This window comes from Comamonas sp. 7D-2 (assembly GCF_022749555.1).
Classification (GTDB): Bacteria; Pseudomonadota; Gammaproteobacteria; order Burkholderiales; family Burkholderiaceae_C; genus Comamonas; species Comamonas thiooxydans.
In genome coordinates, this window is record NZ_CP094238.1 from 4,111,214 (window position 1) to 4,225,930 (window position 114,717).

The window sequence follows — 114,717 nt, forward strand, 5'->3', positions numbered from 1 at the left end:
CCGCTCTTGGCCGCAGGCGCCAGCGAAGGATGAACCCGCGTCAGCTTGCTGCGCAGACCGGCGGGCATGAAACGCCAGGCCAGCGACACGGCGGCCACCAGCACGATGGCGCCCACTATCAGTTCCTGCCACATAGACAATCCTTTCTCAACCCCAGCCCAGGGCCACGGCGACGCGATAGGTCACAAAGCTGGCCAGATAGGCCAGAGCAAACAGATAACCGGCCATCAGCAGCGGATAGCGCCAGCCATTGGTCTCGCGCTTGACCATGGCCAGCGTGGAGATGCACTGGGGCGCAAACACAAACCAGACCAGCAGCGACAGCGCGGTCGCCATTGACCAGCTGCTGGCGATCAGCGGGCTCAGCTGCTGGGCCATGGCGTCATCGCCCACGGCCGACAGCGCATACACCGTACCGAGCGCACCCACGGCCACCTCGCGTGCGGCCATGCCGGGCACCAGCGCAATGGCGATCTGCCAGTTGAAGCCGATGGGCGCCAGCACCACCTCCAGCGCACGACCGATCTGGCCCGCGAAGCTGTAGCGAATCGCGCCTTCGGTCACGCCCTCGGGAGCACCGGGGTAGCTGGAGAGGAACCACAGTACGATGCTGACGGTCAGGATGATGCCGCCGACGCGGCGCAGGAAGATCATGGCCCGCTCATACAGGCCCAGCACCAGGCTGCGCAGGCTGGGGATGCGGTAGGAAGGCAGCTCCATCAGCAGCGGCGTGCGGGTCTTGACCTTGGTGGCCAGCTTGCCCACCCAGGCCACGGCCATGGCACTGACGATGCCGCCCACATAGAGGGCAAACAGCACCAGGCCCTGCAGATTGAAGAAGCCGGCCACGGTCTGCTCGGGAATGAAGGCTCCGATCAGCAACGTGTAGACGGGCAGGCGTGCCGAGCAGGTCATCAGCGGCGCGATCATGATGGTCAGCAGACGGTCGCGCCAGCTGGAGATCGAACGCGTGGCCATGATGCCGGGCACGGCACAGGCAAAGCTGGACAGCAGCGGGATGAAGGAGCGTCCGGACAGGCCCACGCTGCCCATGATGCGGTCCAGCAAAAAGGCGGCGCGCGGCAGATAGCCCGAGTCTTCCAGCACCAGGATGAAGAAGAACAGAATCAGGATCTGCGGCAGAAAGACCACCACCGAGCCGGTGCCGGCAATCACGCCGTCCACCAGCAGGCTGCGCAGCACGCCATCGGGCATCACGCCATGCACCCACTGGCCGAAGTCGCTGACCAGGCCTTCGATGCCGTCCATCAGGGGCTCGGCCCAGCTGAACACTGCCTGGAACATCAGGAACAGCGTCACCACCAGCAGCAGCGTGCCCCACAGCGGGTGCAGCACCACGGAGTCGATGCGATCGTCACGCTGCGTGGGAGCCGCGGGCTCCTGCACGGTCTGGCGCATGATCTCGGCCACCTGCTGGTGCAGGGCCAGCAGCTGGGCACGCGAATTGCTGCCCGTCACGGGCTTGAACTGACCTTCGAGAGTCGGTGCCTTGAGCTGCCTGGCCTGATCGCTGTCCAGCCAGGCCAGCAAATCCTTGGCGCCGGACAGATGCACGCCCACGCTCTCCACCACGGGCACGCCCAGCAGCTCGCTGAGCTTGGCCTTGTCGATGACCAGTCCCTGACGGCGTGCCATATCGCTCATATTGAGCACCACCACCATGGGCAGGCCCAGGGCGCGTGCCTCCAGCACCAGACGCAGGTTCAGACGCAGATGGGTGGCATCGGTCACGCAGACCAGCAACTCGGGCGGCGCTTCGCGCGGATGCTGGCCCTTGACGATGTCGCGCGTGATGCGCTCGTCCTCGCTGTGCGCATCGAGGCTGTAGGTGCCGGGCAGGTCCAGCACGCGTACGCGGCGCTTGCCGGGCGTGCTCAGCCAGCCCTCCTTGCGCTCCACGGTCACGCCTGCGTAGTTGGCCACCTTCTGGCGGGCACCGGTCAACAGATTGAACAGCGCCGTCTTGCCGCAATTCGGGTTGCCCAGCAGCGCGGCGCGCAAGGGAGCCTGCTCCACGGCTTGAGGACTCATCATGGTGATCTGGGATTCACGCGCGTTCATGCTGCGGCCTCCAGCTGCACCAGCACCTGGGACGCCTCGTGGCGGCGCAGCGCAAACGTCGCCTGGCCTATGCGCACGGCCAGCGGGTCGGGGCCGGGAAAGCCGGTGGCGACGACGCGCACGGACTCGCCAGGCAGAAAGCCGATTTCCATGAGTCTGAGCAGCAGGTTTTCATCCTCGCCTTCGGAGGAAGCCAGATCCACCACCCGGGCTGGCTGATTCACCACCAGCTGATCCAGGCCCATGATGGGCCCGGTGGCTGTGGCTGTGGCTGCAGCGCTGGAAGATGGCACGCCGGATTCAGACGCTTGAACAGGAAAAGCATTCATGGACGAAGTAACTGACACTGCCTCAGACCTCGCCGAGGGGGACTGCAAAGAACTCATAGCGCATTATTAATTGATTTTGATTCTCATTTTCCATTTACTGTAGGCGATTGGTGCACAACGGTGGCGAATTGGCACCAGCAGCATGGACTTTTGGGCGGGTATTGAGCGGCGCGGTTGACAAATCTGCGGCCCGGCACAACCAAAGGGTTTGCACAGCTGCGAAAATCGCCGCCCCACCGGAAAAATTCCGCCTCTCCAATGACCCATCCCTGCCTTAGCTGCGGCGCCTGTTGCGCGTCCTTTCGTGTCGATTTTTCCGTGCACGAGTCCCAGGAGCATGGGGGCAGTGTCCCCGCAGGACTGGTTGAGGAGGTTACCGACTACACCTGCCGCATGCGCGGCACGGACTGGGCCAGGCCACGCTGTGCAGCTCTGGTGGGCAAGGTGGGAGAAAAGGCGTACTGCGGCATTTATGAATGGCGCCCCTCCCCTTGCCGGGAGTTCGCCGCGGGCTCGGACGCCTGCAACCGCGTGCGCCAGCGCCATCAGTTGCCTCCGCTGGAAAGCGGTCTGATCTAAGAGTCCCGGTCAGATCCTGGGATCAGGCGTCCTGCTCGATCAGCACCACGCCGATATTGTCCTTGCCGCCTGCGGCATTGGCCGCCTCGATCAAGGCCTCCTGCAACCGCGCCAGCGGCAGGTTTTCATCGAACAGGGAGGCAAGGCTGGCGTCACTCAGCATATCGGTCAGGCCGTCCGAGCACAGCAGGATGCGGTCACCCTGCTGCAGCGGCCAGTGGTTCAGCTCCGGCTCCACCTGGGGCATCACGCCCAGCGCTCTGGTCACCAGATGACCGTAGCGCGAGGTCCTGGCATCGGCCTCGCTGATCAGGCCGGCATCGATATCCTGCTGCACCAGCGAATGATCGCGCGTCAGGCGCTGCAGCCGGCCGGCGCGCCAGGCATAGGCCCTGGAGTCGCCCAGATGGGCAATCAGCACCTCGCTCGCCAGCACCAGGGCGACCACCACCGTGGTGCCCATGCCGCTGCAGCCGGGCGTGGACTGCGCGGCTGCATAGATGGCCGTATTGGCCATGTGCAGGGCGTCCGTCAGCTCGCACTGTGCTGCCAGCATGGATTCATCGGCTGCCGGACCGTGCTGCACGCTGGTCGTGATCAGCTCCACGGCCATGACGCTGGCCACCTCGCCCGCGTTATAGCCGCCCATGCCGTCGGCCAGCACGGCAACCGGCCAGGGCCTGGCCTGCGGCTCCAGCCCCACCGAGTCTTCGTTATTGCTGCGCTGGCGCCCCATGTCGGCACGCCCCACCATGCGTACGGCCGGCCAGACTCGGGATGGGCTAGAAGCTGCTGCGGATGGCATGGAAGATGGGACGGGGTCAGGTTCGCGAAAGCATTCAAGCGTAACGCAAGTCACCTTCTTGTATCGGTCGAAAAGAGCCGTTTTGCACTTGTTAACCAAGCAAAGGCGCAATTTTGTTCAATACCTGGAAAAGCCAAGGACTCAGACTGGCGACCTCTTGTTTCAGGTTTGTCCATGCTTTCTTCTGTTCTGGCCATGGCCGGATTTGCACTGGCCGGCGCCATCACGCCAGGGCCGGTGAACGTGCTGGCCCTGCGCCATGGCAACGGCCGCGCTGGCGCCGCCTTCTGCTATGTACTGGGAGCCAGCGTCAGCTACGCCGTCATCGTCTGGCTGATGGGCCAGAGCGGGCAATGGCTGCTCAAGCAGCCAGAGCTGCTGCGCTGGGCGCCGCGCGTCTGTGCTCTCTATCTGCTCTGGCTGGCCTGGCAGCTGGCCAATGCCCCTGGGACCCATGGCCGGGCGGCCAGGGAGAGCGCCCCCGCATCACTGCCAGCCGGCCCAGGCGGAGCATTCGTGCAGGGCATTGCGATTCAAAGCCTCAACCCCAAGGCCTGGCTGGTGGCGCTTTCGGGCATCGGCATGTTCGTGGCTCCGCTGGCTGCGCAGCAGGTCTCGCTGCCTGCTGCATTGCTGCTGTTTTGCGCCGTCTCCTTGCTGGCCTGCCTGCTCGGCGTTGGCTGCTGGGCCGCGCTGGGCCATGCACTGACCCAGTGGCTGAGCACGCCCCTGCGCCAGCGGCGGCTGAACCAGGCCCTGGCCATGGTGCTGGTGGCAAGCGTGGTCAGCATGCTGGCATGATGAGGCCGTCATGCCAGCCCCCAGTCACCATTTCCACCGCCACCCGGCCCTGCCCTGGGCCGAGCTGCGCATCAGCCGCCAGTCCTGCTACAGCTACCGGCTGCATGCGCACGCGCAGTACTCCATAGGCATCGTGGATGAGGGCGAGACCCTGTTTCTGCATGACGATGGCCCCGAAGCATTGAGCGCTGGCAGCGTGGTGCTGATCGAGCCCGGCCACTGGCATGCCTGCAACCCCGAGACATTGCAGCCATGGTCTTACCGCATGCTGTTCGTGCAGGCCGACTGGGTTCATGAGCGGCTCGGCGTCGGCGGCCTGCGCTTTGCACGGCGCGCGCTGCACAAGCCGGAAATCTCGCGCTGGGCAGACCGTCTCTGCCAGCCGCTTGCCGGCAGCGCCACGGATGCGCAGCTGCGGCAGCACGAGCAATCGCTGACGGATTTCCTGCAGCTGCTGGGCCGTGCCGCCGACTCCCCTGCCCCAGAGCCCCAGCCGCCCGATGCCGTCCTGCCTGCGCTGCAGCACATGCACCGCAGCCCCGAAGACGAAACCAGCGTCCAGGCCCTGGCCCTGCGCTGCGGCATGAGCCCCAGCCGTTTCATCCGCCGCTTCAGGGCCGTCACCGGCGTCACGCCCGGGGCCTACCGCCTCAACCTGCGCCTCAATGGCGTGCGCCACCTGCTGGCCCAGGGCGAGCCCCTGGCCTCGGTCGCTCAACAGATGGGCTTTGCCGACCAAGCCCATATGCAGCGTGCCTTCAAGGCACATCATGCACTGACGCCAGGCAACTACGCTGGGATGCCTCGCTGAGCCGGCTGGGCCTGCGCCAAGGACATTCGCCGCCACGCCGCCGCAGCCGGTCATTCGCGGGATACTTGCCGCTTCGATTTTTCGCACGCGTAAGTCAGCAATGGCCAACTTTGACAGTATTCAGCAACGCGAGACAGGCTTGCAGCAGCACCTGAACTCGGCCCAGATGACCATGATCGCCATCGGTGGCGCCATCGGTACCGGTCTCTTCATGGGCAGCGCCTTTGCCATCGGCTTTGCCGGCCCCAGCGTGCTCATCAGCTACGCCATCGGCGCCTTCATCGGTCTGCTGCTCATGGGATGCCTGGCCGAGATGACCGTGGCCCACCCCACCTCGGGCTCCTTCGGCGCCTACGCCGAGCACTACATCAGCCCGCTGGCCGGCTTTGTAGTGCGCTATGCCTACTGGGGAGCCGTGGTGCTGGCCGTGGGCATGGAGGTCACGGCCGTGGGCAAGTACATGGCCTACTGGTTCCCCAACGTGGAGCAATGGGTATGGGTGGCGCTGTTCTCGGCCCTGCTGGCCGCCGTCAATGCCACCAGCGTCAAGGCCTTCGGCCAGGTCGAGTACTGGTTCTCCATGGTCAAGGTGATTGCCATCGTGGCCTTCATCCTGATTGCTGCCTATGTGGTCTTCGGCACCCGACCCGAGGGCGTGGGCTTCGACAACTACTTTGTCGATGGCGGCTTCTTCCCCAACGGCTGGTGGGGCACCTGGGTCGGCGTGATCGTGGCCATCTTCAGCTATCTGAGCCTGGAATCCATTGCCATTGCTGCCGGCGAAGCCCAGAACCCCAAGCAGGCCGTGACCCGCGCCTTCCGCACCACGGTGCTGCGCCTGGTGCTGTTCTATCTGCTATCGCTGGCACTGATGCTGGCCGTCGTGCCCTGGAGCCATGCGGGCACGGACAAGAGCCCGTTCGTCAAGGTGATGGAGATTTTGCAGATTCCCGGCGCGGCCGCAGCCCTCAACTTCGTGGTGCTGCTGGCCTCGCTGTCGGCCATGAACAGCCAGCTCTACGTCACCTCGCGCATGATGTTCAGCCTATCGCGCGGCGGCTATGCCCCCAAGGGTCTGAGCAAGCTCAGCAAAAGCGGCGTGCCGCTGGGCGCGATTGCCGTCTCCTGCCTGGGCATGGCCGTGGCCATGGTGCTCAACGTGCTCAAGCCCGAGCAGTCGCTGGAGCTGATGATGTCGATCGCCATGTTCGGCGCCATGTTTGCCTGGTTCATGGTGTTCGTGACCCATCTGTTCTTCCGCCCACGCTGGCAGCGCGAGCATCCGGGCCAGAAGCTGGAGTTCCGCATGTGGGGCTTTCCCGTGCTGACCCTGGTAGGCGCCTTGCTGATGGCGGGCGTGATCGTCACCACGCTGTTTACCAAGGAGTTCCACACCACCGTGCTGGTGGGTGTGCCGTTTCTGATCGTGCTGGTGCTGGTCTATGCTCTTTGGTATAGGAAAAAGAAGGTCACCCCCTGAGCGGCTTTGCCTAGGCGGCCCCGCCGCTTCCCCCTCTCTCTACGCGCTGCGCGCTACGGGAGGAGGACGACACCATCGCTGCGGGGCGGCCCTTGCTTGGTGTCCCTGCCCACACATGCCAGCCTGTAGTAACTATGCTTGCCTCCACCATGACACGCCAGATCTGGGATATTTCTCCTGCCATTCATCCTGCCGCACCGGTGTTTCCGGGCGACACGCCCTATAGCCAGGAATGGGTGGCCAGCATTGGCCCGGGCTGCCCGGTCAATGTCAGCGCCATTCATCTCTCGCCCCATGTGGGCGCGCATGCCGATGCGCCGCTGCACTACGATGCGCAGGGCGCGGCCATTGGCGCCGTCGATCTGGATGCCTTTCTGGGCCCCTGCCGCGTGATCCACGCCATGGGCTGCGGGCCGCTGATCGAATGGAGTCACATAGCGCACGCCATCGATGCCGGCCTGCCCGCGCGCGTGCTGGTGCGCACCTACGAGAAAGCGCCCACCGGCTGGGATGCCGACCTCGCCGCCTATGCCCCCGAGACCGTGCAAAAGCTGGCCGACCTGGGTGTCAAGCTGATCGGCATAGACACTGCCAGCATAGACCCTGCCAGCAGCAAGAGCCTGGACAGCCATATGGTGATCCGCCAGCGCGGCCTGCGCGTGCTCGAGAACCTGGTGCTCGATGAAGTGAGCGAAGGCGACTATGAGCTGATCGCCTTGCCGCTCAAGCTCACCGAAGCCGATGCCTCGCCGGTGCGCGCCGTGCTGCGCAGCCTGCTCTGAAGCGCTTGGCGCAAAGAAACCGATGTCCTCGCTGCAAGGCGGCCGGGCCGCCCCGGTCTCGGACACAATGGGCGAATTCGAGTCCAGCCATATTTGAATCAGAACCGGCTCTGGTGTAGACACAATCATCGTCAGTAGCTATCAAAATGAGAGAAGGAAGACAATGACCACTTTGCAAGACTGCCAGGCTCTGGATGCCCAGGAGCCGCTGCGCGCGCTGCGCGAGCGCTTTGCCCTGCCCCAGGGCGTGATCTACCTGGACGGCAATTCCCTGGGCGCCCAGCCCAAGGCCGCCGCCGCACGCGCGGCCGAAGTGGTGACGCAGGAATGGGGCCAGGACCTCATCACCTCCTGGAACAAGGCCGGCTGGATCACGCTGCCCGAGCGCCTGGGCAACCAGTTCGCCCCCTGGCTGGGCGTGGGCCAGGGCGAGCTGGTGTTCACCGACACCACCTCCATCAATCTCTACAAGGTGCTGAGCGCTGCCGCGCGCATCGCCCGCGAAGATGCGCCCGGCCGCAAAAAGCTGATCAGCGAGCGCAGCAACTTCCCGACCGATCTCTATATCGCCCAGTCCGTCTGCCAGGAATACGGCCTGGAACTGGTGCTGCTCGAGCCCGAGGAAATCGCCGGCGCGCTGCAGACCGATGTGGCGATCTCCATGCTCACCCATGTCAACTACCGCACGGGGGCCATGCACGATATGGCAGCCGTCACGGCCGCCGCCCATGCCAAAGGCATTCTCTGCGTCTGGGATCTGTGCCACAGCGCAGGTGCCGTGCCCGTGGACCTCAAGGGCGCCGGTGCCGACTTTGCCGTGGGCTGCAGCTACAAATACCTCAACGGCGGCCCCGGCGCGCCGGCCTTTGTCTGGGCGCATCCGCGCCTGATCAACCGTTTCTGGCAACCGCTGTCGGGCTGGTTCGGCCACGCCGAGCCCTTCAAGTTCGTGCCCGACTACCACCCGGCCCAGGGCATACAGCGCTATCTCTGCGGCACCCAGCCCATGATCAGCATGAGCGTGCTGCAGTGCGGTATCGACATCTACACCGAAGCCGAGGCTTTCGGCGGCATGGCCGCGCTGCGCAAGAAATCGCTGGCGCTGACCGATCTGTTCATCCAGCTCGTGGAAGAGCGCTGCCAGAGCCACGGCCTGGGTCTGGCGACACCGCGCGAGCATGCGGCACGCGGCTCCCAGGTCTGCCTGACCCGGGAAGAAGGCCTGGGCGTGAACGGCCAGGGCAGCGGCGCCTACGCCATTGTCCAGGCGCTGATTGCACGCGGCGTGATCGGTGATTTCCGCAAGGGCGACGGCGGCACGGGCAGGCACAAGGACATTCTGCGCTTCGGCTTCACGCCGCTGTATGTGGGCTTTGCCGATGTCTGGAATGCCGTCGAGCATCTGCGCCAGGTGCTGGAATCGGGCGAATGGCAACGACCCGAGTTCAATACCGTACACGCCGTGACCTGAAGCAGGCACCGGGGGCGGGCCGGGCGAGCTCCGATCAGGCCCGCGCCCAGCTCCAATTGAGCACGCCCATCAGCGCCACGGCGGCCAGGTCCAGCATCAGCACGCTTCGCTGCACCCAGCGCCGCTGGTCAGCGCCCTGCGCCAGCAACTGCACGGCCATCTCCACCTTGCCGGGCGAAGCCATGAGCAGCAGCGAGGCACTGACGTTGTGCACCGCCATGAATGGCAGCAGCGGCGCGCCCAGCGCATGGGCGATCTCGGCCTGCGTGGCCGCAAACATGGCATTGGCCCCGGTGTTGGAGCCGGTCACGAAGCCGCCCAGCGCGCCCACAAATGGTGCGGCCAGCAGATACAGCGGCCCGCTGCGGGCCAGTGCCTGCGCCAGTTGCGCGGCCATGCCCGAAACCGCCATCAGCACGCCCAGCACAATGAACAGCGCCGTGACCGGCGCCACCTGCAGCCAGGAGCGCCAGACCTTTGCCAACGATGGGCGCGCCGGCCGGCCTCGCGTGAAAAAAACCGCCGCTACCAGCAGCCACAGTCCCGGCGAAGCCAGCCCATGCAAGGCAGCGGGCAGATCCAGGGTGCGCAGCAGCGCTGCCGCCGCCAGCACGCCGCCCAGCAGCAACGCATAGGCCGCCAGCGCTCGCCGTCCCGGTGCACTCAGGGGCGGCTTGTCCGCGTCCGCTTGCGACACGCGCAGGCGCAGGCGCAGCAGATGCCAGCCCACCACCAGCAACGCCCCCAGCGCCCCCGCGGGTGCCGTGCCGGCCAGGGTATTCATCAGAGCCACGGCCGCCGTCAGCAACAGACCCGACAGCAGGCCCTGCAGCAGAGCCGGCCAGCGACGGCCCGGCGCACTCGCCAGAGCCGCCGCCGCCATGCCGATGATGACAAACGGAATCACGCTGACCAGGGCCGAAGCCTGACCCAGCTCCTTGAACGGCAGACCCGCCATGGTGGCCGCCACCAGCGTCCCCGGCCCCATGGAGCCCCAGGGCACGGCGCAAAGGCCCAGCAGGCCGATGAGCCCCACCTTGCGCGGCGGCAAGCCGAAGTGCGCGAGCAGCGGAATGCCTATGGTCACGCCCACGCCAAAGCCGGTGACCGACTCGGCAAACGGCGTGATGCCATGCACCACCAGCAGCACGGCGCCCGTGCCGCTGCCGGCCCTGGCCAGCAGCCAGTCGGCCAGAGCCTTCTGCGCTCCCGACGCGCGCAGCACCTCGGACAGCAGCAGCCCGCCTGCCACGATCAGCAACACTTCCAGCAGCACCGGCGCCCAGTGCATGCCGGCGGCCAGCCATGCTGAAGCGGGCTGCGCAAAGGCTGCGGCAATCACCAGCAGCGCCACCGCCACGCCCAGCGCTGCGGCATGCAGCGAGCGCCAGCCCGCCAGCAGGACGGCGATGACGGTGGCCACGGGCAAGGCACTGATAAACATGTACATTGCATTCATCCTCGAAAAATAATTTCCTATACGCAAAATTATTTTCTCATAGGAAAATTTTCAACACAAGCACAGACGCCATGACAAGGAGCCAGACTTGAACTCCACCACCGCATCGCAGGCATCGGAGCAGGATGCGCTTTTCGGCGCCGCCGTCCGCGCGCGCCGCGCCCAGCTGGGCATCACACTGGATCAGCTGGCCCAGGCCAGCGGTGTTTCGCCGGGTGCGCTGTCGCGCGTGGAGCGCGGCCTGCTGGCCACCAGCCTGCGCAATGCCATGGCGATTGCACAGGGCCTGGGCTGCGAGCTGGGCGAGTTGGTGCAAAGCGCGCCCAGCGCGCAGGTCACGCGCGCCGGCGAGAATCTGCGCTTTGTCGACGAGGCCAGCGGCGTGGAGCGCCTGGCCCTGGCCAGCCCCAGCGCGGGTGTGAACCTCGTGCACTACCGCTTTCCGCCGCATGCGGTCTCCAGCCATTTCGCGGCCCATCGCGCAGGCACGCGCGAGGTCTTTCACGTGCTCGAAGGCAGCATCGAAGTCTTCACCGCCCAGGAGCAGGTGCTGCTGCATGCGGGCGACACGGCCACTCTGGTGGTGGACAGCGAGCACCGGCTGGCCAACGCCTCGGGCCAGCCCGCACGCCTGCTGCTGCTGGTGCTGTCGCCGCCGCTCTGAAGCACTCCCCCCTGTCGCCTCTCAATAGGCGCTGTCGGCCAGCGAGGCCCAGAGGTGCGCGGCCACCAGCGCGCGCCAGGGCTTGAACTGTTCCAGCCAGTCGCTGGCGGCACGCGCATCGGGTTTGTCGCCACCCGTGAGCAGGCCTATGGCCCGGCGCACCGCCACATCTCCGTGCAGACTGCCGTCAGGCCAGCCATAGCCGCGCAGCAAGGTGTAGTTCACCGTCCATGGCCCGATGCCCTTGACCGCCAGCAATTGCGCCGAGGCAGCGGCCACATCCTCCTCGCTCCAGCGCCCGGCGGCGCTGCGGGCGGCCCAGTCGTCCAGCGGCAGCCGGCCTTCGGCAACAGCCTGGGCCACGGCCAGCAGGGTCTGGGCCTTGGCCTGGGAAAAGCCCGCGCCGCGCAGCGCGTCCAGCCCCAAGGCCGCCACGCGCTGTGCATCGGGATAAGCGTGCAGGGCCGGCATGTCACCGCCTTGCGCCAGCAGCTCGCCCGCCAGCGCGATCAGCTTGCGCCGCAGCGAAACGGCCACGGCCACCGTGATCTGCTGGCCGGTGATGGCCCAGGTCAGCGCCTCGAAGGGCGTGGGCGAGCCAGGCACATGCAGGCCGGCCTGGCGCGACAGCAGCGCGCCCAGCTCGCGGTGGTCGCCATGCGCCAACTCCAGCTGGTCGGGCGCGTAAATCAGCCCCAGCATGCGTTTCACCATGGCCTGCAGCGCGGCCCTGTCTGCCTCGGCCGGCTCTGCGTGCGCTGCATGCAGGCTGGCCTGCACCTGTCCGGTCTGCCATTGCAGCTGCAGCAAGGCGGGACTGCGCTTCCACATGATGGCCTTGTGCAGGCTGCGCGCACCGGCATCGACCCGCTCAGCCAGTTGCTGCTCGTCGCGATCATGGAAATGCACGAATTCATCGAAGCGGTAACGCGCGGGCAGGACAATGGAGACTTCAAGCAGCATGCGGTTTTCTATCACACGGGCAGCGCCGTAGCGTGCCTGTGCTTCATTCATTAAATTCATAGCTGCTATCGCTCATCAAACAATGATTTCAGGTAGAAATCAACTCAAATTCATTGAGAAGCATGCGATGACAGCTCTCTTTAAGAGAGCTTTAGTCGGTCCTGCTGGGCCTCGCGCAGCAGCAGCGCACGCTTGCGCTCCACGCCCCAGCGATAGCCCGAGATGCTGCCGTCATTGCGCAGTACACGGTGACAGGGCACGGCCACTGCAATCGGGTTGGCCGCCACCGCGCTGGCCACGGCCCGCGTGGCGCTGGGCTGGCCCAGTTGCCGGGCCAGTTCGCTGTAGCTGACGGTCTGCCCGGCCGGAATGCTCTGCAGCGCCTGCCACACGCGCTGCTGAAACGCCGTGCCCTGAATATCCAGCGGCAGGGCCAGCCCCAGGCGGGGCTGCTCCATCAGGGCCACCACCTGGGCCACGGTCTGTTCATACTGGGCGTCGGCCCCGATCAGTTGCGCCGCCGCAAAACGCTGCTGCAGATCGTCCACCAGCGCATGGGGATCATCGCCCAGCAGCACGCAGCACACACCCTTGTCGGTGCTGGCCACCAGCAGGCTGCCCAGCGAGCATTCGGCCAGGGCAAAGCGGATACGCTGGTCCTGGCCGCGCCTGCGATAGGACTGCGGCGCCATGCCCAGCATGGCCGGTGCGTCCTTGTAGAAGCTGCTGCTGGCTTCATAGCCGCTCAGATAGGCCGCGTCGGTGACCGACTCGCTGGCCTCCTGCGCCAGCGCGGCACGCACATGCCTGCCGCGATGGGCCTTGGCATAGGCCTTGGGCGTGAGCCCCGTGGCGCGCTTGAAGTTTCGGTGCAACTGCCAGGGACTGAGCCCGAGGCGCTGAGCCAGCTCCTCCAGCCCAGGCATGGGCTCTTCGCTCTCCAGCCAGCGGCAGCACTGGATCATGCGCTCATCTGTTTGCGAATTTGCAGTGGCGGCGAAAGGCAGAGGACTGGGCATGGCGTGAATCTCGGCTGAGTGCGTTTTCTGTCATCGGTCTGTGACTGTCCCGACTTTACGCAAAGCTATGGCAGCTTGCATCCACGTTCTTGCAGGCTTTGTGTGCCCGGATTCGGTTACGCTGCGCGCACTGACCTATCAAAGATGATTTGACCATGACGAATGAATCCTCCGGTTGCCCCCTGCATGGCGGCGCAGCCATCGTCCGCGACGAGAAAGCCCAGCTCGACTTCAGCCGTGACATGAGCTATGGCGACTATCTGCATCTGGACCAGATTCTCACGGCCCAGCATCCGCTGTCGCCCGCCCATGACGAGATGCTGTTCATCGTGCAGCACCAGACCAGCGAGCTGTGGATGAAGCTGATGCTGCACGAGGTGCGCGCGGCTACGGCAGCCATTGCCAATGCATCGGGCGAGACCAAGCCCGATGCCTTCAAGATGCTGGCGCGCGTCTCGCGCATCATGGAGCAGCTGGTCAGCGCCTGGACCGTGCTGTCCACCATGACACCGCCTGAGTACTCGGCCATGCGCCCCTATCTGGCCAACTCCAGCGGCTTCCAGAGCTACCAGTACCGCTGCATCGAGTTCGCACTGGGCAACAAGAACGCGGCCATGCTCCAGCCCCACGCCCACCGCAGCGATCTGCTGGCCCAGGTGCAGGCCGCCTACGAATCGCCATCGTTGTACGACGTGGCCCTGCAGCTGCTGGCCCGCGAAGGCATCGCCGTGCCTGCCGACCGCCTGCAGCGCGACTGGACCCAGCCCTATGAGGCCAGCGAGGGCGTGAAACAGGCCTGGATCACCGTCTACCGCGATCCGCACAAGTATTGGGATCTGTACCAGCTGGGAGAAAAGCTGGCCGATATCGAGGATGCCTTCCGCCTCTGGCGCTTCCGCCACCTGACCACGGTGGAGCGCGTCATCGGCTTCAAGCGCGGCACGGGCGGCACCGGCGGCGTGAGCTACCTCAAGAAGATGCTGGACGTGGTGCTGTTCCCCGAGATCTGGAGCCTGCGCACCGAGCTGTAGGCCGGTCATCAAGGCCATCGCCATTCAGGCTGCCCCTGCTGCTCTTTCGTGACAGCGCGGGCAGCCTGAATTCTTTAGGCTCCGTGCAAAACCTAACATCGCAACAAACTGCCCATGCCCTCCGATCACAGCGCCGCCGAGGCTGCGCCGAACACCAGCCCCAAGCCCGACTCTTCCGCCTGGGCCATGCTGGTCTGCCTGCTCACGGGCTTTGCTCTGAGCCAGGCCTTCAGAACCGTCACCTCCATCATCGCCGACGGTCTGCGCACGGACTTCGGCCTGTCCGCGCAGTCGCTGGGCTCGTTTGCCGGGCTGTTTGCGCTGTCCTTCGGCGTGGCCCAGCTGCTCATGGGCATAGGCATGGATATCTATGGCCTGCGCCGCACCGTGCTGCTGGCCTTTCCGCTGTCGATTGCGGGCGCCGCGCTGTCTGCACTCGCACCCAGCTATTCCTGGCTGATGCTGGGTCAGCTGCTGATCGGCGTGGGCTGCTCACCCGCCTTTCTGGCCAGCACCATGTTCATCGCGCGCCACTTTCCGGCCGATAAATTTGCCTACCTCTCGGGCATAGGCCTTGGCCTGGGCGGGCTGGGCCTTCTGTTTACCGGCACGCCCATGGCCTGGCTGGTGCAGCACATGGGTTGGCGCGCCGGCTTTGCGTTGCTGGCGGTGCTGAGTGCGCTGTCCTGGCTGCTGATTTTCTTCAAGGTGCACGAGCCCGAGCTTCCTGGGGACTCCCAGCCCAAGCCCGGCTTCATGCAGGCGCTGCAGGGTTTTGGCAGCCTGCTGCTGCTGCCCCATACCTGGGGCATTGTGCTGCTGGGCATGGTCAGCTATGCCTCGTTTCTCACCGTGCGCGGCCTCTGGCTCAGTCCCATGCTGATGGATCGCTACCAGTTTTCATTGGTCACGACCGGCAATGTGGCCCTGGCCTGCTCCGTCATTTCGCTGTTTGTGCCTTCCATGTTCGGCCGGCTGGACCCCGGTCCGGCCAGGCGTCGCCAGCGCATTGCACGCTTTGCGCTGCTCATGGCAGCCGTTTTTGTAGCACTGGCCCTGCTCCACCAATCCGTAGGCAGCGTGCTGCTGCTGCTGGTCATGAGCGTGCTGTCGGGCTACGGCACGCTGATCTATGCCGATGTGCGCTCCTCCTACCCACCGGCCACGACTGGACGCGCACTGTCCATCTTCACCATGGCCATGTTTCTCGGAGCCGCGCTCATGCAGTGGCTGTCCGGGCTGGTCGCAGGCATTGCGGAACGCCAGAATGCCGACATCTATCAGGCCGTGATGCTGATGATTGCCGCCATGCTGGGCAGCGGCGTGCTGGCTTACCAGCTCATCAAACCTTCGCCGCTGCTGCACAAGGCCAGCAACTGAAGCTGCCTATCTGCCAGGCAGGCAGCGGCGCGAAAACCATTCCGGTTATGGCAACCGGTTGCTAGAGCGCGCCCTCATAGAGCCAGGGCACATCCATGATGCGCCCGCCCAGGGCGCGCAGCGACAGATCGCGCCCCCAGCGAACAGGCCCTGTCGCATGGAAGATCCGGCCATTGCGCAGCGAGCGTTCCTGCACCCTGGCATTGCGCTGCCAGCGATTCAGCGCATAGCGGCGCAGCCGCAGACTGACATCCAGATCATGCATGGACAGAGCACTCTGCAACTCGGCTGCATCCTCGATGGCCATGCCCGCACCCTGCGCCAGATAGGGACGCATGGGATGGGCCGCATCGCCCAGCAGGGCTACAAGGCCCTGCGCCATCTGGGCCTCTGACGACACCGGCTGCCGGTCGGCCACCGGCCACAAACGCCATTCACCGCCCACATCGGGAACATGTTGAACCAGATCCTGCAGGTAAGCGCATGCGCCCTGAAGATGCTGGAGCAGATCGGGCAGATTGGCCGAGTGATTCCAGCTGTCCAGATCCTCGGGGGCAGGCCCCTGCACAATGACCACCAGATTCTGCAGCTCGCCCCGGCGCACGGGATACTGAATGGCGTGCAATTGCGGCCCCAGCCAGGCCGTGACCTCGCTGGTGCGCAAGCGCTTGGGCAGATTGGCCTGATGCACCAGGGCACGGTAAGCCAGGTGCCCGGTCACACGCGGCGGGCCATCACCCAGCATCTGTGCACGCACTGCACTGCGCACGCCATCAGCGCCGATCAGGGCATCGCCCTCGATGAGCTTGCCGGTACTGGTGCGAATGGTGACCACGCCGTCCTGCTGGCTATAGCTGCTGACGAACTGGTCGAGGTTGAGGTGAGCCTCTGGCAGAGCCTGCAAGGCCTCCAGCAGAATCTGGTGCAGGTCGGCGCGATGAATGGTGAGGTAGCTGGCTCCATAGCGCTGCACCATATCTGCGCCCAGGGGCAATCGCCCCAGCTCTTGTCCCGTCACGGCACTGCAGGCTCGCAAGGACAAAGGACAGGCCACGACCTGCTGCAACGATCGCTGCAGCCCCCATGCCTGAAGACAGCGCACCACATTGGGTCCCAGCTGAATACCGGCTCCGACTTCGGAAAACTGCGCTGCACGCTCGAACAGGCGCACATCCCAGTCAGCCCGCACCGCCGCAATGGCTGCTGCCAGACCGCCAATACCGCCCCCCGCAATCAACACCTGCTTGTTCATGGACTCTTATTGTGCCGCTTAGTCACCAGCATCGAAGAGAACTCTTGTTTGCGCTGCCGCAAACCTTGCAGCCATGAAAAAAGCCCGCCAAGGCGGGCTCTTTCAACGTGCGCAAAAGCAGATCAAATGGCGAACTTTTCGCGATCCTGGTCTGCAATCCACTTTGGTGGCTTGCCGCGGCCGGTCCAGGTCTGACCCGTTGCAGGATCACGATACTTGGGAGCCACCTTGGCGCCAGCATTGGCGGAAGAGCGCGCGCGAGCGGGAGGGAAAACATCTTCAGCAGTCAAGCCGTACTCGGCAATCAGGCCGCGAACCTTGCTCACGGCTTCGGCCAGTTCACGCGAACGGGCTTCGTTGATTTGCTGTTCCAGCTCTTCTCTCTGCTTCAGGAGTTCCTTGTAAGTGCTCATGATTTGCGCTTCTTGGTTGATTAAAGTGGATTCATTATAAATGCCGGAATTTCAAATTCATAATTTTCTGAGTAAGCAAAAACCACAATTCAGAATATTTATAAAATGCAACTACGTGTTAATAAATAGCTATTCAGCCTCCGGAGCTGCCAATATCTTGTCGATACGCTTTCATCCAAATCACTCCAGACCGGGCCAATGGCTGCTGTGGCAGGGAATAACCCGGCCGGCGTTTTATGGTGCCCCCAGCCTTCGCCTGGCAATACTCAAATAGTCAGCCTGGCCTTCAATTCTGAATAGGCACCAGCACCTTGAGCAGTCAGAATCCGTCTTCTCTGCGAGTTGCCCAGACCTCAGCCTCCTCCAAGGAGCAAAGCTCTCTGGCACTGACTTAGAGCCAACCATGCGGTGTCGTGATGCCCTGCTCCGCCCCATATTCCTCGACGACAAAAACCCCGCTCCCTGCATTGGCACGCAGTTGATCCAGCAGCCTCATCTCACATCAAGTCTCAGGCAAAAATTTCAAAGCCAGCGCCTGCTCTCCTTGCAAGTCTTGTGATTTCTCAGCAACTACCGACCTATTGGGCACGCCGATGATGCCTTGCATCTCATCCAGCGGGCTGCGGCATGCAGTAACCAGGAATGTCTTCCCAGCTCTCCATCCGGGCAACAGCCAGGCACAGGCCTGCAGAACCTGACGCATCGCCATTTCGCCACCCAGACAATACATATCGGCGTAAATAACATTGAATACGTCAAATAAATATCGTCTAAATGAAATACGCTTACGCCGCCTGATGTTCATACACCTCCATCAAACCTGGCTGAAGCCCTGCTCCAAACCAGTTGCGATTTCTTCCTCGGTCATTGCTGCACAGGCGAACTCACTAATCCGCAGCAAAGTCAATATGACATGCGTTGAAAATGACAACAAACGCACAAAGGACTTTGCGATAGATGCAACCCAGGCCATGGAGTGCCTTGCCATGCCGAAACCAGCTCTGAATAGGGCTGCCCGATACGCTTTTGAGCCAGCTCTCCAAAGATAATCGTTATAAATGTAATAGCAGTTACGGCGATAGTCGTTGCCGAAATGGTTGCTCTCTTTTCCGATATTCCCGGAGATATCAGCCAAACGGCCAATCCATCGCTGATCGCAACCCCACCCCAATACCGTTGAGCGTCCGATGGAGGTAATTCCAAGTTGCACGAAAGACAGAAACTGCGTGGACTCTCAAGCAACTCCAGCACAGCTTGGGCGTCCTTGCTCACGAACTTTGCCAAAGCTGGCAATCCTGCCCTGCAATCGGAAGGCCAATGCCAGTTTCGAGATTACAAACACCCCGTTAAGCAGTGTCAGCAATGCAAACAGCAGAAAATCCCTGACTCGTCCACCAGAAAGAAGACCATGGCACTTTACTGTATCGGGGACATCCAGGGCTGCGATGACGCTTTCGAGCGCTTATTGCAAACCGTGGATTTTTCCGCAAGTCGGGACACACTTTACGTGCTCGGCGACCTTGTCAATCGCGGCCCCAAATCCGCCGAGGTATTGCGCCGCTGCATGCAGGGCGGCGATGCCATTCGCCCTCTGCTCGGCAATCACGACCTGCACCTGCTGGCCGCAGCCCGGGGCCTTCGCCGTCAAAGCAAGCGCGACACTCTGGCCCAGGTTCTGAGCGCACCCGATTGCGATGCCCTGCTGCACTGGCTGCGCCAGCAGCCTCTGGCTCGCCTGCACACCAATGCGCTGGGTGAGAACCTTCTCATGGTGCATGCCGGCGTGCTTCCTCAATGGAATGTGCAGGATGCCGTGGCCTTGAGCACCGAAGTTCAAGCCGTGCTTCAGCATGCCGACCATGCGCGTTTTTTGCAGAATATGTACGGCAACCAGCCCGATCGCTGGTCCGCCGACCTGCAAGGCGATGACCGGCTGCGCTGCATCGTCAACGCCTTTACCCGTCTGCGTTTTTGCAGTGCCGACGGCGTCATGGATTTTGAGAGCGCGGAATCCGCCGATCACGCACCCGAAGGACTGATGCCCTGGTTCGATGTGCCGGGCCGGCTCACTGCCGATACACCCATGGCTGTTGGGCACTGGTCCACGCTGGGCCATGTCAACCGGCCCGATCTGATGGCCATGGACACCGGTTGCGTCTGGGGAGGCTGCCTCAGCATGATGAGAATCGGGGAGCGCATGAACGAACGAGAGCTGATACAGCTGCAGTGTCCGCAGGCTCAGGTGCCTGGCAGCAAGGGCTGAAGCTTCAAAAAAAGAAACGCCTGCATCCGCAGGCGTTTCTTGTGGCGCGATGACCCCGTGTTCAGGAAGCCACGACGGGAGCCTTGAACAAAGCGGCAATCTTGCGCTTGGGCTTGATGCTTGTGCTCTTGACCGGGGCTGCATGCTTGCTGTCCCAGGATGCGGTCTCGCTGACGCTGCTGGCCTCATAGGGCTTGTCAAAGAACGGATCCAGATTGACAGGACGCTGGGCCATGCGCGATGGACGATGCGCATGACCACCACGCGATGCTGCATCGAATTCGCGCTCGCGACGCGGACGATACTCCTCGTCGCTGCGGCTGCGGCGTGCCGGACGGAAATCCAGCATGGGCGCGGGCTCGACTTCGATCTTCTTCTTGGTGAGCTTTTCGATGTCGGCCACATTGCGGCTGTCATGATCGGTCACCAGAGTCACTGCCAGGCCCGATGCGCCGGCTCGGCCGGTACGGCCGATGCGGTGCACATAGTCTTCCGCATTGAAAGGCACGTCGTAGTTGAAGACTGCAGGCACGTCCTTGATGTCCAGACCTCGCGCGGCCACATCGGTACAGACCAGCAGATCCACCTCGCCGGCTTTGAAGGCCTCCAGCGCCTTCAGGCGCTCGTCCTGGCTCTTGTCTCCATGCAGTGCGGCGGCACGCAGACCGTCACGCTCCAGGGCACGCGTCAGACGCGCACAACCCAGCTTGCTGTTGGAGAAGATAAAGGCCTGGCGAATGTCGCGCTCCTTGAGCACGGAACGAATCGCGTAACGCTTGTCGTCATCCGTGACCTTGTAGAAGCGCTGCTCCACAGTGGATGCAGTCTCGTTGGGACGAGCCACCTCGATGGTCACCGGATCCTGCAGATAACTGCCGGCCAGACGCTTGATCTCGGGCGAGAACGTGGCCGAGAACAGCAGCGTGGTGCGACTCTTGGGCAGATAGGAGAGGATGCGCTGCAAATCGGGCAGAAAGCCGATATCCAGCATGCGGTCGGCCTCGTCCAGCACCACATACTCCACCTGATTGAGCACCACATTCTTGGCCTCGATGTGGTCCAGCAGACGACCGGGCGTGGCCACCAGCACCTCGACGCCTTTTTTCAGCTCGATGGTCTGGGGCTTCATATCCATGCCACCAAACACCACGGTGCTGCGCAGCTTGGTGTGCTTGGCGTACAGGGCAATCTGTTGTGCCACCTGGTCGGCCAGCTCACGCGTGGGCAGCAGCACCAGGGCACGCACCGGATGGCGGGCAGGCGATGCCGAGGCGTTTTCATGGCGCATCAGGCGCTGCAGCAGGGGCAGGGAGAAAGCCGCCGTCTTGCCTGTGCCGGTCTGGGCTGCGCCCATGACGTCCTTGCCGGTCAATACCACCGGAATGGCCTGCGCCTGAATCGGAGTCATGGACTCATAGCCCATGTCGGCCACTGCGCGTGCCAGGGGCTCAGCCAAGTGAAGATTGGAGAAAGAGCTTGTCATTGAGGGCGTTATTGTCGCACCGAGTGGGTTTTTCGCGTTGGCTTTGTGATTTTCTGCAGATGAAAAGCCTTCGCCCCCTCTGTTTTCACGCGTAAAAAGCCTTGCCAATATCCCGTGCAATCTATCGGGATAACCCGGATTTTCACATTCTGCCGCCCCAAAAACAAAGGCGTGTGACAGTGCACACGCCTGGTTCAGGCCAGCTTGTGGCTCAAAGCGACTGAGCTGCGAAGGTATCGCAGGCCTTGACGCTGCCGCTCTTGTAGCCCTGGGTGAACCAGCGCACACGCTGGGCGCTGGAGCCATGGGTAAAGCTGTCGGGACGCACCGTGCCCGTGGCTTCGCGCTGCAGCTTGTCGTCGCCGATCTGCTGTGCGGCATTCATCGCCGACTCGATATCGCCCTGCTCCAGCCAGCTCTTGGCCTGCTGCGACTTGTTGGCCCAGATGCCGGCCAGGCAGTCGGCCTGCAGCTCCAGGCGCACGGACATGGCATTTTGCTCGCGTTCGCTGACACGGCCACGCATGCTGTCCACCTTGCCCGAGATGCCGAGCAGGTTCTGCACATGGTGGCCCACTTCATGGGCAACCACATAAGCGCGCGCAAATTCGCCGGGAGCACCAAGCTGGCGGCTCATGGTGTTGAAGAAGTCCATGTCCAGATAGACCTTGTAGTCACCCGGGCAGTAAAACGGCCCCATGGCCGACTGTCCCGTGCCGCAGGCCGTGCGCGTCACGCCGGTGAACAGCACCAGCTTGGGGTTCTGATACTGAGCACCGCCTTCACGGAAGATCTGGGTCCAGACATCCTCGGTTGAAGCCAGCACCGTGGAGACAAACTTGGCCCCCTGGTCATCGCCAGCCGGGCGATGCGCTGGCGCCTGCTGCACCTGGGGCGAGCCACCACCGGAGAGAACGCCAATCGTGGTCAGTGGGTTGATGCCGAACACGCCCCAGCCAATCAGCGCCAGCACCACGGTGCCGATGCCGATGCTGCGACCACCAATGGGAAAACCGCCGCCACCACCACCACCGTCTCCACGGCGATCCTCGACGTTGTCCGACTCGCGGTTACCTTCCCATCTCATGGTGCTTACTCCTTAGCTGTGTTGCACGCGGCCTGCGCCGGGTGGCGATATTAAGGGCTGCGGCTCCGAATGCAGGTATCAAGCTGTGCTTTTGCCACCTCAGTCAAGCTGCAGCGCAGCATTGTTGACGTTTGGCCTGGTGTTCAGCGGCCGGCAGGCGTAGGGATCAAGGGCACGCCCGGCGCGCCAGGCGTGGACTGAGGCTGGTTGCGGGCTACCTGTTCCTCCACCACATCGACCATGCTCAGAAACAGAAAGGCCACTGCCAGCAGGCCCACCACCGCCAGGGCGGCCGATACCCAGAGCTTGGCCGAAGAGGATTTGCGCGGTGCTGCCGCCTGCTGCTGGGTCGGCTCATAGCTTGCAGCCGAGCCGCCATCCCGCCAGACAGGCTCGACATGACCACGGCTGGAAGGCGCTTGTGTCCAGGTAGGGTCCTTGCGTTGCCCGGAGCGGGGAGAAAAGCCAAACATGTGTACGACAGAATCGATGGATAAGACAGTGGCTATTGTGCGCGCTGGCAGCCTTCGCCAGAAGCGTTCGTGCTGCGACATTCTGTCGGTCAACACCGGGCCGGGCTTGCAATTCTGTAAGCTCAGAAGCTTGTCCGCTGCCCCCATACGACTGCCCATGAATGCCCAGACCCAGCCCTCGACAGCGTCTCTGGACGCCCGCGCCACTGCCGCACTGCTGCCATGGTCCGCCCTGGCCGACGAGATCGAAGCACTTTTGCGCCAGCTGCAAAACAGTTGCAGTGTCTCGGTTCCGCCACGCATCGTCATGCCGACGGCTGCGGGCAATTGCCTGTTCTGCATGCCGGCCACCGATGGCCAGGTGGTCATGACCAAGCTCATCAGTTTCACGCCAGGCAATGCCCGGATGGGCAGACCTACCATTCAGGGCGATATCGTGGTTTTTGATGCAGCGACCGGAGTGCGTCAACTGATTCTGGACGGCCCCACCGTCACGGCCAGACGCACCGCAGCCGTATCGCTGCTGGCAGCGCGCCGCCTGGCCCCCAGGCCTCAAGGCGCCCTGCTCATCGTCGGCGCCGGCGTGCAGGGCAGCGCCCATATGCAGGCTTTTGCTCAGGGCCTTGGCACGCAGGAGGTCTGGATTCACTCGCGCAGTGCCAGCAGCGCGCAGCGGCTTGCAGACCAGGCCCGCGACCTGGGTCTGCATGCGCGCATCACCGACGACCTGGAGGAAGCCGCCCGGCACTGCCCGCTGATTGTGACCTGCACGCCCGCGCAGGCCGTGGTGCTGCATGAGGCGGCAAGACCCGATGCCTTTGTCTGCGCTGTCGGCGCCTTCACGCCGCAAATGGTGGAGCTGGATCCCGAGTTGTGCCGGCGCTTTCTGCACCAGGGCCAGATCGTCGTCGACACCGCCGATGCTGCGCACGAGGCCGGCGACCTGCTGCAGGCCGGCATCGAGGTCGACACCCTGCCCACGCTGGCCGCCGTGGTGCATCAGGACTGGTCGCGCTCCACGAAGCCTGTACTCTTCAAATCCTGCGGCTGGGGCGGCTGGGATTTGGCCGCCACCCGCCTGGCCCTGCGCCAGCACCTGCTCAGGCAACCCACCTGAGCATCTTCCATTTGCTCATTTTTCAGAAGCATCAAGTCATTGCTGAATAAGCGATCCATCCATGCTCTGGATTGTCTTCCCAAGCACTGACTGCGCTGAAAAGCAACGCCATCCAGCCTAATTTGTCTCCCCGGTGACAAATTCAAAAAAAGCGGTTTTAATAATACTCAGATTGAGTATAAATATTTAACAGCGCAACTCAGGATGGAGACGATGACGATCAGAACCGTGGAATTCGACCAGCCCGCACCGGGCAGCAGCAGCCAGTGCAGCACAGGCCAGGCCTGGGCCAGGGTGCTGCCCCAGCAAGACCGCCAGCAGCAGCGCGAGACGGCGCAGCGCATCAAGGCTCTTCTCAAGGAACGCAATGCCGTCATGGTCGCCCACTACTATGTGGACGGTGCATTGCAGGACCTCGCACGCGATACCGGCGGCTGCGTGGGCGACTCCCTGGAGATGGCGCGCTTTGGTGCCAACCATCCCGCCAAGACCCTGATCGTGGCCGGCGTGCGCTTCATGGGCGAGACCGCAAAAATCCTCAGCCCCGAGAAGACCGTGCTCATGCCCGACGGCGATGCCACCTGCTCTCTGGACCTGGGCTGCCCGGCCGACGAGTTCAGCCGCTTCTGCGACGCCCACCCCGACCGCACCGTGGTCGTCTATGCCAACACCAGCGCTGCCGTCAAAGCCCGGGCCGACTGGGTGGTCACCTCGTCGGTAGGACAGGACATCGTAGCCGCCCTGCACGCGCGCGGCGAGAAAATCCTCTGGGCACCCGACCGCCACCTGGGCAGCCACATCCAGCAACAGACCGGTGCCGACATGCTGTTGTGGCAGGGCAGTTGCGTGGTCCATGACGAATTCAAGGCCGACGAGCTGCAGGCCCTGGCCAATGCCCACCCCGAGGCCGCGATTCTGGTTCACCCCGAATCGCCGGCCGCCGTCACTGCGCTGGCCGATGTGGTGGGCTCCACCACCCAGCTGATCGCCGCCGTGGGCAGACTGCCCACCGACACCTTTATCGTCGCCACCGACCAGGGCATTCTTCACGACATGCGCCAGCGCTATCCGGGCAAGCGCTTTCTGCCTGCCCCGACGGCGGGCACGGGCGGCAGCTGCAAAAGCTGCGCCTTCTGCCCCTGGATGGCCATGAACAGCCTGCAGGGCGTGGAGCGGACCCTGCTGCAAGGCAGCGGTGCCATAGAGCTTGACGCGATGCTGGGTCTGGCCGCCCGCAAGCCCATACAGAGCATGCTGGATTTTGCCGCTGCCCAGCGCCAGCCGGTACGCGCCAGTGGCGAGCTGGAACGCGACGCGGCCCTGTTCCAGAACTTCGGTCCGGCCTGAGAGAGGACAAGCATCATGCCCCAATCTCAGACTTGCAGCGATGTGCTCATCATCGGCTCTGGACTTGCCGGCCTGACGCTGGCACTCAGTCTGCCCAACACACTGCGCATCACCGTGCTCAGCAAAAGCAGTGCCGACGAATGCGCCAGCGCCTGGGCCCAAGGCGGCGTTGCCGCTGTGCTGGACCCTGCCGACAGCCTGGAAGCCCATGTTCAAGACACGCTGGTCGCCGGCGCCGGCCTCTGCGACGAAGGCGCCGTGCGCCGCATCCTGGAGCAAGGCCCCCAGGCTATCGCCTGGCTGCAGGCCCTGGGTGTGCCCTTCAGCACCGATGCAGACGGCCGCCTGCACCTGACGCGCGAAGGCGGCCACAGCGCCCGGCGCATTGTGCATGCGGCCGACCGCACCGGGCAGGCCGTGCACCAGACCCTGCTACAAGCCTGCCGGCATCTGAAGCACATCACCTTGCTGCAGCATTGCACCGCCATGGAACTGCTGCTGGACGTGCAGCAGCGCTGCGTGGGTGCCAACGTGCGCAATGCCGATGGCCAGCAGCAGCCTATGCTGGCCAGCCATACCGTGCTGGCCACGGGCGGCATGGGCCAGATCTACCCCAGCACCACCAACCCGGCCACGGCGACCGGCGACGGCATTGCCATGGCCTGGCGCGCGGGCTGTGTCGTGCGCGACCTGGAATTCATGCAGTTCCACCCCACGGCCTTGCAGGTGGGCGGCCGGTCCGTGGGCCTGGTCTCGGAAGCGCTGCGCGGCGAAGGAGCCTTGCTTTGCCTGCCGGACCGACAAGGCCAGCCCGGCGAACGCTTCATGCTGCGCCACGACCCACGCGCTGAACTGGCGCCACGCGACATCGTGGCCCGCGCCATCGACCGCGAGATGCGTGCCCACCAGCTGCCCCATGTGCTGCTGGACATCACACACCGCAGCCGCGACTGGCTGGAGCAGCATTTCCCCGGCGTCATGGCACTGTGCGCTGCGTACGGCATAGACATTGCCACCCAGCCCATCCCTGTTGCGCCCTGTGCCCACTATGCCTGCGGCGGTGTACAGGCCCATGTGGACGGCCGCACTGCCGTGGCCGGGCTATGGGCGATTGGCGAGGTGGCCCGCACCGGCCTGCATGGCGCCAACCGTCTGGCCAGCAACTCCTTGCTGGAGTGCGTGGTCATGGGCAGGTCTGCCGCGCTGCGCATGGCCGAGCAGCCCTTGCACAAGCCCGCGGCTATTCCTGGCAGGCAGCGCAAGCCCGGCAAGAGCCTGAGCGCTGAAAGCCAGCAGGAGATGCGCCAATTGCTGCAGCAGCTCATGCTGCACAACGTGGGCATTGTGCGCAGCAACCATAGCCTGATTGCAGCGGCCAAGCAACTGGTGCTGTGGCGCGCTCAATGGCGCGGTGTCGACCCTGCACTGCGCAACCAGTTGGCCCTGTGCAGCCTGATGGTGGACGCGGCGCTGCAGCGCCATGCCAGCGTGGGCGCGCACTGCAATCTGGATTGGCCGGCCCTCGAAGCAGCAGCCGCCTGATCCCGCCCAGCAGCCATCCTGGAAAGCAAAAAAGCCCGCTGTATCCGCAGCGGGCTTTTTTGGCGGAGCAACAGGCCTCAGGCCTTGGGCAGGGTCACGCCATGCTGGCCCTGGTACTTGCCGTTGCGGTCCTTGTAGCTGACTTCGCATTGCTCGTCGCCCTGGAAGAACAGCACCTGGGCGCAGCCTTCGCCCGCATAGATCTTGGCCGGCAGCGGCGTGGTGTTGGAGAACTCCAGCGTCACATAGCCCTCCCACTCGGGCTCGAAGGGCGTCACGTTGACGATGATGCCGCAGCGCGCATAAGTGCTCTTGCCCAGGCAGACGGTCAGCACGTCGCGCGGGATGCGGAAGTACTCCACCGTGCGGGCCAGTGCAAAGCTGTTGGGCGGGATGATGCAATAGTCACCCTCGAAGTCGACAAAGCTCTTCTCGTCAAAATTCTTGGGGTCCACCACCGTGCTGTGGATATTCGTGAAGACCTTGAATTCGCGGGCGCAGCGGATGTCGTAACCATAGCTCGAGGTGCCGTAGCTGATGATCTTCTTGCCGTCGACCTGGCGCACCTGGCCAGGCTCGAAAGGCTCGATCATGCCGTGCTGCTCCGCCATCTGACGGATCCATTTGTCGCTCTTGATGCTCATTAGAAATCCTGTATCGCTTGATTTTTCATAGCGTTGTGCGCTCACAAATCAAGCGCAAGACCGCTATTTTGCTTGAGAAACAATGGTTTGCTCAATCAGGCGGTCATCTCCGAGGATGATCATGGCAAACAGCAGCTCGTCCAGATTGCGCGCCTGGGCCGTCTTGCGCGCCAGCAGCGGCGTGCAGCCGGGGTTGATGACGACCAGGTCGGCCTCGCAGCCGGGCTGCAGATTGCCGATCACGCCCTGCAGGCCCAGCGCACGCGCAGCGCCTGCCGTGTGCTGCCACCACAGGTTTTGCGGCGACAGGCTCTGGCCCTGCTTGGCATGGCTCTCGCGCCCCACCACATAGGCGGCCTGCATGGTGCGAAACGGCGAGAAGCTCATGCCGCCGCCCACATCGCTGGCCAGGCCATAGAGCATGCCGGCCTGGTCGGCCTTGAGGTAGTCGAAATAGCCGCTGGCCAGAAACTGGTTGCTGGTCGGGCTGATGGCCGCCGCCGAACGCGTGTCATGCATGAGCTGGCGGTCGGTTTCATCGAGCCAGATGCTGTGCGCATAGACGGCGCGCTCGCGCATCAGGCCGAAGTCGTCGTAGACGGCCAGATAGCTGCGCGCGGCGGGGAACAGCTCCTTGACCCAGGCAATTTCGTCAAGGTTCTCGGCTACATGGGACTGGATCCAGACATCGCCGTACCTGGCTGCCAGCTCGCCCGCACCGCGCAGCTGCTCGGGCGTGCTGGTGGGCGCGAAGCGCGGCGTGATCGCATAGCCCAGGCGGTCCACGCCATGCCAGCGCTGGATCAGGGTTTCGGTGTCGATCAGGCCTTGCTCGGTGTCGTCGCGCACACCGTCGGGGCTGTTGCGGTCCTGCAGTACCTTGCCGGCAATCATGCGCATGCTGCGCTTTTGCGCAGCCGTCATGATGGCGTCCACCGATGCCGGATGCGAAGTCGCAAAGGCCAGCGCCGTGGTCACGCCGTTGCGCAGCAACTCGTTCATGAAGAAATCGGCCACGCCATCGGCATATTCGCGATCATGGAAACGCGACTCGTGCGGGAAGGTGTAGTTCTCCAGCCAGGGCAGCAGGCCCGGGGCCGGCGCGCCGATCACATCGGTCTGCGGGTAGTGGATATGCAGGTCGACAAAGCCCGGTGCCAGCAGCTTGCCGGGCAGGTGAATGACTTGCACGCCTTCGCGCTCAAGGTACTGGTCGGCCAGCGCCTGCCAGCTGCCCGCAGCCACCACGCGCTGCACACCCGCGGCATCGGGAGCAATCGCCAGCAAGGCGTCGGAGTCATAAACCGCTTGGCCGTCATCGGCGAAGCGCAGCAGGGCACTACGATAGATTTTCATGGACCAGAGCTTACGCGCCCGATCTTGCCTGCGGAACACGGCAGCGCTTATAGAGGCTATACGGCTGCGCGCAGGCCAGGGTTTGCGCTATCAATAACAAAGCTTGTTGCGCTTTTCATGCATTGAATTCAATGCAATTCATATCAAAAAACCAATATCAGCAAGCGATAGCAGCTATCACTTTAGGTAGTTAAACACCCGAAACCCGGCGCTGCAACACCGCCCTGCCCGCCGCCGCGTAACTAGGCGGCGCAGCTTCTGGCCACGGCCAAAAAGGCTCGCACCGCGGGCGAGTTCTCTCGCTCGCGGTAGGCCAGTGCCATGTGCACGTTTTCCTTGAAGTCGCGCAGCGGCCTGAAGGCCACGCCCGGCTGATTGAGCAGGCGGTTCGACTCGGGCAGCACCACAATGCCATACCCGGCAGCAGCCAGGCTAGTCGCCGTGACGAAGTCGTTGACGCGATAGGCCTCGCGAGCCGAAAACCCGGCCGTCTCGGCCAGCCGCGCCAACACCTCGGCAAAGCCTTCGCTTTCGTTGATGAACTGCGGCGCAATAAAGGTCTGGCCGCGCAGATCGGCCTCGCTGATGGACTCATGGCGTGCCAGCGGGTGGTTCTCGGCCAGTGCCACCATGAAGGGCTCGCTGTGCACGATGACCGCCTTGACCCCCTCGGGGTAGCGACGGCGCGGCCGCAGCAGACCGGCATCGATCTCGCCCTGCTGCAGCGCCTGCAACTGGCGCGGCGTCTCCATGGCCAGCACCTGCATGTGCACCTGCTCATGGCCGGGTCGGAACTGCGTGAGCATGCGCGCCAACACACCCGATGTGACGGACGAGGAGATATAGCCCAGCTTGACATGGCCGCTCATGCCCTGGGCCGCCAGCTGCCCAATCTGCTGGGCCCGCTCCATATGGCGCAGCACGGCCACGGCTTCGTCATAAAGCAGCTCGCCCGCATCGGTCAGCGTGATGGGCTTGCGCTTGTTGCGCTGCAACAGGCGCACGCCCAGCTGCTGCTCCAGTTGCTGCACCTGCACGCTGACTGCGGACTGGGCCACGCCCAGCTTGTCGGCGGCACGCGAGAAATGCAGCTCCTGGGCCACGGTGACGAAGTGCTCTAGTTGGCGGTAGCTGAGCATGGATTTAATCTGAAATTCTTATCAAAAAATGCATTTGACCCCGTAGATCGTATCAAACAAGAGGTGTTCAATCACACCATTCCTGATTGAAGTACCCGCCCACCATGAACGCTACTACCCCCCAGCAACTGATTCAGCCTGCCGCCTACGAGATCGCCGCTCACCCCGAGCATCCCCGCCTGCTGAAGCTGACCCTGAACACCGAAGCCCTGAATGCCTTCCTGGCCGATGTGCGCGATATCGACGTGCAGAACCTCGAGTACGTGCCTTTCATGCGCTTTCATCTGGCACGCCGCCTGAAGGCCCACATGGGTGCCGACTTTGGCGAGACCCTGGTGAACATCATCAAGGACCGCAAGCATGGCGGCTTTGTTCTCGGTCTGGAAGGCGTTAGCCAGGATAGCGACGACTACGTGAAGTTCGGCACCGCCATCGGCCATATCCTGGGCCCGGCCAACCACGACTCCATGTCCAACAAGTACTACGCACGTTTCCTGGTCAAGCACACCGACGCCAGCGACTCCTATCTGCGCCAGGCCTATCGTCTGTTCACCATGCACACCGACGGCACCTTCGTGACCGAAGCCACCGACTGGCTGCTGATGATGAAGTTCGACGAGCAGAACGCCGTGGGCGGCGAGTCGCGCTTTCTGCACCTGGACGACTGGAGCGAGCTGGACTGCTTCGTACAGGACCCGCTGGGCGCCAAGCCCCTGCTGTACAAGGCCCCGGGCTCCAAGAACGTGAACGAGCGCGTGGAACGCCCCGTGTTCTTCCACGGCGAGTTCGGCCTGTCGATCTCCTTTATCGACCAGTTCGTGCAGCCCGCCAACGACGCCGAAGCCGAATATCTGCAGAACCTGTCCGAATCGATGGAAAATTCGCCCGGCACCCGCACCGTCAGCCTGCCCGCTGGCGACCTGGTGGTTCTGAACAACTACTTCTATGTGCATGGTCGCGCACCGTTCGAGCGTAACGAGCAACTGCACCGCGAGCTGATGCGTCAGCGCGGTACATTCGCTCAGTAAACCTTGAACACCTGATGTTTCTGTCACGCCCCCGTGCACCGCAAGTGTGCGGGGGCGCAGCCAGTTAAACCCCTGAATTTCGCTCCCGAGGCGCCCTACCATGGCATCGTCACAAGCCCCTGCTGCAAACGCAGCCTCCGCCCCCAAAGCGCAAGCCGCCTACGGCCAACGCGCAGGGCTTCCCCGTCATCTGCAGAACATTCTGTCGCTGCATGACTTCGAGGCCGCCGCACGCAAGCACCTGCCCCGTCCCTTGTTTGGCTATGTCTCCGGCGCGGCTGAAGACTGCGTCTCGCTGCAGGCCAACCGTGACAGCTTCCAGCAATACGGCTTCAGCTCCAGGGTCATGGTGGATGTGTCGCAGCGCAACCAGAAGGTCGAGCTGTTCGGCCAGACCTGGGACTCGCCATTCGGCGTGGCCCCCGTGGGCATCAGCGCCATCAATGCCTACCGTGGCGATCTGGTGCTGGCACAGACGGCGGCTGCCAACCGCATTCCCGCCATCATGAGCGGCACCTCGCTGATCCCCATGGAAGATGTAGCCAAGGCCGCACCGTCTACCTGGTTCCAGGCCTATCTGCCCGGCGACACCACGCGCATCGACGGCCTGATCGACCGCATCGAAGCCGCAGGCTTCGGCACCCTGGTCATCACCGTGGACATCCCCGTCTGGGCCAACCGCGAAAACAATGTGCGCACCGGTTTCTCCATGCCGCTGCGCCCTTCGCTTCGCCTGGCCTATGACGGCATCACCCGCCCGCGCTGGATGGTGGGCACCATGCTGCGCACGCTGATCAACCACGGCATGCCGCACTTCGAGAATTCGTTTGCCACGCGCGGCGCGCCTTTGCTGTCGGGTACCGCCATCCGCGACACCTCGGGCCGTGATCACCTGAACTGGAAGAACATCGAACGCATTCGCCAGCGCTGGAAAGGCAACCTCGTCATCAAGGGCATCCTCAACGAAGACGATGCCGTGATGGCCACCGATATCGGTGCGCAAGGCATCGTGGTCTCCAACCATGGCGGCCGTCAGCTCGACGGCGTGGTCGCGCCGCTGCAGATGCTGCCCTATGTGGTGGACCGCGTGGGCCACCGCACGGCCGTGATGATGGACAGCGGCATTCGCCGCGGCAGCGATGTGCTCAAGGCCGTGGCCCTGGGCGCGCGCATGGTGTTTCTGGGCCGCCCCTTCATGTACGCAGCCGCAGTTGGCGGTGCACAGGGCGTGGACCACGCCATCACCTTGCTGCGCGACGAAGTGGACCGCAATATGGCCATGCTGGGCGCGACCTCCATGGCCGAGATCACCAGCGACTGCCTGCGCGCGACGCGGGGCTGAAACCGCTCAGCCTCTAAGATAGAACGCTTGAACCATAAAAAAGGAGAGCGTCATGCCCATGTTTGTAGACCACTCGCCCCCTGGCGAGTGCATTTTCTGCAAGCTCGTCAAAGGGGAGATTCCATCGGCCAAGGTCTATGAGGACGATCTGACCATCGCCTTCATGGACATCGGCCAGGCCACGCGCGGCCATGTGCTGGTAGCCAGCAAGCGCCATGCCGTCAATCTGCTGGAGCTGACGCCCGAGGAAGCCGGCGCGGTGATGCAGACGGCCCAGCGCGTGGCGGCTGCGGTGAACAAGGCTTTCGATCCAGACGGCATCAATATCTTCCAGGCCAATGGCGCGCCTGCGGGGCAGACGGTGTTCCACTTTCATCTGCATGTGCTGCCGCGTTTCGAGGGCGATGGCCTGTCCGTGGTCTGGAAGCGCGAGGAGCCTGGCTTTGCGGCACTGGGAGAGTTGGCTGAGCGCATCAAGGCCCAGCTTTCCTGAAGCAAGCCACTGATAAAAAAAGAGCTGTCAGCGCTTGATATTCATAGATTTCAGATAGAAAACCATCTGAAATCCACATATAGCAAGCGCTAGAAGCTCCTATTTTTAAGCCGAAAATTGCGCGAATATTGCATCCAGCTTTGCAATCCACTCGGCCTTCTGCGCCTCGCTGGCAAAGCTCGCTTCCAGGCTGTTGCGCGCCAGCTGGTAGGCCTCGGGCGCGCCCATGCCCGTGGCAGCAAATAGCTGGGTGTAGTTTTCGTTGACATAGCCGCCGAAATAGGCAGGGTCGTCCGAGTTGATCATGACCTTGAGCCCGGCCGCCAGCAGGCGCGGCAAATTGTGATCGGCCAGGTCCTTGATCACGCAGAGCTTGAGATTGGACAAAGGGCAGACCGTCAGCGGTATCTGCTCCTTGACCAGCCTCTGCATCAGCAGCGCATCCTGCTCTGACTGCACGCCATGGTCGATGCGCTCCACATTCAGCACATCAAGAGCACCCCAGATATAGGCAGGCGGCCCCTCCTCCCCGGCATGGGCCACCAGGTGCAGGCCCAGTTGCTTGCAGCGCGCAAAAACGCGGGCGAACTTTTCGGGCGGATTGCCCAGCTCGCTGCTGTCCAGCCCCACGCCGATGAAGCGGTCACGCAGCGGCAGCGCGGCCTCCAGCGTCTGCAGGGCGCTTTCTTCGCTCAGATGGCGCAGAAAGCTCAGGATCAGCGAGGAGGAAATGCCCTGCTCGATCTGCGCATCGCGGCAGGCGCGGTAAAGACCGTTGATGACGGTCTCCATGGCCACGCCACGCTCGGTGTGGGTCTGCGGGTCAAAGAAGATTTCCGTGTGCACCACATTGTCGGCCACGGCGCGGTCCAGATAGGCGCGCGCCATGTCGTAGAAGTCCTGCTCGTGCAGCAGCACGCTGGCACCCGCGTAATAGATGTCCAGAAAGCTCTGCAGATCGGTAAAGGCATAGGCCGCGCGCAGAGCTTCCACGCTGTCATAGGCCAGAGCCACCTTGTTGCGCTGCGCCAGCGCAAAAATCAGTTCGGGCTCCAGCGAACCCTCGATATGCATATGCAGTTCGGCCTTGGGCATGGCTCGCAGCAGCTCCGGCAGACGGGAAACATCTACGGCAGGCACGGTGTTCATCTTTATTCTCCTTGGCGCTACGCGCCATTCAATGTCTAGCCTATCAAACCGGCGCAGCTCAAGCCATATGGCCAGCCCCGACGAGTCTGTGACTTCGGCTTGGCGGCCACAAGCCCTTGGCGCGGCCTCCCGGCGAGCCGCATGGACGCCAAGCCGGGGCAGGCGGCAAAGCCTCTCAGGCCTGTCTCAGCAGGTTCCGAAGGCGATCTCCTGGGCCTTCAGGAAACGGCGATAAGCCGACGACATGCGGTCGGCCGCCGAGTGCATTTCTGCGCGCGGATCCAGCGGCAGGGCCTTGGGCAGCTGCGACTCCAGCACAGGCTGGTCCTGCACAAAGATGGTGTGCTGGAAGGTCTGCAACTGCTCATCGGTCGATTCGAAGTCCGCGACCGCCAGACGGAACCAGACGCGGCTGGTTTCGGGAGTGACAGGGCAGATGAACAGGCCGATCTGCTCACGCCAGCCCTGCTTGGAGCTGCCCTCTTCGGGAATCTTAGTCAGCACGGCGGTGTAGGCGGCGGTCACCTCATAGGTGTACTCCACCTCGGCCGCCTGGGTGGAGTGCAGATTGGACTGGGGCTGCACGGCCTTGCAGCCTGTCGCCAGCACGCCGGTGGAGGTGCTCTCCACCTTGTAAGTGGCAATGGCCGTGGCGTCACGGCTGCCCAGCCAGCCTTCGTGCACAAAGCCGAAGTGGGACATGTCGAGGAAGTTCTCGATGATGCGCGGCGCACTGGCTGCCACATCGTAAGGCCCGCAGTTCACCTTGCGCAGATGTTCATCCGCCTCGGCCGCGAACACGGGCAGCTGGCTGTCGGAAGACTCCAGGCGCACCCAGATCAGTCCGTAGGCTTCCTGCACCTCGAAGGCCTGCACGCGCTGCGATGCGGGGGGAGTGAAATCGGGCACGGCGGGCACTTTCACGCATTGGCCACCGGAGGAGAATTGCCAGCCGTGATAGGGGCACTCCAGATGTCCGTTCTCCACGCGCCCCATGGACAGGCGTGCACCGCGATGCGGGCAGCGATCCACAAAGGACTGCACCAGTCCCTCGGTATTGCGCCACAGCACCAGCGGCTGTTCCAGCAGCAGCACGGAAAACGGCGCGCTCACCACCTCGGAGGATTGGGCAACAGGATGCCAGAGGGTACGTTCAGTCATGGGGATACTCGTCATTATCGAAATACAAAGGGCCGCTCTGCGGCGGCCCTGTCGCTGCAAGTCGTGTCTGGACGACTGCTAACAGCCAACACTACCCGGCAAACCCGGGGTCTGCCTTGAAGACATGCGCCACAGGCCGCAATCGGTGCGACGAGGCGGCGCGATGCCTGATCCGCAGTGCTTACTTGGCGTCGCCGCCGGGCACTTTGCCTTCCACGCCCTTGACGTAGAAATTGATGCCTTTGAGGAAACCGTCATCGGCAACCTTGTCGGCAGCGATCAGTTCCTTGCCGTCCTGGCCGGTGATAGGGCCCTTCCAGATGGTGAATGTACCTTCCTTCAGTCCCTTTTTCACGTCCTCAACCTTTGCCTTGAGCTCGGCAGGAATGTCGTCAGCCAGTGAAACGATGTCGATCACGCCTTCCTTGACGCCCCACCAGGTCTGGCGGCTGCTCCACTTTCCTTCCAGCGCGCTGCGGGTGGAGTCGATGTAGTAAGGCGCCCAGTTGATGATGGACGAGCCCAGGTGAGCCTTGGGACCATAGGCCGTCATGTCCGAATCCCAGCCGAAGGCACGCTTGCCCTTTTCCTCGGCCGTCTTCAGCACCGCCGGCGAATCGGTGTTCTGGAACAGGATGTCGGCGCCGCCGTTGATCAGGCTGGTCGCAGCTTCGGTCTCCTTGGGAGGGCTGAACCATTCGTTGACCCAGACCACCTTGGTCTTGATCTTGGGATTCACGGACTGGGCGCCCAGGGTGAAGCTGTTGATATTGCGGATCACTTCGGGAATAGGCACCGAGCCCACCACGCCCAGGGTGTTGGACTTGGTCATGCCACCGGCAATGATGCCGGCCAGATAGGCACCTTCGTAAGTGCGGCTGTCATAGGTGCTGACATTGGCGGCGGTCTTGTAGCCGGTGGCGTGTTCCCACTTCACATCGGCAAATTCGGGGGCCAGCTTCTGGATCACGTCCATATAGCCGAAGGTGGTACCGAACACCAGCTTGTTACCCTGTGAAGCCATGTCGCGCAGCACGCGCTCGGCATCGGCACCTTCGGGCACGCTCTCCACATAGCTGGTCTTGATCTTGTCACCGAACTCTTTTTCCAGGGCTTTGCGGGCCTGGTCATGGGCAAAGGACCAACCACCGTCGCCCACCGGGCCGACATAAGCAAAAGCAATCTTCAGAGGTTCCGGAGCAGCGGCCGCAGGAGCGGCAGCGGGGGCTGCTGCCGGCGCAGCTGCTTCTTCCTTCTTGCCGCAGCCCACGAGAGCGGCCGAGGCAATAGCCGTCAGTGCGGCGACCTTGATCAATGAACGCTTGTGCAAATCAGTCATTAAAGTTTCCTTGGAACAAAGAGTGAGGTTTGAAACCGACAGGAGCGCAGGCCCATGGATACCGGTTACACCTTGGGCAATATATGCATAAACTGCGCCAAATTGCAGATAGGTATCCTGAAAACGACAGCGCAAAAAGAAAGGCCCCCAGGGGGCCTTTGATCGGACGCTGCTCAGGCGCCCCGCAAACAGTGCTTATTTGGCACCGGGCACCTTGCCCTCGATACCGTTCACATAGAAGTTGATGCTGCGCAGCCAGGCATCATCGGCAACCTTGCCGGCTTCCAGCAATTCCTTGCCGGTGTTGTCCTTGATGGGACCTGTCCAGACGGCGAAGGAGCCGTCCTTCAGGCCGGCGCGAGCCTTCTCAACCTTGTCCTTGATTTCCTGGGGCACGTCGTCAGCGATCTTCTTCAGGTCGATGGCGCCTTCCTTCACACCCCACCAGAAGTTGCCGGTCTGCCACTTGCCTGCCAGCGTGTCTTCCACCACCTTGCTGTAGTAAGGAGTCCAGTCGATCACGGCCGAGCCCAGATGAGCCTTGGGCGCGAAGCCGCTCATGTCGCCGTCCTTGCCGAAGGCACGGGCACCGCGCTCCTCGGCCGTCTTCAGCACGGCGGGAGAATTGGTGTTCTGGTACATCACGTCCACGCCGCCGTTGATCAGGCTGTTGGCGGCTTCGGATTCCTTGGGAGGAGCAAACCACTCGTTCACCCAGACCACCTTGGCCTTGATGGAGGGGTCGATGCTCTGGGCGCCCAGCACAAAGCTGTTGATGTTGCGCACCACTTCGGGGATTGGCACCGAAGCCACCACGCCCACGGTCTTGGTCTTGGTCATGGCACCCGCCACGATACCGGCCAGATAAGCACCTTCAAAGGTCTTGGTGTCGTACACGGCTGCGTTGTCGGCCGTCTTGTAGCCGGTGGCGTGCTCGAACTTCACATCCTTGACGTCGGCGGCGACTTTCTGCACAAAGTCCTGATAGCCGAAGCTGGTGGCGAAGACCAGCTTGTTGCCCTGACCGATCATGTCGCGCATCACGCGCTCGGCGTCGGCAGACTCTGGCACGCTCTCGACCATAGAGGTCTCGATCTTGTCGCCGAACTTCTCCTGGATGGCCTTGCGGCCCAGCTCGTGCTGGTAGGTCCAGCCGCCGTCGCCGATGGGGCTCACATACATGAAGCCGATCTTGAGCTTGTCGGCAGCAGGAGCAGCCGCAGGTGCGGCGGCAGGAGCCGCTGGTGCTTCTTCCTTCTTGCCGCAAGCGGTCAGCACAGCCATGGAAACAGCCGACAGGCCGATCATCTTGATCAGAGCGCGTTTGCCCAGAGTTGTCATCGAAGTTGTCCTCTCGTTATTTTTGAAAAGCGGATTGCACCACATTTGGGCATCACGCTCCAGGGTAGAAGGGTTTTCCCAGGGAGGCCGGCATATTGGCTCGAATCCAGGTCGGATTACGCGAGATCAGTACCAGCACCACGATGGTGGCCAGATATGGCAGCATGGACAGAATCTGGCTGGGCACCTGGACCCCCGTGGCCTGCAGATGGAACTGCAACATGGTCACGCCGCCAAACAGATAGGCGCCCAGCAGGACGCGGGCCGGTCGCCAGGTCGCGAAAGTCGTCAGCGCCAGAGCAATCCAGCCTCGACCCGACACCATGTTCTCCACCCACAGCGGCGTGTAGACCACGGAGATGAAGGCCCCCGCCAGACCGCACATGGCACCGCCAAACATCACGGCCATCAGACGGATGCGGCGCACGGGGTAGCCCAGGGCATGGGCCGACGAGGGCGACTCACCGACCGAACGCAACACAAGACCCGCACGCGTGCGGTACAGAAACCAGACCATCAGGGCGGCCAGCACGATGGCGCCGTAGACCAGCGGGTGCAACGTGAACAAGGCCGGGCCCACGAGCGGCAGATCTGCCAGGCCTGGGATGGAGTACTTGGGCAGCTCTGGCAGCTTGGCCTGCACATAGCCCAGGCCCACGAAAGCCGAGAAGCCCGCGCCGAACAGCGACAGCGCAAGACCGGTTGCGTACTGGTTGGTGTTGAACCAGATCACCAGTCCCCCGAAGATGGCGGCCAGCAAGGCCCCTGCCAGCATGCCCGCGCCAAAGCCCATCCAGGTATTGCCGGTGTGCACGGTAGCGGCAAAACCGGCAATGGCAGCGCAGAGCATCATGCCTTCGGCACCGAGATTGACGATGCCCGATTTTTCATTGATCAGCAGGCCCAGGGCCGCCAGCGCCAGAACAGTGCCGGCGCTGAGGGTGGAGCCCAGCAGCAGTGCATAGGATTCCATGGATCAGGCTCCCTTCACTGCAGAAATGGCGCTGCCGGCTTTTTTTGCCACCCAGCGGATGCGATAGGCCACCAGCGTGTCGCAGGCCAGCAGCGCGAACAGCAGCAGTCCCTGGAAGACGCCGGTCAGCGCCTTGGGCAGGCCCAGACGCGACTGCGCCAGCTCGCCACCGATATAAAACATGCTCATGAGAATGGCCGAGAAAATCATGCCCACAGGATGCAGGCGCCCCACAAAGGCCACGATGATGGCCGCAAAGCCGTAGCCGGCGGGCACATAGGGCGTGAGCTGACCCAGAGGGCCAGCGACTTCCAGTGCCCCCGCCAGACCGGCGGTGGCGCCGGAAATCAGCAGCGCCGTCCACAGCGCCTTGCGCGAGGAAAAACCGGCATAGCGTGCCGCCGACGGCGCCAGGCCGCCGACCTGCAGGGCAAAACCTGCACGCGTGCGAAACAGAAATGCCCACAACAGACCGGCTCCCACCAGCGAGATGATGACGCCGATATTCATGCGCATGCCCTGCACCAGCCGAGGAATCTGCGTGACGCGCTCAAAGCTCTTGGTCTGCGGGAAGTTGTAGCCCATGGGGTCCTTCCAGGGACCGTAGACCAGATAGCCCAATACCAGCGTGGCCACATAGACCAGCATCAGGCTGACCAGAATCTCGTTGGCGTTGAAGCGGTCACGCAGCAAGGCCACAATGCCCGCCCAGAGCATGCCGCCCAGCATGCCGGCGATCAGGATGGCCGGCACGATCCAGGGACCGGTGGTCTTGTCGGCCAGCAAGGCAATGCCGCCCGCAGCCACCGCCCCGATGACAAACTGTCCTTCGGCACCGATATTCCAGACATTGGAGCGAAAGCATACGGCCAGCCCCAGCGCGATCAGCAGCAAAGGCGTGGCCTTCACGGCCAGCTCGCCCAGGGCATAGCCCGATTTGATGGGTTCCCAGAAAAAGGCCTGCAAGCCCTTGACCGGATCCTTGCCCAGCAGGGCAAACAGGCAGACCCCTACCAGCACGGTGATCAGCAACGCCAGAATCGGCGAGCCATAGGTCCAGAACTTCGATGCCTGGGGGCGTTGTTCCAGCTTAAGCATGGGCACCTCCCTGCACGACTGCCGCATCCCACAGGCCGCTCATCCATTCACCAATCTGCTGCACCGTGGCAGCCGCTCTATCCACCGAAGGACTCAGGCGGCCCTTGGCCACCACATGCAGGCGGTCACAAATCTCAAACAACTCGTCCAACTCCTCACTGACCACCAGCACGGCGCAACCCTGGTCGCGCAGCTTGAGAATCTCGCCCCGAATCTGTGCCGCAGCCCCCACATCCACCCCCCAGGTGGGTTGAGAGATGATGAGCAGACGTGGTTTGGCATCAATTTCACGACCCACGATGAACTTCTGCAGATTGCCGCCCGACAGCGACTGCGCGGCCGAATTCGGGCCCCCGGCCTTGACGTTGAAGCGACCGATGATGTCCCGCGCCTGCGCCTGCAGAGCCGCCATGCGAATCCAGCCGCCCTTGCCCACCGCAGTCTTGCGCGTCAGCAACAGGTTGTGGGCCAGGCCCATGCTGGGCACGGCTCCGCGCCCCAGACGCTCTTCGGGCACGAAATGCAGGCCCATGCCACGGCGCCGACTCGGCCCCATGCGTCCCACGCCCTTGCCCAGCAACTGCACGGCCTCTGCCTCGGAACGTGTGTCCTCGCCGGACAGCGCATACATCAGCTCTTTCTGGCCGTTGCCGGAAACGCCTGCAATACCGACGACTTCGCCCGCACGCACCTGCAGCGCAATGCTCTGCAGATCGACACCAAAAGGATCCTGGCTTCTGAGCGACAGGCCCTGCACACGCAGCACGGTATCGCCGGTATTCGCACTGCGGTGTTCCAGCTCCGGCGGCTCCGAGCCGATCATCATGCGTGACAAGGAAGCATTGGTCTCGTTGGCCGGGTTGCACTCTCCCGTCACCACACCGCCGCGCAGCACCGTGCAAGCCGTGCACAGCGAGCGGATTTCATGCAGCTTGTGGCTGATATAGAGGATGGAGCAACCTTCCGCGGCCAGGCGGCGCAGCACCACAAACAGCATCTCCACGGCCTGTGGCGTGAGCACCGAGGTGGGCTCGTCCAGAATCAGCACGCGGGGATTGGTCAGCAGGGCCCGGATGATTTCCACGCGCTGCATTTCGCCGACGGAAAGCGTGTGTACGGGACGATGCGGGTCCACCTCCAGCCCGTAGTCGCGGGCCGTGGCCTGAATGTTCTCGATCACCTTGGCCAGTGAAATGCTCTTGTCCAGGCCCAGCCAGACGTTCTCGGCCACGGTCAGCGTGTCGAACAGGCTGAAATGCTGGAACACCATGGCAATGCCCAGTGCCCGGGCTTCCTGCGGATTGCGGATCTGCACCGGCTTGCCGTCGACCAGGATGGCACCCTCATCAGGCTTGACCGCACCGTAGATGATCTTCATCAGCGTGGACTTGCCAGCGCCGTTTTCGCCCAGGATGGCGTGGATCTCGCCGGGCTTAACTTTCAGCGATACCTTGCTGTTTGCAACCACAGCCGGGTACCGCTTGGTAATACCCTCCAGCTGCAAACGCGCAGGCGCACTCGCAGATGGGGAATGTGTCGGGGGGGGATTCATCGCTGGATTGTCTCTCAATTCAAATAACAAATTGACTCAAACAGGCTCTATGCGCTGAACAGGAATACGATACAAGCTATTGATTTCGCAGCGTTAGTGCAACGTTGCGAACCACCTCTCGCAGCCAGCGTGTGGCGGCTCCGGCATGCGAACGCGCATGCCAGAGCTGGTAATAGACCAACGGAGGGAATTCCACGGGGCAAGGCAGTATGGCCAGGGACAGACGTTCGCTGAAACGCTCACAGAACAATCTGCCCGAGGTCATGACAAGCAAGCTTGATGCCACCATGTCGGGAATCAGACTGAAATGCGCGCAGCGTGCCACCACCTGGCGGCTCAAGCCCATGCCTGCCAGCTGTTCGTCTATCACGCCCAGGGCACCGGGATAGGCCGGGGTTGGCGCAATGTGCTCGGCCTGCAGCCATTGCTGTACATCCCAGCCCCTGCGCACTGCCGGATGCTTGGGACTGACCAGACAGACCACCTCGTCCTCGAACAGCTTGGCCATGTGCAGGCCTTCCGGTGGCTGCGGCCAGTTTCCGATGACGACGTCGATCTCGCCATCGGCCAGTTGCCCCTCGTAATGCGCCTCGGCGCTCAGCGGCAGAAAGTCCACCGGGCAATGCGGGGCCTGTGCCTTCATGGCCGACATCAGCCGCGGCAGGAACTGGGGATCCAGATAGTCGCTGGCCGCAATGCGGAAGGTACGAGTCGAGGTGCGCGGGTCAAACTGCCGCGCATCGCTGAACAGCCCCTCGGCCGCACGCAGAATGTCTGCCGAGGGTTGCACCATGCGCAGCCCCACATCGGTAGGCTGCATCTGTGCCCCGGAGCGCACCAGCAAAGGGTCGCCAGCGAGCTCGCGCAGACGCCTCAGTGCTGCAGACACCGCCGGCTGGTGCATGCCCAATCGCAGCGCTGCCCTGGAAACGCTGCGCTCCGTCAGCACCGTGTGCAGCACCCTGATCAGGTGCAAATCTATCTTGTCGAACAAGGTCTGGTCACGCATAGGTCACGGCCATCCGGGCGCTTTGGCACGGCCAGCCTCATCCATTTTGTATACAAAGCAGCCGCAGAGCGTAACTCAGTCAGCCCCTTTGAGCAGCCAAGGGATTGCCCTCTAGGCTGTCATATCTGCCTTGAATTCAGCATGCGCAATCCGGCTCAGACCGCAGCCGTCATCACTTCCACACGGTTGCGCCCTTTGCGCTTGGCGGCGTAGCAGGCCATATCGGCCCCCTTGAAGGCGCTGGCCGCCGTGTGGTAGCTGGCATCCAGCAACAGCATGCCGATGCTGGCACTCAGCATATAGCGCTGCCCCTGGTAGGAGCCCTCCCAGTCCTGGATGGCCATGCACAGCAGCTGCGCATGGCGCATTCCCTCTTCCCGGCTGATTCCGGCCATAAGAATGGCAAATTCATCGCCCCCCACCCTGGCCACCCAGCCATGAGGACGTACCGTTGATTCGATCAATCGGGCGATATGGCCGAGCACCTCGTCACCCACTTCACGCCCGCCCTGGCGATTGACCTGGGAGAAGTGGTCCAGGTCCACATACAGCACGATGCCATGCGCCTTGGGCTCGCTCTGCGAACGGGCGATCACATTCGCGCCGCCCAGGCTCTCCAGATAGTCTGGAGTCGTATATTCGCGCAGCCATTCCTTGAGCCGCAGAGCAAACGCCGTTCGGTTGGGCAGACGGGTCAAGGGATCGTGCATGGCTTTCCAGCTCGATTGCTCGCGCAACTGCCGCTGCGTGGTCACATCCTCCAGCTCCCAGACCAGGTATTGACCATCCAGCGCCTTGCCCGACTGCTCCCAGGCCCTGTGCATGCGCTGCATGCTCTGACCGTGAATTCGCACCCATATCGGCCTTGAATCCTTGCGTACCAAGCAGACTTCGCTATCAAATTGTCCGTAAGTATCCAGAGCCCGCCGGACCCGCCCCATCAGATCCTCATAGTCGGCATCGCTGGCACACAGATCACGCACAGCCAGGCCCTGCATTTCCTGAGGCTGATAGCCAAGTACTCTGGCTGCCTGCATGCCCACACGCTGCACTTTCGAGCCATGCGTCACGATCAAACCTACGGGGGCATAGTCCATCAAGGTCTGCAACTGCATTTGCAAATCACGCTCCAGCTCGCCATGCGCCTCATATCCACCGCCCAGGGCCTGCAAGGCAGTGCGCAGGGTCTGGGCCTCTCCCCAATCATGATCGGACAGGCCATGCCACCAGTTGTCCCCCCGGCTGCCCAAGTCCACTTCCAACATCAGCCCGCGTCGAGAAGCCTGCTCTGCCGAGCGGAACAAGGCCGTCAGCGGATAGGCGATCAGGCAAAGCACCGCTCCAAGCAGTCCAGCCAGTAACAGCAGGGCCGTGGCCAGCCAGCCCATCATCTTGACCGAGACTCCCGGCACCCATTCCTGAACGTTGCTGACCTTCAGCAGAGTCCATTGCGCCCAAGGCAGCGGCATGGCGCTCCAGAGCTGGTTGTTTCTCTGTTCACTGACCGCACCGGTCTGTGCCGTCTTGAGCCAGGCTTGATCCAGCCCGCGAGGTAGCGCAGCATCTCGCAAGGCAGGGGGCAATTGCCACTGCCCTTTGCTGCTGAGAGCCAGCGGACGCAGATCACGGTCGATCAGCAGCAACTGGCTACCCGCTTCGGCAGAGGCAACCTCCAGCGAAAACAACACCGACAAAGGCGTCCGGTAGCTGCCGCCAAGAACGCCTTGCAACTTGCCTTGCAGATCACGCACCGGCACGACATTCTGAAACTCCAGCTGCAGGCCCGCATCACTGGCACGCACCCAGGCTTGGGTGATCGGCTTGCCCTCAGCCAACGAACGCTTGAGCACTTCACGCAGCGGCTCTTCAAGCTGTTCTGCGGCCAGCGCCTGCTCCTGATGCAGATTGACCAGCAACTGCCCTTTTCCATCAGCCAGTTGAAGTTGCTCATACTGCTGTGCCATGGATGTGGGCTGCTTGAGCATGGCCTGCAGTGACTCCGGAGAATCATGCATATGGCCCGCCAGCACAGAGGACAGACTATGCAGGGGCTTTTGCTGCTGCTCGACTCTGAAGGCCAGCGAACGAGCCGCGTATTCCAACGCCTTGGTCTGCGCCGGCAGCGCTCCGTCCATGACCGCCCGGCGCAGTGAATAAGCCACCCAGCCCGCAGCGCCAGCTCCAGCCAGCAGCACTGCAATCATGGCAACAAGCACCATGCTGCGCAGCATGGGGCCTGGGCCTCTGCGTATCCGCCCAGACTGTGGCGCGGCAGCAACCTCCTCTGGCTGCGACGGCGCAACCCATGGCGGCTCTGCTTGCAGGGAGAAGACAGCATCTGACATGGGCCTCAATATAGAGAGCCGATGTCTGCAACCCAACGAGAGGAAACCCCGGAGATTGTCGACAAATGCTACGCCGCAAGCTCCTGCTCAGAGCAGAAGCCAAGCGCTGCATGGCCTGCAACCCGGCCCGGTATTTACCCCAGCGCCAGCACCTCCAGTGCGCCGGGCTTGGGCAATTCAATGACATTGCCTCGCCCGGCAATCAGCCCATGCTCTCGCAACTGTCGGAGCACGCGCGAGAATGTTTCCGGCGCAATACCCAGTTGCGCTGCAATCAGGCGTTTACGTGCCTTGAGGGTGACATGCAGGGCATTGTCATTTCCTCCCGGGCTCGCATGGTTCAGCAGCCACTGGGCGCAGCGAGCTTCGGCGTCCTGAGCCAGGCGGCTGACCGCCAGCTCGGTCTGCGAGCAATAGGCCCTGGCCAGATCTTTGAGCAAGTGCTGCACGGCGGGTGCAAGCTCCGCCACAGAGCTTAGAAAGCGCGCCAGAGGAATGATGTAGATGCGCCCGGCCGTCTGCGCCTGCATATCGAGGCAGGAAGGACGCTCTTGCAGCGCAAAAGCGGCATCCAGCCAGGTCGGCCCTTCCACCTGCCCCAGTTGATGGCGCATGGCCGAATCCTGCCCGACCCCGAGCATCACGCTGCCGCTTTCCAGATACAGCACCGAATCGAGGGGTTGGCGACGTTGCCTGAGCCAAGAGCCTGGAGCAAAGCTCTCAGGCTGCCCAAACGTGGAAGCGATTTGCGACATGGAGGGCATGGTGAACATATGCGCCACACTGTGCCGGGCTTTGCCCCGGCTCATATTGAGCCAAGTCAACAAGCCGGGCCGAGCAGCAAAAAGGGCCGTAGTCGAAACTGCGCCCCTTTGGACCTGACAAGTCGATATTCCAGATCGACAACTTCGTAAACACAAATCAGCCCCGGAAACAGACTCGTCCAGGCGCCTCATATCACTGCATCTTTTTGCCCGTCGACCATGGATTGCCGATAGCTGTCATTCCTTACCGGACACAGGAAGCCAGCTAAGGCAGCAGACTCTCAGGGAACACTGACAAAAACGGCAAGCAGTCGCCGAAGTGCCCCTACGTCAAGACAGCTCAAGCAGATCAGGCGCGCAAATCACCGCCAACCTTCGACCGGCTTGTATGACGCGCACCTACCAAGTGTGTGCATAGCTGACTCGCAACACAGTGCCCGCTGCAGGGAGGCGGCTGGTGTTGTTGTTATTGCGAAGCAGCTGGCTGTATAGCGGGAAGTAGTTGCGGTTGAGCAAGTTTTCCACACCGAGCGATACGCGGTTCTTGGAGTCGATTTTCCATTGGCTGATCAAGTCCACTGTGGTGTAGCCCCTGGTGTCGTGGCGCCCAAAGCTGGTCTTGCCATCCAGGCGGTAATCCTTGGAGGCATATGCGCTTGCCTGGATGCGGTGGCTCCAGCTGGCATTGGGACGATATTCCACATAGGCAGTCAGTTTGAGGGGCGGAATACGATAGCCCGTCATGCCCTGATAAAGGCTTGAGCCCTGCGGAAGTTCACGACCTTTCATCCAGGTAAAGCTCCCACCGCTGCTCCAGCGGTCATCATCGCTGAAGTAATCGAGGCCGCCTTCGATCCCCCTGATTTTTTCTTTGGTTCGCAGCAGCGTGAGTCCGTTGTTGAAGCTCTGCACGGCACCGAGGTCGGAGCTCGATTGAAAGGCTCCCAGGTTGGCAATGACGTTGGAAAACTTGCCGCGCCAACCGACTTCCACGGTATCTGTTTTGACGGCCTGCAGGTTGGAGTTGCCGATGTTGAAGCCCGCTGTGGCATTACGTACCACGACCCCGATATCCGGTAGCTCAAAGCCCTGGCTGTAGGACGTATAGAACTCGTGCCCCTTGATAGGCGCAAAAACCGTGCCCAGGTTGTAAGACCATGAGCCATATTTAACGGTACCGCCAGAGACGGACTGGGGACTGGGCAATTTCGATTGCGACAAAGGGGTAAAGTCGTTGAAGCTGGCCTGAGCTCGGTCGTAGCGCGCTCCGCCTTCCACAGACCACTGATCGTTGAATTTGTGTTGCAGCTGGGCAAAAGCGCCAATGCTTCGGGTCGTGACCTGAGGCATATAGATCAGGCGGCCAATCTTGTTGAACACCAGACCTCCACTGGCGTCATAGGCCTTGGGATCAAAGATATCGATCGGCATGTCGGTGCGCTCGTGATTGAAGTCCGCCCCCCAGATCAGCAAAGTGTTCTTCTCTTGTCCGAGAGGTGTTTTGATGGTCAGGCGACCACCGAACACATCGGAGTTCTGCAAGGACTGATCGACGTTGGCGCCTCGCACAGGAACGGCTCGTGCATCGAAGGGCGCAAAGCGCGTATAAAAATCCCGGTAATAGAGTTGAGCCGCCACGGCGCTGCCTGCGAGATCGCGGTTCTCATAGTCAAGACCCAGCATGGTGTTCTTGATCTGGTTTTGATCTGCAAGTACCAAGCCCTTGATAGGCCTGGCGGCTGCCGTACCTGCGGGCAAGCGGGCCACTGACGGATCGGATGCATAGTCAGTGTCCTGGCTGGCGTTGTAGTGGCTCGCGGAGAATTGAAACCGTTGATTTGCGTCCAGCTTGAAGCCGATCTTGGCCGACACGTTGTAGATATTGGAGTCGAACAAGTCTCCCTGGCTGGGCTCTGGTGCAATGCGGCGCCCCTTGGCGTCGAATGAGCCTCCGACATGCTTTGCGCCCAGGCTGACGGAATAGTCGACCACATCGCCGCCGCCAGAAAGATAGTGCTGGACTTCGGCTCCAAGCCCGGCGCCTCTGAGTTTGGACAGCGGTGCAGATCCCGTCACGATGGTCTCTGCTTTGGTCTCACCCGAGGGGCGTTTGGTACGCACAGAGATGATGCCGCCTGCTGCGCCGCTGCCGTAGATGGCACTGCTGCCGCGAAGCACCTCGATCTGTTCGATGTCTGCAGGATTGATGTTGGCGAGGTTTCTGGATGAGTCGCGATTGGTGTTCAGTGGAACCCCGTCCACAAGGATCAGCATGTTCCGGCCGCGCAGAGTCTGCCCATAGTCGGTGATTGTGTGGCTGGAATCGGCCATCCCTGGGACGACTTTGCTGAGCATGGTTGCCAGACTGTCGGAGCCTTGCCGAAGTTGCTGAACTTCTTCAGCTTCGAGAATACTGACCTGCCTAGACGGCGCAACGAGATTATTCTGGGTACGGGCCGTCACCGTAACGGCAGCAAGCTCCGGAGAGCCTTGGCCATTGGCGGGCACGGAAGCACTGCTCTTTTGTTCGATGGATGCCTTGGTGGTCCCCGGGACTTCCAGTGCATAGTTGCCTTCACTTAGACGACGTGCACTCAGCCCCGAACTTTCCAGCAAATGTGCAAAACCGCTATCGACGGTGTGGAAACCAGACAGGCCAGGAGTACGCTTGTCCTTGAGCTTGCTCAGATCCATGCTGAGATTGATGCCCGCCTGAGCTGCAAAGTCCATCAGCGCGGGGCCAATTGGGCCAGCGGCCACCTGATAGGACTTCTGCGCAGGACTGGTAACCGGATCTGCAGCAAAAGCCTCTGGCATGTGCAAACCGATAGCGGCTGCGCCGACGATGGCAACAAAAATTCCTCTGACTGCCGTTGCGACTGGGCGCAGTCGCATCGCATTGGCGTTCCTGTTGGGTTTTCGGACGTAATTTTCGGGCATCTGCTCAATCCTCTTGGCTGTCAATAAACGGGTCTTGATGCACTTGACAGGCGAGATTGAAAAACAGGACAGCGATTTAAAAGAGTCATTGCTGCGACCTGAATTTCCGAGGGCAGCATGCGAGAACCTGATCCCGGGAAACTTCAGGAACGCGTGATACTTATCCAGTAACGGGTGCGTTGCTGCCTATGGATTGGCAGGGTCCGAGCCAGCAGCTCGAGAATACGATCTGTGTCGCGCAAATGGAATGTGCCGGACACAAGCAGCTCAGCAGCACTTGAATCGCAGCGCAGGATTCCTTCGCGATAGCGCTGCAACTCCTCCAGGAAGTCAGCCAAGCGCATATTCTCGGCATACAGCACACCCCGAGTCCAGGCATCGGCGTGGGATGGCAGCGAGGTGAAGGCCCCCACCTTGTGAGCATCGAAGTTCACTTGCTCGCCAGCCTGCACGACAAGCGATTGCCTGGAATGCGCAGGCATTACCTGCACCGCGCCTTGCAGCACCGACAGCGTCGTGCTCCGTGCATGCTTTCGAACGATGAATTTGGTGCCCAGTGCCTGCAGCCGCCCATCGGCAGTCTGGACAACAAAGGGCAAGGTCTTGTGTTCGCTCAGGTGTGCGGTTTCCACCAGAATCTCACCAGCAAGATGCTGGATCAGACGTTCTTTGCCATCGAACTGAACGCTTATTGCGGAAGCCGTATTCAACAGCACCTGACTGTTGTCAGCCAATGTCAGTTCGCGTCTTTCGCCTGTTGCTGTTCTGAAGTCTGCATTCCAGATGTGCCATGGCAGATAGCGGTAGGAGAACCAGCCAAGCATTGGAGTTGCCAGAGCGAGTGCCGATGCACGCAGAATCTGCCGGCGATTTCCCGCCGCACGTGGACGATCCAGAACGGCCATGCCGACTGCCGAGGGAACACTATCCATTCGGAATTTCAGTTGCTCTATGCGTTGCCAGACTTCCTCGTGGGTTGCACTGAGGCTGCGCCATCGAGCAAGCTCGGCCTGCTCTGCCTCGCTGAAATCCGATGCATGCCGACGAGCCAGCCATTGAGCGGCCTCATCGAGAATGCTTGCATCGATTGCACTCATTTCAGGCGTCCAGCATCACGCGCAGGCATTGTCGGAAGCCTTGCGCCATATAGCGGGTGACCGTACGCACGCTTACTTGCATCTGCGTGGCGATCTCCTCATAAGCAAGCCCTTCGAGCTGCGAAAGCAGGAATGCGGTGCGAACTTTCGTTGGAAGCTCTCCCAGCAATGCATCCAGCTCCTCCAGGGTCTCCAGCAAGATGGCTCGGGCCTCTGCGGAGAGCGCGGTGGCTTCAGGCAATAGCTGCAAGGAGGCAAGATATGCCTGTTCGAGCGAGCGGCGTTCCAGGTGATTGATCATCAATCGCCTGGCGACGATTGTCAGATAAGCCCTGGGCTCTCTGATGTCTTCGATTGCTTGCGTTCTGGCAGTTGTCCAAATGCGCGTGAATGTGTCCTGCGCAATGTCTGCCGCATCACAACGATTACCAAGCTTGCGCTGCAGCCAGGAGATCAGCCAGCGGTTGTGCAGTGTGTACATGCTGCCAAGTGCTTCACTGGCGATGCTGTTGGCGTGGGTAGGCACCGAAGTCTCTCGTGCATTGGAAATGCAACGATTTTACATAAATGATACCCATTCTCACCTATGCAAAAGCCCCACAGCCCTCCGCCAAGCCAGACCCGGTCCGGCCAAGAGTCATAGCAGCCGCGCAGATGCATCAACTGCGCGGCCGTCGTCAAAGGATCTCGGATCCGTACCTGCTCTGAATTAGCAAGAGCGTCATCCACCTGAAGACCAGAGGCCTGGCTGCAAACTCCAGCAACCCCTCCAGCCCAGCTCCTGCACACCCGCGTCAGAAGTCAACCGTTGCCGACAGCGCCAGCGTGCGTGGCGCCCCCAGTGCCAAGCTGGACAGCAGTGGCATGCCCCAATAGGCCTTGTTGGAAACGTTCAGCAGCGTCGCGCGAAACGTGACTGGGTTGCCGGCGACCTTGGTTGCATAGCGTGCACCGAGGTCGTAGGTCACACGACCTGCCGCCCAAAGGCTGTTGTCCGCACTGATATATTGCTTGGACACCGCCGTGGCATTACCCGTAACAGTCAGCCCGGCAATGGCAGGAACATCCCATTCAGCACCCAATTTTCCTTGCAGCTTGGGTACACCCGTGGCGACTTTGCCCTGATTGACGCCGCCTGCGGTCTGCGTCAGCTTGGGCGCGGTGTAGGCAATCCCGCCCATCAGGCGTACGCCACGCAGCGGCGATCCCCAGAAGCCCCATTCAATGCCGCGATTGCGCTGCTCGCCGCCGAACGAGAAGATATTGGTGACCGGGTCCGTATAGCTGCTGGGGCGTGTGATCTCGAACAGACTGAGCGTGTGCGCGAATTCCCCAAGATCAAGTTTGACACCCACTTCTTTCTGCTTGGTCTTGTAAGGCGCAAATACTTCGCCCGCATTCGCCGCGGTCATTGGTGCGGTTGCGCCCTGGCTCAGGCCTTCAATGTAATTGGCATAGGCCGAAACATGTTCTGTCGCCCTGAACAGCAATGCTGCAGCAGGCGATGTGGCGCTTTGGTCATATCGCGAAGTGCGCGCCCCCGTGGTGATACTGAAGGCGTCGCTGACCACTTGCTGGCGGCGCACACCCAGGGTGAGTTGCACACGATCTTCGGCAAATGACATGGTGTCCGCCAGGCCATAGCTGCTCAGGCGCACCTCGGTGTGCGAGATGTGCGGCGCAACAAAGGGCGCTTCCGGTCCCCAGACCGGGTTGTAGAGGTTGGTAGTCCAGTCTGCACCCGGCACGCTGCGGCGACCATAGTCGTCCTGCTTGTGAGCATAGTGCGTTGCATTGAGCGCCCATTGATGCTTGATGGCTCCGGTTTGGAGCCTTCCCTTGAGACCAATTTCAGCCGAACGCTTTTTCTGCTCGAAGGCCAGTTGTCCCATGGCGGTCTTGAAATCGCCCGCAGCGTTGAGCACCTGAGCCGACATCGCGCCGTTGTATTCATAGTCGGTTTTGCTGACGCCGAAGGCCGCGTAGGCCATTACCTGATCGTTCACATCGAATTCACCGCGCACCATCGCTGCCTTGTCCTGGTTGTGCACATGCGACCAGTTGGGGTTCAGCAAGGTCTCAGGCTTGGGCGGCCTGGGAATGGCCACACCCGGAGCCAGACTGATGCCTCGCGTCACGCCGTTCACGCGGTCATCGCTGGTGTAGAAGTCGGCGGAGATCCGGGCTCGATCGCCACGCCAGTCAAGGCCCAGTGATGCAAGCCTGGATTTCTTGTCCTGCTGGTTTACCGCCCCTTCACCTCCACGGTAAACACCATTGAAGCGGATGCCGAACTGCTTGTCTGCGCCAAATCTGCGTCCCAGATCAATATGGCCGCCAAACTGCGAATCCAACATATAGGTGGTAGTCAGCCGCGTGATGGGATCGCTGGCAGCGCGTTTGGGAACCAGGTTGACGGCCCCCCCTACTGATCCTCCAGGGGGCATGCCATTGAGCAATGCGGACGGTCCTTTGAGGACTTCGATGCGCTCGAACATCTCCGGCGTGGTGCGGTAGTAAGGAGCCATGCCGTAGAGACCGCCCAGCGTCATGTCCGAGCTGCTCGAAGAGAAACCGCGAATCGAGTAGTTCTCGCTCCATGACGCGGCAACCCCATTGCTGAACACCGTGGGATCGGTGGCAGAGATCACATCGGTAATGGTCTGTGCCTGACGATCCTGCGTGAACTTTTCCGTATAGCTGATGGTGTTGAAGGGCGTCTCCATGAAGTCCTTGTCTCCCAACAGGCCGACACGACCGCCGGAATTGACCTGCCCCCCCGCATAGGGAGCGGTGACGGGAGCGACTTTTTCTTGCACGGTGACTTGTGGCAGAGTGGCCTCGGCCTCGCTGGTTGGCACTTGGGCGTGCGCCGCTCCCGCCAGCTGACTGCCCATGGCCAGTCCCAGCAGCACATAGGGGCACATCACGCTACGCCGGCGCGCAAATGGAGGAGTCTTCAGAGAGTTTTGTGAAATGAGACCTGGGTTCTTGGGCATACCCGATTCCTGTCGATACATGCATGACGTTTTTGCACCGCATGCTTAATAGAACTGCTGGCTGGGTATGGACCTGGCTATGACAAATAAAGAAGCAATCAGCGCGAATAGCCCTTGAGCACATCGCTAAACAACAGCTTCAGTGAGCTTGGGCTGGCACCTGTGGTGTACCAGGCATCTGCATCGACAAACACCACGTGCCCGTTCTTCCAGGCCTTGGTCTGGCGCAGCAAGGGATTGGCAATGCCATCGGCATTGATGACGGGGCGGCGCTCCATCACCGCAGTGCGATCCACCACATAAAGGATCTCTGGATCCGCCTGCTGGATGAATTCGCTGGAGATGGGTTGCCCATGCAGACTGGTTTCCAGCGCAGAGCTTGCGGGCTTCACGCCCAGCGCGCTGAACACAAAGCCGTAACGCGATTGCAGGCCGAAGGAGCTGAAAGCTCCGTTGTTGTGCAACACGATCATGGCCCGCTCCAGCCGACCTTGCGTGATGCGCCGCACCTGTTGAACCTGTGCATCCAGCTCTGCAGCCTTGGCGCTGGCAAGCCCTTCCTTGTTGAATATGCGGCCCAGGGTCAGCAGATGGTTCTTGACGACTTCGATATGTCCCTTCTCGCTGTTCTTGAAGTCCACCTCGTAGTACAAGGCGGGGGCAATTTCAGCCAGCTCCTCGTATTTGCCGGCCTGCAGCGATGTCATCAGGATGAGATCCGGCCTCAGCGCGTGCACACGCTCCAGATTGGGCTGTACGATGGCGCCGAGATCCTGCACCTTGGCGTCGCCCTTGTACTTGGCTAGGAAATGGGGAACGTAGTCCTTCACCATTCCCGCAACGGGCACGCCAAGCTGATCGAGGAAGTCCACCTCGTTCATCTCCAGTGCCGCCACACGCTGCGGCAGACGCTTGATGAGCGTGGTGCCCAGTTTGTGACGGATGGAAACAGGCTCATAGGCGTGAGCCATGCCGGGCGCGAAGGACAAAACCGCCACGCCGCCAACAGAGAGCAGGATTTGCCTGCGCAACGAATTCATGAGTGATCTTCCCTGGATGTGAAGTAATTGCAGAAACAGCCACGCTGGTTGCGCGTGATCTCGAAATCCAGCTCGTACAGATCGGCCATGCGCGTCTCGGTCACCACGTCCTGAGCCGGGCCGTGAAAGCGCAGTGCTCCGTTCTTGAGCGCGACTATGTGGTCCGAGTAATTGACCGCAAAGTTGATGTCATGAATCACCAAAATCACGGTGCGGCCCTGCTCGTCGCAGAGGCGACGCAGTGCGCGCATGATCTGTACGGCGTGCCTCATGTCGAGGTTGTTGAGTGGCTCGTCAAGCAGCAGCACATCTGTCTGCTGCGCAATCGTCATTGCGAGAAATGCCATCTGCCGCTGACCGCCGCTGATCTCATCGATGAAAGCGTGACGCAGCGGCTCCAAAGACAGAAAGGCGATTGCCTCATCCATGGCTTGGCGGTCGTGAACCGTCAGCGCGCCACGGCTATGCGGGAAACGTCCAAAAGCGACCAGCTCTTCCACCGTCAGGCGCATATTGAAGCCGGGGGCCTGACGCAGCGTGGCAACATGCCGTGCGTATTCGGCAACGGGAATTCGGCTGACGTCACGTGCCCGCCACTGAATCGCACCGCTGCTGGGCTCCAGCAAGCGCGCCATCAGCATGAGCAGCGTGGACTTGCCCGCACCATTGGGTCCGATCAGCGATGTGACGCGTTGAGCAGGAAACTCCACGCTCACGTCTGACAACACCGTCCTGCCGCCATATTGCTTGGAAAGATGGTTGACACCCATCATGCTGCACCCCGTTTGCGCACAATCAGTGCCAGGAAATACACACCGCACACCAGATTCACCAGGATGCTGACGGTGGTCTTGTAGTTGAAAACATGCTCAACCAGCAGTTGAGCTGCAAGAAAAACGGCAATGGCAACCGCACACCCCAGCGGCAGCGTGACGCGGTGGCGTGCATGCGGCACCAGGGCGTAGACGATGTTGGCCACAAAGATGCCCATGAAGGCTGTAGGTCCCACAAGGCTGGTGGACAGCGCCACCAAAATGGCGATCAGCGCCAGGTAGAGCTGCAAATACCGGCCATGCGACACGCCCAGAGAAATGGCCTGCTCACGCCCCAGAGCCAGCACATCCAGCACCGCCAGCGTCTTGCGGACCGCGGCACAGGCGAGCGCTACCGCAATGGCGGCATAGAGCAAAGTCTGCGGCTTGGCACGATTGAAGGATGTGTAGCTCACGCCCTGAAACACTGCAAACTCGCCGGGGCTGATGCGCAGTTGCACAAACTGGGTGAACGTGCCGATCACCATGGTCAGCACCAGACCGAGCAGCAGCAGCACATAGACATCATTGCGGCCGCGGCGCAACAGCCACCATTGAAGTGCCCATGAATAGGTCAGCATCAACAGCACGGAGACGAGGAAATTCCCGTGTACGCCAAGCATGCTCAAGCCATGTGTACCCAGCAGGAACAGCAGCATGGCCTGCCACAGCAGATACACGGCCTCGTAACCCATGATGGACGGCGTCAGAATGCGGTTGTTCACCAGCGCCTGAAACACTATGGCCGACACTGCCACGCAGATGCCGCCGATGACAATCGACGCAAGGCGTACAAGGCGCTTGGGGATCACATAATCCGTATCCAGTCCGGAGCCCAGCAGCACAAAAGCAAGCGCCAGGAGTGCAATCGACAGCGCGGCGAACCAGCAGGTCTTGGTCAACGACATGCGCATCAGCGAAGTCCCCGCACAATCAGCACCAGGAACATCACACCGCCCACCGCACCGGCAGTAAGGCCGATAGGCACCTCGAACGGGTACATCACCAGGCGGCCTGCAATGTCGCAGGCCAGCAGCAGGGATGCACCTCCCAAAGCCACCAGTGGCAATGTGCGTCGCAAGTTCTCACCACAGCGCATGGCAACCAGCTGGGGCACTACAAGGCCCACAAAAGGAATCGCCCCCACGGCAATCACCGTGGCAGAAATCGTCAATGCCACCAGCACCAAACCGATGATGGCCGTGGCTGCATAACCCAGGCCCAGACTCGTGGCGATGTCTTCGCCCATGCCCAGCACAGTGAAGCGGTGCGCATACAGATAGGCCAGCATCACTACCGGAAAAATAATGTAGAGAATCTCGTAATGGCCTTGCACCACGCGGGAAAAGTCACCCAGCAACCAGCCCTGCATGCTTTGCAGAATGTTGTGGCTGTATGCATAGAACTCGGCAATCGAGGTGAGCACGCTGCCGTACATCAGACCGACGACGGGCACCAGCACCAGATTGCGAAACTGGATACGTCGAATCACGGCAATGAACAGCAGACTTGCCATCAGGCAGAACACCAGCGCAAACAGCATCCGGCTCAGGGTTCCCGCAGCAGGCATCACGGTCAGCGCCACCAAGATACCGAGCTTGGCCGCATCCAGCCCCCCTGTGGTGCCCGGCTCCACAAACTTGTTGCGCACGATGTGCTGCAGGATCACGCCGCACACCGACAGACCCGCCCCCGTAAGCACCAGCGCCGCCAAACGCGGCAAGCGGCTTGCAGTCAGGGTGAGCCAGGCATCGCCGGAGAATGAAAGCACGTCCGACCACACCATCTGCCGCGCCCCCAGCAGCACGGACACCACGCACAGCACAGCAAACACCAGCAACCAACGCTTGCGCATCACACGGAATCCCCAGACATTTGCACTGCGTCCATGCGCCAGCCTTTGGCAGCGCGGCTCTGCGCAAGCAATTGGGCATAGCGACCCTGCCTTGCCTTTAACTGCGCAGGTGATCCGCTCTCTACCACGCCGCCGCCTTCCAGCACCACAATCTGATCGGCCATGGCAATGGTGGAGAGCTGGTGCGCGATCACGATGAGCGTGCGCTGCCCCTTCAGCCGTGCAAGTGTTTGAGCGATGATGGACTGGTTCTCTGCGTCCAGCGCAGCAGTGGCTTCATCCACCAGCAGGATGGGGGACTCCTTGATCAAGGCCCGGGCAATCGCTATGCGCTGGCGTTCCCCTCCGGAAAGACGTGCGCCGTTTTCGCCCACCATTGTCAGCACCCCGTCTGGCAATCGCGCAATGACTTCATCAAGCCCGGCCTGATGCGCAGCTTGCAGAACTTGCGCATCGCTGGCGTCCGATTTGCCAATGCGGATGTTGTCGGCAATGCTGCCGCAAAGCAGATAGCTATCCTGAAAGATCTGGCTGATTTGCCCGGCCAGTTGCGCATCGCCAATGTCACGGACATCCACGCCTGCGATCAAGACCTCGCCCTGCGTGGCATCGAAGAAACGGGCGATCAGTCGCATCACCGTGGACTTGCCGGAACCAGATGCCCCTATCAGCGCCGTCATGCTGCGCGGCGGCACATGTAGGCTCACACCGTGCAGCACTTCCTCTGCAGACCCGGGATATTGAAACCGCACATCACGCAACTCCACGCAAGAATCGCCAACAAGTGTTGCCTGCTTCGGTTGCGGCAGCGGCTGCACGGCAAATAGCTCCTGTACTGCTTGCAGCTGCGAGCCTGCACTCCTAAGCACTTCCGCGTAGCCGGCGATTTCCTGCAAGGGCTCGATAAAACGCACCACAAGCAGTAACGCAACCGTCAAGGCAATGATTTGCGCTGTGGACAAAGAGCCACCGGATGCTGCGTTCAAACCGGATATCGCGACCACCAGCAGCACGGCAAAGATCAGCTGCACGGTCCATACACAGAATACGGAGGACAGCGATGACAACACCACCAGCCGCAGTCCGGATTGACGTTGCTCGTTGATGGCCTGCTCCAGAAAGCGTGTGCTGCGGCCATCGCCGCTGAACGCGCGCAGCACGGATTGGGCCTGCGCAAACTCCACCACACGCTGGCTGGCTTGGGCAAAGTCACGCTGAAAAGCTGCATTGGCGCGCGCCGACATCGACGAGGTCAATGCGAACGATCCTGCAAGCAATGGCAGCGCAATCAGCGCAGTGAGCCCCAGGACCGGACTCACAACCAGAAGTGCCACCAACACGATCACGGCCGTGGCCGCACCACTGATGAGTGGAGTGAAAACATGCGCCGGCAATTGCGCAATGCTCATCATCCCCTGCGTCACCACATGACCGATGCGCGCGGTATTTTTCGGCGTATACCAGCCGATGGGCAGACTCGCCATATGAAGGCCCAGGCGATGCCGTCCGCCTTGCAGAAGCGCCACGCCGACACGGATGCCCGCCTGCTCCACGACACGTCTGGCAATCCATGACAGCAGCACACCCAGCAGCAGCACGCATAGCCAGCCCATGGCTGCACGCCAGTCACCTTGCAACCAATGCGTCAGCAACGGTTGCAGCACTGCCATCGTCAGACCGCACAGCACACCGTAGGCAACAGCCATCCATGTGTAGCGGTGCAGCAGGCGTGCATCATCACCCAGCAACTTCAAAAAGGTCTTCAGCATGGCAGCTCACTCTTTGGCATCGGGCTGGCATAAGCACCAAGCTGCCACAGCCGCGCATAGAGACCGTCTTCAGCCATCAGTTGCGCATGTCTGCCTTGCTCGGCAATCTCTCCATCGCGCAGCACCAGAATGCGATCCGCATGCACGATGGTGTCGAGCCGGTGTGCAATCACCAGCAAGGTGCGCCCACGTGCAAAGCGAGAAAGTGCGTCCTGAATGAAGGCTTCGCTTTCCACATCTGCAGATGCGGTAGCTTCATCCAGCACGAGAATGGGCGGATTCAGCAGCACTGCCCGGGCAATGCTCAGGCGCTGGCGCTCCCCACCGGAGAGCTGCGCATCCTCGCCAACCACGGAGTCGTAGCCACGCGGCAACGCCAGAATGCGATCGTGGATGTGGGCTGCGCGGGCTGCTGCCTCGATTTCCTCCATAGTGGCCGATGGACGGGCCAGCGCAATGTTCTCGCGCACACTGGCGTGAATCAGCTGCACTTCCTGCAGCACAAAGCCAATGCGTTGATACAGGGTTGTGCTGGTGATCTGCCGTAAATCGACTCCACCCAGAGTGATGCGCCCCTGTGCGGGATCGAAAAACCGCAACAGCAAACGTGCCAGCGTGGATTTTCCTGAACCCGAAGGGCCGACCACGGCCGTGACGGTGCCGGGATGCATGTCGAAGCTGATGCCGGACAGCACCTGATGCTCTGCCGCATACGCATAACCCACCTGCTCGAAACGCACGGCATTGCCTTCAGGATGCGATGGCTGCCCCGGCGCCGGTTGCGGCAGCACCGGAGTGTCCAGCAATGCCAGCACGCGCTGGGCCGCACCGGTTGCACCCTGCAGGTCATGCAGCAAGGTATGCAAAAGCAAAAGCGGCGCACAAATACCGGGCGCGACGAGTGCGAACGGCAATACATCAAGAGGCTGCATCCAGCCCATGGCCACAAACGCAGCGCCAGAAGCCAGCACCACACCGAGCACGGTCACAGGCGCAATCAATGCATGCGCACGAGCCATGGAGATCACCAGCGGGCGAGTGAAATCCGTAAAGGCACTGGCAAATCCATCCACGGCATCTCTGTAACCTGCGTGGACCAGGCTCGCTCCACCAAAGGCCTTGATGACCGGAATCCCGCCCGCGAACTCCACCGTAGCGCTGTTGATCCGCCCCAGTCGTGCAACGAACTCCTGCATGTGCGCATTGCTGGCTTTCATTGCGCGCTTGAGAAAAACGAAGAATCCGGGAAATGGCAGCAGCGCAAAGATCGCCATGCGCCAATCCAGCACAAACAGATAAATCACTGCAATCACGATCGCCCCGGCCGCACGCCCCACGGCGGTATAGAAATGCGCAGTCAGACTGTGCAGCGTCGCGATATCGTCCTGCAGCGCCTGCTTGACCTCCCCTGAGGCGCGGGCAGTAAACCAGCCCAAAGGCACTTGCGACAGCCGCTTGATTACAGCAAGGCGCAGATCGTAAGTGAGGCGGTTGTCTGCCAGGTGCGCGATCAGCTCGGCGACGATCACCAAACCCATGCCTACGAACATGCACAGCACTCCGACAGCGATGCTGACCCATATGCCCCCCAAGTCATCGAGCAAGGCTTGCTTGACGATATGCGCGATGACCGCCAGTGGCACCAGCGTGAACATGGTGCCAACCGCAGCGCTCAGGCCAGCAAGCATCAAGCGCCCGCGAACAGGCGCGAATATCCGGGCGATCGGCTGCGCGGGTCTGGCAGCAACTGCAAGCGATTCAGAGGTAGACATTCGATATGGAAGAAGGCCATCTCTCACAAAGATGCGAACGAGAAGCTTTACGATAATTAGTTGCATGATGATAAACTAATTCAAAACGATTCAAGCAATAGGTCTACGACGAGTGATGTGAATCACCGACAATCTCGCCCAGAGACTGAGAACCAGCGTATGCCCCACACACCCAAGCCCTCGACTCGTGGGAGACCACGCTCCATCACCAGAGAGAAAATTGCAGACGCCGGAATTTCCATCGGCCTTCCTGGCATTACGTTCGTCGGCGTTGCCGCTGCACTGGGCGTCAGCCACATGGCGCTCTACAAGCATGTGCCAAGCCTGGAAGCACTCAAACACCTGATTGCAGAGGAAATCTTCAAGCGCTGGGAGTTGCCGCAGGCAACAAGCCCTCAGCAGATCGGGCTGGAGGAATACCTTATGGGGTTCACTGCGTCCACACGACAGTTCGTAAAAGCGCACCCCGGCGTCACTCCCTTCGTGATTCGCCGCCTGGCGGCCACACCGGCCATGCTGGAGAAGATCAGCGCCCATCAGGCCCATATTGCACAGGCCTACGGCATCACCAAGGAACAATCACGCTGGCTGCTCTCCACCGTGACCTTCTTTTGCATCTCTGCGGCCGACACGGTGTATGCCGCAGCCCGCCTGGAGCCGCTTGACGAAGCGGACGGGCAACTGCAAGAGGCAGAGATGGAGGCAGAATTGCTTGAGGGAACCCATGCCTTGATAGCAGGAGCCCTGGGGCTACTCGAAAGCAGGCGAGACCCCAAGATCGGCGCTCGCATCAACAAGTAATTCAAGTCCTGCGAGACCGCAGGGCATGCGGCAGAGATGGACAGAGATGGGGCGAAGCTGTGAGCGCTCAATAAAGCTCAGTTCTTACGGCACTTGAGTAGCGCTCATTTGCGTGAACGATCTGTTCTGATGTGAATTGAGCGTCACCCTGCAATTGGGCCAGGCCAGCCATCACATCTCCGACTGTAGGCAGATGATTGGGGTCCAGATGACTCTCGTCGCGCCACAACCGGGCGCGATTGATGGCACGTCCACAGTGAAACAACACTTCATCGATCCGAATCACTATTGCAGTTTTTGGCACCTTGATCCCTTCTCGCAACTCTTGCATCAGGTCACCATCGGATGAAACTCGACCGCGTCCATTGATTCGCAAAAAGGTTTCCAGACCAGGGAAGAGAAACAGCATCGCCAACCGGTCGTCATTCTGAAGATTGCGCAAGGAGGCAATGCGATTGTTGCCGGGCCAGTCCGCAAAAACCAAGGTGCGTGCATCCAGTACCCGCACGAAACCGGGAGGACCTCCGCGTGGCGATGCATCCAAGCCATTCCCATCTCCTGTGGCAAGACAGAAAAACGTCGCTTTTGCCAAATACGCCTTGTGGAAATCCATCAAATGATCGAGAACCGCTTTCTGAATTCGCTCCGTTGGGCGCGCGTACAGCCGATTCAGATCAACTGCATCTGACTGACTGCTCTTGTGCAACCCTTGATCCGCCGAGTCTTTTGATAAAGGCACGTGAAACTCCTGTGTTTGAGGAAAGTTGCAAGCGTAGGCCTAGGTGATATGGCGGCTGTAGAATTTATCGGCCATTAGATAACTCAAATCCGCCATGCCTGATCTCATGCATCTGTTGGGCTCCTATATGGACTCCCCTGACGGGCCCAGTGTTGTAGCGGCCACTCGAATGCTGGAGAGTGAACTATCTTCCGAGATGCATCAGCATGCACGCGGTCAATTGTTTGGTTCAATCAAAGGCCTGATCTCGGTGCAGGTCGATGGCGGTCTCTGGGTGGTGCCGGCGATACATGCCGTTTGGCTTCCTCCCCATCATGCTCACGCGGGGCGCTCCTTCGGCCCCTACCATGGCTGGAGCGCCTATGTGGCAGAAGCCGCATGCGCCAATTTGCCGGCACAACCCTGCATCATCAGGGTATCGGGCCTGCTGCGCGAAGCGGTGCTGCGTATTGCCAGCTCCATGCCGCAAGCCTCCGATCAATCGAGTCAAGCACAATCACATATATGCGCTGTGGTTCTGGACGAGATCAGAAGCCTGCCGGTTGAGGAGTTTGGCCTGCCCATACCAGCGGATGCGCGTCTGCAGCGTATTGCCAAAGCGTTGATAGCCAATCCAGCCGACGAGCGCAGCATCGATGACTGGGCAAGTTTCGGGGCTATCAGCTCACGCACTCTCAGTCGCAGATTTGTCAGCGAGACAGGCTTTAATTTCACTGCCTGGCGCCAGCGCGTACGCCTATTGCGATCACTTGAGATGCTTGCCGAAGGCATAAGCATTACAGCCATTGCACTGGATCTCGGCTATGCCAGTATCAGCGCTTACATCAGCCTGTTTCGCCGGACCTTCGGTGAAACGCCGGCATGTTATCGATCACGCTTGAAAGCCGTTTAGCAGGGATCAGTTGAGTCCTCAGCCCAAGGCAGACTTCACACTTTCATTTGCTGCAGTCGTCTTGTTCAACACCGCAGCCTTAATGCTGAATTTCAATAAAAAAAAGCGCTCACAAGGAGCGCTTTTTACGAGGAGAAGGAGTCTAGGCTTTGCTGACGCAACCTAGCTCCACAGAAAGCCGCATGGATACCAGATCGCTGCCTACGACTTCAATTACCCCGAACAGCTGATGGTCAGTTCACGGCAGCGCCGGACTCGTACCAGGTCTTGATCAGGTTGCGTTCGTCGTCGGACAGAGCCGCAGGGTTGCCAAAAGGCATCTTCTTCAGCTGCACCACCTGTTGGTAGATCTGCTGGGCGTGCGACTTCACCGCTTCGGGGGAGTCCAGACGGACCGCCTTTTGCTGGATGGCCGTGCCGTGGCACACCACACAGTGCTGCTGGAAGATCGCATTGACCTTGGCAAAGCCTTCTCCGCCAGCGGCTGCGGGAGCAGCAGCAGGTGACGTGGCTTCGGCTGCAGGAGTTGCGACTTCAGCTGCAGGGGCCGCGGAAGTTGCAACCTGCCCGGCTGCGGGTGCCGCTGGAGCAGCCGCTACTGGAGCAGTTGCAGCCACAGGAGCAGGCTTGAGCCAGACAAACACGGCCAGCAGAGCAGCTACGCCGACAGCAGCGTAAGGCCAGGGGTGGCTGTTGCGACCCAGCTTGTAGCCGTGGCGCATCACGAAGAACTGGCGAATGGCAGCACCGGCAAACATCATGCCGATCAGCACCAGCCAGTTCAGCTTGTGGCTGTACAACCAGCCATAGTGATTGGACAGCATGGCGAACAGCACGGGCAGCGTGAAATAGGTGTTGTGCACGCTGCGCTGCTTGGCACGTTGGCCGTGACGTGGGTCCACAGGCTCACCAGCCTTGAGCGAAGCCACCACCTTGCGCTGGCCAGGGATGATCCAGAAGAACACGTTGGCGCTCATGGACGTCGCGATCATCGCGCCCATCAGCAGGAAGGCTGCCTGGCCGGGGAAGATGTGGCAGGCCAGGTAGGCTGCGATACACACCAGCACCAGAACCATGGCACCGACGGTGGCATCGCCATTCTTCTTCTGGCCGAAAGTGCGGCAGATGAAGTCATACAGCAGCCAGAAGACCACCAGGAAGCCCAGAGCCGAAGCCACGGCAGCGCCGGTGCTCATGGCATTGGGGTCGCCGGGAGTGACCAGATAGATGTTGGCGTTCCAGAGGTAGGAGACCGTCAGCAGGGCAAAGCCGGACAGCCACGTGGTGTAGCTTTCCCAGTAGAACCAGTGCAGGTGATCCGGCATCTTGGGAGGAGACACATTGAACTTGACGGGGTGGTAGAAACCGCCACCGTGCACAGCCCAGAGTTCGCCGTTAACGCCCTGTTTCTTCAGGTCGTCATCCACGGGCGGCGTCAAGCTGCTGTCCAGGAACACAAAGTAGAAGGAGGAACCGACCCAGGCGATCGCGGTAATGACGTGGAGCCACCGCAACAGCAGGCCGGCCCAGTCGAGAATGTAGCTTTCCATAGCTCTCAACCTTGGCAGCGTGGGGCTGCCGAACAACCTGCTCACCACTGCGGGCGCTCTGAGCAGAAGAAAAGGCCGCGCTCCCGGAGCGTTACACACGGGGCACCGCTGCGACCATTCTGTCGACCGAAAGTGTATGCAATTTTTGCTGCCGCAACTCTCGAATCAGGGATAAACCACCCTAGAGATTTCCCTAATACAAGAGCGATATGCAAGGATCGGGCCTGATTTTTAGGGCAGGTAACCGCATGTTTGCGGCCACACGCACCAGATCAGGGCATTCATTGCACCATCAGCTCGCAGACAAGCGCTGCAGAAGCTGCGCCGCCACCGCCACAGCGATCACCTCGGGCTCCTTGCCGGTAATGCCCGGCACACCGATCGGGCAGGTGATGTGAGCCAGCTCTGCATCGCTGAACCCTCGCCTGCGCAAGCGGCTGCTGAAACTGGCCCATTTGGTCTTGCTGCCAATCAACCCCACGAAAGGCAGATCTCCTCGCTCGCGCTGGCGCAGCAGGCATTGCGCCACCACCTCCAGGTCTTCGGCATGGCTGAAGCTCATGATGAGCACCTGCGACTGCGGCGGCAGCTCTGCCACCGCGGCCTGCACCGGATCGGAGTGCTCGCACTGCACCCCTATCTGCTCCTCCACGGGAAAGACTGCATCACGGCTGTCCACCCAGACCACGCGGTACGGCAAGCTGCGCAAAATGCGCACCAGCGCATGCCCCACATGGCCAGCGCCGAACAAGGCCACACATTGCGACGGCTCGGGCATCAAAGCCCGCAGACGTTGCGCATCGCGGGCGTCAAACCATGCAAAGTGCAGCTCCAGCGCACCGCCGCAACATTGCCCCAGACTGGGGCCAAGCGCATACCGCTGGATATGCTCGCGCAAGGCTGAGGGGTCTGCGTCCCACTGCGCCAGCAGCTGGCGCGCCTGAGCAATGGCCTGCCATTCCAGATGACCACCGCCGATCGTCCCCATCACCTCATCGGCGAACACTGCCATCCAGGCCCCCTCCTCGCGGGGCACGGAGCCACGAGTGGCCTGTACCTGCACCCAGCACAGCGGCTGCTGCGCCAGACGGTTCAAGATTCCTTGCTGTGTTTCGCTCCACATGACTGAACGCCGATTGCTTTGATGACCGATGTTCATGCATTTTGCGAGTCGCAATAGACAGACAAGCGTATGAGCACATTAATCGGATGCATATCCGGACCGGATTTGACGAGTCGTTGCAGATTTTTCACGAGGAGGCTTCAGAATTGTGTCCCCAGGCAGCTGCCTCCATCCATTTGCGGCTACGCTTGGCGTCATGTCTGAAACCCACAACCCCACCCGCACCACACCAGCCCGCCGCCCCCTGAACTGGCTGCGGACCGGGATGATGGCTGCCGTTGCAGCGGTGCTGACCGCCTGTCAGATCGCACCTCAAAGCCCATCCATCGGCACGACGCCCGCCGACAAGGCCAGCCCCAGTTATCGCAAGCAGGCCGCCCAGCATCTGTATGAACGCAACTCCGGCCGCATCTACCAGGGTATGCTGCCGCCTATGCTGTATGCGATCGGCGTGCTGCAGGTTCAACTCGACGGCCAGGGCCGCGTGAAAAACCTGCACTGGATGCGCAAGCCAGGCCATGCCCCCGAAGTGGTGGCCGAGATCGAGCGAGCCGTTCGCTCCGCCGCCCCCTTCCCGGCCCCGGGTCGCAGCGTGACCTATACCGACACCTGGCTGTGGGACAAGTCGGGACGCTTCCAGCTCGACACCTTGACCGAAGGTCAGTTGGGCCAGTAAAAGCACACAGCGATGCAACCCGCTGCATCGGACAACAAAAAACCGGCCAAGGCCGGTTTTTTGTTGTCACAAGCCAGGCGAGGCTTATTCGACCACTTTGGTGATCTTCGTGCCTTGCAGCGATACGCCGGCCTCCAGGCCCGCGTTGGTCAGCACATAGCTGGTGACCGGAGCCTGAGCGGTCGTGGTGTCCACGCTGCCATTGGCACCGATCTTGCCAGCTGCCACGGTGGCATCAGCCCCCACGGACCAGCCGTCGCTCTTGAGGAACTTGTCCAGCGCCTCCTGTGTGTTGAACACATAGATCACAGCCTTGGACTGACCACCAGCTTGCCATCCGATAGAGGCCGCTGTCGTGCTGTAGAAACCACGGTTTTGACCGCCCACGCGCAGCACGCCGCGGCCATGCTCCACCCCGACCACAAAGCTGCCGCCAATCACCGACGGGAAGATCAGCACCCCCTTGGCGCGTTGCACCATTTCCTTGGATCCTGGTGCGGTCTGGTACAGGCGCTCCAGAGCTGCATTGGCACGGGTATTGACCGTTGTGGAATCGGCACGGGGAGCCGATGCCGTGTCAGGCTTGGTCGTGGTGCAGGCCGTCATGGTCATGGCACCGGCAGCCAGTGCAGCAGCCATCGCAACAGAACGCAGAGAAATTTGACGCATACCTATATCCTTTCATGGGATGAATGTGCAGACACATTTCAGAGGTAGAAGGTCCTGCAGTCCGACATTGAGTCGCTTTTGCACATCCCCCCGATGCAAAGCTGTCAGAAACAGGGTTGGCACGATGCTAGTGCGCAGCGTTGCCGATAAAACTCAGCGGTTACAGCTTGCGCCATTGGCCTACAGAAGGCAAGAGCAGTTGTCGAAAAAGACCTACAACATGAACATAAGACAAGACTTGGCCCCATCCATAGGCAATCCGACGAATTGTCTGAAACAGGCGCTAGCATTGTTGATATAAGCATCGCGCGGACGACAGGAAGTTCATGAAGTTCTGGAATTACTTTCACCACCCCAAGGCAGCTCTGGTTGTGCTGCGTGTCACCCTGGCCTTGCTCATGCTGCTGCACGGCTGGGCCAAGATTCGTTATGGCATAGGCAGCATTGAGGCGAAGGTCGAGAGCCTGGGTGCGCCGGGATTTCTGGCCTATGCCGTCTATCTGGGCGAAGTGGTCGCGCCTTTGCTTTTGCTGGTGGGCTTGTGGGTGGTGCCTGCCGCACTGGTGATTGCGGTGAATATGGTGGTGGCATTTGCGCTGATGCACACCCGGCAGATTCTGATGCTCAACAACACCGGCGGCTGGGCACTGGAGCTGCAGGCCTTTTATTTCGTGAGCGCCCTGGTCGTGGCCATGGCGTATTCCAAGGGCAAATAAGTCCTTAAAAACAAGAGCGGCTTGCGCCTGTCATATCTTGGTTTCAATGCCTTTTAATGCTGAAACCTTGAAATAACCTGCGCAAGCCGCTCTTGTTTTTGCCATGTCTCCCGCTTCGAGAGACTCACGTCCCGCTCAGGAGCCGCGATAGGTGGAGTAGCTCCAGGGGCTGACCAGCAAAGGCACGTGGTAGTGCTGCTCCACATTGGCCACGCCGAAGTCCAGGCTCACCTTGTTCAGAAAGCTGGGTTCTGGCAGTTGCACGCCACGGGCCTTGAAGTAGGCCGCAACATCAAAGGTCAGACGGTAAGTGCCGACCTTGAGCGTGTTGTTGTCGAACAGCGGCGCGTCGGTGCGGCCGTCATGATTGAGCACCAGGCTCTTGATCAGCGTGGCCTTGTCGCCTTCGGTGGAAAACAGCTCGACAGCCATGCCTGCGGCGGGGCAGCCATTCATGGTGTCGAGAACGTGGGTGCTCAGGCCCATGGAAATCTCCTCACAGGCAGTTTGCCACTGCCCTTGGTTGTATCAAACACACGACTTACGCAAAACGGGTTCAGGCAGACCGTTGTTGCATTCCTGTTTGCGTAAGCCCTGAAACATCTATGCCATCACAAAGTCTGCTCGCGCATGAGCGCAGCGCTTTGATCGCTAAAGTGTATACAGTTCCTGTACTCCATCAAAGGCTTTTCTGCCTTGACTTTCAGGCACATAGCCAGCTATGTCCGGTTGGCATCTGTGCAAGCCTCTATACACTGGCCCGATTCATCAAGCGAACAGGAGACAACGCATGCAATTGCGCACCACCGCCCTGACAGCCAGCCTGCTCATCGCCCTGGCCGGCCTGAGCGCCTGCAGCAGCACGGCCACGCTAGAGCCCGCCAGCAACGAACGCGCGGCCATCCGTAACGACGCCACCGCTCAGGCCGCAGCGCCAGCCGTCACCCAGACCGCCGCCGCCCAGGCAGCCGCTGCTGCCTATGACTTCGAGCTGGATGTCTTTCACCCCGTCATCGCCAAGAACGGCATGGTGGCCTCGGAGCAGGAGCTGGCCACGCAGATCGGCGTGGATATTCTCAAGGCGGGCGGCAATGCCGTCGATGCCGCCGTGGCCGTGGGTTTTGCCCTGGCCGTGGCCTTGCCCAATGCCGGCAATATCGGCGGCGGCGGCTTCATGATGGTGCACGACGCGCGGAGCGGCAAGGACATTGCGCTGGACTTCCGCGAAGTGGCACCCAAAGGCGCGTCACGCAATATGTATCTGGATGCCGGCGGCAAGGTCATCGACGGCAAATCTCTCTACACCCATTACGCCGTAGGCGTGCCCGGCACCGTGGCGGGCATGACGCATGCGCTCTCGCGCTGGGGCAGCATGCCGCTGGCCAGGGTCATGGCTCCCGCGATTGCGCTGGCGGACAAGGGCTATCCCGTCAGCGTCACCCTGGCCAAGACTCTGGATCAGGAAAAAAAGAATATGGGCCGCTGGCCCGCCACCCAGGCCGTTTTCTGGAGGAACGGCGCTCCGCTGCAAAGCGGCGAGAGGCTGGTGCAAAAGGATCTGGCTCAGTCCCTGCGCCTGATCAGCCAGCAGGGCGCCAAGGCCTTCTACGAAGGGGCGATCGCGCAGAAGATCGTGACGGAGATGGCGCCGCACGCCAATGCCCTCAGCCTACAGGACCTGCGCGACTACAAGGTGGCCGAGCGCGAGCCCGTGCGCGGCAGCTATCGCGGCTACCAGATCGTGACCATGCCTCCGCCCTCTTCGGGCGGCGCGCATCTGATTCAGATCCTGAACATGATGGAGCGCTGGCCCATGAATCAATGGGGTGCCGACAGCGCGCAAAGCGTGCACTACATGACCGAGGCCATGAAGCTCGCCTATGCCGACCGCTCCGAGTATCTGGGCGACCCGGACTTCGTGAAGATTCCGCTCAAGGGGCTGATCTCCAAGGGCTATGCCAGCGAGCTGGCCGCCAGCATCAAGCCCCAGCAGGCCAGGCCCGCCAAGGACATCCGGCCCGGCAGGCCCCAGCCTTATGAAAGCGACCAGACCACCCATTACTCGGTGGTGGACAAGGCCGGCAACGCGGTGGCCGTGACCTATACGCTGAACACCAATTTCGGCAGCGGCATCGTCGCCAGGGGCACGGGGATTTTGCTCAATAACGAGATGGACGATTTCTCGGCCAAGCCCGGTGTGGCCAATGCCTATGGTCTGGTGGGCGGCGACGCGAATGCCGTGCAGGCCGGCAAGCGGCCGCTGTCCTCCATGACACCGACCCTGGTACTCAAGGACGGCAAGCCGGTTCTCGTCACCGGCAGTCCGGGCGGAGCGCGCATCATCACCACGGTGCTGCAGCAAGTCGTCAATCACATCGACTTCGGCATGAACCCGGCCGAAGCGGCTGCCACGCCGCGCTTTCATCACCAGTGGACGCCAGACGAGTTGCGCGTTGAAAAAGGCTTCAGCCCCGATACGCTGGCCCTGCTCAGACAATGGGGCCACAAGGTGGCACTGAAGGCATCCATGGGCCGCACGCAGACCATCGAGATCCGCGACGGCCTGCTGCGCGGCGCTTCGGACCCGCGCAACCCTGACGGAAAGACCATGGGTTACTGACGCTGAACAAAAAAGCCGCGCTCCCCCGAGCGCGGCTTTCACTTGAGGCGGCTGCTGGCCGTACGCTTGGCCAGTGGCCGCCCTCCCCACCTCTCTTTATTCAGCCTTCTGACCGATTTCGAAGTTGGCCTGGATTTCCAGGGCGCGCACCATGCCCGAGTGATCCCAGGCAGCGCCGCCGTGGGCCACGCAGCTGTTGAACAGCTCTTGAGCCTGAGCGGTGTTGGGCAGGGACACGCCCAGCTGACGAGCGCTGGACAGGGCCAGGTTCAGGTCCTTCTGGTGCAAAGCGATACGGAAGCCGGGATCGAAGGTGCGCTTGATCATGCGTTCGGCATGCACTTCCAGGATCTTGGAAGAGGCAAAACCGCCCAGCAGGGCTTCACGCACACGTGCTGGATCGGCACCGGCGCGCGATGCAAACAGCAGGGCTTCGGCCACGGCTTCGATATTCAGAGCCACGATGATCTGGTTGGCCACCTTGGCGGTCTGGCCGTCGCCGTTGCCGCCCACCAGGGTGATGTTCTTGCCCATCTTGTCGAACAGGGGCTTGACGCGTTCGAAGGCTGCATCGGGGCCGCCGACCATGATGGACAGGGTGCCGTTCTTGGCACCGACTTCACCGCCGGAGACGGGAGCGTCCAGGTACTGGGCGCCAGCGGCTTCGATGCGCTTGGCAAAGTCCTTGGTGGCCACGGGCGAGATGGAGGACATGTCGACCACGATCTTGCCGGAGCTGCCCTTGAGGCCGGCTGCCACGCCGTCTTCACCGAACAGCACCTTCTCCACGTCGGGAGTGTCGGGCACCATGATGAAGATGATGTCGGCGCGCTCGGCCACACCGCGAGCAGTGGTGCACTGGGTGGCGCTGGTTTCGGCGATGTTGGCAGGCACCTTGCCCACGGTGTTGACGAACAGTTGGTGGCCGGCCGCAATCAGGTGGCCGCACATGGGCGCGCCCATGATGCCCAGACCGATAAAGCCCAGCTTGAGAGACGATGCGTTCATGGTTGTACTCCTCAGTTTTCTTGATACTCAAATTCGATGGTCAATGGCGCTTTGCGAGCCGGCGCCACAGACCGGGTCATCCATTCATGCAGCCACGGCAACCTTGTTCCAGCCGCCGATCTTCTGCAGCCAGCCCAGGCCGGACTCGGTGCCGTTGGCGGGCTTGTATTCGCAACCGATCCAGCCGTCGTAGCCGATGCGATCCAGGTGTGCGAACAGGAAGGGGTAGTTGATCTCGCCCGTGCCGGGTTCGTTGCGACCGGGGTTGTCGGCCAGTTGGATGTGACCGATGCGGCCCAGCTGCTTTTGCATGGTGGCTGCCAGCTCGCCTTCCACGCGCTGGGCGTGGTAGATGTCGTACTGCACAAAGGCGTTGGGCGCACCCACTTCGTCCAGGATGGACAGGGCATCGTCAGTGCGGTTCAGGTAGAAGCCGGGGATGTCGAAGGGGTTGATCGGCTCGATCAGCAGGCGGATGTTGGCGGCGCTCAGGGCGGCGGCAGCAAAACGCAGGTTTTCCACGAAAGTACGGCGCACCACGGCAGCGTCAACACCGGCAGGAACCTTGCCGGCCAGGCAGTTGAGCTGGGGCACACCCAGGGCGTGGGCATAGGTCACGGCCTTGGCCACGCCAGCGCGGAACTCGTCCACGCGCTTGGGGTCGCAGGCAATGCCACGTTCGCCCGCGTCCCAGTCGCCGGCGGGCAGGTTGTGCAGAACAATCTTCAGGCCGGTGGCGTCCAGACGCTCCTTGATCTCTTCCACGGTATGAGCGTAGGGAAAGAGAAACTCCACGGCTTCAAAGCCTGCGTTTGCGGCACGCTCAAAACGCTCGAGGAAAGGCACCTCGGTGAACAACATGCTCAGGTTGGCTGCAAAACGGGGCATGATAAAAGTCTCCGGTAATCGTTAATAGTTGCAGGCGCTAGACGCCAAGCAAGGGCCTAAGCCGGCCGCGCTGCGCCGCAGCGAAGGCGTCGTCCCCCTCCCGCGCAGAGAGGGGGAAGCGGCAGAGCCGCTCCGGGGGAGTTTTCCTATCAGTCCAGCAGGGCCAGTGCGCTGGGCGCGTCGGCCTTTTCGGTCGCCAGGTCTTCGAACTCGACCACGTTGTCGATTTCGGCGCCCATGGAGATGTTGGTCACACGCTCCAGGATGCACTCGATCACCACAGGGGTCTTGTGCTCGGCCATCCAGGCTTCGGCCTGCTGCATGGCGGGGGCAAAGTCTTCGGCGCGATGAACGCGGATCGCCTTGCAACCCAGACCTTCAACGACCTTAACATGGTCAACACCGTAGCCGCGGGTCGCATCACCCTCATCCATGTTGATATTGTCGAACGCCAATTGCACGCAATAGTCGATCGAGAAAGCGCGCTGTGCCTGACGGATCAGACCCAGATAGCTGTTGTTCACCAGCACGTGAACATAGGGCAGCTTGAACTGCGCGCCCACGGCCAGCTCTTCGATCATGAACTGGAAGTCGTAGTCGCCGGACAGTGCCACGATCTTGCGCTGGGGATCGGCCACGCGCACACCCAGGGCGGCGGGAGTGGTCCAGCCCAGAGGACCGGCCTGGCCGCAGTTGATCCAGTTGCGGGGTTTGTACACGTGCAGGAACTGGGCACCGGCGATCTGCGACAGACCGATGGTGGACACATAGGTGGTGTCGCGGTCCAGGGTGCGGTTCATGCACTGGTAGACGCGCTGGGGCTTCATCGGCACGTTGTCGAAGTTGGTCTTGCGCAGGTACTCGACGCTGTTCTTGCGACCCTGGCACTCGGCCACCCAGGCCTTGCGGCACTTGAGCTTGCCGGCAGCCTTCCACTCCTTGGCAACGGCAACGAATTGCTCCAGAGCAGCCTTGGCGTCGGAGACGATGCCGTAGTCGGGGGCGAACACGCGGCCGATCTGCGTGGGCTCGATGTCCACGTGGATGAACTTGCGGCCCTTGGTGTAGACCTCGACCGAGCCGGTGTGGCGATTGGCCCAGCGGTTGCCGATGCCGAACACGAAGTCCGAAGCCAGCATGTTGGCGTTGCCGTAGCGGTGGCTGGTCTGCAGACCGCACATGCCGACCATCAGGGGGTGATCGTCGGGGATGGTGCCCCAGCCCATCAGGGTGGGGATCACGGGCACGTTCAGGATCTCGGCCAGCTCGACCATCAGCTCGGAAGCATCGGCGTTGATCACACCGCCACCGGAGACCAGCAGGGGACGCTCGGACTCGTTGAGCATCTCGATGGCCTTCTCGGCCTGCTTGCGCGAAGCGGCTGGCTTGTAGGCAGGCAGGGGCTCGTAGGTATCGATGTCGAATTCGATCTCGGCCAGCTGCACGTCGATGGGCAGATCGATCAGCACGGGGCCGGGACGGCCGGAGCGCATCAGGTGGAAAGCCTGCTGGAAGGCACGTGGCACCTGGGCGGGTTCCAGCACGGTGGTGGCCCACTTGGTCACGGGCTTGGCGATGGAGGCGATGTCCACGGCCTGGAAGTCTTCCTTGTGCAGACGCGAGCGAGGTGCCTGACCGGTGATGCACAAGATTGGAATGGAGTCGGCGCTGGCCGAGTACAGACCGGTGATCATGTCGGTGCCGGCGGGGCCGCTGGTGCCGATACACACGCCGATATTGCCGGCCACCGCACGGGTGTAGCCTTCGGCCATGTGGCTCGCGCCTTCCACGTGACGGGCCAGAATGTGACCGATGCCGCCGTGGTTCTTCATTGCAGCGTACAGCGGGTTGATGGCCGCGCCGGGCACACCAAACGTCACGGTTACACCTTCTTTTTCGAGCACCAGGACTGCGGCGTCGATTGCTTTCATTTTGGCCATGAGGGTCTCCTAAAAACTTGGTTGAACTTTAGTCAAGACCTTTGCTTGCTGGAAGGCGCTCTCAGACCATAAAATTTATTCCACCCAAGAATAAATAGGAGACAAATCCATGGACAGACTCGACGCGATGCACATGTTTGTGCGCGTGGTGGAGACCGGCAGTTTCACCAAGGTGGCGCAGGAATTCGCCACCACCCAGCCCACCGTCACCAAGCAGGTCGCGGCCATGGAGGCGCGCCTCAAGGTGCGCCTGCTCAACCGCAACACGCGCGGCGTGAGCCTCACCGAGGCCGGCGCGCTGTACTACGAAAAATGCAAGATCATCGTCAGCGACGTGGCCGAGGCGGAGAACGTGGTCAAGGTGCGCCAGACCCAGGTCCAGGGTCAGCTGCGCATCGGCAGCTCGGTGGCGTTCGGGCGCCGTGTACTCATTCCGCTGGCCATGGATTTCATGAAGCACAACCCGCAGGTGCAGGTCGATCTGAGCTTCGAGGACCGCTACACCGATCTGGTGGCCAACGGCATCGACGTGGCGCTGCGCCTGGGCAAGCTGGCCGACTCCTCACTAGGCGCGCGCATGCTGGGCGTCAATCCCTGGGTGCTGGTGGCCTCCAACACCTATCTGCGCAAGCACGGCACGCCGCGCCGCCCCTCGGACCTCAAGGAGCATTCCACGCTGATCTACAGCAGCGTGCAGGGCAACGATATCTGGCGCCTGCGCAATGCCAGCGGGGAGCCGGTGTCGATTCCCGTCACCGGGCGGCTGCGCTCCAACAATCTCTCGGCCCTGCTGGCCGCAGCCCGCTCGCACATGGGCATTGCGGCCCTGCCGCGCTATGTGGCCCAGGACTCGCTCAAGGACGGCCGCGTGGTGGAAGTGCTCAAGACCTGCCGCCTGCCCGAGCAGGAGATCCACGCCGTCTACCCCTCACCGCGCCTGGTGCCGCAGAAGGTGCAGTCCTTCATCGCCTTCCTTCAGGGCAAGTTCGACGATACCTGGTGGGAGGATCTGCCAAGAGGGGGCTAGCTCCCCCTGAGGCGCTTCGCGCCTAGGCGGCCCCGCCTTCCCCTCTCTGTACGCGCTGCGCGCTAACGGAGGGGGACTGCTCCTTCGCCGCGAGGCGGCTCTTGCTCGGAGCACTGGGATGGGTAGCGCCAGTTTTACACTGCAGCTATATAAAAATAGCAGCTACCGCTTGATGAACGGTGGCTGCAGATATTTTTCTATTTGAAACCGTTGAATAGCCTGCGCAAGCAGCTATTCAATTTGATGGTTTCAAAGAATCAGAATGGCGCGGAAGTCGTTGACATTGGTGTGCGTGGGGCCGGTGATCACCAGATCGCCCAGTGCCGAGAAATAGCCATAGGCATCGTTGCGATCCAGGTGATCGCTGATGCGCAGGTTCAGCTCTGCCGCGCGCTTGAGCGTGCAGGGCGAGACACGGGCTCCCGCGTTGTCCTCGACACCGTCGATGCCGTCGGTGTCCGCGGCCAGCGCCCAGACCTTTTCCTGACCCTGCAGGGCCTGGGCCAGACCCAGGCAGAACTCGCCGGCACGACCGCCGCGCCCCTTGGCGGCACCGGGCTGACGCGGGCGGATGGTCACCGTGGTCTCGCCACCCGAGAGAATCACGCAGGGCCTGGCAAAAGGCTGGTCATGCCTGGCCACGGCACGAGCCAGCGCCGCATGGACCTTGCCCACCTCGCGGGATTCGCCCTCCATCTCGTCGGACAGCACATGCACGGCAATGCCTGCCGCGCGGGCTGCGGCGGCCGCGGCTTCCAGCGACTGCTGGGGCGTGGCGATCAGATGCACCTCATGGCCTTCAAAGCGGGCGTCGCCGGGCTTGGGCGTCTCCAGCTCGCCGGCTTGAAGCGCAGCGCGCACGGACTCGGGAATGCCGATCTGGTAGCGGTCCAGGATGGCCAGTGCGTCGGCACAGGTCGACGCGTCCGGCACCGTGGGCCCGCTGGCGATCACCGAAGGATCGTCGCCGGGCACATCGCTGATGGTCAGCGTCACCACCTTGGCGGGATGGCAGGCAGCGGCCAGACGGCCGCCCTTGATGCGCGACAAATGCTTGCGCACGCAGTTCATCTCGCCAATCGCCGCGCCACTCTCCAGCAGCGCCTTGTTGATGCGCTGCTTCTCGGCCAGGTCGATGCCTTCGGCGGGCAGCGTCAGCAGGGAGGAGCCGCCGCCGGAGATCAGGCAGATCACCAGATCGTCGGCCGTCAGGCCCTCGGTCAGCGCCAGGATGCGCTCGGCCGCAGCCAGACCGGCCGCGTCCGGCACGGGGTGGGCGGCTTCCACCACCTCCAGACGCTGGGCCAGCCCTTCGGGGCGTGGGGGAATATGTGCATAGCGCGTCACCACCAGACCCGACAGCGGGGCATCCTGCGGCCACAGAGCTTCCAGCGCCTGCGCCATGGAGCCGCCGGCCTTGCCGGCGCCCAGGACCAGCGTGCGGCCCTTGGGCGGCTTGGGCAGATGACGCGCCAGACCCTCGATGGGCAGGGCATTGCGCACCGCCACGTCATACAGATGACGCAGAAATCCAGCCGGGTCTTGCTGGGGAACAGGCGTTGCCGCGGCCTGCGCGCGCGAGGATGTATTCTGTGCTTGCATAGCTGCGCATTGTGCATTCGGGCTTTTTTCCCTTACAGAGGCCCCCCAGTCACAACACTGCTGATCTTTGCAATACCAATGTTGCAAGCCCTTGCTCCCATTGGGTTTGCGCGCTTGCGCACAGCTTTCTGCGCCTGAACATCGATACAAACACCATGTTTGGTGAACAGAAACTGTATACAAAACTTGTCTTCAACCGCTATGATGGATTTATGGAAACTTCCACCACCAGTTTCATTGTCGAAAGCCTGACCAAGGCCATCGTCGAGCATCGCCTGATGCCCGGCACCAAGCTGGCCGAGCAAAAGCTGGCCGACCACTTTGGAGTTTCCCGCACCCTGGTGCGCCAGGCCTTGTTCCAGCTTTCACAAAACCGTCTCATCCGGCTCGAGCCCGCCCGCGGCGCCTTTGTGGCCACGCCTTCGGTGGACGAGGCGCGCCAGGTGTTTGCCGTGCGCCGCATGCTCGAAGCCGAGATGGTGCGCAGCTTTGTCAAGCAAAGCAGCGCCGCCAAGATTCGCGCCCTCAAGCAGCATGTGGCTGCCGAGAAAAAGGCCATGGAAGCCAATGACGTGGGCCAGCGCACCGAACTGCTGGGCGACTTCCACGTGCGCATGGCCGAGCTCATGGGCAACGAGGTGCTGGCTCAACTGCTGGGCGAGCTGATTTCCCGCTGCGCATTGATCACCCTGATGTACCAGTCTGCATCAGCGGCCGAGCATTCGCACGAAGAACATGCCGACATCGTGACCGCGCTGGCTGCGGGCGATGCCGAACATGCGGTGCAGCTGATGCAGCTGCACCTGGACCACGTGGAAGCAGGCCTGACCTTCGACCGCGATTTGCCAACGAACGATTTGTCGATGGCACTTTCATCCGTATCCCTATGACTTACGATTCCACCGCCTCCTACCCACGCGACCTGATTGGCTACGGCCGCAACACGCCCCATCCCGAATGGCCCGGCAAAGCCCGCGTGGCCGTTCAGTTCGTGCTGAACTACGAAGAAGGCGGTGAGAACCATATCCTGCATGGCGACCCCGGCAGCGAGCAGTTTCTGTCGGAGATGTTCAATCCCGCCAGCTACCCGGCCCGTCACATGAGCATGGACGGCATCTATGAATACGGCTCGCGCGCCGGCGTCTGGCGCATTCTGAAAGAGTTCGAAAAGCGCGGCCTGCCGCTGACCGTGTTCGGCGTGGGCACGGCGCTGCAAAAGCATCGCGAGCTGGCCCAGGCCTTTGACGAGCTCGGCCACGAAGTGGCCTGCCACGGCCTGAAGTGGATTCACTACCAGAACGTGCCCGAAGAGATCGAGCGCGCCCACATGCAGCAATGCGTGGACATTTTTGAAGAGCTGTACGGCGCGGGCGGCGACCACGGCCTGGGCTGGTACACCGGCCGCGACAGCCCCAACAGCCACCGCATCGTGGCCGATGCTGGTCGCTTTACCTACGACAGCGATTACTACGGCGACGACCTGCCCTTCTGGATGAAGGTCGCCAAGAGCGACGGCACGACGCACAACCAGCTCATCGTTCCCTACACGCTGGACGTGAACGATATGCGCTTTGCCCTGCCCCAGGGTTACTCGCATGCCGATCCGTTCTTCCAGTACATGAAGGACACATTCGATGTCCTGTACGCCGAGGGCAATGCCAGCGGCGACAACGCCCCCAAGATGATGAGCATAGGCATGCACTGCCGACTGCTGGGCCGTCCCGGCCGGATTACAGCGCTGCAGCGCTTCCTCGATCACATCCAGAAGCACGACAACGTGTGGGTGTGCCGCCGTATTGATTTGGCTCGTCACTGGGCCGAGCGTTTCCCTTGCAAGGATTGATTGCGACATGGCTTTGACCCTGGAACAACTGAATGCCGCCGATGCGGCCACCGCCACCGACCTGCTCGATGGCCTGTACGAGCACTCGCCCTGGATTGCCGCCAAGGCACTGGAGCAGCGACCCTTCAAGTCCATGGCGCATATCAAGCACGCCATGGCCAAGGTGCTGGCCGAGTCCAGCGAGCAGGCCCAGCTCGACCTGATCCGCGCTCACCCGGAGCTGGCCGGCAAGCAGATGGAGACCAACACGCTCACCGCCGAATCGACGAATGAGCAGAAGAAGGCTGGCCTGACCAACTGCACGCCCGAAGAGCTGGAGCACATCCGCAAGCTCAATGCCGAATACGGCAAGCGCTTCGGCTTCCCCTTCATCCTGGCCGTGCGCGGCGCGCGCGGTCTGGGTCTGAGCAAGGCCGAGATCATTGCGACCTTCGAACGCCGCATGTTCAACCACCCTGCCTACGAACAGGCCGAGGCACTGCGCAACATCCACCGCATCGCCGAGATCCGCCTGAACGACAAGTTCGGCTACGAGCCCGTCGAAGGCAACGAAGTCTGGGACTGGCAGGAACGCCTGTCCACCAACAGCGACCCCGGCTACGCCGAAAAAGGCCAGCTGACGGTGACCTATCTGACCGACGCCCACCGCGCCTGCGCCCAGCGCATCAGCCACTGGATGCGCGAGATCGGCTTCGACGAGGTCGAGATCGACGCCGTGGGCAATGTGGTGGGCCGCTACAAGGCCGCCACCGAAGGCGCCAAGACCCTGCTGACCGGCAGCCACTACGACACCGTGCGCAACGGCGGCAAGTACGACGGCCGCCTGGGCATCTTTGTGCCCATGGCCTGCGTCAAGCAACTGGCCGAGCAAGGCAAGCGTCTGCCCTTCAACATCGAAGTGGTGGGTTTCTCGGAAGAGGAAGGCCAGCGCTACAAGGCCACCTTCCTGGGCTCGGGCGCCCTGGTGGGCGACTTCAAGCAGGAATGGCTGGAGCAAAAGGACGCCGACGGCATCACGCTGCGCGAAGCCATGCTGCATGCCGGCCTGTGCATCGACGATATCCCCAAGCTGGAGCGCGACCCCGCCAAGTACCTGGGCTTTGTGGAAGTGCACATCGAGCAGGGCCCCGTGCTCAACGAGCTGGACATTCCCCTGGGCATCGTCACCTCCATCAACGGCAGTGCCCGCTATGTCTGCGAATTCATCGGCATGGCCAGCCACGCAGGCACCACGCCCATGGACCGCCGCCGCGACGCCGCCGCCGGCGTGGCCGAGCTGTCGCTGTACATCGAAAAGCGCGCCGGCCAGGATGGCGACAGCGTGGCCACCATCGGCCAGCTGAACGTGCCTTCAGGCTCGGTCAACGTGGTGCCCGGCCGCTGCCAGTTCTCGCTGGACCTGCGCGCGCCCACCAACGAACAGCGCGACGCCATGATCAACGACATCATGGCCGAGATGGCTGCGATCGCCGAACGCCGCGGCCTTCGCTACACCACCGATCTGTCCATGAAGGCAGCGGCTGCGCCCAGCGCTCCCGAATGGCAGAAACGCTGGGAAAACGCTGTCGACGCACTGGGCGTGCCCCTGTTCCGCATGCCCAGCGGCGCCGGTCACGACGCCATGAAGCTGCACGAAATCATGCCTCAGGCCATGTTGTTCGTGCGCGGCATGAACGCCGGCATCAGCCACAACCCGCTGGAAGCCTCCACCTCCGACGACATGCAACTGTCCGTGGATGCCTTCACCCACCTCCTCCACCAACTGGCTCAAGAACAGCAATGACCAATATGAATCAAGACAAGCAAGCCACCTACGCCGCCATCGATGCATGGATTGACGAGCACTTCGACGAAGAAGTGAAGTTTCTGCAGGCCATGGTGCAAGTGCCCACGGACACGCCTCCCGGCAACAACGCACCCCACGCCGAACGCACTGCCGAGCTGATCAAAGGCTTCGGCTTCGACGCCGAGAAGCACGTCGTGCCCGAAGCCGACGTCAAGGCCTATGGCATGGAGTCCATCACCAACCTGATCGTGCGCCGCCCCTACGGTGACGGTGGCCGCACCATCGCCCTGAACGCCCACGGCGACGTGGTGCCTCCGGGCGAAGGCTGGACCAAGGATCCCTACGGCGCCGAGATCGAAGACGGCAAGCTCTATGGCCGCGCCGCTGCCGTGAGCAAGAGCGACTTCGCCTCCTTCACCTTCGCCGTGCGTGCTCTGGAAGCCGTGGCCAAGCCCTCCAAGGGCGCGGTGGAGCTGCACTACACCTACGACGAAGAGTTCGGCGGCATCATGGGCCCCGGCTGGCTGCTGGAAAAGGGCCTGACCAAGCCCGACCTGATGATCGCAGCAGGCTTCAGCTACGAAGTCGTTACTGCTCACAACGGCTGCCTGCAGATGGAAATCACCGTGCAGGGCAAGATGGCGCACGCCGCCGTGCCCCACACCGGCGTGGACGCGCTGCAAGCCACGGCCGTGCTGCTGACTGCTCTGTACGGCGAAAACGTCAAGTACAAGCAAGTCACTTCGCAAGTGCCCGGCATCAAGCACCCCTACCTGAACGTCGGCCGCATCGACGGCGGCACCAACACCAACGTGGTGCCCGGCAAGGTCATGCTCAAGATCGACCGCCGCATGATTCCTGAAGAGAATCCCGTGGAAGTCGAAGCCAGCATCCGTGCTGTGATCGCCAAGGCCATCGAAGACTTCAATACCCAGGGCGGCTACACCGGCGAAGACGCCGTGCGCGTGGACATCAAGCGCCTGCTGCTGGCCAACGCCATGACCCCCCTGGACGGCAACAAGCCCCTGGTGGACGCCATCCAGAAGCATGGCGAAGCCATCTTCGGCGAAGTGCCTCCTGCAGTGGGCACGCCTCTGTACACCGACGTGCGCCTGTACGTCGAGCGCGGCATCCCCGGCGTGATCTACGGCGCCGGCCCCCGCACCGTGCTGGAATCGCATGCCAAGCGCTCCGACGAGCGCCTGGTGCTGGAAGACCTGCGCCGTGCCACCAAGGTGGTGGCCCGCTCGCTGGTGGACCTGACTGCCTGAGCACCAAACACCGTTTGAACGCCTAGCCTTCTTCTGTCTGGATGGAGGTTTTTCAAGGAGCCGGGATTCGTCCGGGCTCTTTTTTTATGTGCGCGACACCAGCAGGCCGGCGGGCATTTGCTCGGCATGGCTCAGGTCCACATGGCTGGCCAGAAAATCCAGCACCGCCCGCGTCCTTACTGGCAACTGGCCGGGCTTGCCCACATACACGGCATGGATGGGCTGCAGATCCCCGGGATTGAATTCCTCCAGCAACACCTGCAGCCTGCCCGCATGCAAATCGTCCCAGGCGTGATAGAGCGACAGCCGCGCCAGGCCCACCCCGGCCTTGGCCAGATTGGCCATGGCTTCGCCATCGTTGACGCGCAGCACCTCCCCCATGCTCACCGTCACCGCCTTGCCCGCCACCACAAACGGCCAGTGCGGTATGGCTCGCGGGTAGTTCCAGCCGATGCGCACATGGCCTGCCAGCTCATCGGGATGCGCCGGTCTGCCAAAGCGCTGCAGATAGTCCGGCGAGGCCACGATCACCTGGCGCGTGTGCCCCAGCTTGCGCGCCACCATGTCCGAAGACGGCAGCTCTCCCCAGCGCAAGGCGATATCGGCGCGAGCCGCTATCAGGTCCACGACATGATCGGTAAAGCTGAGGTCCAGCTGCAGGCCCGGCCAGGTCCGCATCAGCGGACCGACCAGAGGCACCAGCAGGCGGTTGCCCGTGGACGAGCTGGCATTGATGCGCACCACGCCGGTGGGCTGGCCCTGCCGGGTGACCGAGGATTCCAGCGCCAGCCAGTCCGCCAGCAACTGCCGGCCCTGCTCCAGCAACTGCTCTCCCTCGGCCGTCAGCTCCAGCCGCCGGGTGCTGCGGCGCAGCAGTTGCACGCCCAGCCGGGTTTCGAGCCTGGCCACGATCTTGCTGACCGCCGAGGGCGAGACCTCGCGCAGACGCGCCGCTGCCGAGAAGCTGCCCTGCTGGGCCACCTGCACAAAGGTCTGCAGCTCCACAAAGCGGTCCGCGCTGTGCTCCTGCAGCGAAGGCATAGCCATGGAATTCTTCATGAATCACATCATAAAGATGCCATTTATTCCCCACAGGAACAAATGCATGTCCGCATCAAGGGCTAGCGCACCTTCTGCCACAGGTTCACAGTTCAGCCCTTCGCGGAATTTTCACAAGGACGTTTTCATGCCTGCAGCATTGCTTGCTCTGGCCGCCGGTGCCTTCGGCATCGGAACCACGGAATTCATCATCATGGGCCTGCTGACCCAGGTCAGCCAGGATCTTCATATCTCCATCCCCACGGCGGGCACGCTGATCTCGGGCTATGCCGTGGGCGTCGCCGTGGGCGCTCCCGTTCTCACTCTGGCCTCGCGCCGCTGGCCGCGCAAGCTGCTGCTGCTGAGCCTGATGCTGCTGTTCATCGCCGGCAATGCCGCCGCCGCCCTGGCGCCCAGCTATGGCTGGCTGCTGGCAGCACGCGTGCTGACCTCGCTGACCCACGGCACCTTCTTCGGCGTGGGCGCAGTCGTCGCCACGCAACTGGTGGCGCCCGAGAAGAAAGCCTCGGCCATCGCGCTGATGTTTTCCGGCCTGACCCTGGCCACGCTGCTGGGCGTTCCCTTCGGCACCTGGATCGGCCAGCACTGGGGTTGGCGCATGGCATTTGCCAGCGTCAGCGGCATAGGCGTGGTCGCACTGCTGATCCTGCTGCGCCATGTGCCACGCGCACTCAGCATGCCCAGCCCTCAGGGCCTGACCCAGGAGCTGACCGTGCTGCGCAATGGCGCCATGTGGCGTGGTCTGCTGTTGACGGTGATCGGCTTTGCCGGCGTCTTCACCCTCTATACCTATATAGAGCCGCTGCTGACCCAGATCACGGGAATGGACAACCGCATGATCGCCTTCACCCTTCTGCTGTTCGGGGCGGGCCTGGCCCTGGGCAACCATGCGGGCGGCAAGCTGGCCGACCGCTTTGGCGTACAGCGCGCACTATGGGTATCGCTGGCCGCCCTGATGCTGGTGCTGATCGCGGGCCGCTGGATGTTTGCCAGCACGCCCCTGGCCATTGCCTTTGTGCTGCTGCTGGGCATTGCCGCCTTTGCCACCGTGGCGCCGCTGCAGATGGGCGTGCTGCAATCTGCAGGCGAGGCCGGCATGAATCTGGCGTCCAGCCTCAATATCGCTGCCTTCAATCTGGGCAATGCCCTGGGTGCCTGGCTAGGCGGAGCGGTGATCGCGCAGGGCATGAGCCTGACTTGGCTGGCCTGGGCTGCCGCCATGCCTGCAGCAGCAGCGCTGCTCATGGCCAGCTTCGCGCCACGTCAGAGCAGTCCAGCTCAGACTTCGGCCATGGCGGCGGGAATGCACTGAAACTCAGGCGCGACACCAAGGCGGCACAAGGCGGCAGCCTGCCTGCAGCAACGCAAACGAACTCCACTCCAAGGCGACCTCAAGGTCGCCTTTTTTGCTTGCGCAGCAACTCGGCATGGTTTTTGCAGCAGCTTAGGCCCCATGGCAAGGCATGAACTCTTTGCAGGCCCCATGCACGCTTTTGCACAGCGGTGCACCAATTCTGGGCTTGACGCCTTTTTTTTCACCTTCTTCAACGCTAATGCATGCAAGCTGCCTCAAGGTGGCAACGCACTTTCTTTCACTAGATGTTTCAAGACCCGAAACCTGCGCACGCATAACCGGAGCCAGATCCCTTGCAATTGCATATCGCGCAATTTTTGCTATTAAAAACAAAGCATCAATCGCTTGATATCAAATGATTTCAATATGTTTCATTCTGAAAATTAGAAAAACAAAGAGTCAGAAGCTACACATTTAATAGCAATCAGTAATTACCTTAGATGGTTATGCGCGAAAAACATAACTATTGACATCCCATCCAGAAACTGAATTTTGAGCAGGGTTTACCGCTAGATGCTGTGCGTTATGAGCTGTATACACTTTTTGTATGGATTGCATGCCATTCGCGAATCGCATGCCAACCTGAAGCCAATATAGAGTGAGGAGACATGTTTTTATGACATCCCAAGTGCATCCCGTGGATGAGGTTCTGCCATTTGGCAAGCTCACCGCCTTAGGTCTGCAGCACGTTCTGGTCATGTATGCCGGCGCCGTCGCCGTGCCGCTGATCGTGGGCCGTGCCCTGAACCTCCCCCCTGAGCAGGTCGCGCACCTGATCTCCGCCGACCTGTTCGTCTGCGGCCTGGTCACCCTGATCCAGGCCATGGGTGCGACCCAGTGGTTCGGCATCAAACTGCCTGTGATGATGGGCGTGACCTTTGCCAGCGTGGCCCCCATGGTGTCCATGGCACAGAGTACCGGCGGCAATGCCGGCGCAGGCCTGATCTTTGGCTCGGTGATAGGCGCGGGGGTGATCTCCATCCTCATTGCGCCGCTCATCAGCCGCATGCTGCGCTTCTTCCCACCGGTCGTGACCGGCACCATCATCGCCGTCATCGGCATCAGCCTGATGCGTGTGGGCATCAACTGGATCTTCGGCAACCCCGTGGGCCCGACCGCCCCCTCCGTGCCCAACCCCGAGCACCTGAAGTGGCTGGCCGAGGCCCAGGCCATGGCCGGCGCTCCCGGCTCCTCGCTGCCCGCCATCCCCAAGGGCTTCTCGGTGCTGCCCACCATGCCCAACCCCAAGTACGCCGATCTGCAAGGCGCGGCGGTCTCGGGCATCGTGCTGCTGTCCATCCTGCTGATCGCACGCTTTGCCAAGGGCTTCCTGGCCAATATCTCGGTGCTGATGGGCATCTTGATCGGCGGCGTGATCTCCGTGGCCATGGGCCTGATGAACTTCGAGAAGGTCGCCAAGGCCGAGTGGTTCACGCTGGTACTGCCCTTCCAGATCGCCATGCCCGTCTTCGACCCCATCCTGATCCTGACCATGAGTCTGGTGATGGTGGTCGTGATGATCGAATCCACCGGCATGTTCCTGGCCCTGGGCGACATGGCCAAGCGCGACATCACACAGGACGAACTGACCCGCGGTCTGCGCACCGACGGTCTGGGCACCCTGATCGGCGGCATCTTCAACACCTTCCCCTACACCAGCTTCTCCCAGAACGTGGGTCTGGTGGCCGTGACCGGCGTGCTCAGCCGCTGGGTCTGCGTGGCCGGTGGCGTGATCCTGATCGTTCTGGGCGTGCTGCCCAAGATGGGCGCGCTGATCGAATCCCTGCCCACCGTGGTTCTGGGCGGCGCGGGTCTGGTGATGTTCGGCATGGTGGCCTCCACCGGCATCCGCATCCTGGCCAACGTGGATTTCCGCAACAACAAGAACAACGCCATGATCGTGGCAGTGTCCATCGGCGTGGGAATGATTCCTCTGGTTGCCCCTAATTTCCGTCAGTGGATGCCCCATTCCATCCATCCGCTGATTGAATCCGGTATCCTGCTGTCCTCGATTACCGCCGTGGCATTGAATCTTTTCTTTAACGGAGCCGCCAAAGACGACAGCGCTGCCATCAACGCAGCACGTGAGGCTGACGCTCACTAAACGCCAGCCCGAAGCAAACGCTGGCTTACCCGCCGGCCCAAGCCCCCTGCCGCCCCACAGTGCGCCAGGGGGTTTGTTGTCGATATAGTTGAAGCAAAACAGACCTGACTCAAAATGCTTCTTGCCATCCGGTAAGCTCCGAGAAGCAACTTGCTGATAAATATTTCGTATGACACAAAACCTGTCCTCCGCCGAACAAGCCCTGCGCGATGCGGCCCGCGAATACCACCGCAGCCCCGTCAAAGGCAAGATTTCCGTCACTCCTACCAAGCCCCTGTCCAACCAGCGTGACCTGTCCCTGGCCTACTCGCCAGGCGTGGCCTATCCCTGCCTGGACATCGAGGCGGACCCCTCCACTGCGGCCGAATACACCTCGCGCGGCAACCTGGTCGGCGTGATCACCAACGGTACCGCCGTGCTGGGTCTGGGCGATATCGGCCCGCTGGCTTCCAAGCCCGTGATGGAAGGCAAGGGTTGCCTGTTCAAGAAGTTTGCCGGCGTGGACGTGTTCGACATCGAACTGGCCGAGCGCGATCCCGACAAGCTCATCGACATCATTGCCTCGATGGAACCCACCCTGGGCGGCATCAACCTGGAAGACATCAAGGCTCCCGAGTGCTTCTACATCGAGCAGGAGCTGTCCAAGCGCATGAACATTCCGGTGTTCCATGACGACCAGCACGGCACGGCCATCATCTCCAGCGCCGCTTTGCTCAATGGCCTGGAACTGGTTGGCAAGGACATCGGCTCCGTCAAGGTGGCCGTCTCCGGAGCCGGCGCGGCAGCCATTGCCTGCGTCGACGTGATGGTGGGCCTGGGCATCAAGCGCTCCAATGTCTACATGGTGGACTCCAAGGGCGTGATCTACGAAGGCCGCCCCGGTGGTCTGGACGCCTCCAAGCAGCGCTACGCGCAGAACACCGAAGCCCGCACCCTGGCCGACGTGGTCGACGGCGCCGACGTGTTCCTGGGCTGCTCGGCTCCCGGCGTGCTGACTGCCGACATGGTCAAGACCATGGCCGACAAGCCAATCATCCTGGCCCTGGCCAATCCCGAGCCCGAAATCCGCCCCGAACTGGCCAAGGCCATCCGCCCGGACTGCATCGTGGCCACCGGCCGCTCCGACTATCCCAACCAGGTCAACAACGTCCTGTGCTTCCCCTACATCTTCCGTGGCGCGCTGGACTGCGGCGCCACCAAGATCACCGAAGCCATGAAGCTGGCCTGCGTGCGTGAAATCGCCGCCCTGGCCAAGCAGGACGTCAGCGACGAAGTCGCCGCCGCCTACCAAGGCAAGGAGCTGACCTTCGGCCCCGACTACCTGATCCCCACGCCCTTCGATACGCGCCTGATCCTGCGCATCGCTCCCGCCGTGGCCCAGGCTGCCGCCGAATCCGGTGTCGCCACCCGCCCCATCGAGGACATCGCCGCCTACCGCGAAAGCCTGACCCGCTTCGTCTACCAGACCAGCATGTTCATGCGCCCCGTGTTTGCAGCCGCCAAGGCCAATCTGCAGCGCGTGGCCTATGCCGAAGGTGAAGACGAGCGCGTGCTGCGTGCCGTGCAGGTTGCCGTGGACGACGGCCTGGCCAAGCCCATCCTGATCGGTCGCCCCGCCGTCATCGAAGCCCGCATTGCCAAGGCCGGCCTGCGCATGCAACTGGGCAAGGACGTGGAAATCTGCAACCCCGAAGATGATCCCCGCTTCCGCCAGTACTGGGAAACCTATCACAAGCTGATGGGCCGCAACGGCGTCACCCCCGAAGCCGCCAAGGCTGCGGTGCGCCGCTCCAACACCCTGATCGCTGCCCTAATGGTGCATCTGGGTGATGCCGACGCCATGCTGTGTGGCCTGGTGGGCCGTTTCGACAGCCACCTGGCCCATCTGGAAGACGTGCTGGGCCTGAAGAAGGGCACCAACGAGTTCGCAACGGTGAACGCCGTCATGCTGGAATCCGGCACGCTGTTCGTGGCCGACACCTACATCAACGACGCTCCCAGCGCCGAAGAACTGGCCGAGATCGCCAAGATGGCTGCCGACGAAGTGGCCCGCTTCGGCCTGCCACCCAAGGTGGCTTTCCTCTCGCACAGCAACTACGGCTCGTCCACACGCGGCTCGGCCCGCAAGATGCGCGCTGCACGCGACCTGTTCGCTGCCGCCAACCCCGGCATCGAATGCGATGGCGAAATGCATGGCGATGCGGCCCTGGACGCCAACGTGCGCAGCCACTCACTGCTGGAGTCCTCGCTGACCGGCGCAGCCAACGTGCTGATCTGCCCCAACCTCGACGCCGCGAACATTCTGTTCAACGTGCTCAAGACCACGGGCGGCCATGGCACCACCATCGGCCCAATCCTGATGGGCTGCTCGGCTTCCGCCCACGTGCTGACCCCCTCCTCCACCGTGCGCCGCGTGGTCAACATGACCGCTCTGGCAGCAGCTCAGGCCATCGCACTGCGCAGCTGATCCTGCGCAATCTCTCGGGCATCCCGCCCGAGGCTGCAACAAAACGCCCTTAGGGGCGTTTTGTTTTGCCCCATGCCGAGCCTTGAGCTTTGAGCCCTGCGTTCATTCACGGCGGCCTATATCGCGCGCAGCAAACGATCATGGCAAACGCCATGGTGAAAAGTGAACGCCAGTCGCGATACAGCAGGCTCCATACGCTATGGTTTTCATAGACAAAGCAAAATGCATGCAATGCCGAACGGCACACAATCCTTGTGTAGAATCCTGCCATCCGGAGGTTTGGGTGAGTGGTTTAAACCAGCAGTCTTGAAAACTGCCGAAGGAGTGATCCTTCCGTGAGTTCGAATCTCACAGCCTCCGCCACATTGAACTAAGTCGTTGAAATCGCTTCAGATCAAGGAGTTTTACTCCTGAAGTGGTACAAATGACTGGTACACAGCGGCAGCAAAAGGTTCGGTCAGCAAAGGACGCTGACATGCCAACCTACATGCGCAAGGACGACCACGGTTATCGTTTCCTTCGTCCCATCCCCCAAGATTTGCGCCCACGTTTCGCAAAAGCCAACTTCGTTAAAAGGCTCGGGCGAGACTACAAAAAGGCCAAAGAGCTTTGCGCCTTGCTGACCGTGCAAACAGATCGCGAGCTTGCCGCAGCTCGATCCAACCAAACGCAAGCAACTTCCATCGGCTCTTTCTTGAAGCTGCCCCGTAAGACGCGGCTTAAAAGTCTCTCCATCAGTCCAGAGCTCCCAGGGCAAATCGCTTCCCTCTTTCTGAGCACGCTAGACGCGGATGCCCAAGCACGCAAAGAGGGGATGAGCGATGAGGAGTTCGAATCGCTGGATGCGAACATCCAGGAAATGCTCCCCCTCATCAACCGAGCAGTAGCTTCAGGAAATGTTGGCAGATTCCACGAATTCGTGAACCAGCTCATGGTGTTTCGTGGCTATCAATTAGAGGCAACCGACGCGCAATGGCAAGCACTCACCTACGAAGTGCTGACACATGTGAAAACTGGGTACAAAACTCTCGCGGCTCGACAGCAAGGCGAATCCCTCGGATCACCTGATCTTTCAAAACTGCCACCGCCGCTTGAAGCAGTATGGGAGGCGCAGCCAGAACGCGCGCCGACTCCACAGGTAAATCGTTTGGCAGACATCACACCTCACTACAAACGCTATCTATCCCCAAAATATCCCAAAACCCAGTCTACTTATCTGTCGATTTGGCAGCGATTTGTTGACTTCGCAGAGAACAAGCCCCTGCATTTGGTTAGCTCAGATGATGTCTACAACTTCCTGGAAAACCGTCTGCAAGACAAAGAAGCGGCTTGGAGCTACAAGTACGTAGCAGGCCGCGTAAAAAGAGCTTTGCACACTGCATTTGGTATTGGGAAAACAAAGAAACTCATCAACAACAACCCAGTGGTAGAACTAGATGTGATGCCTACTGTCGACGCCAAGCAAGAAAAACTTCGCCAAAAGCCCCGCTTTCCTTATCAGTCCGACCACCTCAATAAATTATTTGCATCAGACTGGTACAACCCGAACTCGTCAGCTTGGCGAGGCAAGATGAAAGACGATCTTGGGGCTCGCTACTGGATTCCGCTCATCTGCATGTGGCATGGATTACGCGTCAGCGAGGCAGCTCAAATACAAGTAGAGGATGTGCTACTCAAAGACTTAGGTATCTTGATTCAAGATGGAGAAACCGAGTTTGGCCCTGCTCGAGCTCTTAAAAATGAAGCATCGATGCGTGTCGTACCGATTCACCATGTTCTTATACAACAAGGTTTTGTCGACTTCGTCCGCAGCGTCATGAACCACTATTCGAAGGGCCCCCTCTTCCCGGCAGCCCTTCCTGAATGTGATGGAAAATCACCCAAGTGGGGACGAGCATACGAGCAGCCATTTGTTCGTTTTGTACGGGATAAGTTAGGTTTCGGTAGCGGCTATGGCAATCACAGCTTCAGACACTCTCTGGAAGACAGAATCAGAGCAGCAAACGTTGAAGACCAATGGCCTAAAGGGCTAGCACAAGCCTATACAGGCCGAGCATCAGTGCGCCCCCAAGACAAAGGCGAAATCGAAAAAGAAGGTAGTGAAAGACACTATGGATATGGATACGAACTTGAAGCGTTCAGACCCTACATCCAACGAATCACCTACCCTAATGTAAAGCTTCCACCCCCCTTTAAAGATTGGCTCCAAGGGAGAGTCATCATAAGTAAGCGACTGCTTTCACATGTGCAGCGATGGAGAGAAGAGACCCATAAGACCCCGTAGCTTAATGAGGCGCAGGCTTCAAAAAAAACAGTCACGATGCTCATCATCCTCTAACTTGCGCGCTATACAGGTTTGAGGGCAGATTTTGGAAGGCAAGTGTCTGTGCAAAATAGGCTCTCATGTGTCATGAAGTTTCCTCACCTCTCTTGGCCCGGCTTTTGCCGGGCCTTTTTTCATCCCCGATGCTGCATCCCAGCAGGAGGAAACATGCTTCAAAGTAGCTACAAGTGAATCGCCCCGGGGGCGATTCAGCGAGGACAGCACCCAAGGTGAACTGAGGCTTCATGGATGCGTTTCCTCCTCTTCTTCCCTGGGCGTTACTGTCCGGGATCTTTTGCGTCCCTGGCTTGTGTCCTGGCCGTTTCGGCGGTATTCAAGACTCCAAGCATCTAGCCGTGGGAATAGCCCGAAGTAGCATCCCCTGAAGTGCGGGCATGGTCCCAGCAAGGCCCGTAGAGCACGCGTCAGCGGGCGGACGGGCTGCGCAGCGCCCCAGCGCGGAGAGCACCCGCAGGGACGCGCAGGCCTCACGGCCGTAGCGGCTGACTGGCCCCCAGGCCAGGCAGTGCATAAGGGGGAGCCGCCGGATCTACGACGCCCTCAGCGTCGAGGCGCCCCAAGCGCCGGTGGGATCGGCGGGGGTGCTAGCACCCCGGCCCCGGGCGCAGCTCGGGCAAATCGATTCGTAAAGGTGAGGCCGACAGCTTGCTGGGGCCGAGGCGGTGCGCCCTTTGGGGCGCATGAAGAAGCGGTTTGCCCGAGCTCGCTCGGGGCCGCAGTGCAGCACGGCACTAGCCGGGCAGTTGGGGGTAGGCCGTCCAGGCCGTGAAGCCCCCGACGGTGCACGCAAGCAGGACACGAAGTGCCTGCGCGCAGACGGTTTTTGCAAAAAACCGTCGTAGTGTCTTTGGGGCCCGTAGGCGCTGCCCTGGATCTTGGCAAGGGCTGGGGACTCCGAGCACGAAAAAATCAGGCGAGGACACCTTTCCGACGTTGTCCGAGAACGAGAAAGTGGCCTGCAAATACAGAGTGATTTCGATGGCAGCCAAGCACAGGTGGAGGGTCCCTTCCGACTTTATGCAACCTTGAGCCGTATAAGTACCGAGGCATCGGTATATCTGGCAGACATGTGCACGGCGCTATACGCTTGTATGAATACACGCAACAAAGGCGCTGCATACCGCCTACAAGCCCTGCACCTCCTGGCTGCAACGGGGTACGCATCCACTCGCCAAGTCGCCCGCCATCTCTGGGGACGATGTGATGAGAACTCGCGCCGTATGGCACGCCGCACGCTCACGTGGCTGCTCAATCGGAAGCTCGTGGTGAGCAAGCGGGAGTCCGTCTGGAGCGTCAGCGCCGGCAGCGGTGAGCTACTGTATGCACTGAATCGTGCGGGCGTCAACGTAATCAAGCAGCACGGCAACAGCCTGATAGCAGAGAAAGCGCATGCTCGGGACTACATCCGGCATGCTCACAGCCATCGCTCGGCGTGTAACAGCGTCTATGTCGCTTGGCCAACTGACGAGGTGTTCTCGGAGCTGAGCGTGCGGGCCGGGGAGTGTGATCTAACGCGCTTCGAGTATTGCCACAAGGAAGAGCAGATAGCAAAAATCCCCGATCTGGTGGCTGTCGAGGACGGCCGTTTCGTCTGGATAGAGGTCGAAAACTCATGGCGAGGTGAAGGCGATCTTGCGAAGCTGATTGACTGCATGCGCATGATGTTTGGGCGAGATCACGGAATCTCGCGAATGCACTTCGTTGTGACGTCACCGGCTGCTCGCACAATTGGAAAACGGATCAAAAACCGGCTCACGCATAGGCCTGAAACAGGCTGGCCAAGACAGATCAAGGAGCTTGATGCACGCATCCTCGCTTTGCATATCGCTGTGTCCGAGCTCGATCCGGAAACGCTTGAACTGCGAGAAATTACACTGTAATAAGAAAAAAAACCCATCTTGATATGGGATTTTTCAGAAGCTACTTCGCAGTGCGTATTCTGGATGAGTTGACCGCCTGTGCCGATTGCGGCTGACCAGTCCGCTGGTCGTGACTGAGTTCGGCCGAGGCTGTGTGAAAACTCGTCTAAGTAAGAAATTTAGGGGTCATCTAACCCTTCGCCCCGACGAGTTGGGATGACCTCCTCATGTCAACTTTCATAAGCTTCGCGTGTGCTATAGATGAGCCGGTATGGCTTTAGGGAATGTCTGCTCAGGGTTGACATGCGACTATCGCAGCTCGGCCAGTGGCAGTCCTTGAAGGCACTTCCCGAATTGACTGCTCCTGGCTGTGGATTCAACCGGTCGATGCAACACAATGACCGCCTCTGGCGGAAGGAGTGTTGGAATGAAGCGAAGACCGCGGATTTACTACACCGAAGCTCAGAAGGCCCTGATGTGGGACCGCTGGAAAGCTGGTGATACCTTGCACGAGATCGGCAAGCTGTTTGACCGACCGCACACATCCATCCACACCATCCTGAGTGCAACGGGTGGCATCCGGCCTCGTGCAAGACGCCGATCTCACTTGACTCTGTCTCTGGCAGAGCGCGAGGAGATATCGCGCAGTTTGGCCGCAGGTGAGTCCGTCCGCTGTGTAGCCAAACGCTTGAAACGAGCAGCGTCCACCATCAGCCGTGAACTCCTGCGTAACGGCGGCAAGACTTGCTACCGAGCTACAAAGGCAGACGAGGTGGCCTGGGAGCGAGCACGCCGCCCAAAGACGTGCAAGTTGGCCTGCAACCCTGAGCTGGCGCAAATCGTGGCGGGTAAATTGCAGAGTCAGTGGTCGCCAGAGCAAATAGCAGGGTGGCTCAAACGAACTTGCCGGTTGCGGCTGACCACTCCGCTAGTCGTGACCAACCGAGTTCGCAGCCAGAAGCTGTTGTCCAGCGCATGACAGCGAACGACAGGTTGAATCGCACCGGCTTCCGTGGAGGCTCAACTCCTGAGAGGATTGAGTCATGAACACTAAAGCTGCTCGTTTTAGCCCCGAGGTACGTGAACGTGCCGTACGTTTGGTGCAGGAATGCCAAGCGGATTACGCATCACTGTGGGGTGCATGTGAGTCGATAGCCCCCAAGATTGGCTGCTCTGTTAGCACCCTGCATGGATGGGTGCAGCGCAAAGAAATAGATGCAGGCCAACGGCCAGGGTTGACCACGGATGAACGTGAGCGACTCAAGCAACTTGAGCGAGAGAACAAGGAGCTGCGCCGAGCCAATGACATCCTCAAGGCTGCGAGCGCTTTTTTTGCGCAGGCGGAGCTGGACCGTCGCATCAAGAGCTAATTGACTTTGTAGACCAGTATCGCGATGCCTATGGGGTCGAGCCAATTTGTAGGCTGCTGCAAATTGCCCCATCGGGCTACAGGCGCAGGGTTCAGCAAAGAAACTGCCCGTGGCTGCGCTGTAAGCGCAGTCAATCGGACGAAGAACGCTGCACCCATATTCAACGTGTGTGGCATGCCAACTGGCAGGTTTATGGGACGGTCAAAGTCTGGAAGCAGATGCACCGAGAGGGCTTACCCATTGCCCGCTGCACCGTACAACGACTGATGCGCAAGCTGGGCCTGAAAGGCGCAAGGCGTGGCAAGAAGGTGCGCACAACACGTCCAGATGCAGCAAGGCCATGCCCGCTAGACCTCGTCAACCGCCAGTTCACAGCTCAGCGCACTGACCAACTTTGGGTCGCAGACTTCACCTATGTATCAACGTGGCAAGGGCAGATGTTTGTGGCCTTTGTGATTGATGTGTATGCCCGCCGCATAGTGGGCTGGCGGGTTAGTAGCCACATGCGCACGGACTTTGTGGTGGATGCTTTGGAGCAGGCGCTGTATGCAAGGCGGCCTTCAAGTGACACGGAGCTCATTCATCACTCCGACAGGGGCAGTCAGTACGTTTCCATTCGCTACACAGAACGTTTGGAGGAAGCTGGCCTGATGCCTTCGGTGGGTAGCACTGGAGATTCCTACGACAACGCTCTGGCCGAAACCATCAACGGGCTTTACAAAACGGAGGTCATCTACAAGCGAGGGCCGTGGAAAACACGGGAATCACTGGAGCTGGCAACACTGCAATGGGTGCACTGGTTCAACCACGGCAGATTGCTGGAATCCATAGGACATATACCGCCAGCGGAGGCTGAGGCAAACTACTGGCGGCAAGTTGCCAAGACCGTGCAGGCTGACGCCTGCACTTCAACAAACTAGCCTCCACCAAACCCGGTGTGATTCACAATGGGCCATAGCATTGAGGCAGCGCAGTGGATGGCAAAAAGCTGTCGTGGCTCTTGCCAATAAAAATGCTCGCATCCTCTGGGCGTTGATGACACGTCAGCGCAGCTACGAAACCAACCATATCAGTACCAGGCCAAGCGAGCTCATCGCTTAAGCCCCAATCCTTAACTTGCCAGACGTGAAATCAAAGATGCAATAGACAGGTCAGACCAGCAGCAGACAAGCTCGCTTGTTGCATTGTGAGTCCAAGGACATCACGAGATTTGAATGGAGCCCTGCTGCGCGGTTTGTTTCTTGGGGCGCACACCAAAGTGCAAAACCCCGTCTGTAGATGTGCAGTCTGTTCCTCGTTTTACGCATCGTGATCACACGGCAGTCAGGTCTATCAAAAAAGAAAACCATCAGCGCTTGCTTTTATGGGAAGTCTCTGTAATGCAACAACGCCGCCCACGAAAAAAATCGCATCGCATTTCATCGGTAAAAAATTGATCTATTGAGATCGAAAATGATCGATGTCATGAATATTTCATGATCCATTGATAAATTTCAATCATGAAATTTGCAAAACCATTCAAAACTGTCATCTTTGATCTGGATGGCACCTTGCTCGACAGTTGGCCCAGCTTGCAGGCCACGCTGCACGAGGGCTTAAACAGCCGCACGCTGGATATGCCCTCTCTCAAGCTCGAGTTGAGCGCAGGCATCGCTCCCATGTTGGCACTGGCTGCTCAACAAGCGGATCTTCGAGGCTCCGAACAAGAAGCAGCGCAAACCCAACTCATGCGCAGCTACCTGAGCCGCTTTGTGCTGAACGCCACCGTGTACCTGGGCGTACCCGAATTGCTGGCCCGACTGCAAGCTCAAGGCCTGAAGCTGGGCATCTGCACCAACCGCGACCGTGCAAGTAGCCTGCAACTGCTGCGCCACCACCAACTTAGCGATTTTTTTGAAGCCGTGGTCTGCATCGATGACACACCTTTTCCCAAGCCCAGCCCCGAGCCTTTGCATACCTGTCTGCAACTGCTGGGTGCCACACCATCCGAGACCTTGTTCGTAGGTGACTCGGGAATCGACGCCAGCTGCGCACACGCCGCGAAAGTTGCTTTTGCAGCCCATGTACGCGGCTATCACCGCAATATGCATGAGCTTGAGCCCAGCGTACTGAGGTTTGATGCTTATGAGCAGTTGAACGACATGTTGGAGGCTTGAAGCCATGGCTGACATCCACCTTCGTAGCATTTCTAAACGCTATGGCGACACGACCATCCTCGATCAGTTGGACTTACAGATTCACGACGGAGAATTTTTGACCTTGCTGGGTGCGTCTGGCTGCGGTAAATCAACCTTGCTCCGCTTGCTCGCTGGCCTCGAAGCACCAGACAGCGGTGACATTCAAAGCCAAGGCCAAAGCATGCTGAGCCAAAAACCTGCACAGCGCGATTGCGCCATGGTGTTTCAAACCTACGCGCTGTATCCACACATGACTGCAGGCGAGAACATTAGTACGCCTTTGCTGATGCGCAAGCTCTCGTTTTGGCAGCGCCTGCCGGGCATAAAGTACCTCAACCCTTCGGTACGTGCTCTTCGCAACGAGATTGAGCAAGAGGGTAAACAGGTGGCGCAGGTCTTGGGCATTGAGCACCTGTGGCAACGCAAGCCTTCGCAGTTGTCGGGCGGACAGCGACAACGCGTAGCACTCGCTCGCGCCATGGTACGCAAGCCTTCGCTGTTTTTATTCGACGAGCCTTTGTCCAACCTCGACGCCAACTTGCGTCAGGCCTTGCGCGCCGAGATTCGCGCGTTGCACCGCAAACTCGGCGTAACCTTTGTGTACGTGACGCACGACCAACACGAAGCCATGTCCATGTCTGACCGTGTGGCTGTGATGAAGAACGGAAAGATCTTACAGCTCGACACCCCTGAGGCTTTGTTCAAGCGCCCTGCCAGCCAAGAAGTGGCGAGCTTCGTGGGCTCACCTCGCATCAATCTGTTGCCGCTTTCTGCGGTGAAGCTGAATGATGGTGTGTTGCCGCCAACTTCGGCCGTTGTCGTAGGCATTCGCCCGCACCAATTCATGTGGACAACACAAACAGGTTGCTGGAGCGTTTTGGCACAGGTGCAGTCGGTAGAGTACGCGGGCAGCGAAAAAGTAGTGGTGGCACAAGGCGAGCATCACGAAGCCATGACCATACAAACCGAGGCCACCCAGCCAGTACATGAGACACAAACCGTCACCCTATACATACAGCCTTCAGAGCTGATATTTTTTGATGCGCATGGTCGCCGTCTGGAGGCATAAGCATGCACATCTCACGTCTGCAAACCTCGCTCATGCTGCTACCCAGTTTGATCTTGACGGTTTTGCTGCTGCTGGTGCCCATGTGCCTGGTGGCAGTGATGTCGCTGACCGACTGGCAGTTTGGATCCGACCAGTTTGCATGGGTCGGCCTGGACAACTACCGCGAACTGTGGGACGACGCAGGATTTCGCAAGTCCTTTACCAACACGGTGCACTATCTGCTGTGGGTGTCACTGGGCAGCATCACCGTGGGTTTGGTCAGCGCCTTGCTGGTTGAAAGCCATACAAGTTGGCGCGGCTTCTACCGCACGGCACTATTTTTGCCCGTGGCCTCTACCCTCATTGGCATGGCGGTGGTGTGGCAGTTCATATTGCACCCCACGATGGGATTGCTCAATCAGTTGCTCGCATTGATTGGGGTCGGGCCCTTCAACTGGCTCAAAGATTACGAACTGGCGTTACCAACGTTGGCTGCCATTGGCATCTGGCAAATGTCAGGCTTAGCCATGGTGATGTTTTTGGCGGGTCTCAAAGGTATTCCAGATGAGCTGCGCCAAGCTGCTTGGCTTGATGGTATGTCACATCCGCTGGATCGCATGTTTCGCCTGACCTTACCTTTGCTCGGCCCCACCATGTTGTTCGTGGTGACGATCTGTGCCATTCGCGCCCTACAGGTATTCGACACCGTGCATGTGATGACACAGGGTGGTCCCAACAAGGCCACCGATGTGCTGCTGCACAGCATTTACGCCGAAGGATTTGGATTTTTCAAGATGGGCTATGCCTCGGCTATGACGGTCGTGTTTGTGACCGGCATCTTTGTGCTCACGCTTATTCAGCACAAGGGCATGGAAAAAAGGACGCACTACTGATGATGGCCGATCCCTTATCCCCCTCCTTGGCCAGCCGCTTTGCGCGCCATGTCGTGTTGATGAGTCTAGCCCTCATTTATCTGCTGCCTTTTGTGTGGATGCTATCGATCTCACTCAAGCCCGCGAGTGAGATTTTCGATGCAGGTTTTAACCTCATCCCCCGCGAATGGGCTGCCTGGGAAAACTACAGCGCAGCGCTCACACGCGTACCGCTGCTGCGATATTTGCTCAACGGTGTGGTGGTGTGCGCTGGCATTTTGGTCGTACAAATTGCGCTGGCATTTCCGGCCGCCTACTGCTTCGCCAAGATCAAGTTTCGCGGCCATGACCTCGCATGGGGCTTAACCATGCTGTCACTGATGGTGCCATTTCAGGCCACTGCCATTCCGCTGTACATCTTTTTGTATCACTTAGGTTTGCTCGACAGCTACTCGGCCTTGATCCTGCCCTTCATCGCGTCTGCCTTTGGCATGTTCATGTTCCGGCAGTCCATCAAAAGCATTCCCGATGACCTCATCCACGCCGCAAGGCTAGATGGCATGGGTGAGTTCGAGTTGGTGTGGCGCGTGCTGCTGCCGGCCTGCATGCCTACCGTGATCGCTTTTTCGATCTTCTCGGTGGTCTGGCACTGGAACGACTACTTCTGGCCCCTGCTCGTCATCAATACCCAAGACCTCGCTACACCCCCGCTGGGAACCATGTTCTTTGCCAACGAAGAAGCCGGCAACGATTACGGCCCGCTGATGGCCGGCACGGTACTGATCACCATTCCCCTGGTTGTTTTTTTCTTGTTCGCGCAAAAGCGCTTTATCGAAGGTGTCACCTTTTCAGGTGTCAAAGCTTGAAGGAAGTCATGATGAAACTGAAATTCATTGCAGCTGTTACAACCGTGCTCTGCACCATGGGTGCTGCCCATGCCGCCAAAATCGAGCTCGTGGTGGACTACGTCTACCCTGAGATGTTCAACGAGACTCAAGAAGTCATCGCCAAAAAGTTCAACGAGAAGTTCCCTGATTACTCGGTCAAGTTCCGTGCACCCACGCCTGACTACGAAGTGGCCGCCCAGCAAGCACTACGCCATGCAGTGACCAAGCAACTGGCCGATGTGTCTTTTCAAGGTCTGAACCGCCAGCGCATCTTTGTGGACCGCGGCATTGCTGTGGATCTGAAGCCCTTCATCCAAGCCGAAAAGAACTGGGACAAGAGCGGCTACAGCGCATCGCTGATGGAGCTGGGGCAAATTCAAGGCAAACAGGTCGGCATTGGCTTTGCTCTGTCCACCCCCATCGTCTACTACAACATGGACTTGGTGAACAAGGCAGGTACCACCGTCGATCAACTGCCCAAGACCTGGGACGATATCATCAAGCTCGGCGAAGCTTCACGTAAAGCCAGCCCACAAACGGGCGGCATTTACTTCGACTGGGGCATCACCGGGAACTGGTTGTGGCAGGCGCTGCTGTTTGCCGATGGCGGCAAGATTCTCGACAGCACCGAAAAGAAGGTGGCATTTGACGATGCCAAGGGCCTCAAAGCCATGAACACCATGAGCTCCATGGTGCAAAACGGCACCATGGCCAACATCAGCTACAAAGAAGCAGCGCAAATGTTTGCGGCTGGCAAGCTGGCCGTGCTGTCGTCGTCCACCTCACGCTTGGGCGTGATGGAAAAGCAAATTGGCGACCGTTTCAAACTGGTGACCGGGATGTTCCCCGTAACCACTAAAGGCGGCAAAGTACCTGCAGGAGGCAACGTAGCCATGATGTTTGCCAAGGACCCCGAGCGCCAAAAGGCCGCGTGGGAGTTCATCAAGTTCGCCACCGGCCCCGAAGGAGCCACGGTTATGACCAAAAACACCGGCTACTTCCCAGCCAACACCTTGCCAATTGACGACCCCAAGGCACTCAAAGGCTACTACGAAAGCAACCCCAACCAGTACACCGCGGTGAAGCAGATTCCTTGGTTGACTGGCTGGTATGCCTTCCCTGGCCAGAACGGCTTAAAAATCACTGACGTAATTGATGACCACGTGCAAACTGTGTTCGACCGCTCGAAGCAACCCGCCGATGCACTCAAGGCCATGTCTGCCGACGTGCAAAAACTTCTCGACTAAACATCAGAACTGCACGCTTTGGAGCATGCGCTTGCACGCCTTGTGTGAGCACATGCCCCGACCTCACGCAGCCTAGCCCCCAGCACGCTAACAGCCACATCACTGCCCATGCCTCATTTCGACAAATACATCCACCTGACAGACACACACCTCGTGCAAGACGGCAACGGCCTGTTATACGGACTGAACCCTAAGCAACGCCTGCAGCAAGCCGTGGCCCACATTCAGCAACACCATGCCGATGCACGTGCGGTGTTCATCACAGGCGACTTGACCCACTACGGCCACGAGCAAGCCTATGTGCATTTACGCGAGTGCCTAAGTGGCTTGTCCATGCCCGTCTACCCCATCTTGGGCAACCACGACAGCCGCAACAACTTCCAGCAGCACTTTGCCCACATTGCACGAGACGAGCACGGCTTTGTGCAATATGTGCTTGAACTCGAACATCAAACCGCCATTTTTCTCGATACCAACGAGCCTGGCGTGCACTGGGGCGTGTTTTGCGAGAAACGTGCTCTTTGGCTGCGAGCTCAGCTTGAGCAAGCTAACAAGCCCGTGTTGCTGTTCATGCACCACCCCTTCTTCCCTATTGGCATAACCAGCATGGACAAAATCTCCTTGCTGAACACCAAACCCTTTGAAACTGCCATCGAAGGACTTCAGCACAAGATCGCACACTTCTTCTTTGGACACATCCATCGCCCGATTTTGGGATCCTTCAAAGGTATCCCCTACTCCACCTTGCGGGGCACCAATCACCAAGTGGCATTGGTGTTACAAGACCCCTCGCTGCGCATCGTGGGCAAAAACGAAGGTCCCCAATACGGCGTGCTGATGCTTTCGCCCGAGCAAGTACTGATCCACCTGGAAGACTTTTTGGACCAAGAGCCCACTTACCTGCTTGGTGGCTAATGTTGCACACCGCTGCCTCGTAACAACCAGTAAGCGCTAGGTGGACGAATGTCATGTGCAAGCCCAATCGACATCGTGGATCAACCACTTGCTGAGTGGCGCGCACGTGCTTGATGTATCGCATCACAGGGTGATAGGCTATGCTTGGTAGCGCAACTAGCCGCTCAGGCAGCGACTACCACCTCCACTCCTTGCTGGCGAAGGAGATTGAGGATGTCGGGGTCGGCCTTCGCATCGGTGACTAGCCGTTGTACCGAAGACCAGTCGTTAATGCGGAAGCTGGCAAAGGCGTGTAGCTTGGTGTAATCAGCCAGCACCGTTACGCGGCTGGCAGCGCCCATGAAGGCCTTGTTCATGTCGGCGTCTTCCGGGTCACGCATGTAAATTCCTTGGGCAGACAATGCATGCACGCCCAAGAAGGCCTCACGCACTTGCAGATGAGGCAGGCCTTCGTCGCTGGGGCGGCTGACAGTGGCTTGTTTGCGGGCATCTAGGCGGCCGGCCAGCACGTAGACATTAGCGTGCAGCCCTTGCCCGAGCACGTTGGCCACGGAAAGGCCATTTGTGATCACGTACAGATTCTGATGACCTCGCAAAGCTTGAGCCAGCGCGTGGGCCGTAGTGCCTCCGTTGATCAGAATATTGTCGCCATCGCTAATGAACTGGGCTGCGCATTCCGCAATCGCCGCTTTCTCCTGTGCCTGCTGATCGTTGCGCTCGCCATAGTTGTACATCTCGTAACGCGCAGAGCCTTCGGCAAAGACCTCCTGAGCGGCTATGGCACCACCGTGGGTACGTTCCAATAGGCCGAGCTCGCCCAGTTCAATGAGGTCGCGCCGGATGGTTATGGGGGAAGTGGAAAAGACCTTGGCTAGGTCCTTGACGGTGACCGAGGTGGTCTCTTGCATGCGCGCCAGAATTTTCTGTTGTCGTTCAGCCTTGAACATGAAGCGTCTCTCCATAGGAGCATTGTCGGCCGAAAAACCCTACACATAGATGAATAGTGTTGATTTCCACGCAGAACTGACCCGCCGGGGTCTAGTGGGTCACTTCTGGATGGAAATCAACAATCGGTAGCTGTAGAGCTTGGTAGTCGTGCACGGCAATGTTTCTAAAGCCAACCATCTTCTGCAAACGCTCAGCAAGTGCCGTTTCAATCCAACGTGCCTGAGCCAGCAAAGTGAATACATCCCTCGAACTTTGAGGAATGCCCAGGCGCTCTCGTCGAATTAAGTGCTGCCCCATGTCTAACGCAGCCTCGCAGGCCCGTTGAACATTCAAGATGGCCGCGTCTTGACGGGTGTGATCAGATGCAAATGTCGCAGGCGACTTGTCGTACTCTTCCCGCGCGCGCATGACGCAGCGCTCTATGGTCGCAGCCTTGTTGATCAACACATCATCAACCATACACAGTCCCCGTCTTCTGAATGTCATCTAGCAGCCCTGCCCGCGCTTCGTCCAATGCGGTCTTCTGGCTCAGGATAAAGGTTTCGTAGAGAGCCGCCTGCTCATCTCTGGCCCACAGTCGCTGCCCTGTTGTCACTATCCGGTACTGCATGACCGTCGAGGCAGATCGCAGATCCAGCAAGTCAACATGACAACCCACAATGCCAGCCAATCGACTACTGAGACCCCAAAGGGCCTCTGCCGCCAGTGACTCGTCAGACATCAACGCAACATCCAAATCACTCTCAGGGCCTGCATCACCACTCCAGGGTAGGCAGTCAACGGGTGCGGGCCGTCGTCAGTCGGCCAGAAGCAGTCACTCAAGCCTCAAGGAAGCTGAAGGTCAAATGCTTGAACGCTCTATGGCCAGCATTTGCCTCAACGCTTCGGTGGAGGCTGATTTCTGCTGCGGCAACCAGACCAGATGCGTGGTTACTTCGGCATAGCGCCTGGGGAGTGCTAGCGCTTGCAGCGATGGTTCTGCATGAACGGCCTTCAAGATGGACCGAGGCATGATGCCAATACCAGTGCCAGCGGCAATGCAGGCCACGATGGCGTGGTAGGACGCCATCTCCATAATTCGGTGGGGAGCAACTCCGGTACTGGCAAACCATTCTTCCAGGATTCGCCGGTACGAACAGCCTGTCGAGAACGCAATCACCGTGCAGCGTGACAGCTGTTTCGGATCCAGCACATCCTTTGCGGAGCGTGCAGCGATAAGCACCAGTTCTTCATCAAATGCCTCCTGGGTGGCCAGTTCTGGTGCATTGAAAGGCTCTGAGATCAGTGCAGCATCCACTTCATATCGCTGAACCATGTCTAGCAACCGGGATGTGGAGCCGGTCACCAGCTCAATGAGTACACCCGGGTAACGCTCATGAAAGCGGGACAGCACAGGCGGCAGTCGCGCTGCGGCCGTGCTCTCCAGTGTGCCCAGTCGCAGCGTGCCCTGCGGCGCCCGCATCAACATCGCGGACTCAGCCTCAGACGACAACCGCAAAATCCGCTCGGCGTAGCCGCGTAGCACCTCGCCTTCGGCAGAGAGCTTGAGCCGGTTGCCATGCCGCAAAAAGAGTTGCACACCCAGACGATCCTCCAGATTGCGAATGCGCGTGGTGACATTGGACTGCACACGGTTCATTTGTTTGGCAGCCTGGGTGACGCTACCGGTGTCCACCACGGACTTGAAGAACACCAGCGACTCCAGATCAATCTTTCTCATTTTGAGATTTTTTCATCATCAGAATTCAGTATTCATGATGATATTAAATCTCTAAAGTCTGAGTCCTTGCCACCTTTTTCCATTCCTCGTGGACTTTCAATCTTTGCTGCTGATTCAGGCTGGCACGCCGCCGGATGACATTCGAGCTATCGCAGGGGATCTTCCCCAGTGGTTTCTGGCCGCTATCGGCTGTGAGTCCGAGACCATCGACATCGTGAAGGTCTATGAAGGGGCGCCGCTACCCAAGCCAGGGCAGCACCGTGCAGCGATCATCACCGGGTCGTGGTCCATGGTGACTGATCAACTCCCATGGAGTGAAGCAACCGCGATGTGGATACGGTATGCCGTGACGCAGGGGATGCCACTGATGGGTGTTTGCTACGGGCACCAGCTCATGGCTCATGCGTTAGGTGGAACGGTGGATTACCACCCTGACGGCAGAGAGATGGGAAGTCTGGAAATTGAACTGCACGCAGAGGCAGCGCTGGACCCGTGGCTGACCGGATCCCCGCCCCGCTTTCATGCCCAACTTACGCATCTTCAAACCATCCTGCACTTGCCCGCAGGCGCCATAGCGTTGGCACGCTCGGCCCACGACCCCCATCAGATAGTTCGCTACAGCCCCACGGCAGTGTCGATGCAATTTCACCCAGAGTTCACGCCCGAAGTCATGGCTGCATGCATCAATGCGCGGGCACCAGTACTGAGAAGTGAAGGGCTGGATCCAACAGCCATGCTGCAAAGCGTTCGCCCGACACCAACGCCGTTAGCGCTGCTCAAGCGTTTCATCGAATCCTATATGCCCCCCGTTTCCGGGGAGCCTGCAACCGTCTTGCCCAATTTGCTGATGGTCGGCCACCCCAAATTACCTCAAGGAACACTGAAATGAAGAAACTCGGCCTCATTGGTGGCATTGGCCCTGAATCCACCGTGGCGTATTACCGCAAGATCATCCACGGCGTTCAGACACAGGCAGGCAAGGAAAATCTGCCGCGCTTGTCCATTGAAAGTCTCAACGCTTTCACGGTATTCAAGCTCTGCCGCTCACGCGAATTTGATCAGCTTGGAGAGTACGTGCTCAGTGCTATCCGCAGCCTGGCCGCGGGTGGTGCGGACATGGTGGCATTGACAGGCAATACGCCCAACATCGTCATGGACCGTATCCTCCCGGCATCACCAATTCCCATCGTGAGTGCAATTGATGCAACCTGCAACGCAGCACAGCGGCGAGGAGCACGAAAGGTTGGTTTACTGGGGACTGTATTCACCATGACGAATACTTTCTTCAAGACACCTTTTGAAGGCAGGGGCATAGAAGTCATCGTACCCAGCGAGCCGCAGATCGCGCGCATCCAAGCGAAAATTGAAGCGGAGCTTGAACACGGCATTGTCAAAGAGGACACCCGTCAGGAGTTCATCGCCATCATTCAGGATTTGCAACAGCGCGAAGGTATCGACCACGTAGCACTCGCTTGCACCGAGCTGCCGCTGATCCTGAGTGACGCCAACAGCCCTGTTCCTTGCCTTGATACCGTTGAGATCCACGTCGAGGCTTTGGTCCAGGCCGTGGTATCGAGCTGAGCCAATGCTGGGCGCTCTTGAGTGGCTGCTCTGGGTCGAGCGCTGGCGGACACGAAGGACTGCTGATGGGTACCCTCGGTGTATCGCGCTGCCCCATCAAGTCTGCCATCCGGCGACAGACCGCTCATACCGCCAGAAGCAGTCCCTTGCGGGAACATCTCTAAAGACTGCTACTGGCCGGGATCTCCAGCTCGTCCTTGCACCAGATAGCTGACGTGCTGGTGAAATGGCAGTCTCGGCCAGAAGCGGATACTACCGTCACGCTAAAGAAGCTCGCGCGAGGTCCGTTGACTTCGCTCTTTGCAAAGTGCTCCTTCCGTCGAGGGAAACTAGGCATCGCAACAGCAATGAGCAACATTGCCGCCGCCAAGCGGTATCTAGTATCCAGTCGCAGGCGATTGCTCCGAAAGAGCATCCTTAGATTTAGCCGTGCAAAGACAGCCCCTTGATGGCCTTGTCCACGGCCTTCTTTGGCCCTCGTAATGCCAGGCCGACCAAGTCTAGGTTGTCGGCATCCTCTTCCATGAACACACGACGGTTTGCTTCATCATGCCCGGTAGAAAACATCGCGTGAACATAGGGGATGATGGTGAGTTCACGCTCCAGTCCTTTGCGATGCGCTGCCTGTAATGCACCGACATCGCCCTCAAACACCATCATGGGCTGTCCCAGCATGTTTCCGTAGCGGCGGCCTTTGGCATCGACATACGGCTCACCCATGACTTCGGAGGCCGCTGCGGCAATGCCACTGGAGAGGAATGCGACCACATTGAGGCGCTGCCAGACAGCGAGGTCGTTTCGGACAATAAGAGCTACTTTGGTATCAAACATCAACACAGATCCAAGTGGAAAATGCCGATGTTCCGAAAATGTGCGGCCTCAGGATAGAACGTTTGTGCACTGGCGTTGATAGGCCGCTGGAGACATACGATAGGCACGTTGAAACCAGCGTCCTAAATGGCTTTGATCAGAAAAGCCGAGCTGCGTCGCAATCTGCGCGGGCCTTTCACCCGCCGCTAGCATGGCACGCGCTGACCGCAGGCGAAGATTCACCAGATAAGAATGGGGCGATTGCCCGTAGGCGAGCTTGAACTGGCGCGCCAGACGGAAACGATCCACACCCGCGTGGTCAGCAAGTTCTTCCAACCCCAGGTTTTCTCCCAAACGGGCATGCATATGCTCTGTCACCCGCGCCATACGCACCTTGCTTTCGTTGGCCTCCCTCACCGTGTGCATGTGGCCTGACAGCACATCGAGCAGTTGGTCTAAGGCTTGGTCACGGGCAAGTCTGCCTTCTGATCCGTGTATTGCACCAAACGCTTGCAAGATCGCGGCCTGCAATTGCGGATCCCCCTCCAGCGTGTTTTTGAAAGCTGGCTCAATCCCCTCGAGCCCCTTCAACCCCCGCTTTTGCAACAGCGTGCCGATGCATTCAGTAGGCAGGTACAGCATGGCGTAGGTGAAGCCTGCCTTGTCTGGAGCGTGGCCATCGTGCACAGCCCCCGGTTCAATCAACATGGCATTGCCTGGCACGCTGGTGTGGACAGACCGGTTGCATCGAAACCGCTGTACCCCTTGCTGGGTGACTCCGACCAAAAGTTCATCGTGGGTATGGGCATCGTAGGCATGTCCACGAAAGTGGGCGTGGATGCTTTCAATACCGGTCTCCGCGTCGCGCCGCACTTCGATCCAGTCATTGGCTTTGTTAGTCATGGCTCTCCTTGTGGGGACGGCAGCTCAACCTGCATTCGCCATACATCTACCCTGTGCGGACAGTGGCGCATTAGGGAAGACGCTGGGTTGAATAAATAAGATAATGATCGTAATCTAATTGGCAAAGCCACTTATGGCCGCATCACTTTAGGAGGGCGACATATGACGACAGACCAATCCGCCAAGCCGCTGTACTTGGAAGACTTGAGCGTGGGCGACGTATTTGTGAGCGCTGAGCACGCGCTAAATGCCCAGCAGATTGTCGAGTTTGCAAGCCAGTTCGATCCGCAGCCCTTTCACCTTGACGCGCAAGCTGCCAAAGACTCCTTCTTCCAAGGTTTGGCGGCAAGTGGCTGGCACACGGTCGCCATCACCATGCGGTTGCTGGTTCAAAGCCTGCCGTTAGCCAAGGGCGTGATCGGTGCAGGAGCAGAGCTGAGCTGGTCGCAGCCCACCAGGCCGGGCGATGTGCTGCATGTGACCAGCACCATCAAAGACATTGTGATTTCCCGCTCCAAGCCTGACCGAGCCATTGTGGTGGTGGAAAGCATTACCGCCAACCAGCACGGTGCATCTTTGCAAAAGCTGGTCAGCAAGGTGGTTGCATTCAAGAGGGGGTCGTAGACCATGGGACGTTCTACGCAAGAAAAAGCCTTGGAGAACCGTGCAAAGATCGTGGACAACGCCAATGTGCTGTTTCGCCAGCACGGTGTCGCCAACGTCTCTGTGTCGGACATCATGGGGGCATGTGGTATGACCGTCGGCGGTTTCTACAAGCACTTCGAGTCCAAAGATGCGTTGGTCGCCGAAGTTTGTGGTCTCGCATTCACGCAGGCGCTCAGCACATGGGACAAGGTCTATAAGAGCGCAGACGCTGGCGCCAAGGTCCGCAACCTGGAGCTGGTGCGCCGCTACATCAACAACCGCAATCCAGAGCATCGCTGCCCGATCCTGGCGTTCGCACCGCACGCAACAGTCGACACGAGCGCTACAGCCCCCATTCAGGCATATCAAACAGGCATCCATGAACTCTTCGACAAGTTCATGGAAGGCGCGGGGCATCAAAACAGCGATGCGCAAGCCTCAACCGCATTAAACGACACCATGGTGCTCTTTGCTGCCATGGTGGGGGCCCGGGTGCTCAATCAGGCCGTAGGCAATGCAGATTGGGTCAGAGACCTTGAAGACGCGGTGATCGCAGCCGCAGCCTCACAGAACAACGAACGCGCGTAAATCTCCATGAAAAACACTCCCAGTGCGCAGCTTTCGCTGGTACAAATTCTCTTGTGCGGCGGCTTCGTCGTGACACTTTCCATGGGCATACGCCATGGTTTTGGCCTGTGGCTCCAGCCGATCACGCAGGAGCACGGATGGACGCGTGAGACCTTTGCGTTCGCTATTGCGGTGCAAAACATCGCTTGGGGCGTGATCGGTGTTTTCGCGGGCATCGCCGCAGATCGTTTTGGATCCATGCGTGTACTTTTCGTGGGCAGTGTCTTGTATGCCCTGGGTCTGGCGGGAATGGCCTGGGCGCCCACTCCCGCGTTGTTCGCGCTGACCACAGGCGTGCTGATTGGCGCAGCCCAGGCGGGGACGACCTACGCCGTCATCTTTGGGGTCATCGGCCGTCAGGTCGATCCCAGCAAGCGCTCATGGGCAATGGGCATGGCTGCCGCCGCAGGCTCATTCGGCCAGTTTCTGATGGTGCCCATTGAAGGCTTTCTGATATCCAGCATTGGCTGGCAGCAAGCGCTGTTCGTGCTGGCGGTCTTGGCGCTCTTGATCATCCCCTTGGCATTTGGTCTTCGTGAGCCGGGCTTTGAATGCCGCACGGCGCAAAAGACCCAGACTTTGGGCCAAGCGATGCAGGAGGCGCTCTCCTATCCCAGCTTCTTGCTGCTGACAGCAGGATACTTCGTCTGCGGCTTCCAGGTCGTGTTCATCGGCGTGCACATGCCAGCCTACCTCAAAGACCACGGTCTGGCCCCGCACGTTGCAAGCTCCGCACTGGCTTTGATCGGGCTGTTCAACATCGTGGGCACCTACGTTGCCGGTACATTGGGGCAACGGCTGGCCAAGCGAAAAATCTTGGCCTTCATTTACTTAGCACGCGCCATCATAATTTCGGTCTTCTTGATAGCGCCCATATCGCCGATGTCGGTTTACCTGTTCTCTGCGTTGATGGGACTACTCTGGCTATCGACCGTACCCGTGACCAACGCGACTGTCGCACAGATTTTCGGTGTCGCACACTTGTCCATGCTGAGTGGGTTTGTCTTCTTCAGCCATCAGGTGGGATCGTTCCTCGGGGTGTGGCTAGGAGGCTTGCTCTATGATCGCACCGGCAGCTATGACATAGTCTGGTACATCTCCATCGCGCTGGGGATCCTTGCCGCAGTGCTGAACTTGCCAGTGCGTGAGGCACCCATCTTGAGAAGTCCCTCGGCACGAGCCACATGAAGCTCGCAGATGTCCGCGCCTGTCCATGCCCTGCGATAGCGGACATCTAGTAGTCCCATGGTGGATGCCGATGGCCAGCGTCGGCTACTCATCTGAAAGCCGTCGCAGGGCCAGCTCGCGCCTTGGTGAGCGGATGACTACTATGTGGATATGACCGGACGCTCACGAGGAGACCATGGGTGACACAACCGCTGCACAGCAGACATTTGCAGGCCCCGCTCCGAGGACCGCAATGGGTCGATTACCCTACGGGCTACCCAGGCGGAGCAGTGGATGTCTTCAATCTTGCGCCTTTGCTCCTCCTGCGGCTTCGCCACTGCATACATACGGACGGACTTTTCCGGTCCGTAGACATCAAGCACAGGCCTTGCGCGCTGCATCTGCACTCGGGTAGCCAACCACTGTGGCGATTTCAGCCCAGCTTTTACCTTGAGCTCTCGCCAGGCGAGCAGAGATGCGCTTCTGTTCATGCGAGGCAAGCCAGGCATCTCGCGTCGCGGCTCCAGCGGCTTCACGCTTGACCCGCGCACGTACGGCATCGCGCCGTGCCGCTTCAGTGCGACTGATGATGGTTTGCAGTTGGCGCTCCTCATCTGGAGTGATGCTAAAGCGTTGGATGAGGGTGTCATTGCGCCAGCGGTAGCGCGGGTCTACCTGCATGCCTTGGTACTCGACCTTCTGACCTTCGGCAAGCATCTTCATACGAACCATTACAGCAGATGCCGATGCGTTAACCGCACTCAACGGCCAATGAGGAGCGAACTCTCGGCCAAGTGCTCGTAGTTCATCATAGAAACGTGGGACGTTTGGTAATGCCTGCGCCAATAAACATGCACCGACAAACACAGCGAGATCGCGGGACCCGTCAGGGGCACCGTGGGTCCACGCTCGAAGTTTGGCCAATGTGCGTATGTCTGTCAGTCGATCCCAGGCAAGCTGAGCACCCACGAAGGGTAGTAGGCAGCTCGCGCTTGCCGTATCAATCGCGGTCAAATGGCCTCTTGTGCGTGTTGCAGGACGTCGGTCTGACTGCTTAGCTCGCCGGGCCTCACGTACCGCCTGCAATTGCTCGCGCGTCAATGGCAGCAGCCGATCTGCAATCACATCGAAATCCAGACGGATGTCCGTGTTGTGAACAACTCGTACGATCTCGCCGCTTCGACTGTTGACAGTATGGACGAGACGCAGCACGCGCGATGCATCCACCGCATTTGTATCTGCACCCAAAGGCGCCAAGCGCCGACAAAGCTCACGCTGAACCAATGACCACCGCGGCAGCGCCCTAGCTGGCAGAGGACTGCTTAGTAGCCACTTGGCTTGCAGACCGCGACCGGAATACACCACGATAGAAGGCTCAGGGATGCTGTTCTGCTCACACAAGGTAAGAAGTTTTTTGAGCTGCTCATCTGGGCTCAAGCCTGCCAGTCCTGGAACCTTGTAAGTGTCAAGATCAATGAACAGGAGGCCTACGCGCATGAAGTGCACAAGGCGACGCGTGGGGGCCCAGAACTCTGCCTGGCTGATCCAAGTGTCGTTGCTTGGGTCACATTCGGCAAGGACGAAACCCATCGACGCGACCGGATAACTGCGCTGCTGTTTTGCTCCATCGGCCGACGCTTTAAGTATTGAAAAGTAAGCTGTCAGGCTGTCGGAGCTAAGGTAATGAGCTGGCTCGACAAGCGACGAGATCGTCGCGAGGGCTGAAGATGACAAGGCACGCTCCAAAGGGCGTGCCGCATGCAGCTATAAAAAAGTGTCCTCAGATTACGGTGTATGTCCTCGCGCTGCGCACGGCGCGGGATTGCAAGGAATGAACACCCCCTTTCGGGGGCGCTTCGTATTTCGGGTGTGGACCCGCTTCACTTATGTATATGTCACGGACAGTCCGATGCCACGAACCTGTGACACGACATCAGCCTTCAGGCCACCCTCGCCGGCCATCACAGGCAAGGGTGCACCGCGATTTCAGGCTGTACATCCTTCAGACTGGGATGCTACTGTCAGCCCCGCAATGTGCGGCCAACTCCTCCAGAGCCTGCGCACCGCCAGCAATGTGATTCTGTATGCCAGATTTGACTTCGCTATCCCAATAGAGCACGGTCAAGCAGTCTCGAACGATGGCTCTATCGAAGCCTCGAAATGCGTTGACTTCGAACTGAAAGCGGTCGGAGTCCCACAAGCTCAGTAGAAAGCCAGCGACTCCTTTAGCTTGGCTGGAAAAACCTGACGCTTGCTCAAAGAGACGCTGCAAAGCTTCCTGGCTTTGAGCCCGCTCTTCAGACGACATCGGCCGCATCTCTTCAATCAGCGCACTATGCTCAGTCGGGCTAAGTTCGGAACGGTTTTCGATCATGGTTCTCCTTGAAGTGGTACACAGCGTCACATTGACAGAACCACTGTACAGAAACACATGATCAAAATGCAATACCTGTGAAACGCATTGGCACAAAATTTATGTGAAGACAGTTGGGATCTGCGCGCTTTCACAGTTCCAGACTACTTACAGATCGTGATGGCTGTAGCCTGATGACAGGCTGCGGGGCAGGTCTTGCTTAACCTGCTTTCTGCTCAGTGTTGACCAATATGCTGAATCTGACTGCAAACAGAAAACACCCCATTGTGAGTATTCAGTCTTCAATCGATAAAGACTGCTATGCAGCGGTTGCGGTCATCGGCGATTAGTCGTTAAGTTCACGCTGCCCGACATAAAGCAGTCGCTAGCGCAGTTGATAGGCTGCTGATGCAATGGCGCCGCGAGCATTTGACTTTGAAGGCTGAGGCCGACGACCTCGCGCCGGTGGCGTTGTGAAGCGGTTCATCTCGCTGCGACAGGTCAAGCCGAGCTTGGCTTACATATGGCAATATCTCCTAAAGATGCGAAGAGCGTCAGGGAGCTTGAGGATGCAAATCATCCAGGACATTGGCGGTTGGCTCGCACAGCAGCCACCGTGGCTTAGCGACTGTGCCCGCAGGCTGCTTCAGCAGGGGACGTTGGGCTTAGGCGACAAGGAAGACTTGGTTGCACTGGTCAAGGTGCACCATGGCTTCAAAGACCCGAAAGGCCGCCAACCCGCGCCGCTCGACCCAGCACAGATTCCGGCCGCAGCGCAAGAAGGTCTCGACGTCAGCCTTCGTGCGCTAAGAGACCCGCAAAGTCTCAACGCCATTGACCCCCAGCAGAGCCTCACCTTCGTGGCGGATGGGCTCACCGTTGTCTATGGTTATAACGGCGTCGGAAAGTCCGGCTACGCGCGAGCGCTCAAGAAAGCATGTCGAGCCCGGAACGTTGAGGACATTCTTCCCAACGTGTACGTGCAGGGTCAAGGGGACGCTGCGGCGAGCGCAACTATCGACTGGCTGGAAGGCAGCGAGGAAAAATCCGACGGCTGGGCGGCGAACAAGGCGTCGCCGCCGGCGCTGTCTCAAATCTCCGTGTTCGATGCGCATTGCGCCAGGGTGTTCGTCGATAGCCAAGCCAAGGTGCTGTTCGTCCCAGGCGGCCTTGAGGTGATGCATGGCCTGGCCGAGGCGATGAAGACCACCCAAGACCAGCTCGAGCTGGAGCGGGCGGCAGGCCGCTTTGACCTCAACCAGCTGGCAACCTTGGTTGGGGAACACGTGGTGGGCCGTGAGATTTCCAAGCTCGGTCGGCAGAGCAAGCCCCAGGAATTTGAGGCGTTGGCAAAGCTCTCGGAGCAAGAGGCGCTTGACCTGGCGGCCCTGCGCAAGCTGTTCAGCGACCAGGACCCAGCCAAGCAGGCCGCCAGTATCCGGCGCTTGCTCACGCGCATGTCCACGCTGACACGCGAGCTCACCGAACGCACGGCCCCTCTGCAGGACGATGCCATCGAACAGCTGAGGCAGGCTTTTGTCGCGTTGGTCGCAGCCGAGGCTGCCTCGAAGTTGGCCGCCGAGAAATTGCAGGCGGACGGAGCACAAGTCGCAGGCACCGGCTCGGAGCCCTGGGAAGTACTGCTACGCAGTGCGATGGACTTTGTGGCCAAAGCAGCGTACCCAGGCAGTCCGTTTCCTGGGCCGGAAGACGGTGCCCACTGCGTGCTCTGTCAGCAGCCACTGAGTGACGAGGCTGCTGCGCGGCTGAAGTCTTTCGTCGAGTTCCTTGAGAACGACGCTCAACGGAAGTTCAAAGAACAGCGCGAGACGGCTGGGCGGCTGTACAAGGCCATCAAGACGCTGAACTTCGAAACCTTCCCATCGGACACATCGCTGCTAGACGAGCTCGCTGAGTCGCAGCCCAACCTAGTGGCTGCGGTAAAAGCATTCGCACAGGCGCTGCAGGCCCGGAAGGCCCGGGTAGAGGCGATGGCGCCTGAGCGCAAGCTTGACCCGCTTGAAGCGCTGCCGGAGGCGCCGTTCGCCGCCATAGAGGCGTGGGTCAAGGCGAGAGTCACAGAGGCGAACACGCTCGAGAAGGCGATGACCCCCGAGGAGCGCGCGGCCAAGCTCAAGCTACTCGCTGATTTGGACGCTAGGGAGCGGCTCGGCCCATTGCTGCCAAAGGTCTCCGAGGCCATCGTGTGGCACAGGCGTGAACATGCATTTGGTGAGGCCATTAAGAGCTGCGGAACCACCGCGGTGACGCGCAAGACGACCGAGCTCTACGACGCCCACGTCACCGAAGAGCTGAGGACTGCGTTTGCGAAGGAGTTGGAGGCGTTAGGCATCCGTGGCCAGCCCGTCACGTTGGAGATGACTGGTCAAAAGGGCGCTCGGGTGCAGCAGCTCAAGCTCGGAACCATGCCTCGTTTCGCGAAAGCCAAGTTGTCTGCCATCCTCAGCGAGGGCGAGCAACGCGTCGTGGCCCTGGCCCTCTTCCTCGCAGAGATTGGCATTGAACCGGGGCGCTCGGGCCTCATCTTCGACGATCCGGTCTCGTCTCTCGACCACATGCGGCGTGAGCGAATTGCCAGGCGGTTGGTGCTCGAAGCAAAGAAGCGCCAGGTCATCGTCTTCACGCATGACCTTGCCTTCGCGCTGGCGCTCACCGATTTTGCCGAGGACCAGGGCGTGAAGTTCGCGCACCGCCACTTGGCAGCGACGACGAAGCGCAAGGGCTTGTCTTCAGACGATTTGCCGTTCGAAGGCAAGAAGCTCAAGAACCGCGTCGGCGACCTTCGTGCAATGGCGACAAACGCCAAGAACCTCCTGGAGACGGATGGAAATGTCGAGGGCTACAACGACTTGGTCCGCAACGGCTATCGTCGGTTGCGCGACACCTGGGAGCAGTTGGTCGAGGACGTGCTTCTGCAGAGCACGGTCCGACGCTATCGGGTCTCTGTGGAGACAACGCGGCTGAAGTCAGTGTCGGTGGACGACACCGATGCCAGCGCCGTCTACAACGGGATGACGCGCTGCTCGAAGTTCACCCATGAAGGCGGCGCAGAAGCGCCCCCGGTGCTGCCTGACCCGGCCGAATTCGCCGCGGACGTCGAGGAGCTTGCCGCCTATGCCAAGACGGTGGAAGACCGAGCGAAAGCGACCGAGGCGCGGCGCAAGCTGGCAGGCCTTGGGGCCTAGTACTTCTCGAACGCCGGGTACTCGTCGGAGTATTCATCAACGTGAACTCAGGGTTTTGGAGTTGTTCTGCGTGCCGCTCTCAAACCCAGAAAGCCCATTTTTGGTTGTACATGAGCCAAGCGTGCGCGTCTACTAACTCCTTAACGTAAGCGTCGCGCTGCAGCTATTGGTACTCCGCTGCGATCGTGTACTAATTCTGCTCTTGACTCGAAAGGGGCGACTAGCCCTACCGTCGCTCCTCGGGAAGCGCGCG

General features: G+C 60.6%; 99 protein-coding genes, 1 tRNA gene, 2 pseudogenes and 1 other annotated feature (2 of these 103 only partly in view). Of the genes and pseudogenes, 46 read left to right on the forward strand and 56 right to left on the reverse strand.

Annotated features, from left to right (window positions below):
- The 3 genes in view from MPZ60_RS18830 to MPZ60_RS18840 are tightly spaced (at most 13 nt apart) and all read right to left on the reverse strand, a layout consistent with a single transcriptional unit that may run on beyond the window.
- Nucleotides 1-134: the 5' portion of a hypothetical protein gene (locus MPZ60_RS18830; RefSeq protein WP_034353571.1), read on the reverse strand. 61 nt of this gene lie to the left of the window's left edge; only the first 134 of its 195 coding nucleotides appear in the window; its start codon is at nt 132-134; its stop codon lies off the left edge, out of view.
- A 13-nt stretch (nt 135-147) separates the two neighbouring features.
- Nucleotides 148-2,082 (reverse strand): ferrous iron transport protein B, encoded by a 1,935-nt coding sequence (feoB, locus tag MPZ60_RS18835; RefSeq protein WP_080746091.1) that lies wholly within the window; start codon nt 2,080-2,082, stop codon nt 148-150.
- Complete coding sequence (locus MPZ60_RS18840) at nt 2,079-2,411, reverse strand: FeoA family protein (RefSeq protein WP_034353573.1); 333 nt, start codon at nt 2,409-2,411, stop codon at nt 2,079-2,081. The genes feoB and MPZ60_RS18840 overlap by 4 nt, the downstream gene beginning before the upstream one ends.
- A 258-nt stretch (nt 2,412-2,669) precedes the next feature.
- Here MPZ60_RS18840 and MPZ60_RS18845 point away from each other — a divergent pair, with 258 nt between their 5' ends.
- A complete protein-coding gene (locus MPZ60_RS18845; RefSeq protein ID WP_034353576.1) occupies nt 2,670-2,990 on the forward strand; it encodes a YkgJ family cysteine cluster protein in 321 nt (106 codons plus the stop codon).
- 22 nt (nt 2,991-3,012) lie between these two features.
- Here MPZ60_RS18845 and MPZ60_RS18850 read toward each other — a convergent pair whose 3' ends face one another.
- Nucleotides 3,013-3,744: a Stp1/IreP family PP2C-type Ser/Thr phosphatase gene (locus tag MPZ60_RS18850; protein ID WP_034353579.1), complete on the reverse strand. Its 732-nt coding sequence runs from the start codon at nt 3,742-3,744 to the stop codon at nt 3,013-3,015.
- Nucleotides 3,745-3,969: 225 nt separating this feature from the next.
- Between MPZ60_RS18850 and MPZ60_RS18855 the strand changes: the two genes are divergently transcribed.
- The 5 genes from MPZ60_RS18855 to kynU all read left to right on the forward strand — a co-directional run bounded on the left by MPZ60_RS18855 (nt 3,970) and on the right by kynU (nt 9,140).
- Nucleotides 3,970-4,596, forward strand: coding sequence for a LysE family translocator (locus tag MPZ60_RS18855; protein WP_034353583.1), 627 nt, complete (start codon nt 3,970-3,972; stop codon nt 4,594-4,596).
- A gap of 10 nt (nt 4,597-4,606) precedes the next feature.
- Complete coding sequence (locus MPZ60_RS18860) at nt 4,607-5,407, forward strand: AraC family transcriptional regulator (protein WP_034353586.1); 801 nt, start codon at nt 4,607-4,609, stop codon at nt 5,405-5,407.
- A 100-nt stretch (nt 5,408-5,507) separates the two neighbouring features.
- Nucleotides 5,508-6,887 (forward strand): amino acid permease, encoded by a 1,380-nt coding sequence (locus MPZ60_RS18865; RefSeq protein WP_034353590.1) that lies wholly within the window; start codon nt 5,508-5,510, stop codon nt 6,885-6,887.
- Between the two features lie 149 nt (nt 6,888-7,036).
- Nucleotides 7,037-7,669 (forward strand): arylformamidase, encoded by a 633-nt coding sequence (kynB, locus tag MPZ60_RS18870; RefSeq protein ID WP_034353728.1) that lies wholly within the window; start codon nt 7,037-7,039, stop codon nt 7,667-7,669.
- Nucleotides 7,670-7,832: 163 nt separating this feature from the next.
- Nucleotides 7,833-9,140 carry a kynureninase gene (kynU, locus tag MPZ60_RS18875; protein WP_034353593.1) on the forward strand — a complete coding sequence of 436 codons (1,308 nt, stop codon included), beginning with the start codon at nt 7,833-7,835 and terminating at the stop codon, nt 9,138-9,140.
- 34 nt (nt 9,141-9,174) lie between these two features.
- On the opposite strand, the gene MPZ60_RS18880 is transcribed toward kynU, so the two are convergent.
- Complete coding sequence (locus MPZ60_RS18880) at nt 9,175-10,590, reverse strand: SLC13 family permease (RefSeq protein WP_034353596.1); 1,416 nt, start codon at nt 10,588-10,590, stop codon at nt 9,175-9,177.
- 97 nt (nt 10,591-10,687) lie between these two features.
- Here MPZ60_RS18880 and MPZ60_RS18885 point away from each other — a divergent pair, with 97 nt between their 5' ends.
- On the forward strand, nt 10,688-11,263 hold the full coding sequence (locus MPZ60_RS18885) for a helix-turn-helix domain-containing protein (protein ID WP_034353600.1): 576 nt from the start codon (nt 10,688-10,690) through the stop codon (nt 11,261-11,263).
- A 21-nt stretch (nt 11,264-11,284) separates the two neighbouring features.
- Here MPZ60_RS18885 and MPZ60_RS18890 read toward each other — a convergent pair whose 3' ends face one another.
- Together MPZ60_RS18890 and ada are read right to left on the reverse strand one after the other, a co-directional pair.
- Complete coding sequence (locus tag MPZ60_RS18890; protein WP_242607028.1) at nt 11,285-12,277, reverse strand: DNA repair protein; 993 nt, start codon at nt 12,275-12,277, stop codon at nt 11,285-11,287.
- A gap of 89 nt (nt 12,278-12,366) precedes the next feature.
- Nucleotides 12,367-13,245: a bifunctional DNA-binding transcriptional regulator/O6-methylguanine-DNA methyltransferase Ada gene (ada, locus tag MPZ60_RS18895; RefSeq protein WP_052057586.1), complete on the reverse strand. Its 879-nt coding sequence runs from the start codon at nt 13,243-13,245 to the stop codon at nt 12,367-12,369.
- Nucleotides 13,246-13,400: 155 nt separating this feature from the next.
- Between ada and kynA the strand changes: the two genes are divergently transcribed.
- Both kynA and MPZ60_RS18905 read left to right on the forward strand, forming a co-directional pair.
- On the forward strand, nt 13,401-14,276 hold the full coding sequence (kynA, locus tag MPZ60_RS18900) for a tryptophan 2,3-dioxygenase (RefSeq protein WP_003067178.1): 876 nt from the start codon (nt 13,401-13,403) through the stop codon (nt 14,274-14,276).
- 114 nt (nt 14,277-14,390) lie between these two features.
- Entirely contained in the window at nt 14,391-15,656 is a 1,266-nt protein-coding gene (locus tag MPZ60_RS18905) for an MFS transporter (RefSeq protein WP_034353603.1), read from the forward strand.
- 61 nt (nt 15,657-15,717) lie between these two features.
- Here the strand turns inward: MPZ60_RS18905 and MPZ60_RS18910 are convergent, their stop codons facing one another.
- The 4 genes from MPZ60_RS18910 to MPZ60_RS18925 form a co-directional block, all read right to left on the reverse strand.
- Nucleotides 15,718-16,908: an FAD-dependent monooxygenase gene (locus MPZ60_RS18910; protein WP_034353607.1), complete on the reverse strand. Its 1,191-nt coding sequence runs from the start codon at nt 16,906-16,908 to the stop codon at nt 15,718-15,720.
- Nucleotides 16,909-17,030: 122 nt separating this feature from the next.
- Nucleotides 17,031-17,321 (reverse strand): H-NS family nucleoid-associated regulatory protein, encoded by a 291-nt coding sequence (locus tag MPZ60_RS18915; RefSeq protein ID WP_003052529.1) that lies wholly within the window; start codon nt 17,319-17,321, stop codon nt 17,031-17,033.
- Between the two features lie 502 nt (nt 17,322-17,823).
- On the reverse strand, nt 17,824-18,126 hold the full coding sequence (locus tag MPZ60_RS18920) for a hypothetical protein (RefSeq protein WP_242607029.1): 303 nt from the start codon (nt 18,124-18,126) through the stop codon (nt 17,824-17,826).
- 9 nt (nt 18,127-18,135) lie between these two features.
- On the reverse strand, nt 18,136-18,456 hold the full coding sequence (locus MPZ60_RS18925; protein ID WP_241781315.1) for a hypothetical protein: 321 nt from the start codon (nt 18,454-18,456) through the stop codon (nt 18,136-18,138).
- A 273-nt stretch (nt 18,457-18,729) separates the two neighbouring features.
- Between MPZ60_RS18925 and MPZ60_RS18930 the strand changes: the two genes are divergently transcribed.
- Entirely contained in the window at nt 18,730-19,584 is an 855-nt protein-coding gene (locus tag MPZ60_RS18930; protein ID WP_034353610.1) for a symmetrical bis(5'-nucleosyl)-tetraphosphatase, read from the forward strand.
- 61 nt (nt 19,585-19,645) lie between these two features.
- Here the strand turns inward: MPZ60_RS18930 and MPZ60_RS18935 are convergent, their stop codons facing one another.
- From MPZ60_RS18935 to MPZ60_RS18945, 3 genes are all read right to left on the reverse strand, one after another.
- Nucleotides 19,646-21,067: a DEAD/DEAH box helicase gene (locus MPZ60_RS18935; RefSeq protein WP_034353612.1), complete on the reverse strand. Its 1,422-nt coding sequence runs from the start codon at nt 21,065-21,067 to the stop codon at nt 19,646-19,648.
- Nucleotides 21,068-21,278: 211 nt separating this feature from the next.
- The gene (locus tag MPZ60_RS18940) at nt 21,279-22,154 is read right to left on the reverse strand and encodes a neutral zinc metallopeptidase (protein WP_034353614.1); all 876 of its coding nucleotides are present in this window, start codon (nt 22,152-22,154) and stop codon (nt 21,279-21,281) included.
- A gap of 143 nt (nt 22,155-22,297) precedes the next feature.
- On the reverse strand, nt 22,298-22,627 hold the full coding sequence (locus MPZ60_RS18945) for a hypothetical protein (protein ID WP_034353616.1): 330 nt from the start codon (nt 22,625-22,627) through the stop codon (nt 22,298-22,300).
- A gap of 157 nt (nt 22,628-22,784) precedes the next feature.
- On the opposite strand from MPZ60_RS18945, the gene MPZ60_RS18950 reads away from it, so the two are divergent.
- The 3 genes from MPZ60_RS18950 (at nt 22,785) to nadB (ending at nt 26,633) form a co-directional block, all read left to right on the forward strand.
- Nucleotides 22,785-23,744, forward strand: a complete 960-nt coding sequence (locus MPZ60_RS18950) for a delta(1)-pyrroline-2-carboxylate reductase family protein (RefSeq protein ID WP_034353619.1) — start codon at nt 22,785-22,787, stop codon at nt 23,742-23,744.
- A gap of 213 nt (nt 23,745-23,957) precedes the next feature.
- On the forward strand, nt 23,958-25,091 hold the full coding sequence (nadA, locus tag MPZ60_RS18955) for a quinolinate synthase NadA (protein WP_034353738.1): 1,134 nt from the start codon (nt 23,958-23,960) through the stop codon (nt 25,089-25,091).
- A gap of 15 nt (nt 25,092-25,106) precedes the next feature.
- Complete coding sequence (gene nadB / locus MPZ60_RS18960) at nt 25,107-26,633, forward strand: L-aspartate oxidase (protein WP_034353622.1); 1,527 nt, start codon at nt 25,107-25,109, stop codon at nt 26,631-26,633.
- Between the two features lie 77 nt (nt 26,634-26,710).
- On the opposite strand, the gene dcd is transcribed toward nadB, so the two are convergent.
- The 3 genes from dcd to MPZ60_RS18975 form a co-directional block, all read right to left on the reverse strand.
- Nucleotides 26,711-27,277 carry a dCTP deaminase gene (dcd, locus tag MPZ60_RS18965; protein WP_003052512.1) on the reverse strand — a complete coding sequence of 189 codons (567 nt, stop codon included), beginning with the start codon at nt 27,275-27,277 and terminating at the stop codon, nt 26,711-26,713.
- Between the two features lie 63 nt (nt 27,278-27,340).
- Nucleotides 27,341-28,633, reverse strand: coding sequence for a guanine deaminase (gene guaD, locus MPZ60_RS18970; RefSeq protein WP_012839483.1), 1,293 nt, complete (start codon nt 28,631-28,633; stop codon nt 27,341-27,343).
- 242 nt (nt 28,634-28,875) lie between these two features.
- A complete protein-coding gene (locus MPZ60_RS18975) occupies nt 28,876-29,772 on the reverse strand; it encodes a LysR family transcriptional regulator (protein WP_242882027.1) in 897 nt (298 codons plus the stop codon).
- A gap of 104 nt (nt 29,773-29,876) precedes the next feature.
- Between MPZ60_RS18975 and glaH the strand changes: the two genes are divergently transcribed.
- From glaH to MPZ60_RS18990, 3 genes are all read left to right on the forward strand, one after another.
- Complete coding sequence (gene glaH / locus MPZ60_RS18980) at nt 29,877-30,800, forward strand: glutarate dioxygenase GlaH (protein WP_034353626.1); 924 nt, start codon at nt 29,877-29,879, stop codon at nt 30,798-30,800.
- Between the two features lie 100 nt (nt 30,801-30,900).
- Nucleotides 30,901-32,142, forward strand: a complete 1,242-nt coding sequence (locus MPZ60_RS18985) for an alpha-hydroxy acid oxidase (RefSeq protein ID WP_034353629.1) — start codon at nt 30,901-30,903, stop codon at nt 32,140-32,142.
- A 52-nt stretch (nt 32,143-32,194) separates the two neighbouring features.
- Nucleotides 32,195-32,635: an HIT family protein gene (locus tag MPZ60_RS18990; protein ID WP_034353633.1), complete on the forward strand. Its 441-nt coding sequence runs from the start codon at nt 32,195-32,197 to the stop codon at nt 32,633-32,635.
- 105 nt (nt 32,636-32,740) lie between these two features.
- Here the strand turns inward: MPZ60_RS18990 and MPZ60_RS18995 are convergent, their stop codons facing one another.
- From MPZ60_RS18995 to MPZ60_RS19090, 20 genes are all read right to left on the reverse strand, one after another.
- A complete protein-coding gene (locus MPZ60_RS18995; RefSeq protein WP_034353635.1) occupies nt 32,741-33,784 on the reverse strand; it encodes an adenosine deaminase in 1,044 nt (347 codons plus the stop codon).
- Between the two features lie 186 nt (nt 33,785-33,970).
- Entirely contained in the window at nt 33,971-34,945 is a 975-nt protein-coding gene (locus tag MPZ60_RS19000; protein ID WP_034353638.1) for an aromatic ring-hydroxylating dioxygenase subunit alpha, read from the reverse strand.
- A 181-nt stretch (nt 34,946-35,126) separates the two neighbouring features.
- A complete protein-coding gene (locus MPZ60_RS19005; protein ID WP_034353641.1) occupies nt 35,127-36,284 on the reverse strand; it encodes a BMP family ABC transporter substrate-binding protein in 1,158 nt (385 codons plus the stop codon).
- Between the two features lie 195 nt (nt 36,285-36,479).
- A complete protein-coding gene (locus MPZ60_RS19010; RefSeq protein WP_003073334.1) occupies nt 36,480-37,625 on the reverse strand; it encodes a BMP family ABC transporter substrate-binding protein in 1,146 nt (381 codons plus the stop codon).
- Between the two features lie 52 nt (nt 37,626-37,677).
- Nucleotides 37,678-38,598, reverse strand: coding sequence for an ABC transporter permease (locus MPZ60_RS19015; RefSeq protein ID WP_003073332.1), 921 nt, complete (start codon nt 38,596-38,598; stop codon nt 37,678-37,680).
- A 3-nt stretch (nt 38,599-38,601) separates the two neighbouring features.
- Nucleotides 38,602-39,696 carry an ABC transporter permease gene (locus MPZ60_RS19020; RefSeq protein WP_034353645.1) on the reverse strand — a complete coding sequence of 365 codons (1,095 nt, stop codon included), beginning with the start codon at nt 39,694-39,696 and terminating at the stop codon, nt 38,602-38,604.
- Nucleotides 39,689-41,248, reverse strand: coding sequence for an ABC transporter ATP-binding protein (locus tag MPZ60_RS19025; protein WP_034353649.1), 1,560 nt, complete (start codon nt 41,246-41,248; stop codon nt 39,689-39,691). The genes MPZ60_RS19020 and MPZ60_RS19025 overlap by 8 nt, the downstream gene beginning before the upstream one ends.
- Before the next feature lie 76 nt (nt 41,249-41,324).
- Nucleotides 41,325-42,257, reverse strand: coding sequence for a LysR family transcriptional regulator (locus MPZ60_RS19030; RefSeq protein ID WP_003067150.1), 933 nt, complete (start codon nt 42,255-42,257; stop codon nt 41,325-41,327).
- A 155-nt stretch (nt 42,258-42,412) separates the two neighbouring features.
- On the reverse strand, nt 42,413-44,488 hold the full coding sequence (locus tag MPZ60_RS19035; protein ID WP_034353652.1) for a diguanylate cyclase domain-containing protein: 2,076 nt from the start codon (nt 44,486-44,488) through the stop codon (nt 42,413-42,415).
- A gap of 248 nt (nt 44,489-44,736) precedes the next feature.
- The gene (locus MPZ60_RS19040; protein ID WP_034353656.1) at nt 44,737-45,375 is read right to left on the reverse strand and encodes a Crp/Fnr family transcriptional regulator; all 639 of its coding nucleotides are present in this window, start codon (nt 45,373-45,375) and stop codon (nt 44,737-44,739) included.
- Between the two features lie 390 nt (nt 45,376-45,765).
- Nucleotides 45,766-48,183 (reverse strand): TonB-dependent receptor, encoded by a 2,418-nt coding sequence (locus MPZ60_RS19045; RefSeq protein ID WP_242607031.1) that lies wholly within the window; start codon nt 48,181-48,183, stop codon nt 45,766-45,768.
- A gap of 266 nt (nt 48,184-48,449) precedes the next feature.
- Nucleotides 48,450-49,403, reverse strand: coding sequence for a FecR domain-containing protein (locus MPZ60_RS19050; protein ID WP_034353660.1), 954 nt, complete (start codon nt 49,401-49,403; stop codon nt 48,450-48,452).
- Between the two features lies 1 nt (nt 49,404).
- Nucleotides 49,405-49,884 carry a sigma-70 family RNA polymerase sigma factor gene (locus MPZ60_RS19055; RefSeq protein WP_034353742.1) on the reverse strand — a complete coding sequence of 160 codons (480 nt, stop codon included), beginning with the start codon at nt 49,882-49,884 and terminating at the stop codon, nt 49,405-49,407.
- Between the two features lie 313 nt (nt 49,885-50,197).
- Nucleotides 50,198-52,402 (reverse strand): TonB-dependent siderophore receptor, encoded by a 2,205-nt coding sequence (locus tag MPZ60_RS19060; RefSeq protein WP_034353664.1) that lies wholly within the window; start codon nt 52,400-52,402, stop codon nt 50,198-50,200.
- A gap of 98 nt (nt 52,403-52,500) precedes the next feature.
- On the reverse strand, nt 52,501-53,442 hold the full coding sequence (locus tag MPZ60_RS19065) for a siderophore ABC transporter substrate-binding protein (RefSeq protein ID WP_034353666.1): 942 nt from the start codon (nt 53,440-53,442) through the stop codon (nt 52,501-52,503).
- Nucleotides 53,439-54,215: an ABC transporter ATP-binding protein gene (locus MPZ60_RS19070; RefSeq protein ID WP_034353669.1), complete on the reverse strand. Its 777-nt coding sequence runs from the start codon at nt 54,213-54,215 to the stop codon at nt 53,439-53,441. Before MPZ60_RS19070 ends, MPZ60_RS19065 begins: the two co-directional genes overlap by 4 nt.
- Complete coding sequence (locus MPZ60_RS19075) at nt 54,212-55,168, reverse strand: iron chelate uptake ABC transporter family permease subunit (RefSeq protein WP_034353670.1); 957 nt, start codon at nt 55,166-55,168, stop codon at nt 54,212-54,214. Before MPZ60_RS19075 ends, MPZ60_RS19070 begins: the two co-directional genes overlap by 4 nt.
- Nucleotides 55,168-56,109 (reverse strand): ABC transporter permease, encoded by a 942-nt coding sequence (locus tag MPZ60_RS19080; protein ID WP_034353672.1) that lies wholly within the window; start codon nt 56,107-56,109, stop codon nt 55,168-55,170. Before MPZ60_RS19080 ends, MPZ60_RS19075 begins: the two co-directional genes overlap by 1 nt.
- Complete coding sequence (locus MPZ60_RS19085) at nt 56,109-57,878, reverse strand: ABC transporter ATP-binding protein (RefSeq protein ID WP_034353674.1); 1,770 nt, start codon at nt 57,876-57,878, stop codon at nt 56,109-56,111. The genes MPZ60_RS19080 and MPZ60_RS19085 overlap by 1 nt, the downstream gene beginning before the upstream one ends.
- Nucleotides 57,872-59,566 carry an ABC transporter ATP-binding protein gene (locus MPZ60_RS19090; protein WP_370688566.1) on the reverse strand — a complete coding sequence of 565 codons (1,695 nt, stop codon included), beginning with the start codon at nt 59,564-59,566 and terminating at the stop codon, nt 57,872-57,874. The genes MPZ60_RS19085 and MPZ60_RS19090 overlap by 7 nt, the downstream gene beginning before the upstream one ends.
- Nucleotides 59,567-59,809: 243 nt before the next feature.
- On the opposite strand from MPZ60_RS19090, the gene MPZ60_RS19095 reads away from it, so the two are divergent.
- Nucleotides 59,810-60,451 carry a TetR/AcrR family transcriptional regulator gene (locus tag MPZ60_RS19095; RefSeq protein ID WP_034353682.1) on the forward strand — a complete coding sequence of 214 codons (642 nt, stop codon included), beginning with the start codon at nt 59,810-59,812 and terminating at the stop codon, nt 60,449-60,451.
- A 67-nt stretch (nt 60,452-60,518) separates the two neighbouring features.
- On the opposite strand, the gene MPZ60_RS19100 is transcribed toward MPZ60_RS19095, so the two are convergent.
- Nucleotides 60,519-61,190 carry an MSMEG_1061 family FMN-dependent PPOX-type flavoprotein gene (locus MPZ60_RS19100; protein WP_242607032.1) on the reverse strand — a complete coding sequence of 224 codons (672 nt, stop codon included), beginning with the start codon at nt 61,188-61,190 and terminating at the stop codon, nt 60,519-60,521.
- Nucleotides 61,191-61,284: 94 nt separating this feature from the next.
- Between MPZ60_RS19100 and MPZ60_RS19105 the strand changes: the two genes are divergently transcribed.
- Nucleotides 61,285-62,082 (forward strand): helix-turn-helix domain-containing protein, encoded by a 798-nt coding sequence (locus tag MPZ60_RS19105; RefSeq protein ID WP_034353690.1) that lies wholly within the window; start codon nt 61,285-61,287, stop codon nt 62,080-62,082.
- A 233-nt stretch (nt 62,083-62,315) separates the two neighbouring features.
- Here MPZ60_RS19105 and MPZ60_RS19110 read toward each other — a convergent pair whose 3' ends face one another.
- A complete protein-coding gene (locus MPZ60_RS19110) occupies nt 62,316-63,632 on the reverse strand; it encodes a urate hydroxylase PuuD (RefSeq protein WP_034353693.1) in 1,317 nt (438 codons plus the stop codon).
- A gap of 292 nt (nt 63,633-63,924) precedes the next feature.
- On the reverse strand, nt 63,925-64,755 hold the full coding sequence (xdhC, locus tag MPZ60_RS19115) for a xanthine dehydrogenase accessory protein XdhC (protein WP_034353700.1): 831 nt from the start codon (nt 64,753-64,755) through the stop codon (nt 63,925-63,927).
- Nucleotides 64,756-65,020: 265 nt separating this feature from the next.
- On the opposite strand from xdhC, the gene MPZ60_RS19120 reads away from it, so the two are divergent.
- Nucleotides 65,021-65,431, forward strand: coding sequence for an energy transducer TonB (locus MPZ60_RS19120; RefSeq protein WP_080746093.1), 411 nt, complete (start codon nt 65,021-65,023; stop codon nt 65,429-65,431).
- Nucleotides 65,432-65,515: 84 nt separating this feature from the next.
- On the opposite strand, the gene MPZ60_RS19125 is transcribed toward MPZ60_RS19120, so the two are convergent.
- Complete coding sequence (locus tag MPZ60_RS19125) at nt 65,516-66,100, reverse strand: YSC84-related protein (RefSeq protein WP_034353706.1); 585 nt, start codon at nt 66,098-66,100, stop codon at nt 65,516-65,518.
- Nucleotides 66,101-66,426: 326 nt separating this feature from the next.
- Here MPZ60_RS19125 and MPZ60_RS19130 point away from each other — a divergent pair, with 326 nt between their 5' ends.
- On the forward strand, nt 66,427-66,816 hold the full coding sequence (locus MPZ60_RS19130; protein ID WP_034353709.1) for a DoxX family protein: 390 nt from the start codon (nt 66,427-66,429) through the stop codon (nt 66,814-66,816).
- Nucleotides 66,817-66,951: 135 nt separating this feature from the next.
- Here the strand turns inward: MPZ60_RS19130 and uraH are convergent, their stop codons facing one another.
- Complete coding sequence (uraH, locus tag MPZ60_RS19135) at nt 66,952-67,302, reverse strand: hydroxyisourate hydrolase (protein ID WP_003070903.1); 351 nt, start codon at nt 67,300-67,302, stop codon at nt 66,952-66,954.
- Nucleotides 67,303-67,606: 304 nt separating this feature from the next.
- On the opposite strand from uraH, the gene ggt reads away from it, so the two are divergent.
- Nucleotides 67,607-69,436 (forward strand): gamma-glutamyltransferase, encoded by a 1,830-nt coding sequence (gene ggt / locus MPZ60_RS19140; RefSeq protein ID WP_034353712.1) that lies wholly within the window; start codon nt 67,607-67,609, stop codon nt 69,434-69,436.
- A 96-nt stretch (nt 69,437-69,532) separates the two neighbouring features.
- On the opposite strand, the gene glxR is transcribed toward ggt, so the two are convergent.
- The 3 genes from glxR to gcl form a co-directional block, all read right to left on the reverse strand.
- Nucleotides 69,533-70,444: a 2-hydroxy-3-oxopropionate reductase gene (gene glxR, locus MPZ60_RS19145; protein WP_003063991.1), complete on the reverse strand. Its 912-nt coding sequence runs from the start codon at nt 70,442-70,444 to the stop codon at nt 69,533-69,535.
- Between the two features lie 84 nt (nt 70,445-70,528).
- Complete coding sequence (hyi, locus tag MPZ60_RS19150; protein ID WP_003063993.1) at nt 70,529-71,332, reverse strand: hydroxypyruvate isomerase; 804 nt, start codon at nt 71,330-71,332, stop codon at nt 70,529-70,531.
- Nucleotides 71,333-71,481: 149 nt separating this feature from the next.
- Entirely contained in the window at nt 71,482-73,272 is a 1,791-nt protein-coding gene (gene gcl, locus MPZ60_RS19155; protein ID WP_003063995.1) for a glyoxylate carboligase, read from the reverse strand.
- Between the two features lie 109 nt (nt 73,273-73,381).
- On the opposite strand from gcl, the gene MPZ60_RS19160 reads away from it, so the two are divergent.
- Nucleotides 73,382-74,299, forward strand: a complete 918-nt coding sequence (locus MPZ60_RS19160) for a LysR family transcriptional regulator (protein ID WP_034353716.1) — start codon at nt 73,382-73,384, stop codon at nt 74,297-74,299.
- A 249-nt stretch (nt 74,300-74,548) separates the two neighbouring features.
- On the opposite strand, the gene MPZ60_RS19165 is transcribed toward MPZ60_RS19160, so the two are convergent.
- The gene (locus MPZ60_RS19165; RefSeq protein ID WP_003063997.1) at nt 74,549-75,901 is read right to left on the reverse strand and encodes a glycerate kinase; all 1,353 of its coding nucleotides are present in this window, start codon (nt 75,899-75,901) and stop codon (nt 74,549-74,551) included.
- 212 nt (nt 75,902-76,113) lie between these two features.
- Between MPZ60_RS19165 and MPZ60_RS19170 the strand changes: the two genes are divergently transcribed.
- From MPZ60_RS19170 to MPZ60_RS19185, 4 genes are read left to right on the forward strand one after another with little or no spacing between them, the layout of a single operon-like run.
- Complete coding sequence (locus MPZ60_RS19170; RefSeq protein WP_019043607.1) at nt 76,114-76,791, forward strand: GntR family transcriptional regulator; 678 nt, start codon at nt 76,114-76,116, stop codon at nt 76,789-76,791.
- Complete coding sequence (gene puuE / locus MPZ60_RS19175) at nt 76,788-77,744, forward strand: allantoinase PuuE (RefSeq protein ID WP_149353970.1); 957 nt, start codon at nt 76,788-76,790, stop codon at nt 77,742-77,744. Before MPZ60_RS19170 ends, puuE begins: the two co-directional genes overlap by 4 nt.
- 7 nt (nt 77,745-77,751) lie before the next feature.
- Nucleotides 77,752-79,527: a 2-oxo-4-hydroxy-4-carboxy-5-ureidoimidazoline decarboxylase gene (uraD, locus tag MPZ60_RS19180; RefSeq protein ID WP_034359668.1), complete on the forward strand. Its 1,776-nt coding sequence runs from the start codon at nt 77,752-77,754 to the stop codon at nt 79,525-79,527.
- A complete protein-coding gene (locus MPZ60_RS19185; RefSeq protein WP_003063718.1) occupies nt 79,524-80,801 on the forward strand; it encodes a M20/M25/M40 family metallo-hydrolase in 1,278 nt (425 codons plus the stop codon). Before uraD ends, MPZ60_RS19185 begins: the two co-directional genes overlap by 4 nt.
- A gap of 84 nt (nt 80,802-80,885) precedes the next feature.
- On the opposite strand, the gene MPZ60_RS19190 is transcribed toward MPZ60_RS19185, so the two are convergent.
- Nucleotides 80,886-81,860 carry a LysR family transcriptional regulator gene (locus tag MPZ60_RS19190; RefSeq protein ID WP_052057704.1) on the reverse strand — a complete coding sequence of 325 codons (975 nt, stop codon included), beginning with the start codon at nt 81,858-81,860 and terminating at the stop codon, nt 80,886-80,888.
- Between the two features lie 127 nt (nt 81,861-81,987).
- Between MPZ60_RS19190 and MPZ60_RS19195 the strand changes: the two genes are divergently transcribed.
- From MPZ60_RS19195 to MPZ60_RS19265, 14 genes and pseudogenes are all read left to right on the forward strand, one after another.
- Nucleotides 81,988-83,172 (forward strand): MFS transporter, encoded by a 1,185-nt coding sequence (locus MPZ60_RS19195; RefSeq protein WP_034359670.1) that lies wholly within the window; start codon nt 81,988-81,990, stop codon nt 83,170-83,172.
- Nucleotides 83,173-83,830: 658 nt separating this feature from the next.
- A complete protein-coding gene (locus MPZ60_RS19200) occupies nt 83,831-85,318 on the forward strand; it encodes a nucleobase:cation symporter-2 family protein (protein WP_034359673.1) in 1,488 nt (495 codons plus the stop codon).
- Nucleotides 85,319-85,487: 169 nt separating this feature from the next.
- A complete protein-coding gene (locus MPZ60_RS19205; RefSeq protein ID WP_034359675.1) occupies nt 85,488-87,785 on the forward strand; it encodes an NADP-dependent malic enzyme in 2,298 nt (765 codons plus the stop codon).
- Between the two features lie 273 nt (nt 87,786-88,058).
- Nucleotides 88,059-88,148, forward strand: a tRNA-Ser gene (locus MPZ60_RS19210).
- Nucleotides 88,149-88,209: 61 nt separating this feature from the next.
- On the forward strand, nt 88,210-90,069 hold the full coding sequence (locus tag MPZ60_RS19215) for a DUF6538 domain-containing protein (RefSeq protein ID WP_242882026.1): 1,860 nt from the start codon (nt 88,210-88,212) through the stop codon (nt 90,067-90,069).
- A 1,151-nt stretch (nt 90,070-91,220) separates the two neighbouring features.
- Nucleotides 91,221-92,009 carry a replication-relaxation family protein gene (locus tag MPZ60_RS19220; protein ID WP_187427977.1) on the forward strand — a complete coding sequence of 263 codons (789 nt, stop codon included), beginning with the start codon at nt 91,221-91,223 and terminating at the stop codon, nt 92,007-92,009.
- A 406-nt stretch (nt 92,010-92,415) separates the two neighbouring features.
- A pseudogene (locus MPZ60_RS25270) lies at nt 92,416-92,892 on the forward strand (transposase); the annotation flags it as partial.
- A 139-nt stretch (nt 92,893-93,031) separates the two neighbouring features.
- Nucleotides 93,032-94,278, forward strand: a protein-coding gene (locus MPZ60_RS19230) for an IS3 family transposase (protein WP_229227497.1) whose coding sequence is annotated in 2 segments (ribosomal slippage) — nt 93,032-93,323 and nt 93,323-94,278 — 1,248 coding nt in all. Because the reading frame shifts where the segments join, the coding sequence is not laid out codon by codon here.
- Nucleotides 93,313-93,429, forward strand: a sequence feature (AL1L pseudoknot). (Overlaps the previous gene by 117 nt.)
- A gap of 579 nt (nt 94,279-94,857) precedes the next feature.
- Nucleotides 94,858-95,514: an HAD family hydrolase gene (locus MPZ60_RS19240; protein ID WP_019042131.1), complete on the forward strand. Its 657-nt coding sequence runs from the start codon at nt 94,858-94,860 to the stop codon at nt 95,512-95,514.
- Nucleotides 95,515-95,518: 4 nt separating this feature from the next.
- A complete protein-coding gene (locus MPZ60_RS19245) occupies nt 95,519-96,604 on the forward strand; it encodes an ABC transporter ATP-binding protein (protein WP_019042132.1) in 1,086 nt (361 codons plus the stop codon).
- Nucleotides 96,605-96,606: 2 nt separating this feature from the next.
- Complete coding sequence (locus tag MPZ60_RS19250; protein ID WP_019042133.1) at nt 96,607-97,476, forward strand: carbohydrate ABC transporter permease; 870 nt, start codon at nt 96,607-96,609, stop codon at nt 97,474-97,476.
- Nucleotides 97,476-98,321, forward strand: a complete 846-nt coding sequence (locus tag MPZ60_RS19255; RefSeq protein ID WP_019042134.1) for a carbohydrate ABC transporter permease — start codon at nt 97,476-97,478, stop codon at nt 98,319-98,321. The genes MPZ60_RS19250 and MPZ60_RS19255 overlap by 1 nt, the downstream gene beginning before the upstream one ends.
- A gap of 8 nt (nt 98,322-98,329) precedes the next feature.
- On the forward strand, nt 98,330-99,589 hold the full coding sequence (locus tag MPZ60_RS19260; protein ID WP_029158307.1) for an ABC transporter substrate-binding protein: 1,260 nt from the start codon (nt 98,330-98,332) through the stop codon (nt 99,587-99,589).
- Between the two features lie 108 nt (nt 99,590-99,697).
- Entirely contained in the window at nt 99,698-100,504 is an 807-nt protein-coding gene (locus MPZ60_RS19265) for a phosphodiesterase (RefSeq protein WP_019042136.1), read from the forward strand.
- 164 nt (nt 100,505-100,668) lie between these two features.
- Here the strand turns inward: MPZ60_RS19265 and MPZ60_RS19270 are convergent, their stop codons facing one another.
- The 4 genes and pseudogenes from MPZ60_RS19270 to MPZ60_RS19285 form a co-directional block, all read right to left on the reverse strand.
- Nucleotides 100,669-101,451, reverse strand: coding sequence for a DeoR/GlpR family DNA-binding transcription regulator (locus MPZ60_RS19270; RefSeq protein WP_141567796.1), 783 nt, complete (start codon nt 101,449-101,451; stop codon nt 100,669-100,671).
- Between the two features lie 91 nt (nt 101,452-101,542).
- Nucleotides 101,543-101,911, reverse strand: a complete 369-nt coding sequence (locus MPZ60_RS19275) for a DUF86 domain-containing protein (RefSeq protein ID WP_052013942.1) — start codon at nt 101,909-101,911, stop codon at nt 101,543-101,545.
- Nucleotides 101,904-102,200 (reverse strand): annotated as a pseudogene (locus MPZ60_RS19280) (nucleotidyltransferase domain-containing protein); the annotation flags it as partial. The gene MPZ60_RS19275 and the pseudogene MPZ60_RS19280, both read right to left, overlap by 8 nt.
- A gap of 93 nt (nt 102,201-102,293) precedes the next feature.
- On the reverse strand, nt 102,294-103,172 hold the full coding sequence (locus MPZ60_RS19285) for a LysR family transcriptional regulator (RefSeq protein ID WP_043790707.1): 879 nt from the start codon (nt 103,170-103,172) through the stop codon (nt 102,294-102,296).
- 88 nt (nt 103,173-103,260) lie between these two features.
- Between MPZ60_RS19285 and MPZ60_RS19290 the strand changes: the two genes are divergently transcribed.
- Nucleotides 103,261-104,061, forward strand: a complete 801-nt coding sequence (locus MPZ60_RS19290; protein ID WP_229227499.1) for a glutamine amidotransferase — start codon at nt 103,261-103,263, stop codon at nt 104,059-104,061.
- Nucleotides 104,058-104,753: an aspartate/glutamate racemase family protein gene (locus tag MPZ60_RS19295; RefSeq protein ID WP_043790706.1), complete on the forward strand. Its 696-nt coding sequence runs from the start codon at nt 104,058-104,060 to the stop codon at nt 104,751-104,753. Before MPZ60_RS19290 ends, MPZ60_RS19295 begins: the two co-directional genes overlap by 4 nt.
- Before the next feature lie 423 nt (nt 104,754-105,176).
- On the opposite strand, the gene MPZ60_RS19300 is transcribed toward MPZ60_RS19295, so the two are convergent.
- Nucleotides 105,177-105,584 carry a DUF2000 domain-containing protein gene (locus tag MPZ60_RS19300; protein ID WP_043790742.1) on the reverse strand — a complete coding sequence of 136 codons (408 nt, stop codon included), beginning with the start codon at nt 105,582-105,584 and terminating at the stop codon, nt 105,177-105,179.
- Between the two features lie 48 nt (nt 105,585-105,632).
- Nucleotides 105,633-106,466 carry an AraC family transcriptional regulator gene (locus tag MPZ60_RS19305; RefSeq protein WP_229227500.1) on the reverse strand — a complete coding sequence of 278 codons (834 nt, stop codon included), beginning with the start codon at nt 106,464-106,466 and terminating at the stop codon, nt 105,633-105,635.
- Nucleotides 106,467-106,628: 162 nt separating this feature from the next.
- On the opposite strand from MPZ60_RS19305, the gene MPZ60_RS19310 reads away from it, so the two are divergent.
- From MPZ60_RS19310 to MPZ60_RS19320, 3 genes are read left to right on the forward strand one after another with little or no spacing between them, the layout of a single operon-like run.
- Complete coding sequence (locus MPZ60_RS19310) at nt 106,629-107,090, forward strand: MaoC family dehydratase (protein ID WP_043790705.1); 462 nt, start codon at nt 106,629-106,631, stop codon at nt 107,088-107,090.
- A 3-nt stretch (nt 107,091-107,093) separates the two neighbouring features.
- Complete coding sequence (locus MPZ60_RS19315; protein ID WP_043790703.1) at nt 107,094-107,699, forward strand: TetR/AcrR family transcriptional regulator; 606 nt, start codon at nt 107,094-107,096, stop codon at nt 107,697-107,699.
- A gap of 6 nt (nt 107,700-107,705) precedes the next feature.
- Complete coding sequence (locus tag MPZ60_RS19320) at nt 107,706-108,926, forward strand: MFS transporter (protein WP_148729810.1); 1,221 nt, start codon at nt 107,706-107,708, stop codon at nt 108,924-108,926.
- 354 nt (nt 108,927-109,280) lie between these two features.
- Here MPZ60_RS19320 and MPZ60_RS19325 read toward each other — a convergent pair whose 3' ends face one another.
- Together MPZ60_RS19325 and MPZ60_RS19330 are read right to left on the reverse strand one after the other, a co-directional pair.
- Complete coding sequence (locus tag MPZ60_RS19325) at nt 109,281-110,639, reverse strand: replication protein (RefSeq protein WP_148729809.1); 1,359 nt, start codon at nt 110,637-110,639, stop codon at nt 109,281-109,283.
- A gap of 268 nt (nt 110,640-110,907) precedes the next feature.
- Nucleotides 110,908-111,279: a hypothetical protein gene (locus tag MPZ60_RS19330; protein WP_043790701.1), complete on the reverse strand. Its 372-nt coding sequence runs from the start codon at nt 111,277-111,279 to the stop codon at nt 110,908-110,910.
- Between the two features lie 548 nt (nt 111,280-111,827).
- Between MPZ60_RS19330 and MPZ60_RS19335 the strand changes: the two genes are divergently transcribed.
- A complete protein-coding gene (locus tag MPZ60_RS19335; protein ID WP_187427975.1) occupies nt 111,828-114,464 on the forward strand; it encodes an AAA family ATPase in 2,637 nt (878 codons plus the stop codon).
- Nucleotides 114,465-114,690: 226 nt separating this feature from the next.
- On the opposite strand, the gene MPZ60_RS19340 is transcribed toward MPZ60_RS19335, so the two are convergent.
- Nucleotides 114,691-114,717: the 3' portion of a hypothetical protein gene (locus MPZ60_RS19340; protein WP_043790696.1), read on the reverse strand. The gene runs 1,017 nt beyond the window's last position; the window shows 27 of its 1,044 coding nt (coding positions 1,018-1,044); its start codon lies off the right edge, out of view; its stop codon occupies nt 114,691-114,693.

What these genes read in the sequence shown, in the direction of transcription:
- feoB (WP_080746091.1), bottom strand. Translation starts at nt 2,082, where the DNA reads ATGAACGCGCGTGAATCCCAGATCACCATGATGAGTCCTCAAGCCGTG.
- MPZ60_RS18840 (WP_034353573.1), bottom strand. Translation starts at nt 2,411, where the DNA reads ATGAATGCTTTTCCTGTTCAAGCGTCTGAATCCGGCGTGCCATCTTCC.
- MPZ60_RS18845 (WP_034353576.1), top strand. Translation starts at nt 2,670, where the DNA reads ATGACCCATCCCTGCCTTAGCTGCGGCGCCTGTTGCGCGTCCTTTCGT.
- MPZ60_RS18850 (WP_034353579.1), bottom strand. Translation starts at nt 3,744, where the DNA reads ATGGTGGGGCGTGCCGACATGGGGCGCCAGCGCAGCAATAACGAAGAC.
- MPZ60_RS18855 (WP_034353583.1), top strand. Translation starts at nt 3,970, where the DNA reads ATGCTTTCTTCTGTTCTGGCCATGGCCGGATTTGCACTGGCCGGCGCC.
- MPZ60_RS18860 (WP_034353586.1), top strand. Translation starts at nt 4,607, where the DNA reads ATGCCAGCCCCCAGTCACCATTTCCACCGCCACCCGGCCCTGCCCTGG.
- MPZ60_RS18865 (WP_034353590.1), top strand. Translation starts at nt 5,508, where the DNA reads ATGGCCAACTTTGACAGTATTCAGCAACGCGAGACAGGCTTGCAGCAG.
- kynB (WP_034353728.1), top strand. Translation starts at nt 7,037, where the DNA reads ATGACACGCCAGATCTGGGATATTTCTCCTGCCATTCATCCTGCCGCA.
- kynU (WP_034353593.1), top strand. Translation starts at nt 7,833, where the DNA reads ATGACCACTTTGCAAGACTGCCAGGCTCTGGATGCCCAGGAGCCGCTG.
- MPZ60_RS18880 (WP_034353596.1), bottom strand. Translation starts at nt 10,590, where the DNA reads ATGTACATGTTTATCAGTGCCTTGCCCGTGGCCACCGTCATCGCCGTC.
- MPZ60_RS18890 (WP_242607028.1), bottom strand. Translation starts at nt 12,277, where the DNA reads ATGAATGAAGCACAGGCACGCTACGGCGCTGCCCGTGTGATAGAAAAC.
- ada (WP_052057586.1), bottom strand. Translation starts at nt 13,245, where the DNA reads ATGCCCAGTCCTCTGCCTTTCGCCGCCACTGCAAATTCGCAAACAGAT.
- kynA (WP_003067178.1), top strand. Translation starts at nt 13,401, where the DNA reads ATGACGAATGAATCCTCCGGTTGCCCCCTGCATGGCGGCGCAGCCATC.
- MPZ60_RS18905 (WP_034353603.1), top strand. Translation starts at nt 14,391, where the DNA reads ATGCCCTCCGATCACAGCGCCGCCGAGGCTGCGCCGAACACCAGCCCC.
- MPZ60_RS18910 (WP_034353607.1), bottom strand. Translation starts at nt 16,908, where the DNA reads ATGAACAAGCAGGTGTTGATTGCGGGGGGCGGTATTGGCGGTCTGGCA.
- MPZ60_RS18915 (WP_003052529.1), bottom strand. Translation starts at nt 17,321, where the DNA reads ATGAGCACTTACAAGGAACTCCTGAAGCAGAGAGAAGAGCTGGAACAG.
- MPZ60_RS18920 (WP_242607029.1), bottom strand. Translation starts at nt 18,126, where the DNA reads ATGAACATCAGGCGGCGTAAGCGTATTTCATTTAGACGATATTTATTT.
- MPZ60_RS18930 (WP_034353610.1), top strand. Translation starts at nt 18,730, where the DNA reads ATGGCACTTTACTGTATCGGGGACATCCAGGGCTGCGATGACGCTTTC.
- MPZ60_RS18935 (WP_034353612.1), bottom strand. Translation starts at nt 21,067, where the DNA reads ATGACAAGCTCTTTCTCCAATCTTCACTTGGCTGAGCCCCTGGCACGC.
- MPZ60_RS18940 (WP_034353614.1), bottom strand. Translation starts at nt 22,154, where the DNA reads ATGAGATGGGAAGGTAACCGCGAGTCGGACAACGTCGAGGATCGCCGT.
- MPZ60_RS18945 (WP_034353616.1), bottom strand. Translation starts at nt 22,627, where the DNA reads ATGTTTGGCTTTTCTCCCCGCTCCGGGCAACGCAAGGACCCTACCTGG.
- MPZ60_RS18950 (WP_034353619.1), top strand. Translation starts at nt 22,785, where the DNA reads ATGAATGCCCAGACCCAGCCCTCGACAGCGTCTCTGGACGCCCGCGCC.
- nadA (WP_034353738.1), top strand. Translation starts at nt 23,958, where the DNA reads ATGACGATCAGAACCGTGGAATTCGACCAGCCCGCACCGGGCAGCAGC.
- nadB (WP_034353622.1), top strand. Translation starts at nt 25,107, where the DNA reads ATGCCCCAATCTCAGACTTGCAGCGATGTGCTCATCATCGGCTCTGGA.
- dcd (WP_003052512.1), bottom strand. Translation starts at nt 27,277, where the DNA reads ATGAGCATCAAGAGCGACAAATGGATCCGTCAGATGGCGGAGCAGCAC.
- guaD (WP_012839483.1), bottom strand. Translation starts at nt 28,633, where the DNA reads ATGAAAATCTATCGTAGTGCCCTGCTGCGCTTCGCCGATGACGGCCAA.
- MPZ60_RS18975 (WP_242882027.1), bottom strand. Translation starts at nt 29,772, where the DNA reads ATGCTCAGCTACCGCCAACTAGAGCACTTCGTCACCGTGGCCCAGGAG.
- glaH (WP_034353626.1), top strand. Translation starts at nt 29,877, where the DNA reads ATGAACGCTACTACCCCCCAGCAACTGATTCAGCCTGCCGCCTACGAG.
- MPZ60_RS18985 (WP_034353629.1), top strand. Translation starts at nt 30,901, where the DNA reads ATGGCATCGTCACAAGCCCCTGCTGCAAACGCAGCCTCCGCCCCCAAA.
- MPZ60_RS18990 (WP_034353633.1), top strand. Translation starts at nt 32,195, where the DNA reads ATGCCCATGTTTGTAGACCACTCGCCCCCTGGCGAGTGCATTTTCTGC.
- MPZ60_RS18995 (WP_034353635.1), bottom strand. Translation starts at nt 33,784, where the DNA reads ATGAACACCGTGCCTGCCGTAGATGTTTCCCGTCTGCCGGAGCTGCTG.
- MPZ60_RS19000 (WP_034353638.1), bottom strand. Translation starts at nt 34,945, where the DNA reads ATGACTGAACGTACCCTCTGGCATCCTGTTGCCCAATCCTCCGAGGTG.
- MPZ60_RS19005 (WP_034353641.1), bottom strand. Translation starts at nt 36,284, where the DNA reads ATGACTGATTTGCACAAGCGTTCATTGATCAAGGTCGCCGCACTGACG.
- MPZ60_RS19010 (WP_003073334.1), bottom strand. Translation starts at nt 37,625, where the DNA reads ATGACAACTCTGGGCAAACGCGCTCTGATCAAGATGATCGGCCTGTCG.
- MPZ60_RS19015 (WP_003073332.1), bottom strand. Translation starts at nt 38,598, where the DNA reads ATGGAATCCTATGCACTGCTGCTGGGCTCCACCCTCAGCGCCGGCACT.
- MPZ60_RS19020 (WP_034353645.1), bottom strand. Translation starts at nt 39,696, where the DNA reads ATGCTTAAGCTGGAACAACGCCCCCAGGCATCGAAGTTCTGGACCTAT.
- MPZ60_RS19025 (WP_034353649.1), bottom strand. Translation starts at nt 41,248, where the DNA reads ATGAATCCCCCCCCGACACATTCCCCATCTGCGAGTGCGCCTGCGCGT.
- MPZ60_RS19030 (WP_003067150.1), bottom strand. Translation starts at nt 42,257, where the DNA reads ATGCGTGACCAGACCTTGTTCGACAAGATAGATTTGCACCTGATCAGG.
- MPZ60_RS19035 (WP_034353652.1), bottom strand. Translation starts at nt 44,488, where the DNA reads ATGCTGCGCAGCATGGTGCTTGTTGCCATGATTGCAGTGCTGCTGGCT.
- MPZ60_RS19040 (WP_034353656.1), bottom strand. Translation starts at nt 45,375, where the DNA reads ATGTTCACCATGCCCTCCATGTCGCAAATCGCTTCCACGTTTGGGCAG.
- MPZ60_RS19045 (WP_242607031.1), bottom strand. Translation starts at nt 48,183, where the DNA reads ATGCCAGAGGCTTTTGCTGCAGATCCGGTTACCAGTCCTGCGCAGAAG.
- MPZ60_RS19050 (WP_034353660.1), bottom strand. Translation starts at nt 49,403, where the DNA reads ATGAGTGCAATCGATGCAAGCATTCTCGATGAGGCCGCTCAATGGCTG.
- MPZ60_RS19055 (WP_034353742.1), bottom strand. Translation starts at nt 49,884, where the DNA reads ATGTACACACTGCACAACCGCTGGCTGATCTCCTGGCTGCAGCGCAAG.
- MPZ60_RS19060 (WP_034353664.1), bottom strand. Translation starts at nt 52,402, where the DNA reads ATGCCCAAGAACCCAGGTCTCATTTCACAAAACTCTCTGAAGACTCCT.
- MPZ60_RS19065 (WP_034353666.1), bottom strand. Translation starts at nt 53,442, where the DNA reads ATGAATTCGTTGCGCAGGCAAATCCTGCTCTCTGTTGGCGGCGTGGCG.
- MPZ60_RS19070 (WP_034353669.1), bottom strand. Translation starts at nt 54,215, where the DNA reads ATGATGGGTGTCAACCATCTTTCCAAGCAATATGGCGGCAGGACGGTG.
- MPZ60_RS19075 (WP_034353670.1), bottom strand. Translation starts at nt 55,168, where the DNA reads ATGCGCATGTCGTTGACCAAGACCTGCTGGTTCGCCGCGCTGTCGATT.
- MPZ60_RS19080 (WP_034353672.1), bottom strand. Translation starts at nt 56,109, where the DNA reads ATGCGCAAGCGTTGGTTGCTGGTGTTTGCTGTGCTGTGCGTGGTGTCC.
- MPZ60_RS19085 (WP_034353674.1), bottom strand. Translation starts at nt 57,878, where the DNA reads ATGCTGAAGACCTTTTTGAAGTTGCTGGGTGATGATGCACGCCTGCTG.
- MPZ60_RS19090 (WP_370688566.1), bottom strand. Translation starts at nt 59,566, where the DNA reads ATGCTTGCTGGCCTGAGCGCTGCGGTTGGCACCATGTTCACGCTGGTG.
- MPZ60_RS19095 (WP_034353682.1), top strand. Translation starts at nt 59,810, where the DNA reads ATGCCCCACACACCCAAGCCCTCGACTCGTGGGAGACCACGCTCCATC.
- MPZ60_RS19105 (WP_034353690.1), top strand. Translation starts at nt 61,285, where the DNA reads ATGCCTGATCTCATGCATCTGTTGGGCTCCTATATGGACTCCCCTGAC.
- MPZ60_RS19110 (WP_034353693.1), bottom strand. Translation starts at nt 63,632, where the DNA reads ATGGAAAGCTACATTCTCGACTGGGCCGGCCTGCTGTTGCGGTGGCTC.
- xdhC (WP_034353700.1), bottom strand. Translation starts at nt 64,755, where the DNA reads ATGTGGAGCGAAACACAGCAAGGAATCTTGAACCGTCTGGCGCAGCAG.
- MPZ60_RS19120 (WP_080746093.1), top strand. Translation starts at nt 65,021, where the DNA reads ATGATGGCTGCCGTTGCAGCGGTGCTGACCGCCTGTCAGATCGCACCT.
- MPZ60_RS19125 (WP_034353706.1), bottom strand. Translation starts at nt 66,100, where the DNA reads ATGCGTCAAATTTCTCTGCGTTCTGTTGCGATGGCTGCTGCACTGGCT.
- MPZ60_RS19130 (WP_034353709.1), top strand. Translation starts at nt 66,427, where the DNA reads ATGAAGTTCTGGAATTACTTTCACCACCCCAAGGCAGCTCTGGTTGTG.
- uraH (WP_003070903.1), bottom strand. Translation starts at nt 67,302, where the DNA reads ATGGGCCTGAGCACCCACGTTCTCGACACCATGAATGGCTGCCCCGCC.
- ggt (WP_034353712.1), top strand. Translation starts at nt 67,607, where the DNA reads ATGCAATTGCGCACCACCGCCCTGACAGCCAGCCTGCTCATCGCCCTG.
- glxR (WP_003063991.1), bottom strand. Translation starts at nt 70,444, where the DNA reads ATGAACGCATCGTCTCTCAAGCTGGGCTTTATCGGTCTGGGCATCATG.
- hyi (WP_003063993.1), bottom strand. Translation starts at nt 71,332, where the DNA reads ATGCCCCGTTTTGCAGCCAACCTGAGCATGTTGTTCACCGAGGTGCCT.
- gcl (WP_003063995.1), bottom strand. Translation starts at nt 73,272, where the DNA reads ATGGCCAAAATGAAAGCAATCGACGCCGCAGTCCTGGTGCTCGAAAAA.
- MPZ60_RS19160 (WP_034353716.1), top strand. Translation starts at nt 73,382, where the DNA reads ATGGACAGACTCGACGCGATGCACATGTTTGTGCGCGTGGTGGAGACC.
- MPZ60_RS19165 (WP_003063997.1), bottom strand. Translation starts at nt 75,901, where the DNA reads ATGCAAGCACAGAATACATCCTCGCGCGCGCAGGCCGCGGCAACGCCT.
- MPZ60_RS19170 (WP_019043607.1), top strand. Translation starts at nt 76,114, where the DNA reads ATGGAAACTTCCACCACCAGTTTCATTGTCGAAAGCCTGACCAAGGCC.
- puuE (WP_149353970.1), top strand. Translation starts at nt 76,788, where the DNA reads ATGACTTACGATTCCACCGCCTCCTACCCACGCGACCTGATTGGCTAC.
- uraD (WP_034359668.1), top strand. Translation starts at nt 77,752, where the DNA reads ATGGCTTTGACCCTGGAACAACTGAATGCCGCCGATGCGGCCACCGCC.
- MPZ60_RS19185 (WP_003063718.1), top strand. Translation starts at nt 79,524, where the DNA reads ATGACCAATATGAATCAAGACAAGCAAGCCACCTACGCCGCCATCGAT.
- MPZ60_RS19190 (WP_052057704.1), bottom strand. Translation starts at nt 81,860, where the DNA reads ATGAAGAATTCCATGGCTATGCCTTCGCTGCAGGAGCACAGCGCGGAC.
- MPZ60_RS19195 (WP_034359670.1), top strand. Translation starts at nt 81,988, where the DNA reads ATGCCTGCAGCATTGCTTGCTCTGGCCGCCGGTGCCTTCGGCATCGGA.
- MPZ60_RS19200 (WP_034359673.1), top strand. Translation starts at nt 83,831, where the DNA reads ATGACATCCCAAGTGCATCCCGTGGATGAGGTTCTGCCATTTGGCAAG.
- MPZ60_RS19205 (WP_034359675.1), top strand. Translation starts at nt 85,488, where the DNA reads ATGACACAAAACCTGTCCTCCGCCGAACAAGCCCTGCGCGATGCGGCC.
- MPZ60_RS19215 (WP_242882026.1), top strand. Translation starts at nt 88,210, where the DNA reads ATGACTGGTACACAGCGGCAGCAAAAGGTTCGGTCAGCAAAGGACGCT.
- MPZ60_RS19220 (WP_187427977.1), top strand. Translation starts at nt 91,221, where the DNA reads ATGAATACACGCAACAAAGGCGCTGCATACCGCCTACAAGCCCTGCAC.
- MPZ60_RS19240 (WP_019042131.1), top strand. Translation starts at nt 94,858, where the DNA reads ATGAAATTTGCAAAACCATTCAAAACTGTCATCTTTGATCTGGATGGC.
- MPZ60_RS19245 (WP_019042132.1), top strand. Translation starts at nt 95,519, where the DNA reads ATGGCTGACATCCACCTTCGTAGCATTTCTAAACGCTATGGCGACACG.
- MPZ60_RS19250 (WP_019042133.1), top strand. Translation starts at nt 96,607, where the DNA reads ATGCACATCTCACGTCTGCAAACCTCGCTCATGCTGCTACCCAGTTTG.
- MPZ60_RS19255 (WP_019042134.1), top strand. Translation starts at nt 97,476, where the DNA reads ATGATGGCCGATCCCTTATCCCCCTCCTTGGCCAGCCGCTTTGCGCGC.
- MPZ60_RS19260 (WP_029158307.1), top strand. Translation starts at nt 98,330, where the DNA reads ATGATGAAACTGAAATTCATTGCAGCTGTTACAACCGTGCTCTGCACC.
- MPZ60_RS19265 (WP_019042136.1), top strand. Translation starts at nt 99,698, where the DNA reads ATGCCTCATTTCGACAAATACATCCACCTGACAGACACACACCTCGTG.
- MPZ60_RS19270 (WP_141567796.1), bottom strand. Translation starts at nt 101,451, where the DNA reads ATGTTCAAGGCTGAACGACAACAGAAAATTCTGGCGCGCATGCAAGAG.
- MPZ60_RS19275 (WP_052013942.1), bottom strand. Translation starts at nt 101,911, where the DNA reads ATGGTTGATGATGTGTTGATCAACAAGGCTGCGACCATAGAGCGCTGC.
- MPZ60_RS19285 (WP_043790707.1), bottom strand. Translation starts at nt 103,172, where the DNA reads ATGAGAAAGATTGATCTGGAGTCGCTGGTGTTCTTCAAGTCCGTGGTG.
- MPZ60_RS19295 (WP_043790706.1), top strand. Translation starts at nt 104,058, where the DNA reads ATGAAGAAACTCGGCCTCATTGGTGGCATTGGCCCTGAATCCACCGTG.
- MPZ60_RS19300 (WP_043790742.1), bottom strand. Translation starts at nt 105,584, where the DNA reads ATGTTTGATACCAAAGTAGCTCTTATTGTCCGAAACGACCTCGCTGTC.
- MPZ60_RS19305 (WP_229227500.1), bottom strand. Translation starts at nt 106,466, where the DNA reads ATGACTAACAAAGCCAATGACTGGATCGAAGTGCGGCGCGACGCGGAG.
- MPZ60_RS19310 (WP_043790705.1), top strand. Translation starts at nt 106,629, where the DNA reads ATGACGACAGACCAATCCGCCAAGCCGCTGTACTTGGAAGACTTGAGC.
- MPZ60_RS19315 (WP_043790703.1), top strand. Translation starts at nt 107,094, where the DNA reads ATGGGACGTTCTACGCAAGAAAAAGCCTTGGAGAACCGTGCAAAGATC.
- MPZ60_RS19320 (WP_148729810.1), top strand. Translation starts at nt 107,706, where the DNA reads ATGAAAAACACTCCCAGTGCGCAGCTTTCGCTGGTACAAATTCTCTTG.
- MPZ60_RS19330 (WP_043790701.1), bottom strand. Translation starts at nt 111,279, where the DNA reads ATGATCGAAAACCGTTCCGAACTTAGCCCGACTGAGCATAGTGCGCTG.
- MPZ60_RS19335 (WP_187427975.1), top strand. Translation starts at nt 111,828, where the DNA reads ATGCAAATCATCCAGGACATTGGCGGTTGGCTCGCACAGCAGCCACCG.